The organism is Streptomyces sp. NPDC006687 (genome assembly GCF_040636215.1).
Taxonomy (GTDB): Bacteria; Actinomycetota; Actinomycetes; order Streptomycetales; family Streptomycetaceae; genus Streptomyces.
Genome location: NZ_JBEYJJ010000015.1, coordinates 1 through 110,862, shown reverse-complemented (window position 1 = coordinate 110,862; position 110,862 = coordinate 1). Strand labels below are relative to the sequence as shown.

The 110,862-nt window shown below is 73.1% G+C and carries 107 protein-coding genes, 1 tRNA gene and 2 pseudogenes (1 of these 110 only partly in view); 57 read left to right on the top strand and 53 right to left on the bottom strand.

Features of this window, described 5'->3' with window-relative positions; translation table 11 throughout:
• The 5 genes from ABZ716_RS19720 to ABZ716_RS19700 form a co-directional block, all read right to left on the bottom strand.
• Positions 1-1,131: the 5' portion of a M18 family aminopeptidase gene (locus tag ABZ716_RS19720; protein ID WP_358960407.1), read on the bottom strand. It extends 162 nt beyond the left edge of the window; only the first 1,131 of its 1,293 coding nucleotides appear in the window; the start codon lies at positions 1,129-1,131; its stop codon lies off the left edge, out of view.
• A 102-nt stretch (positions 1,132-1,233) separates the two neighbouring features.
• Positions 1,234-1,971 carry a hypothetical protein gene (locus tag ABZ716_RS19715; RefSeq protein WP_351877838.1) on the bottom strand — a complete coding sequence of 246 codons (738 nt, stop codon included), beginning with the start codon at positions 1,969-1,971 and terminating at the stop codon, positions 1,234-1,236.
• Between the two features lie 145 nt (positions 1,972-2,116).
• Positions 2,117-3,943 (bottom strand): acyl-CoA dehydrogenase, encoded by a 1,827-nt coding sequence (locus ABZ716_RS19710; protein WP_355966947.1) that lies wholly within the window; start codon positions 3,941-3,943, stop codon positions 2,117-2,119.
• Positions 3,944-4,037: 94 nt separating this feature from the next.
• Complete coding sequence (locus ABZ716_RS19705) at positions 4,038-4,430, bottom strand: ATP-binding protein (protein ID WP_358960405.1); 393 nt, start codon at positions 4,428-4,430, stop codon at positions 4,038-4,040.
• Positions 4,427-4,630: a hypothetical protein gene (locus tag ABZ716_RS19700; protein ID WP_358960402.1), complete on the bottom strand. Its 204-nt coding sequence runs from the start codon at positions 4,628-4,630 to the stop codon at positions 4,427-4,429. Before ABZ716_RS19700 ends, ABZ716_RS19705 begins: the two co-directional genes overlap by 4 nt.
• A 118-nt stretch (positions 4,631-4,748) precedes the next feature.
• Between ABZ716_RS19700 and ABZ716_RS19695 the strand changes: the two genes are divergently transcribed.
• The 3 genes from ABZ716_RS19695 to ABZ716_RS19685 are packed head-to-tail and all read left to right on the top strand — an operon-like array spanning position 4,749 to position 6,256.
• A complete protein-coding gene (locus tag ABZ716_RS19695; protein ID WP_358960399.1) occupies positions 4,749-5,600 on the top strand; it encodes a helix-turn-helix transcriptional regulator in 852 nt (283 codons plus the stop codon).
• Positions 5,581-5,793, top strand: coding sequence for a DUF397 domain-containing protein (locus ABZ716_RS19690; protein WP_358960397.1), 213 nt, complete (start codon positions 5,581-5,583; stop codon positions 5,791-5,793). Before ABZ716_RS19695 ends, ABZ716_RS19690 begins: the two co-directional genes overlap by 20 nt.
• A gap of 10 nt (positions 5,794-5,803) precedes the next feature.
• On the top strand, positions 5,804-6,256 hold the full coding sequence (locus ABZ716_RS19685) for an SseB family protein (RefSeq protein ID WP_351877847.1): 453 nt from the start codon (positions 5,804-5,806) through the stop codon (positions 6,254-6,256).
• On the opposite strand, the gene ABZ716_RS19680 is transcribed toward ABZ716_RS19685, so the two are convergent.
• On the bottom strand, positions 6,253-7,290 hold the full coding sequence (locus ABZ716_RS19680; protein WP_358960394.1) for an aldo/keto reductase: 1,038 nt from the start codon (positions 7,288-7,290) through the stop codon (positions 6,253-6,255). The two genes, ABZ716_RS19685 and ABZ716_RS19680, sit on opposite strands and share 4 nt — an antisense overlap.
• Before the next feature lie 103 nt (positions 7,291-7,393).
• Between ABZ716_RS19680 and ABZ716_RS19675 the strand changes: the two genes are divergently transcribed.
• Positions 7,394-8,008 (top strand): TetR/AcrR family transcriptional regulator, encoded by a 615-nt coding sequence (locus ABZ716_RS19675; protein ID WP_358960392.1) that lies wholly within the window; start codon positions 7,394-7,396, stop codon positions 8,006-8,008.
• Positions 8,009-8,105: 97 nt separating this feature from the next.
• Positions 8,106-9,113, top strand: a complete 1,008-nt coding sequence (locus ABZ716_RS19670) for a pirin family protein (protein WP_355966766.1) — start codon at positions 8,106-8,108, stop codon at positions 9,111-9,113.
• Between the two features lie 17 nt (positions 9,114-9,130).
• Here ABZ716_RS19670 and ABZ716_RS19665 read toward each other — a convergent pair whose 3' ends face one another.
• A complete protein-coding gene (locus tag ABZ716_RS19665) occupies positions 9,131-11,338 on the bottom strand; it encodes a SpoIIE family protein phosphatase (RefSeq protein ID WP_358960390.1) in 2,208 nt (735 codons plus the stop codon).
• Between the two features lie 147 nt (positions 11,339-11,485).
• Here ABZ716_RS19665 and aspS point away from each other — a divergent pair, with 147 nt between their 5' ends.
• Complete coding sequence (gene aspS / locus ABZ716_RS19660; protein ID WP_358960388.1) at positions 11,486-13,303, top strand: aspartate--tRNA ligase; 1,818 nt, start codon at positions 11,486-11,488, stop codon at positions 13,301-13,303.
• A gap of 95 nt (positions 13,304-13,398) precedes the next feature.
• Here the strand turns inward: aspS and ABZ716_RS19655 are convergent, their stop codons facing one another.
• The 5 genes from ABZ716_RS19655 to ABZ716_RS19635 all read right to left on the bottom strand — a co-directional run bounded on the left by ABZ716_RS19655 (position 13,399) and on the right by ABZ716_RS19635 (position 20,231).
• Positions 13,399-15,075 (bottom strand): VWA domain-containing protein, encoded by a 1,677-nt coding sequence (locus tag ABZ716_RS19655; protein WP_358960384.1) that lies wholly within the window; start codon positions 15,073-15,075, stop codon positions 13,399-13,401.
• A 257-nt stretch (positions 15,076-15,332) separates the two neighbouring features.
• Complete coding sequence (locus ABZ716_RS19650; protein ID WP_358960380.1) at positions 15,333-16,592, bottom strand: HAMP domain-containing sensor histidine kinase; 1,260 nt, start codon at positions 16,590-16,592, stop codon at positions 15,333-15,335.
• Positions 16,580-17,296: a hypothetical protein gene (locus ABZ716_RS19645; protein ID WP_358960376.1), complete on the bottom strand. Its 717-nt coding sequence runs from the start codon at positions 17,294-17,296 to the stop codon at positions 16,580-16,582. The genes ABZ716_RS19650 and ABZ716_RS19645 overlap by 13 nt, the downstream gene beginning before the upstream one ends.
• A 38-nt stretch (positions 17,297-17,334) precedes the next feature.
• Entirely contained in the window at positions 17,335-19,332 is a 1,998-nt protein-coding gene (locus ABZ716_RS19640; protein WP_358809627.1) for an FUSC family protein, read from the bottom strand.
• Between the two features lie 71 nt (positions 19,333-19,403).
• A complete protein-coding gene (locus ABZ716_RS19635; RefSeq protein ID WP_358960373.1) occupies positions 19,404-20,231 on the bottom strand; it encodes a hypothetical protein in 828 nt (275 codons plus the stop codon).
• Between the two features lie 148 nt (positions 20,232-20,379).
• Between ABZ716_RS19635 and ABZ716_RS19630 the strand changes: the two genes are divergently transcribed.
• A complete protein-coding gene (locus ABZ716_RS19630) occupies positions 20,380-20,793 on the top strand; it encodes a hypothetical protein (RefSeq protein WP_358809625.1) in 414 nt (137 codons plus the stop codon).
• 37 nt (positions 20,794-20,830) lie between these two features.
• Here ABZ716_RS19630 and ABZ716_RS19625 read toward each other — a convergent pair whose 3' ends face one another.
• The 7 genes from ABZ716_RS19625 to ABZ716_RS19595 all read right to left on the bottom strand — a co-directional run bounded on the left by ABZ716_RS19625 (position 20,831) and on the right by ABZ716_RS19595 (position 24,913).
• A complete protein-coding gene (locus tag ABZ716_RS19625) occupies positions 20,831-21,037 on the bottom strand; it encodes a hypothetical protein (RefSeq protein WP_358960370.1) in 207 nt (68 codons plus the stop codon).
• A 57-nt stretch (positions 21,038-21,094) separates the two neighbouring features.
• Positions 21,095-21,454 carry a hypothetical protein gene (locus ABZ716_RS19620; RefSeq protein ID WP_358960367.1) on the bottom strand — a complete coding sequence of 120 codons (360 nt, stop codon included), beginning with the start codon at positions 21,452-21,454 and terminating at the stop codon, positions 21,095-21,097.
• Between the two features lie 113 nt (positions 21,455-21,567).
• Complete coding sequence (locus ABZ716_RS19615) at positions 21,568-22,161, bottom strand: class F sortase (protein WP_358960365.1); 594 nt, start codon at positions 22,159-22,161, stop codon at positions 21,568-21,570.
• A gap of 249 nt (positions 22,162-22,410) precedes the next feature.
• Complete coding sequence (locus tag ABZ716_RS19610) at positions 22,411-23,469, bottom strand: helix-turn-helix domain-containing protein (RefSeq protein ID WP_358960467.1); 1,059 nt, start codon at positions 23,467-23,469, stop codon at positions 22,411-22,413.
• 136 nt (positions 23,470-23,605) lie between these two features.
• Positions 23,606-23,851 (bottom strand): hypothetical protein, encoded by a 246-nt coding sequence (locus ABZ716_RS19605; protein ID WP_358809621.1) that lies wholly within the window; start codon positions 23,849-23,851, stop codon positions 23,606-23,608.
• 52 nt (positions 23,852-23,903) lie between these two features.
• Positions 23,904-24,656 carry a CbtA family protein gene (locus ABZ716_RS19600; RefSeq protein ID WP_358960362.1) on the bottom strand — a complete coding sequence of 251 codons (753 nt, stop codon included), beginning with the start codon at positions 24,654-24,656 and terminating at the stop codon, positions 23,904-23,906.
• Between the two features lie 41 nt (positions 24,657-24,697).
• Entirely contained in the window at positions 24,698-24,913 is a 216-nt protein-coding gene (locus ABZ716_RS19595; protein ID WP_344159961.1) for a CbtB-domain containing protein, read from the bottom strand.
• 240 nt (positions 24,914-25,153) lie between these two features.
• On the opposite strand from ABZ716_RS19595, the gene ABZ716_RS19590 reads away from it, so the two are divergent.
• Entirely contained in the window at positions 25,154-25,642 is a 489-nt protein-coding gene (locus tag ABZ716_RS19590; RefSeq protein WP_358960360.1) for a histidine phosphatase family protein, read from the top strand.
• A gap of 9 nt (positions 25,643-25,651) precedes the next feature.
• Here ABZ716_RS19590 and pucL read toward each other — a convergent pair whose 3' ends face one another.
• A complete protein-coding gene (pucL, locus tag ABZ716_RS19585; RefSeq protein ID WP_358960357.1) occupies positions 25,652-26,569 on the bottom strand; it encodes a factor-independent urate hydroxylase in 918 nt (305 codons plus the stop codon).
• Positions 26,570-26,876: 307 nt separating this feature from the next.
• Positions 26,877-28,235 (bottom strand): aspartate aminotransferase family protein, encoded by a 1,359-nt coding sequence (locus ABZ716_RS19580; protein ID WP_358960355.1) that lies wholly within the window; start codon positions 28,233-28,235, stop codon positions 26,877-26,879.
• Positions 28,236-28,503: 268 nt separating this feature from the next.
• Between ABZ716_RS19580 and ABZ716_RS19575 the strand changes: the two genes are divergently transcribed.
• On the top strand, positions 28,504-28,947 hold the full coding sequence (locus tag ABZ716_RS19575; protein ID WP_358809616.1) for an ATP-binding protein: 444 nt from the start codon (positions 28,504-28,506) through the stop codon (positions 28,945-28,947).
• Between the two features lie 37 nt (positions 28,948-28,984).
• Here the strand turns inward: ABZ716_RS19575 and ABZ716_RS19570 are convergent, their stop codons facing one another.
• Positions 28,985-29,848: a helix-turn-helix transcriptional regulator gene (locus ABZ716_RS19570; RefSeq protein WP_358960352.1), complete on the bottom strand. Its 864-nt coding sequence runs from the start codon at positions 29,846-29,848 to the stop codon at positions 28,985-28,987.
• 384 nt (positions 29,849-30,232) lie between these two features.
• On the opposite strand from ABZ716_RS19570, the gene ABZ716_RS19565 reads away from it, so the two are divergent.
• The gene (locus ABZ716_RS19565) at positions 30,233-30,448 is read left to right on the top strand and encodes a hypothetical protein (RefSeq protein ID WP_358809615.1); all 216 of its coding nucleotides are present in this window, start codon (positions 30,233-30,235) and stop codon (positions 30,446-30,448) included.
• 319 nt (positions 30,449-30,767) lie between these two features.
• Positions 30,768-31,394, top strand: coding sequence for a response regulator transcription factor (locus ABZ716_RS19560; protein ID WP_358809614.1), 627 nt, complete (start codon positions 30,768-30,770; stop codon positions 31,392-31,394).
• A gap of 31 nt (positions 31,395-31,425) precedes the next feature.
• Here ABZ716_RS19560 and ABZ716_RS19555 read toward each other — a convergent pair whose 3' ends face one another.
• The 4 genes from ABZ716_RS19555 to ABZ716_RS19540 all read right to left on the bottom strand — a co-directional run bounded on the left by ABZ716_RS19555 (position 31,426) and on the right by ABZ716_RS19540 (position 36,589).
• Positions 31,426-32,028, bottom strand: a complete 603-nt coding sequence (locus tag ABZ716_RS19555; protein ID WP_358809613.1) for a hypothetical protein — start codon at positions 32,026-32,028, stop codon at positions 31,426-31,428.
• 83 nt (positions 32,029-32,111) lie between these two features.
• Positions 32,112-33,677, bottom strand: coding sequence for an AMP-binding protein (locus ABZ716_RS19550; RefSeq protein ID WP_358960465.1), 1,566 nt, complete (start codon positions 33,675-33,677; stop codon positions 32,112-32,114).
• 74 nt (positions 33,678-33,751) lie between these two features.
• Positions 33,752-34,960 carry a 5-aminolevulinate synthase gene (gene hemA, locus ABZ716_RS19545; protein WP_358960463.1) on the bottom strand — a complete coding sequence of 403 codons (1,209 nt, stop codon included), beginning with the start codon at positions 34,958-34,960 and terminating at the stop codon, positions 33,752-33,754.
• Positions 34,961-35,029: 69 nt separating this feature from the next.
• Complete coding sequence (locus tag ABZ716_RS19540) at positions 35,030-36,589, bottom strand: AMP-binding protein (RefSeq protein ID WP_358960349.1); 1,560 nt, start codon at positions 36,587-36,589, stop codon at positions 35,030-35,032.
• Between the two features lie 315 nt (positions 36,590-36,904).
• On the opposite strand from ABZ716_RS19540, the gene ABZ716_RS19535 reads away from it, so the two are divergent.
• The 12 genes from ABZ716_RS19535 (at position 36,905) to ABZ716_RS19480 (ending at position 50,693) form a co-directional block, all read left to right on the top strand.
• Complete coding sequence (locus tag ABZ716_RS19535) at positions 36,905-37,060, top strand: thiazolylpeptide-type bacteriocin (RefSeq protein WP_351877899.1); 156 nt, start codon at positions 36,905-36,907, stop codon at positions 37,058-37,060.
• A 123-nt stretch (positions 37,061-37,183) separates the two neighbouring features.
• Entirely contained in the window at positions 37,184-37,339 is a 156-nt protein-coding gene (locus tag ABZ716_RS19530) for a thiazolylpeptide-type bacteriocin (protein ID WP_351877901.1), read from the top strand.
• Between the two features lie 30 nt (positions 37,340-37,369).
• Positions 37,370-38,470, top strand: coding sequence for a hypothetical protein (locus ABZ716_RS19525; RefSeq protein ID WP_358960346.1), 1,101 nt, complete (start codon positions 37,370-37,372; stop codon positions 38,468-38,470).
• A complete protein-coding gene (locus ABZ716_RS19520; protein ID WP_358809610.1) occupies positions 38,467-39,402 on the top strand; it encodes an ABC transporter ATP-binding protein in 936 nt (311 codons plus the stop codon). Before ABZ716_RS19525 ends, ABZ716_RS19520 begins: the two co-directional genes overlap by 4 nt.
• Complete coding sequence (locus tag ABZ716_RS19515) at positions 39,399-40,292, top strand: ABC transporter permease (protein ID WP_355966724.1); 894 nt, start codon at positions 39,399-39,401, stop codon at positions 40,290-40,292. Before ABZ716_RS19520 ends, ABZ716_RS19515 begins: the two co-directional genes overlap by 4 nt.
• Positions 40,289-42,925 (top strand): hypothetical protein, encoded by a 2,637-nt coding sequence (locus ABZ716_RS19510; protein ID WP_358960343.1) that lies wholly within the window; start codon positions 40,289-40,291, stop codon positions 42,923-42,925. The genes ABZ716_RS19515 and ABZ716_RS19510 overlap by 4 nt, the downstream gene beginning before the upstream one ends.
• Positions 42,916-44,760 carry a hypothetical protein gene (locus ABZ716_RS19505; RefSeq protein ID WP_358960340.1) on the top strand — a complete coding sequence of 615 codons (1,845 nt, stop codon included), beginning with the start codon at positions 42,916-42,918 and terminating at the stop codon, positions 44,758-44,760. Before ABZ716_RS19510 ends, ABZ716_RS19505 begins: the two co-directional genes overlap by 10 nt.
• Positions 44,757-46,766 carry a TOMM precursor leader peptide-binding protein gene (locus ABZ716_RS19500; protein WP_358960338.1) on the top strand — a complete coding sequence of 670 codons (2,010 nt, stop codon included), beginning with the start codon at positions 44,757-44,759 and terminating at the stop codon, positions 46,764-46,766. Before ABZ716_RS19505 ends, ABZ716_RS19500 begins: the two co-directional genes overlap by 4 nt.
• 13 nt (positions 46,767-46,779) lie before the next feature.
• On the top strand, positions 46,780-48,219 hold the full coding sequence (locus ABZ716_RS19495) for a hypothetical protein (RefSeq protein ID WP_358960335.1): 1,440 nt from the start codon (positions 46,780-46,782) through the stop codon (positions 48,217-48,219).
• Position 48,220: 1 nt separating this feature from the next.
• The gene (locus ABZ716_RS19490; protein WP_358960332.1) at positions 48,221-49,216 is read left to right on the top strand and encodes a thiopeptide-type bacteriocin biosynthesis protein; all 996 of its coding nucleotides are present in this window, start codon (positions 48,221-48,223) and stop codon (positions 49,214-49,216) included.
• Positions 49,213-50,427, top strand: a complete 1,215-nt coding sequence (locus ABZ716_RS19485) for a cupin domain-containing protein (protein WP_358960329.1) — start codon at positions 49,213-49,215, stop codon at positions 50,425-50,427. Before ABZ716_RS19490 ends, ABZ716_RS19485 begins: the two co-directional genes overlap by 4 nt.
• 74 nt (positions 50,428-50,501) lie before the next feature.
• Complete coding sequence (locus ABZ716_RS19480; protein ID WP_358960326.1) at positions 50,502-50,693, top strand: hypothetical protein; 192 nt, start codon at positions 50,502-50,504, stop codon at positions 50,691-50,693.
• On the opposite strand, the gene ABZ716_RS19475 is transcribed toward ABZ716_RS19480, so the two are convergent.
• Entirely contained in the window at positions 50,690-51,307 is a 618-nt protein-coding gene (locus ABZ716_RS19475; protein ID WP_358960323.1) for a TetR/AcrR family transcriptional regulator, read from the bottom strand. The two genes, ABZ716_RS19480 and ABZ716_RS19475, sit on opposite strands and share 4 nt — an antisense overlap.
• 108 nt (positions 51,308-51,415) lie before the next feature.
• Here ABZ716_RS19475 and ABZ716_RS19470 point away from each other — a divergent pair, with 108 nt between their 5' ends.
• Entirely contained in the window at positions 51,416-52,375 is a 960-nt protein-coding gene (locus tag ABZ716_RS19470) for an alpha/beta hydrolase (RefSeq protein WP_358960320.1), read from the top strand.
• Positions 52,376-52,432: 57 nt separating this feature from the next.
• Entirely contained in the window at positions 52,433-53,266 is an 834-nt protein-coding gene (locus ABZ716_RS19465) for a hypothetical protein (RefSeq protein ID WP_358809600.1), read from the top strand.
• Here ABZ716_RS19465 and ABZ716_RS19460 read toward each other — a convergent pair.
• Positions 53,254-53,424 (bottom strand): LuxR C-terminal-related transcriptional regulator, encoded by a 171-nt coding sequence (locus tag ABZ716_RS19460; protein WP_358960461.1) that lies wholly within the window; start codon positions 53,422-53,424, stop codon positions 53,254-53,256. The two genes, ABZ716_RS19465 and ABZ716_RS19460, sit on opposite strands and share 13 nt — an antisense overlap.
• Before the next feature lie 260 nt (positions 53,425-53,684).
• Complete coding sequence (locus ABZ716_RS19455) at positions 53,685-54,023, bottom strand: MerR family transcriptional regulator (protein ID WP_351891902.1); 339 nt, start codon at positions 54,021-54,023, stop codon at positions 53,685-53,687.
• A gap of 629 nt (positions 54,024-54,652) precedes the next feature.
• Here ABZ716_RS19455 and ABZ716_RS19450 point away from each other — a divergent pair.
• Entirely contained in the window at positions 54,653-55,012 is a 360-nt protein-coding gene (locus tag ABZ716_RS19450; protein WP_351891899.1) for a hypothetical protein, read from the top strand.
• 129 nt (positions 55,013-55,141) lie between these two features.
• Here the strand turns inward: ABZ716_RS19450 and ABZ716_RS19445 are convergent, their stop codons facing one another.
• From ABZ716_RS19445 to ABZ716_RS19430, 4 genes are all read right to left on the bottom strand, one after another.
• Positions 55,142-55,447, bottom strand: a complete 306-nt coding sequence (locus ABZ716_RS19445) for an SCO5918 family protein (RefSeq protein ID WP_358809599.1) — start codon at positions 55,445-55,447, stop codon at positions 55,142-55,144.
• Positions 55,448-55,494: 47 nt separating this feature from the next.
• Entirely contained in the window at positions 55,495-55,767 is a 273-nt protein-coding gene (locus tag ABZ716_RS19440; protein WP_358809598.1) for a CBS domain-containing protein, read from the bottom strand.
• 46 nt (positions 55,768-55,813) lie between these two features.
• Positions 55,814-57,286, bottom strand: coding sequence for a DEAD/DEAH box helicase (locus ABZ716_RS19435; protein ID WP_358960318.1), 1,473 nt, complete (start codon positions 57,284-57,286; stop codon positions 55,814-55,816).
• A 230-nt stretch (positions 57,287-57,516) separates the two neighbouring features.
• Positions 57,517-57,720 (bottom strand): cold-shock protein, encoded by a 204-nt coding sequence (locus ABZ716_RS19430; RefSeq protein ID WP_351891890.1) that lies wholly within the window; start codon positions 57,718-57,720, stop codon positions 57,517-57,519.
• 462 nt (positions 57,721-58,182) lie between these two features.
• Here ABZ716_RS19430 and ABZ716_RS19425 point away from each other — a divergent pair, with 462 nt between their 5' ends.
• Complete coding sequence (locus tag ABZ716_RS19425; RefSeq protein ID WP_355966685.1) at positions 58,183-58,398, top strand: DUF6243 family protein; 216 nt, start codon at positions 58,183-58,185, stop codon at positions 58,396-58,398.
• A 73-nt stretch (positions 58,399-58,471) separates the two neighbouring features.
• On the opposite strand, the gene ABZ716_RS19420 is transcribed toward ABZ716_RS19425, so the two are convergent.
• A complete protein-coding gene (locus ABZ716_RS19420) occupies positions 58,472-60,130 on the bottom strand; it encodes a helix-turn-helix domain-containing protein (protein ID WP_358960315.1) in 1,659 nt (552 codons plus the stop codon).
• Positions 60,131-60,429: 299 nt separating this feature from the next.
• Here ABZ716_RS19420 and ABZ716_RS19415 point away from each other — a divergent pair, with 299 nt between their 5' ends.
• On the top strand, positions 60,430-61,149 hold the full coding sequence (locus ABZ716_RS19415; RefSeq protein WP_358960313.1) for a DUF4232 domain-containing protein: 720 nt from the start codon (positions 60,430-60,432) through the stop codon (positions 61,147-61,149).
• A 45-nt stretch (positions 61,150-61,194) separates the two neighbouring features.
• On the opposite strand, the gene ABZ716_RS19410 is transcribed toward ABZ716_RS19415, so the two are convergent.
• Both ABZ716_RS19410 and ABZ716_RS19405 read right to left on the bottom strand, forming a co-directional pair.
• Entirely contained in the window at positions 61,195-62,394 is a 1,200-nt protein-coding gene (locus ABZ716_RS19410; RefSeq protein ID WP_358809594.1) for a GAF domain-containing SpoIIE family protein phosphatase, read from the bottom strand.
• A 324-nt stretch (positions 62,395-62,718) separates the two neighbouring features.
• Entirely contained in the window at positions 62,719-63,309 is a 591-nt protein-coding gene (locus ABZ716_RS19405; RefSeq protein WP_358809593.1) for a DUF5994 family protein, read from the bottom strand.
• Positions 63,310-63,616: 307 nt separating this feature from the next.
• Between ABZ716_RS19405 and ABZ716_RS19400 the strand changes: the two genes are divergently transcribed.
• Together ABZ716_RS19400 and ABZ716_RS19395 are read left to right on the top strand one after the other, a co-directional pair.
• On the top strand, positions 63,617-64,099 hold the full coding sequence (locus ABZ716_RS19400) for a DUF5994 family protein (RefSeq protein WP_358960311.1): 483 nt from the start codon (positions 63,617-63,619) through the stop codon (positions 64,097-64,099).
• Positions 64,096-64,227 (top strand): annotated as a pseudogene (locus tag ABZ716_RS19395) (PRC-barrel domain containing protein); the annotation flags it as partial. The gene ABZ716_RS19400 and the pseudogene ABZ716_RS19395, both read left to right, overlap by 4 nt.
• 19 nt (positions 64,228-64,246) lie before the next feature.
• On the opposite strand, the gene ABZ716_RS19390 reads toward ABZ716_RS19395, so the two are convergent.
• The 6 genes from ABZ716_RS19390 to ABZ716_RS19365 all read right to left on the bottom strand — a co-directional run bounded on the left by ABZ716_RS19390 (position 64,247) and on the right by ABZ716_RS19365 (position 70,112).
• The gene (locus tag ABZ716_RS19390) at positions 64,247-64,648 is read right to left on the bottom strand and encodes a hypothetical protein (protein WP_358960309.1); all 402 of its coding nucleotides are present in this window, start codon (positions 64,646-64,648) and stop codon (positions 64,247-64,249) included.
• A gap of 154 nt (positions 64,649-64,802) precedes the next feature.
• Positions 64,803-65,663, bottom strand: coding sequence for a slipin family protein (locus ABZ716_RS19385; protein ID WP_358960306.1), 861 nt, complete (start codon positions 65,661-65,663; stop codon positions 64,803-64,805).
• Positions 65,664-66,002: 339 nt separating this feature from the next.
• Entirely contained in the window at positions 66,003-66,203 is a 201-nt protein-coding gene (locus tag ABZ716_RS19380) for a hypothetical protein (protein WP_358809589.1), read from the bottom strand.
• Entirely contained in the window at positions 66,193-66,708 is a 516-nt protein-coding gene (locus ABZ716_RS19375) for a histidine kinase dimerization/phosphoacceptor domain-containing protein (protein ID WP_358960459.1), read from the bottom strand. Before ABZ716_RS19375 ends, ABZ716_RS19380 begins: the two co-directional genes overlap by 11 nt.
• A 118-nt stretch (positions 66,709-66,826) precedes the next feature.
• A complete protein-coding gene (locus tag ABZ716_RS19370; protein WP_358960303.1) occupies positions 66,827-68,458 on the bottom strand; it encodes a serine/threonine-protein kinase in 1,632 nt (543 codons plus the stop codon).
• A 43-nt stretch (positions 68,459-68,501) separates the two neighbouring features.
• On the bottom strand, positions 68,502-70,112 hold the full coding sequence (locus ABZ716_RS19365) for an alpha/beta hydrolase (protein ID WP_358960301.1): 1,611 nt from the start codon (positions 70,110-70,112) through the stop codon (positions 68,502-68,504).
• 272 nt (positions 70,113-70,384) lie between these two features.
• On the opposite strand from ABZ716_RS19365, the gene ABZ716_RS19360 reads away from it, so the two are divergent.
• Both ABZ716_RS19360 and ABZ716_RS19355 read left to right on the top strand, forming a co-directional pair.
• Positions 70,385-71,062 carry a response regulator transcription factor gene (locus ABZ716_RS19360; protein ID WP_358960299.1) on the top strand — a complete coding sequence of 226 codons (678 nt, stop codon included), beginning with the start codon at positions 70,385-70,387 and terminating at the stop codon, positions 71,060-71,062.
• Positions 71,059-72,324: a HAMP domain-containing sensor histidine kinase gene (locus ABZ716_RS19355; protein WP_358960297.1), complete on the top strand. Its 1,266-nt coding sequence runs from the start codon at positions 71,059-71,061 to the stop codon at positions 72,322-72,324. The genes ABZ716_RS19360 and ABZ716_RS19355 overlap by 4 nt, the downstream gene beginning before the upstream one ends.
• An 82-nt stretch (positions 72,325-72,406) precedes the next feature.
• On the opposite strand, the gene ABZ716_RS19350 is transcribed toward ABZ716_RS19355, so the two are convergent.
• Positions 72,407-72,477, bottom strand: a tRNA-Gly gene (locus ABZ716_RS19350).
• 469 nt (positions 72,478-72,946) lie between these two features.
• Between ABZ716_RS19350 and dcd the strand changes: the two genes are divergently transcribed.
• Together dcd and ABZ716_RS19340 are read left to right on the top strand one after the other, a co-directional pair.
• On the top strand, positions 72,947-73,534 hold the full coding sequence (gene dcd, locus ABZ716_RS19345) for a dCTP deaminase (RefSeq protein WP_054221687.1): 588 nt from the start codon (positions 72,947-72,949) through the stop codon (positions 73,532-73,534).
• Positions 73,531-74,028 carry a phosphoribosyltransferase gene (locus ABZ716_RS19340; protein WP_358809584.1) on the top strand — a complete coding sequence of 166 codons (498 nt, stop codon included), beginning with the start codon at positions 73,531-73,533 and terminating at the stop codon, positions 74,026-74,028. Before dcd ends, ABZ716_RS19340 begins: the two co-directional genes overlap by 4 nt.
• Positions 74,029-74,103: 75 nt before the next feature.
• Here the strand turns inward: ABZ716_RS19340 and ABZ716_RS19335 are convergent, their stop codons facing one another.
• From ABZ716_RS19335 to ABZ716_RS19325, 3 genes and pseudogenes are all read right to left on the bottom strand, one after another.
• On the bottom strand, positions 74,104-75,024 hold the full coding sequence (locus ABZ716_RS19335) for a Yip1 family protein (protein WP_358960295.1): 921 nt from the start codon (positions 75,022-75,024) through the stop codon (positions 74,104-74,106).
• Between the two features lie 980 nt (positions 75,025-76,004).
• A pseudogene (locus tag ABZ716_RS19330) lies at positions 76,005-78,221 on the bottom strand ((Fe-S)-binding protein); the annotation flags it as partial.
• Positions 78,222-78,331: 110 nt separating this feature from the next.
• The gene (locus tag ABZ716_RS19325) at positions 78,332-78,865 is read right to left on the bottom strand and encodes a sugar transferase (RefSeq protein ID WP_358960292.1); all 534 of its coding nucleotides are present in this window, start codon (positions 78,863-78,865) and stop codon (positions 78,332-78,334) included.
• A gap of 517 nt (positions 78,866-79,382) precedes the next feature.
• On the opposite strand from ABZ716_RS19325, the gene dnaK reads away from it, so the two are divergent.
• The 4 genes from dnaK to ABZ716_RS19305 are packed head-to-tail and all read left to right on the top strand — an operon-like array spanning position 79,383 to position 83,564.
• Positions 79,383-81,227 (top strand): molecular chaperone DnaK, encoded by a 1,845-nt coding sequence (gene dnaK, locus ABZ716_RS19320; protein WP_358809581.1) that lies wholly within the window; start codon positions 79,383-79,385, stop codon positions 81,225-81,227.
• The gene (gene grpE, locus ABZ716_RS19315; protein WP_358960290.1) at positions 81,227-81,883 is read left to right on the top strand and encodes a nucleotide exchange factor GrpE; all 657 of its coding nucleotides are present in this window, start codon (positions 81,227-81,229) and stop codon (positions 81,881-81,883) included. Before dnaK ends, grpE begins: the two co-directional genes overlap by 1 nt.
• A gap of 39 nt (positions 81,884-81,922) precedes the next feature.
• Positions 81,923-83,098, top strand: coding sequence for a molecular chaperone DnaJ (gene dnaJ / locus ABZ716_RS19310; RefSeq protein WP_358809579.1), 1,176 nt, complete (start codon positions 81,923-81,925; stop codon positions 83,096-83,098).
• A 1-nt stretch (position 83,099) separates the two neighbouring features.
• Positions 83,100-83,564 carry a helix-turn-helix domain-containing protein gene (locus ABZ716_RS19305; RefSeq protein ID WP_351891851.1) on the top strand — a complete coding sequence of 155 codons (465 nt, stop codon included), beginning with the start codon at positions 83,100-83,102 and terminating at the stop codon, positions 83,562-83,564.
• A gap of 89 nt (positions 83,565-83,653) precedes the next feature.
• Here ABZ716_RS19305 and ABZ716_RS19300 read toward each other — a convergent pair whose 3' ends face one another.
• A complete protein-coding gene (locus ABZ716_RS19300) occupies positions 83,654-84,721 on the bottom strand; it encodes a helix-turn-helix transcriptional regulator (protein WP_358809578.1) in 1,068 nt (355 codons plus the stop codon).
• Between the two features lie 282 nt (positions 84,722-85,003).
• Here ABZ716_RS19300 and ABZ716_RS19295 point away from each other — a divergent pair, with 282 nt between their 5' ends.
• Positions 85,004-85,318 carry a (2Fe-2S)-binding protein gene (locus ABZ716_RS19295; RefSeq protein ID WP_042820115.1) on the top strand — a complete coding sequence of 105 codons (315 nt, stop codon included), beginning with the start codon at positions 85,004-85,006 and terminating at the stop codon, positions 85,316-85,318.
• A gap of 174 nt (positions 85,319-85,492) precedes the next feature.
• Here the strand turns inward: ABZ716_RS19295 and ABZ716_RS19290 are convergent, their stop codons facing one another.
• On the bottom strand, positions 85,493-85,924 hold the full coding sequence (locus ABZ716_RS19290) for a TIGR03618 family F420-dependent PPOX class oxidoreductase (protein ID WP_358960287.1): 432 nt from the start codon (positions 85,922-85,924) through the stop codon (positions 85,493-85,495).
• Positions 85,925-86,035: 111 nt separating this feature from the next.
• Between ABZ716_RS19290 and clpB the strand changes: the two genes are divergently transcribed.
• Positions 86,036-88,627 (top strand): ATP-dependent chaperone ClpB, encoded by a 2,592-nt coding sequence (gene clpB / locus ABZ716_RS19285; RefSeq protein WP_358960283.1) that lies wholly within the window; start codon positions 86,036-86,038, stop codon positions 88,625-88,627.
• Positions 88,628-88,748: 121 nt separating this feature from the next.
• On the top strand, positions 88,749-89,288 hold the full coding sequence (locus tag ABZ716_RS19280; RefSeq protein WP_358960280.1) for a YbjN domain-containing protein: 540 nt from the start codon (positions 88,749-88,751) through the stop codon (positions 89,286-89,288).
• 12 nt (positions 89,289-89,300) lie between these two features.
• Here the strand turns inward: ABZ716_RS19280 and ABZ716_RS19275 are convergent, their stop codons facing one another.
• Both ABZ716_RS19275 and ABZ716_RS19270 read right to left on the bottom strand, forming a co-directional pair.
• Positions 89,301-90,455: a hypothetical protein gene (locus tag ABZ716_RS19275; RefSeq protein ID WP_358960278.1), complete on the bottom strand. Its 1,155-nt coding sequence runs from the start codon at positions 90,453-90,455 to the stop codon at positions 89,301-89,303.
• 8 nt (positions 90,456-90,463) lie between these two features.
• Positions 90,464-91,639, bottom strand: coding sequence for a pyridoxal phosphate-dependent aminotransferase (locus ABZ716_RS19270; protein WP_358960275.1), 1,176 nt, complete (start codon positions 91,637-91,639; stop codon positions 90,464-90,466).
• Between the two features lie 246 nt (positions 91,640-91,885).
• On the opposite strand from ABZ716_RS19270, the gene ABZ716_RS19265 reads away from it, so the two are divergent.
• The 10 genes from ABZ716_RS19265 to ABZ716_RS19220 all read left to right on the top strand — a co-directional run bounded on the left by ABZ716_RS19265 (position 91,886) and on the right by ABZ716_RS19220 (position 102,184).
• The gene (locus tag ABZ716_RS19265; RefSeq protein WP_351891835.1) at positions 91,886-92,032 is read left to right on the top strand and encodes a hypothetical protein; all 147 of its coding nucleotides are present in this window, start codon (positions 91,886-91,888) and stop codon (positions 92,030-92,032) included.
• Between the two features lie 382 nt (positions 92,033-92,414).
• Positions 92,415-92,933, top strand: a complete 519-nt coding sequence (locus tag ABZ716_RS19260) for a DUF2617 family protein (RefSeq protein ID WP_358809574.1) — start codon at positions 92,415-92,417, stop codon at positions 92,931-92,933.
• Between the two features lie 182 nt (positions 92,934-93,115).
• The gene (locus tag ABZ716_RS19255) at positions 93,116-94,756 is read left to right on the top strand and encodes a polyamine aminopropyltransferase (protein WP_358960272.1); all 1,641 of its coding nucleotides are present in this window, start codon (positions 93,116-93,118) and stop codon (positions 94,754-94,756) included.
• 65 nt (positions 94,757-94,821) lie between these two features.
• The gene (locus tag ABZ716_RS19250; protein ID WP_358960269.1) at positions 94,822-95,781 is read left to right on the top strand and encodes an SRPBCC family protein; all 960 of its coding nucleotides are present in this window, start codon (positions 94,822-94,824) and stop codon (positions 95,779-95,781) included.
• Between the two features lie 58 nt (positions 95,782-95,839).
• A complete protein-coding gene (locus ABZ716_RS19245) occupies positions 95,840-96,637 on the top strand; it encodes an aldose 1-epimerase (protein WP_358809571.1) in 798 nt (265 codons plus the stop codon).
• A gap of 20 nt (positions 96,638-96,657) precedes the next feature.
• Positions 96,658-97,197, top strand: a complete 540-nt coding sequence (pyrE, locus tag ABZ716_RS19240; RefSeq protein ID WP_355966648.1) for an orotate phosphoribosyltransferase — start codon at positions 96,658-96,660, stop codon at positions 97,195-97,197.
• 191 nt (positions 97,198-97,388) lie between these two features.
• Positions 97,389-98,411 carry a class II fructose-bisphosphate aldolase gene (gene fbaA / locus ABZ716_RS19235; RefSeq protein ID WP_351887474.1) on the top strand — a complete coding sequence of 341 codons (1,023 nt, stop codon included), beginning with the start codon at positions 97,389-97,391 and terminating at the stop codon, positions 98,409-98,411.
• A 194-nt stretch (positions 98,412-98,605) separates the two neighbouring features.
• Positions 98,606-99,334 carry a ScbR family autoregulator-binding transcription factor gene (locus tag ABZ716_RS19230; RefSeq protein WP_358960266.1) on the top strand — a complete coding sequence of 243 codons (729 nt, stop codon included), beginning with the start codon at positions 98,606-98,608 and terminating at the stop codon, positions 99,332-99,334.
• A gap of 88 nt (positions 99,335-99,422) precedes the next feature.
• Complete coding sequence (locus ABZ716_RS19225) at positions 99,423-100,130, top strand: BTAD domain-containing putative transcriptional regulator (RefSeq protein WP_358960264.1); 708 nt, start codon at positions 99,423-99,425, stop codon at positions 100,128-100,130.
• Positions 100,131-100,228: 98 nt separating this feature from the next.
• The gene (locus ABZ716_RS19220; RefSeq protein ID WP_358960262.1) at positions 100,229-102,184 is read left to right on the top strand and encodes a helix-turn-helix domain-containing protein; all 1,956 of its coding nucleotides are present in this window, start codon (positions 100,229-100,231) and stop codon (positions 102,182-102,184) included.
• On the opposite strand, the gene ABZ716_RS19215 is transcribed toward ABZ716_RS19220, so the two are convergent.
• Positions 102,157-103,464 (bottom strand): transposase, encoded by a 1,308-nt coding sequence (locus ABZ716_RS19215; protein WP_358960259.1) that lies wholly within the window; start codon positions 103,462-103,464, stop codon positions 102,157-102,159. The genes ABZ716_RS19220 and ABZ716_RS19215 overlap by 28 nt on opposite strands.
• Positions 103,465-103,650: 186 nt before the next feature.
• On the opposite strand from ABZ716_RS19215, the gene ABZ716_RS19210 reads away from it, so the two are divergent.
• The 4 genes from ABZ716_RS19210 to ABZ716_RS19195 all read left to right on the top strand — a co-directional run bounded on the left by ABZ716_RS19210 (position 103,651) and on the right by ABZ716_RS19195 (position 107,306).
• Entirely contained in the window at positions 103,651-104,064 is a 414-nt protein-coding gene (locus tag ABZ716_RS19210; protein WP_351887459.1) for a DUF3151 domain-containing protein, read from the top strand.
• Positions 104,065-104,193: 129 nt separating this feature from the next.
• Positions 104,194-105,042 carry a tryptophan 2,3-dioxygenase family protein gene (locus ABZ716_RS19205; protein ID WP_351887456.1) on the top strand — a complete coding sequence of 283 codons (849 nt, stop codon included), beginning with the start codon at positions 104,194-104,196 and terminating at the stop codon, positions 105,040-105,042.
• Positions 105,035-106,246 (top strand): kynureninase, encoded by a 1,212-nt coding sequence (kynU, locus tag ABZ716_RS19200; RefSeq protein WP_358960256.1) that lies wholly within the window; start codon positions 105,035-105,037, stop codon positions 106,244-106,246. Before ABZ716_RS19205 ends, kynU begins: the two co-directional genes overlap by 8 nt.
• 184 nt (positions 106,247-106,430) lie before the next feature.
• Complete coding sequence (locus ABZ716_RS19195; RefSeq protein ID WP_358960254.1) at positions 106,431-107,306, top strand: alpha/beta hydrolase; 876 nt, start codon at positions 106,431-106,433, stop codon at positions 107,304-107,306.
• 36 nt (positions 107,307-107,342) lie between these two features.
• Here the strand turns inward: ABZ716_RS19195 and ABZ716_RS19190 are convergent, their stop codons facing one another.
• Both ABZ716_RS19190 and ABZ716_RS19185 read right to left on the bottom strand, forming a co-directional pair.
• Positions 107,343-107,849 carry a carboxymuconolactone decarboxylase family protein gene (locus tag ABZ716_RS19190; RefSeq protein WP_358809564.1) on the bottom strand — a complete coding sequence of 169 codons (507 nt, stop codon included), beginning with the start codon at positions 107,847-107,849 and terminating at the stop codon, positions 107,343-107,345.
• Positions 107,850-107,947: 98 nt separating this feature from the next.
• A complete protein-coding gene (locus tag ABZ716_RS19185) occupies positions 107,948-108,697 on the bottom strand; it encodes a helix-turn-helix domain-containing protein (protein ID WP_358960251.1) in 750 nt (249 codons plus the stop codon).
• Between the two features lie 223 nt (positions 108,698-108,920).
• On the opposite strand from ABZ716_RS19185, the gene ABZ716_RS19180 reads away from it, so the two are divergent.
• A complete protein-coding gene (locus ABZ716_RS19180; protein ID WP_358960249.1) occupies positions 108,921-109,592 on the top strand; it encodes a DUF4097 family beta strand repeat-containing protein in 672 nt (223 codons plus the stop codon).
• A gap of 51 nt (positions 109,593-109,643) precedes the next feature.
• The gene (locus ABZ716_RS19175; RefSeq protein WP_358809561.1) at positions 109,644-110,714 is read left to right on the top strand and encodes a serine hydrolase domain-containing protein; all 1,071 of its coding nucleotides are present in this window, start codon (positions 109,644-109,646) and stop codon (positions 110,712-110,714) included.
• The last annotated feature ends 148 nt before the right edge of the window (positions 110,715-110,862 follow it).

Here is a 110,862-nt window from a genome sequence, read left to right as displayed (position 1 = left end):
CATGGAGTTGTTGGAGACGAACGTCTGCCACGGGACCCCGGCGCGCTCGCAGGCCGCGGCGAAGACCGCGCGGCCGCTGCCGTCGGTGGCGTAGCGCTGGTTGACGTTGACCTTCAGGATGGGGCCGCCGTTGGCGCGCGGGTGGTGCGAAGGGTCGTGGCGTTCCGCGTAGTTGGGGTGGACGGCGTGGCCGGTGTCGGAGGAGAGGCAGATGGTGGCCGCGAAGGCGCGGGCCTTGTCCTCGTAGGTGCCGCCGCGTGAGAAGACAGAACGTTCCAGCACGTTGCCCAGCAGGGGGCCGTCCGCGCCGGTGTCGGACTGGGAGCCGTTCTCCTCGTGGTCGAAGGCGGCCAGGACCGGGATGTGGTCCAGCTTGCCGGAGGCGGAGACGGCCGCCAGCGCCGCGACGCCCGCGTGGACCGACAGGAGGTTGTCCATGCGCGGGCCGGCCAGGAGTTCGCGGTCGCGGCCCAGGTAGGCGGGCGGCTCGATCGAGTGGACCATCAGGTCCCAGCCCGCCACCGAGCCCTGGGGCAGCTCCTCTTCCTCCTCCAGGAAGGCGATCAGGTCGCCCTCGCGGGCGTCGCCCAGGCCCCAGATCGGCTGCATGTGCCGCTGCTTGTCGAGCTTGAGGCCGTCGGTGTTGACCGAGCGGTCCAGGTGCACGGCGAGCTGCGGCACGCGCAGCAGCGGGCGGTCGATGTTGACCAGCCGGTCGGTGCCGTCGCGCAGCGAGAGGCGGCCCGCCAGGCCCAGGTCGCGGTCGAGCCAGGTGTTGAGGAGGGTGCCGCCGTAGATCTCGACGGCGATCTGCCGCCAGCCCTGCGAGCCCGTGTCCGGTACGGGCTTGACGCGGAGGTTGGGGGAGTCGGTGTGCGCGCCGATGATCCGGAAGGGGGTGTGCGCGGCCGCGCCCTCGGGCACGTACCAGGCGATGAGCGCGCCGCCGCGCAGGACGAACCGGCCTCCTGTGCCCGAGTCCCAGGCGTCCGATTCCGACAACTGCCTGAAGCCTGCCTTTTCCAGCCGCTCGGCCGCGTTGGCCACGGCGTGGTACGGCGACGGACTGGCCGCCAGGAAGGTCATCAGATCGTCGGTGTGGCCGCGGTCGAAGCGGGCGGGAGAGCTCATGTGGTTCACCTTAACGACGGTCGTGTTCGCCTTGGCCGGACTGCGGCGGTTGGCCGAGGGGTCGGAGGCCCGGCGGGTGCGTGGTGCGCGGTCCCGTGGTCCTCAGCCCGGCGGGCGCTCGAATCGGCGCTGCAGCTGCCTGCGCTCGCCCCGGCGGATGCGCGGGAGCATCTCGGGGGTCTGCGGCGGGCGCTGAGCACGTCTCTTGCGTCCGGCGCAGAAGATACAGCCCTCACCGGCCGGAGCATCGGGGTCCGTCGGCGCGCCGGGATGTTCGGAGCATCCCGAGGCGTTGCGCGGCCGGGACAGCTCGCGGGCGACGATGAACGCCCGGTGGAGGTCGTCGGCGAGGCGTACGAAGTCCTCGTCGGGGGAGCCGAGGGTGAGGTGGAAGCGCTGCTCGTCGATGCCGCGCAGGTACCGCCGCAGCACGTCGAGGGTGTACGGGGGCTCCGGGACGGGGTAGCCCAGGCGCCGCTGCTCGACGGGGGCGGCGGGCGCGGCGGGCCGGCCGCCGTGCAGGCGCCGGCCGAGGCGGCGGCGGTCGTTGCAGATGAGGCAGCGGCCCCAGCCCTCGGGCGCCTCGGGGTCGAGGGCGCCGTTGGGGTGCTCGGGGCAGCCGGTGTAGCTCTTGGCGGGGGCGAGGGCGGCGGCGGTCTTGAACGCGATGTACAGGGCGTCGGCCACGGGGTCGTACTCGGCGGGGTGGGCCCCGTCGTAGAGGTCCTTGATCCGGTCCCCGAGGGCGCCCACGCCGGCCTGGAGCTCCTTGAGGGCGTACGGGCGCCCGGTGGGGACCGTGTACCCCCTGCCGCTGTGCTGCTGCTCCTGTGGACTCATGCCTACGAGCGTCCCACGAACCGCTGACATCCGTGGAACCCCCCTGATGAGCGGCCGGACACACCGGTGGCCGGACCCTCGACAGGAGAGGTCCGGCCACTGGTGCGTACGTACACCGCGTACGGCTGGGGGAGGCCCGGGAGGCTTAGAAGGCGGCCTCGTCGAGCTCCATGAGCGAGTTGTCGACGGCCTCGGCCAGCGCCCGCTGGACCGAGACGCCCGGCAGGACCTGCGAGGCGAAGAACTTCGCGGCGGCGATCTTGCCGGTGTAGAAGGGCACGTCCTTCGCGGAGGCGGTGGCGAGCTTCTCGGCGGCCACGGCCGCGCCCTTGAGCAGCAGGTATCCGACGACCACGTCACCGGAGGCCATCAGCAGGCGGGTGGTGTTCTGACCGACCTTGTAGATGTTCTTGACGTCCTCGCCGGTGGCGGTGAGGTCGACGATCATCTGGCCGACGATGGCCTCCAGGTCCACGGCGGCCTTGGCCAGCGCGTCGCGGGCCGGGGCCAGCTCCTCGCCGCCCACGCCCTCGGCGAGGAACTTCTTGATCGTCTCGGAGAGGACGTTCAGCGAGGCGCCCTGGTCGCGGACGATCTTGCGGAAGAAGAAGTCCTGGCCCTGGATGGCCGTGGTGCCCTCGTAGAGGGTGTCGATCTTCGCGTCCCGGATGTACTGCTCGATCGGGTATTCCTGGAGGTAACCGGAACCGCCGAAGGTCTGCAGGGACTCCGAGAGCAGCGCGTACGACTTCTCCGAGCCGTAGCCCTTCACGATCGGCAGGAGCAGGTCGTTCAGGCCGATCTCGGCGGAGGCGTCCTCGCCCGCGGCCTCCTTGACCTGGATCGCGTCCTGGACGGAGGCGGTGTAGAGGACGAGGGCGCGCATGCCCTCGGCGTACGCCTTCTGCGTCATGAGCGAGCGGCGCACGTCGGGGTGGTGCGTGATGGTGACCTTGGGCGCGGTCTTGTCCATGAAGTTCGCCAGGTCCGGGCCCTGCACGCGCTCCTTGGCGTACTCCAGCGCGTTGAGGTAGCCGGTGGAGAGCGTGGCGATGGCCTTCGTGCCGACCATCATGCGGGCGAACTCGATGATCATGAACATCTGGCGGATGCCGTCGTGCTTGTCGCCGATCAGCCAGCCCTTGGCGGGGTGCTTGTCGCCGAAGGTCATCTCGCACGTGTTGGACGCCTTGAGGCCCATCTTGTGCTCGACGTTCGTCGCGTACACGCCGTTGCGCTCGCCCAGCTCGCCGGTCTCCCAGTCGAAGTGGAACTTCGGGACGAGGAAGAGGGACAGGCCCTTGGTGCCCGGGCCGTGGCCCTCGGGGCGGGCGAGGACGTAGTGGAGGATGTTCTCCTCCATGTCGTGCTCACCGGACGTGATGAAGCGCTTGACGCCCTCGATGTGCCAGGAGCCGTCGGCCTGCTGGATGGCCTTGGTGCGGCCGGCGCCGACGTCCGAGCCCGCGTCGGGCTCGGTGAGCACCATCGTGGAGCCCCAGCGCTTCTCGACGGCGATCTGCGCGATCTTCTTCTGCGCCTCGTTGCCCTCGGCGTGCAGGATGCCGGCGAACGCCGGGCCGGAGGAGTACATCCACACGGCCGGGTTCGAGCCCAGCAGCAGCTCCGCGTACGCCCAGATCAGGGAGCGGGGGGAGGTGGTGCCGCCGATCTCCTCGGGCAGGCCCAGGCGCCAGTACTCCGAGTCCATGAATGCCTCGTAGGACTTCTTGAAGGACGCGGGGACCGGAGCCGTGTTGGTGGCCGGGTCGAAGACGGGCGGGTTGCGGTCGGCGTCCGCGAAGGACTCCGCCAGCTCGTTCTCCGCGAGGCGGGTGAGCTCGGACAGGATGCTCTTGGCGGTCTCGGTGTCCATCTCGCCGAACGGGCCCGTGCCGTACAGCTTTTCGCGGCCGAGCACCTCGAAGAGGTTGAACTCGATGTCGCGGAGATTCGACTTGTAGTGCCCCATGGCGACGGCTCCGTTAAGGCTCGGGGAGACAGGTTCCTCGTACATACCAATCGGTAACGTAATGATGCTACCCGCCAGTAATAAGGCGCAACCCCTACGGCGTGGACTGTGACGATGGCGACTCCCGCGGCAGCTCGCACCACACCGTCTTGCCGTGCCGTTCCCGGCTGACGCCCCAGCGCAGCGACACGGCGGCCAGCAGGGCGAGCCCCCGCCCGGACTCGCCGGTGTCGGCGGTGGCCACCGGCGGTACGGGCCAGGCGTGCGGGTCGGGGTCGGTGAGCTCGACCCGCGTACGGGTTGCCCTTCCGGTGATCCGCAGGGTGACGGGCGTGCCCTCGCCGAGGTGGGTGATGACGTTGCCGAGCAGCTCGCTGACGCACAGCTCGGCGTCGGCGGAGCCGTCGGCCCCGAGGTGCTCGCGGACGGCGTGCCGGAGCAGGCCGGCGGCCTTGGGGACGGCGAGCAGCCGGATGGTGAGAGTCACCGGGCCGCCAGCGCGTCGGTCAGGAGCCGGGCGGTGGCCAGGTTGCAGTTGCCGAGGGAGATCAGGGGCGGGTCGGCGTAGCTCCCGGCGTAGGAGAGGAGGTGCAGGTCGAGGGAGGGGAGCGTGATCCCGTGCCGGCCGAGTGCCTCGCGGAGCCGGTCGAGGCATTCCCGGGCTTCACGGTCGTGGGCGTGGCTCATGTGGGGGGCGCCTTCCTGTGGGTGCGGAGTGTGACGAAGCGCTCACAGCGTGGCGTTGCGCGGCGTACCGTGGGAAGGGTTTCGGTTCCACAGTGCGATGTGTGGAAAGTGGGCGGTTGTGGCCGCAGGCAAGGACATTGACGGCTCGGCGAGCGTGCCGGCCTTCTACGGCAAGGAACTGCGCTGGAGGAGGGAGGCTGCGGGCCTCACCCTCCAGCAGACGGTGGAGGGCAGCTTCTACGGCGTCAGCTATCTGAGCGAGATCGAACGCGCTCAGCGGCGCATGCCGATGGATCTCGCGCGGCACGTGGACCAAGTGCTGGAGACGGACGGCTTCTTCGAGCGGCGCTGCGAGGACGTCCGAAAGGCCCGCAACGGCACCCTCGCGCCGTACTTCGCCCCGGTCGCCGAGATGGAGAAGCGGGCCCTGTCCATCGAGGAGTGGGCCCCGGCGCTCATTCCCGGGCTGCTGCACACGGCGCCGTACACCCGGGCGATCACGCATGTCACGCACCCTCTCGACCTGCCGGAGGAGGTGGACGTGAAGGTGCGGAACCGACTTCAGCGGGGACGGCTCCTTGATGAACCGCAGCGGCCGGAGTACTGGGTGATCCTGCACGAGTCGCTGCTGCGGAGCCCCCTGTTGCCGCCCGAGGAGATGGCGGATCAGCTGGAGCACGTGGCCGCCCTGGCGCGCCGCCGTCGGATCGTTCCACAGATCCTTCTGTGGAATGCACCCCTCAGCCCGTTCATGGGGCAGTCGATGAAGCTCATGGAGTTCGACGAGGAGCCGCCGGTCATGTACACCGAGGGCCCGTATGACGGCCAACTCATCGACGATCCGGCACAGGTGAAGCGGTACCTGAAGGCATACGATCGGCTCAGGGCCGCCGCACTGTCGTCTGAGGCGTCCCTCGCCATGATCGAATCGACAGCCGAGGACCTACGAAATGGCAAGCAGCGCAGCTGATTTCCCCAAGGCCGTCTGGCGGACGAGCAGCTACACCAACGGCGACAACGGCGACTGCGTCGAGGTGGCCGACGGGCTGGTCGGGATCGTCCCGGTTCGGGACTCCAAGCGGCCCGGCGGGGCCGTCGTCGTCCTCAGCGCGGCGGCATGGAGCCCCTTCGTCGCCGCCCTCAAGGCGGCCCCGGCTCGGTAGGCTGTCGCGCATGTACGGCTACGAACAGAATCCCGGCGCCCAGCAGCAGTACGCCCCGCCGCAGCAGGGCTACGCGCAGCAGCCGCCGCTGTATCCCGAGCCGTCCCCGCCCTCGCTCGCGGACGCGGTACGGGCCTTCACCACCGGGCAGCTCGCCGCCGAGGACTTCCAGCAGATCTTCGCCACCTCGAAGGTCTACTGCCCGCGCGGCGACACCCCCGGGTTCCTGGCGCTGCACAACACGCAGCATCCGGTGATCCCGATGTTCACCACGCTCAAGGAGCTGCGCCGGTACGCCGGCAAGGAGTCCAAGTACTTCGTGATCACCGGCGCCGAGGTGATCGACCTCCTGCCCACCGGCTACGGCTTCGTCCTGGACATGGAGGGCGACCACCGGATGGTCTTCGACGCGAAGGCGGTCGAGCAGATGGTCGACTTCGCCATGCGCCGGATGTACGGCTAACCGAGCGGCGACGGGTTGAGCCGCGCGAAGCCCTCCTGCCGCTCGTACGGGAAGTACGGGTACGGGGCCGGACGGTGGCTCGCCGCGTCCAGTCGCGCCATCTGGTCGGCGGTGAGGGTCCAGCCGAGCGCGCCGAGGTTCTGGCGCAACTGCTCCTCGTTGCGGGCGCCGATGATGACCGAGGACACGGTGGGCCGCTGGAGCAGCCACCGCAGGGCGATCTGCGGGATGGCCCTGCCGGTCTCCTCCTCGATCCCGGCCAGGGCGTCGACCACCCGGTACAGGTGCTCGTCCTCCACCGGCGGGCCGTAGTCGGCGGTGGCGTGCAGCCTGCTTCCGGCGGGCAGCGGCCGGCCGCGGCGGATCCTGCCGGTCAGGCGGCCCCAGCCGAGCGGGCTCCAGACGATCGCGCCCAGCCCCTGGTCGAGCCCGAGCGGCAGCAGTTCCCACTCGTAGTCGCGGCCGATGAGCGAGTAGTAGACCTGCTGGGCGACGTAGCGCTCGCGGCCGTGGCGGTCGGCGGCGGCCAGGGACTTCATCGTCTGCCAGCCGGAGAAGTTGGAGACGCCGACGTAGCGGATCTTCCCAGCCCGGACCAGGTCGTCCAGGGTGGACACGACCTCCTCGACCGGGGTCCCGGCGTCGAAGGCGTGCAGCTGGAAGAGGTCGATGTGGTCCGTGCCCAGGCGGCGCAGCGCGGCGTCCACCGAACCGATCAGCCGCGAGCGTGAGGTTCCCGCGTCGGAGGGGCCGTCGCCCAGGGGCAGGCCCGCCTTGGTGGAGATGAGGACCCGGTCGCGACGGCCCTTGAGGGCTGCCCCGAGCACTTCTTCCGAGGCGCCGGCGGAGTAGACGTCGGCGGTGTCGAACATCGTGATTCCAGCGTCCAGGCAGATGTCGACGAGGCGGCGGGCCTCCTCGACGCCGGTGGTGCCCCACGCGCCGAAGAGCGGTCCCTGTCCGCCGAAGGTGCCGGCACCGAAGCTCAGTGCCGGGACCTGGAGCCCGGACGTGCCCAGCCGCCTGTATTCCATGACGTGTTCCCCTCTCCCCTACGACCCTTAATGGATCCGTAGTTCCGTTAAGATGCTCATCACCGTAACAAACCGCGACCCTTAATGGAACAGGAGACCCGTTATGGAGTTTTCGGCAGCGGAGCCGGGGGCCGTGCGGCCCGGTGGGCGGACGGCCCGGGTGCGGGCCGCCGTACTGGAGGCGGCCGGGGACGTCCTGGCAGAGCAGGGGTTCGCCCACCTCGACCTGGCCGACGTCGCGCGCCGCGCGGAGGTCGGGAAGACGACCGTCTACCGCCGGTGGGGCTCGGCCACCGGCCTGGTGGCCGACCTGCTGGCGGACATGGCCGGCCAGTCCGTGCCGCGTACGGAGACCGGGTCGCTGCTGGGGGACCTGACGGCCAACGCCCGATTGGTGGCGCGGACGCTCGCCGACCCCCGGCAGGGGGCCCTGTTCAAGGCGGTGATCGCGGCCGCCGTCTGCGACCCGAAGGCGGCGGAGGCGCTGCACGGCTTCTACGCCGTGCGCGTCGCGGAGTGGGCGCCCTGCGTCGAGCAGGCGGCCGCCCGGGGTGAGGTGCCCGCGGGGACCGACCCGCAGGAGGTGATCCGCGCGGTGTCGGCCCCCCTCTACTACCGGCTGCTGACCACGCCCGACCCGCTGGACGAGGCGGCCGCCGACCGGGCCGCGGCCGCCGCGGCGGCGGCCGCCCGGGCGGGGGCGTACGTGCGCGGCTGAGCCGTCGGGAATGGCGGCGGGGGGTGTGCTGTTGTGGCGGGTGGCAAGAAGTTCGAGATTCAACTAAACTCGAACCAGCCAGAAGGAGGTCCTGACCATGCCCGCAGTGACTGTTGAGAACCCGCTCGCGCTGCCGCGCGTCACCGCCCCGGTGGAAGGTGCCCCGGCCCGGCCGGTGCTCGGCGTGGTGGACGCGCCTTCCGGCTTCGAGGGCGAGGGATTCCCGGTGCGCCGCGCCTTCGCGGGGATCAAGTACGAGTACCTCGACCCGTTCATCATGATGGACCAGATGGGCGAGGTGGACTACGCGGCCGGCGAGCCCAAGGGCACCCCCTGGCACCCGCACCGCGGCTTCGAGACCGTCACCTACATCATGGACGGCACCTTCATCCACCGTGACTCCCACGGCGGCGGCGGACTGATCACCAACGGCGACACGCAGTGGATGACGGCGGGCTCCGGCCTGCTGCACATCGAGACGCCGCCCGAGGAGCTCGTCATGTCCGGCGGTCTCTTCCACGGCCTCCAGCTGTGGGTGAACCTGCCCGCCAAGGACAAGATGCTCGCGCCGAAGTACCAGGACATCCGGGGCGGCACCGTGAAGCTGCTCGCCTCGCAGGACGGCGGCGCGCTCATCCGCCTGATCGCGGGCGACATCGCGGGCCACACCGGTCCCGGTGCCACGCACACGCCGATCACGATGATCCACCTGTCGGTCAGCCCGGGCGCCGAGGTGACCCTGCCCTGGCGGGCCGACTTCAACGCCCTGGCCTACGGGCTCGCGGGCAGCGGTGCGGCGGGCGCCGAGCGCCGGCCGTTCCGGATGGGGCAGACCGCGGTCTTCGGCTCCGGCGAGGGGCTGACGATCCGGGCGGACGCCGCGCAGGACTCGCGCAGCGAGAACTTCGAGGTGGTCGTCCTCGGCGGGCTCCCGATCCGCGAGCCGATGGCGCACTACGGGCCGTTCGTCATGAACAGCCATGCCGAGCTCCAGCAGGCGTTCGACGACTTCCAGGCGGGCCGCCTGGGCGTCATCCCCAGCACGGACGTCACCGGCCTCGGCCACCGGGGCGCCGGGAACGCCGACTCGGAGGAGCTGGCCTGACGGCGGGGCCTGACGGATCAGGCGGAGGACCGGGGTGTCTCCCGGTCCTCGTCGCCGTCCGGCTTGGCCTGTTCGTACAGCTCGAACCAGATCGACTTGCCCTCGCCGCGCGGATCCACGCCCCACGCGTCGGCGAGCATCTCCATCAGCAGGACCCCGCGCCCGCTGGAGGCCATCTCGCCGGGGTGGCGCTTGTGCGGCAGCTCGTCGCTGGAGTCGGCCACCTCCACGCGCAGCCGCCGCGCGCCCGGCTCGCCCGCGGCCTCCGCGACCAGCAGCGCGTCGCCGTCGGTGTGGACGAGGACGTTCGTCACCATCTCGGAGACCATCAGCACCGCCGAGTCCACCTGCTCCGTGTCCGCCCAGTCGTGCAGCAGCTCCCGGATCTGCCGTCGGACGCCCGCGATCCGGGCCGGCTCGGCCTGGGCCACGGTCAGCAGGGTGCGCCGCACCGGCCGTACGGGGTGCGCCCCGGCGGTCCCGCACCCGCATTCGGCACTCTCGCGGCACAGCAGCACCACGGCGATGTCGTCCTCGCGGCGGTCGGCGAGCGGGCCGGTGGTGTGGTGCGAGGAGGGCCCGTGCACGGCCTGGACCAGCAGGTCCGCGAGGCGTTCGAGGTGGTTGCCGCCCTCCCCGGTACCCGTGTCCCCGGCTTCGAGGACCGCCCGCAGCCGCGCCCAGCCCGTGTCCAGGTCGTGGCCGCCGGTCTCGATGAGCCCGTCGGTGCACAGCATCAGCGTCTCGCCGGGCTCCAGGGCGAAGCGGGTCGTGGGGTAGTCGGTGTCGGGGACGATGCCGAGCGGCAGGCCGCCCGCCGTCGGGCGCATCAGCACCGTGCCGTCGGCCATGCGCACCACCGGGTCGGGATGGCCGGCCCGGGCTATCTCCAGGGTGCCGGTGCCCGGGTCGCACTCCACGTACAGGCAGGTCGCGAAGCGCGGGCTGCCGAAGTCGGCGTCGGCGTCCGCGTCGCAACTCTCGTCGTCCGGGGCGGGCGGCGCCGAGCACAGCCCGGCCAGGAAGCGGGAGGCGCGCGAGAGCACCGCGTCCGGCCGGTGGCCCTCGGAGGCGTAGGCCCGTACGGCGATCCGCAGCTGGCCCATCAGCCCGGCGGCCCGCACGTCATGCCCCTGGACGTCCCCGATGACCAGGGCGAACCGGCCCGAGGGCAGCGGGATCACGTCGTACCAGTCGCCGCCGACCTGGAGCCCGCCACCGGTCGGGACGTAGCGGGCGGCGATGGTCATCCCGGGGATCTCGGGGCCCAGCTGGGGCATCATCGACCGCTGGAGGCCCGTGGTGAGCTCTCGCTCGGATTCCGCGACCCCGGCCCGCTGGAGGGCCTGGGCGAGCATCCGGGCCACCGTCGTCAGCACCGACCGCTCGTCGGGGGAGAAGGTCACCGGGTGGCGGAACGCGGCCATCCAGGCCCCTATGGTCCGCCCGGCGACGATCAGCGGCAGGAAGGCCCAGGAGGCCCGGCCGAAGCCCCGGGCCAGCGGCCACGTCACCGGGAAGCGCCGTTTGTACTCCTCCGGCGTGGGGAGGTAGATCGCCCGGCCGGTACGGACCACCTCGGCCGCCGGATAGTCCGTGTCCAGGGCCATGTGGGAGAAGGGGCCCTCGTCGCCCGGGGAGTGCCCGTGGTGGCCGATGACCGACAGCCGCTCGCCCTCCAGCCCGAAGACGGCCAGACCGTCGGGGCTGAAGCCGGGCATGGACAGCGAGGCCGCCACCCGCAGCACCTCGGCGGTGGAGCGGGCCTCGGCCAGCGCCCGGCCGGCGTCCAGCAGGAAAGCCTCGCGGGAACGCCGCCAGTCGCCGGTGATCGGGGTGTGCGCGGCCGTGGTGCCGGGCTGCGGTTCGGCGATCTCCTGGATGGTGCCGACCAGCTCGTAGTCGACGCGGCCCTCGGCGGTCCGGTTCTCCAGCGGCCTGGAGCGGCTGCGGACCGTGCGCAGCACCCGCCCGTCCTCGTCCATGACCCGCAGCCGGGCCTCGGCCAGGGTGCCCTCGGCCACGGCGAGGTTCACGATGCCGTTGATCTCGTTCCAGTCCACCGGGTGGAAGCGCGAACGCGCGGCGGCCTCCGGCAGCACGACCGGCTCGGCGGGCAGCCCGAGCAGCCGGGCGGCCTCGCCGTCGAGGGTGACCGTTCCGGAAGCGTTGTCCCATCGCCACAGGCCGGTCGCGATGGCGGCCAGGACGTCCTCGGTGCGCACCCGGCCATCTTTACAGGTCACCCGGCCGGGACGCCCGTCCAGTGCCCTTCGCGGCCCCGCTCCGGGCGAACCCTGTGGGCGCCGCTCCCGGACGGTAACCTTGGGACGGTTGAGTCCACCTGGAAATCGCGTAGAACTGGATGACTGATGCATCGGTACAGGTCCCACACGTGCGGCGAGCTTCGTGCCTCCGACGTCGCATCCGACGTCCGGCTGAGTGGCTGGGTGCACAATCGTCGAGACCTGGGTGGCATCCTCTTCATCGATCTGCGTGACCACTACGGCATCACGCAGCTCGTGGCCCGCCCCGGTACCGCGGCGAACGAGGCCCTCAGCAGCGTCACCAAGGAGACCGTCGTCCGCGTCGACGGCAAGGTCGTCTCCCGTGGTGCCGAGAACGTCAACCCGGAGCTCGCCACCGGCGAGATCGAGATCGAGGTCTCCGAGGTCGAGGTGCTCGGCGCGGCCGGCCCGCTGCCCTTCACGATCAACACCGACGACGGTGTGAACGAGGAGCGGCGCCTGGAGTACCGCTTCCTCGACCTGCGCCGCGAGCGGATGCACCGCAACATCATGCTGCGCTCGGCCGTCATCGCCTCCATCCGCTCCAAGATGGTGGCCCTCGGGTTCAACGAGATGGCGACCCCGATCCTCACCGCGACCTCCCCCGAGGGCGCCCGTGACTTCGTCGTCCCGTCCCGCCTGAACCCGGGCAAGTTCTACGCCCTGCCGCAGGCCCCGCAGCAGTTCAAGCAGCTGCTGATGATCTCGGGCTTCGACCGGTACTTCCAGATCGCGCCCTGCTTCCGCGACGAGGACGCCCGCGCCGACCGTTCGCCGGGCGAGTTCTACCAGCTCGACGTGGAGATGTCCTTCGTCGAGCAGGAGGACGTCTTCCAGCCGATCGAGAAGCTGATGACCGAGCTCTTCACCGAGTTCGGCCAGGGCCGCGAGGTCACCTCGCCGTTCCCGCGGATCCCGTTCCGCGAGTCGATGCTGAAGTACGGCAACGACAAGCCCGACCTGCGCGCCAAGCTGGAGCTCGTCGACATCACCGACGTCTTCGAGGGCTCGGAGTTCAAGGCGTTCGCCGGCAAGCACGTGCGTGCGCTGGCCGTGCCGGACACCGCCGGCCAGCCGCGCAAGTTCTTCGACGGCCTCGGCGACTACGCGGTCTCGCTGGGCGCGAAGGGCCTGGCCTGGGTGCGCGTGGGCGAGGACGGTTCGCTGACCGGCCCGATCGCCAAGTTCCTCACCGAGGACAACGTCAAGGTCCTCACCGAGCGTCTGGGCCTGGCCGCCGGGCACGGCGTGTTCTTCGGCGCGGGCGAGTTCGACGAGGTCTCGAAGATCATGGGCCCGGTCCGGGTCGAGGCCGCCAAGCGCGCCGGCCACTTCGAGGAGAACGTCTTCCGCTTCTGCTGGATCGTCGACTTCCCGATGTACGAGAAGGACGAGGAGACCGGGAAGATCGACTTCTCCCACAACCCGTTCTCCATGCCGCAGGGCGGCATGAAGGACCTGGAGGAGAAGGACCCGCTGGACATCCTGGCCTGGCAGTACGACATCGTCTGCAACGGCATCGAGCTGTCCTCCGGCGCCATCCGCAACCACGAGCCCGAGGTCATGCTGAAGGCGTTCGAGATCGCCGGCTACGAGGCCGAGACGGTCGAGCGGGAGTTCGCGGGCATGCTGCGCGCGTTCCGCCTGGGCGCCCCGCCGCACGGTGGCATCGCCCCGGGCGTGGACCGCATCGTGATGCTGCTGGCCGATGAGCCGAACATCCGCGAGACCATCGCCTTCCCGCTGAACGGCAACGCCCAGGACCTGATGATGGGCGCGCCGACGGTGCTGGAGGAGAGCCGGCTGCGGGAGCTGAACATCGCGCTGCGCAAGCCGGTGGAGACGAAGGCGGCGGACGCGAAGCCGGTGGCTCAGGCCGTGCACCCGGACGCCGCGCGCTGAGCGTCGTAGCGCTGGTGTGACGGAAGGGCCCGGGATCCTGGATCCCGGGCCCTTCTGTTTGTGCCGGTGCCGTTCCGGTGTTGGTGCCGGCGGGACTAGAACCCGTCGAGGATGCCCTTGAGGAGGGCGGACGGGGTCAGCTCGGCGGGGGCGGGGCCGGCGTGGAAGAAGCCGGCGTTCTCGGCGTCCAGCTTGCGCAGGAAGTCGAACGCCTTCGCGTCGTGGTCGCCGAAGGCGACGAACTGCCAGTGGATGCCGGGGGCGGTGGCCGCGGCGTCCGTGAGCGCCTGGCGGGCCGGCTGGCGGTTGTCGGGGGCGCCGTCGGTCTGGAAGACGACCAGGGCGGGGCCGGTGCCGCCGTCCTTCTGGTACCGCTCGACGACGGCCTCGACGGCCACGTGGTAGCTGGTGCGGCCCATCCGGCCGAGTTCGGCGTGGCGGGCCTCGACCCAGGTCTCGTCGTAGCCGTCGAGGGTCAGCTCGGCGGTGCCGTCGAGTTCGGTGGAGAAGAACACCGTGTGGACGGTGGCCTCCTCGTCCAGGTGCGCGGCGAGGGCCAGGGCGTGGTCGGCGAGGTACTGGACGCTGCCGTCCTTGTAGAAGCCGCGCATGGAACCGGAGCGGTCGAGGACCAGGTACACCTTGGCCCGCGCCCCGGTCTTCCCCTTGCTCCGCAGCACCTGTCCCGCGGCCTTGTACGCGGCCCCGACGGCCCCGCCCTTGCGCCGCACGGCGGTAGCGGGGTGGGCGGGCCCAGCCTCGGGCGCGGCCGCCTCGGGCTCGGCTGCCGTCTCCGGCTCGGGGTCGGCGGCTGCCTCCGGCTCGGGGTCGGCCTGCGCGGCGAGGGGCTCGGCCTCCGGCTCGGGGGTGGGCTCGGCGGCGAGGGGTTCGGGCTGCGGTTCGGGGTCGGCCGCGGCGGCGAGGGGTTCGGGCTGCGGTTCGGGGTCGGCCGCGGCGGCGAGGGGTTCGGGCTGCGGTTCGGGGTCGGCCGCGGCGGCGACGGGCTCGGCCTGCGGCTCGGCGGCTGCCTCCGGTTCGGCCTGGGCGGCCAGGGGTTCGGCCTCGGGCTCGGGGGCCGTCTCCGGCTCCGGGTCGGCCTGCGCGGCCAGGGGCTCGGGGGCCGTCTCCGGCTCGGGGGCGGCTGCGGCCTCGGGCTCGGGGGCGGCTGCGGCCTCGGGCTCGGGGGCCGTCTCCGGCTCGGGGGTGGGCTCGGCGGCGGATACCGGCTTGGGCTCCGCCTCTGCCTGCGCTTCCGGCTCGGGGTCGGCCTGCGGCTCGGGGGCGGCTGCGTCCGGCTCCGGTCCGGCCTGCGCCGCCAGGGGCTCGGCTTCCGGCTCGGGCCGGGATTCCGGTTCGGCCTCCGGCTCGGGGGCGGGCTCCGCCTCGGTCTTTACCTCCGGCTCGGCGGCGGCCACCGGCTCGGGGGCGGGCTTCGGTTCCGGTTCGGGCTGTTCGGACTTCGGCTCCGCTTCGGCCTGAGGGGCCGACGGGGGTTCCTGCGCCGGCGGGGGCGACGGGCGGCGTGCCTCCGGGACGGTGGGGTCCGTGGTGGGGGCGGGGGCGGTGAGGAGGGTGCCCGGCTCGCGGTCGCGCGGTGCGGACTGCTGCGGGACCGTCGGGTTGTCGAAGGACGCCGCCACCAGTTCGGCCGCCACGTCCAGGGGCCCGCGTTCGGCCTGGTTGGGGAGTGCGGCCGTGGGGGTGTCCGTCGTCTCGGGGACCGGCTCCGCAGCCCTTCCGAACACCTTGCGCAACAAGCTCCGAATACCCATGGGCCAGACCTTTCGCATGTGTGCCGTGCGTCATTTGTCCGTGCTGCGCGGTTGATCCCTGCCCAGAGTGGACACGTAAGGTTATCGGCCCCTTGGCTGGAACCACGGCAGGGCCGCCCCTTGTGGTGCCCGTCCTACCACCCAACCCACCCGACCGCACGAACTGGCCCTCCGCCGTGCCGGGTTCATCCACCTTTCACCCCGTTCCACCACTGCCCCGGCGAACGGCGCGATGTTTCACGTGAAACCGGCCGCCCTCAACTCCCCTCCGTCAGCCGCCCCACCGGTAGACGGAGCGTGGTCAGGGCGCCGCCGTCCGGGGCGTTGGCGAAACTGAGGGTGATGTCGAGGACGGCCGCCTGGCCCGCCGCGATCGTCAGGCCCAGGCCGTGACCGCGCCCCCGGCCGGGGTCTCCCGTGCGGAAACGCTGCGGACCCTGTTCCACCAGCTCGGCGGGGTAGCCCGCGCCGTGGTCGCGGATCACCACCACCGGCCCCTCCACCGTCACCTCGACGGGGGGACGGCCGTGCTTGTGGGCGTTGACCAGAAGGTTGGCCAGGATCCGGTCCAGGCGCCGCCGGTCGGTGAGCACCACCGCGTCGCGGACCACCCGGACCTCGGCATCGAGCCGGGACCCGGCGACGGCCCGCCGTACGGCCTGCCCCAGCTCCACCTGGGCCAGGTCGGCCCGCTCCACCCCGGAGTCCAGCCGGGAGATCTCCAGCAGGTCCTCGGTGAGCCGGTGCAGGGCCCGCAGCCGGTCCTCGATCATCTCCTTGGGCCGCCCCTCCGGCAGCAGCCCAGCCGCCGCCAGCGAGCCGGTCAGGGGGGTGCGCAGCTCGTGCGCGACATCGGCCGTGAACCGCTTCTCCGCCTCCAGCCGTTCCTGGAGCGAGGCGGCCATCGAGTCCAGGGCCCGCGCGACGTCCCGCACCTCGTCGCGGGAGCGGCGCGTGCCGTCGGTGTCCCGGCCGGCCGGGAAGCCGACCCGGGCGTCCAGATCACCGGCGCTGATCCGGCGGGCGACGGCGGCCGTGGTCGTGAGCCGCCGGCTGATCCGGTTGGCGAGGAACAGGCCGGCCAGGGCCACCACCCCGGCCGCGAGCGCCGAGGAGGCGAGGATCGCGGTGTCCAGGTCCCGGAGCCGGGCGCGGGTGCTCTCGTACGGGATCCAGACCGCGAGGGCCTGCCGGTCGGCGGGCCCGGCCGCCCACATGACGGACCGGCCCTGGTAGGTGCCGACCATGCTGCCGGTCCGCCCGTGGGCGACGAGCTCGCGCAGGGGGCCCGGGAGGCCGGGCGGGTCGAGGGCGGAGCGGACGTCGCCGTGCGCGGTGCCGTACTCGTAGTGGCCGAGGGCGTGTTCCAGTTCCCGGCCGGCCTCCTTGCGGACCTCCCCCACGATCTGGAGGGCGACCACGTTGTGCACGGCGATCCCCAGGGCGGCGGCCACCGTGCAGCACACCAGGGTGGTGGTCAGGGCGATCTTCCAGCGCAGACTGCTCAGCGCGCGCATCGCTGCCGTTCCTCGCTCGGAGGAACGCCGGTCGGGGTGGGGCAGTCGTCGAGGGTGAGCTGCGACAGGCTCATGCTCCTGGTGTTGGGGTCCCAGACGTAGTCGGAGACCGAGATGTACGCCGGGTTCGAGGTCGGTTCGCGGACGGCGAGGTGTTCGGCGGCGACCTCCACGCCCTCCAGGACCCCGCGACGGGAGAGGATGCGGGCGATCCGGCCGTCGTCCTGGACGGTGTAGACGCGCAGTTCGGAGAGGCGGCCGTCCAGGTCCAGGGCGGTGATCAGCTCCTCGCGGCCGTTGCCGGTGAGGTCGTGCAGGACGCCGGGCCGCACCGGGCAGGCGGGCCCGCCGTCCACAGCCTGTGTGCAGAGCGCGAGCCGCTGGGCGGCCCGGGGGTCCACGAGGCGGCCCGTGCCGCCGTCCTCGGCGGTGGCGGAGGTGATGTCGGCCCGTACGACGGCCAGCGCGTCCACCCCGCGCATGCTGAGCCCCGGCACCCTGGGCAGGCCGGGGACCACGGCGGCCGCGCCGGGCTGCTGGCCGGGGCTCGGCGGGTCGGGGTAGTAGCCCTTCCACAGGGTCCTGGGGGCGTGGGCCGTGCCACGGTCGCCCTGGTTCTCCAGCCCCTCCACATCGGCGCATCCGGCCGTGACCGCCAGGACGGCGGCCAGGGCCGGGGCGGCCAGACGGTGGCGGGGGCGCATGATCCGATGCTGCCGTGCGGCGGGGCGCGGGGCCCTCGTCAGTGCTCCGGTTGGGCGATGGCCCGGGCGGCGGCCACCTCCTGGTGGACGTCGGACAGCACGCTGGGTTCCCCGGGTTCCGCCGGGATGTCGACCCGGTGCGGGGTGGGGCTGCTGCGGACGCCCTCGGCCAGTTCGCGGAGCTGGGCGGCGATGCGGTCCACTTCGGACGGGGGAGGGGCCGGTGCCCCGTGGTTGACGCGGACCCGGGCCGCCGTCGTGGCGTCCACGATCCGCTCCACGGCCACCACCAGCGGCCACCAGGCGGCGGCGCGGCTGCCGATGGGCGGGGGTTCGGTCAGGGCCCGCTGGAACTCGGTGCGGACACCGGAGAGGTCGCGGTAGATCCGGCGCCGGGCGTGGAGCCGGGCCTGGCGGGCCGCCCGCAGCTCGGCCTCGTCGGCGACGGGGGCGAAGGCGCGCTCCATGTAGCGGGCGGCGTCGTCCACGGCGTCGGCGAGCCGGTCGCCGATCCGGGTGTGCCAGCTCTCGGGCCACAGCAGGTAGCCGAAGACCAGGGTGATGGCGCAGCCGATCAGGCTGTCCAGCAGCCGGGGCCGGATCAGATCGAAGCCCTGGTGGTTGAGGAGGTCCGACAGCAGCAGGATCACCGGGGTGATGGCGGCGGTCTGGAAGGCGTATCCCTTCGCGGAGAACGCCGGGATCAGCGCGGCGAGCAGCGCCATCACCGGTACGTCCCACCAGCCGCGCGGCACCTCCGCCAGTACCGCGGCGGCCAGCACCAGTCCGGCCGCCGTGCCCAGCGCGCGCAGCACCGCCCGGGAGAAGACGGAGCCGAAGTCCGGTTTGAGGACGAAGGTGACCGTCAGCGCCACCCAGTACGAGCGCTCCACCTCGATCAGCGAGACCAGCGACTGGGCCAGGCCGATGCACAGGGCCAGGCGCAACCCGTAGCGCCAGGACGCCTCGGAGAACATCATGTCGCGCACCGCCCGACCGGCCCGTACGCGCAGTGCGGCGGGCCGGCCGAGGCGGTCGTCGACGTTGAACGGGTCCGGCTCGGCGAGGTGCACGATGTTGGCCGCGTGCCGCAGGGCGGTGTCCACGGCCCGCTCCGACGGGCTCCGAGGGGCGGGCAGGTCCAGGACCGGGGTCCCGGTGCGGCCCTCCTCGACGGCGTCGGCCAGATCCCGCACGGCGGCGGGCACTTCCGGCGGCAGCGGGTGGCCCCGCAGATGGGCGGCGGGGGCGGCTTCGACCAGCGGGATCAGCACGTTGAGCTGGGCGAGGATCCGCACCAGCGAGGGACTGCGCCCGTGCACCCGGGCCCGGCGGCCCAGGACGACGTCATGGGCCTGGTTGAGGGCATGGGTGACCTGCTGGCGGCGTTCGTCGTAGGCGTCGGCGGGGCCGCCCGCGGCCTCCAGGGCGTCGGCGACGGCCCGGTAGACCGCGGCCACCGCCGCCCGTTCGGGCTGCCGGCGGCGCAGCGGCCAGCCCAGCAGGGTGAGCAGCAGGACGAACAGGCCGCCCGCGCTCAGCAGCAGCGGGGCCGTCCACCACGGTTCGGGCAGCGGCAGGCCGGCGCCGACGACCGCGTTGAGCAGGAACACCAGCCCGGACGCGGAGGCGATCGTGCCGATGGAGGAGATCATCCCGGAGAGCAGGGCGATCAGGGTGAGGGCGGCGACCGCCAGCCAGCCGTGCCCGTAGACGAGGGTGCCCAGGGCCACTCCGATGGCGCCGAGGAGCTGCGGGACCGCGATGTTCAGGACGCGCATCCGGTAGGCGTCGGCGGTGTCGCCGATCACCCCGGACAGGGCGCCCATGGAGGCGAGCGCGCCGTACTCGGGCTCGTCCAGGGCGAAGCCGACGGCGATCGGGACGGACAGGGCGATCCCGGCGCGGACGACCGCGGCCCAGGGGATGGGGGCGCTGCTCGGCCGCAGCCCGGCGAGGAGCCAGGCAGGGGTGCCCGGCGGGCTGTCCCGCGGTGGCCGGGGCGGTATGTGCTCGGGGCGTCGTTCGGTGGTCATTCCGCTTCCGTGTCACCGCTCGCGAATCGGTTCTTCTGGGGCGTTCTGCGGAGGATGGTTACGTTCCGAGCTTATGGGCTGCGGCGCAGCCGACCCGCCAGCCATGCGGTGAGCGCGGTGGCCAGCCCCAGGGCGAGGACCACCCAGGTGGTGGTGCGCAGGAACGCGGTGAGCGCGTCGTACACCGCCCCGGCGGCGGCCCGGTCGATATCGGCCGGGAGGTCGTCGAGGGTCAGCCGGCGGCACACCTCGACCGCGATGCCCAGCAGGACGGCGCCGACGGCGATCCCCAGACCGGTGGCCAGCAGGGCGCGACGGCGCCGCACGGCGACGGCGACGGCCGCGACGGCGAGCAGCACGGTCAGCACCGGCAGCCAGACCCCGGCGACCTGGAGCATGCGGAACCCCTTCCGGAGCGCCCCGAGGTTGTCGTACTCCATGACCTTCACGGTCTGGTGCGTCTCGGGGATACGGTCGGCGAACGGCACCCGGTCGGCCACCAGTTCCCCTTTGACCTGGGCGATCACCGGTGCGAGGTCGATGGTGACGGCGTCCCCGTGGCCGGTGGTGAGGGCGTCGAGGAAGGCGGTGTGGGCGGCGCGGTTGGCCGCGTCCCAGGCCGTCCGGTAGGCGGGGGTGCCGGCGAAGGAGTGCAGGGCCTCGCCTATCAGGGCGTCCACCCCGCCCTGGAAGGGGCCCGCGTCGATCTGCCCGGAGAGGGCCCGGGCGGCCTGGGTGACGACCACGCCCTGGACGGCGGGGTTGTCGGCGAGGGGGGCCATGGCGGCGGTGTAGTGGTCGGCGTCACCCAGCTGGCGGTCGGCCCAGTACGCGACCGCGCTCGCGGGCACGAGCAGGGCCACGAGCACGATGAGGGCCGCCGACAGGAAGGTGCGCACGTCACCAGCGAAGGCGGGCGCGGGGCCCGGCGCCACCCCGGTTGCTGCGTACGGGGCGGGAGACGGCCCGGGGTCGCCCGGACGGGTGATCCACTTGCCGCGCCGGGGTGGCGGGTGTGCCCTGGAGGCTGGAAGAGAGGAGCCCGCCATGGCACACGCGGCCCCCACCGCGCCCCGGCGGCACCACCGCCGGACGGCGTCGGCACACGCACACGACATCCGCAGGAACGCCCTGATCCGCGCGCTGCTGCTCGGCCTCGTCTACGGGGTCTGGGCGGCGTTCATGCAGCGCCAGATGGGACCGGTCGACGCGGGCAACGTCTTCTACGGGATCCTGTGCGGCGCGATCTTCGCAGGCATCATGTTCGCGCTCTCCCAGGTGGGCCCGAGGCTCCAGCGGGAGGTGCACGCAGCCGCGTACGGGGTCTTCATCGGGATCGCCGTCGGTTACCTGCACAGCCTCACCAACCAGTCCGTGCTCCGCTCCGTCGTCGTCGGGCTGTTCACGGGCATCGGCATCGGAGTGATCGCCTTCTACCGGTACTACACGCGGGAGGACTGACCCCCCGCGTGCGGTACCGGGCCCTGGCGCCGGGCGGTTATGCGGCCGGGTCGGCGGTGTGCCGCTGCGGTTCACCGCCGGCACCGGCCGTGGCCTCGGCGGCTCCGGGAGCCGGGGTGGCCTCAGGGGTGCTCGCGGGGGCGGGGACCGGCGGCACGGGCCGGTCCTCGCGGGCCGCGGGGGAGAAGCGGACGGCCTCCGCGCGGATGAGGGCGTTCAGGGCGGCGTACGGGTCGATGGGCATGACGGAACCTCACGGTGGTCCAGGGGTGTGCGGGGGGAGTTCTGCCGCTCGGCCCCCTCAGCAGCGCAGGACCACACTCCGGACCGTCCGCGGGGTCAGGGCCGCGGTGGCGGGCCCGCCCGGGGCCACACGGGTGGACTCGCCCGCGTGTTTCACGTGAAACGTCCCCCGCGGCAGCCCGCGCGGACCCGGCGCCGCACGCAGCACCGTCCGTACGTCCGCCCGCGCATCGGGATCCGCAGCCGGATCCGATTCCCCCTCGGCGGGGTCGGCCGGGGCGGAGGACGCGGGACGGGGATCGGCGCCGCCGGCGGTGGCGGCAGCCGCCGCACTGGCCCCGAACAGGCACAGCAGGGCCACACAGGCCACCGTCAGGGCCCGCGCCAGCACCGACCGCGCGTACCGCGCACCGCTCATGGGAGCTTCCCTGCCCCGCCGCCCGCGCCGACTTGCCGGCCGCGCCCGAGAAGCCCCCGAGCGGGGGACGAGAACACCCCCCCTCGGCTGACGGCGGGACGGCCGCACCGTGCTCAGCCGGTGTGCAGCGGCCCGGTCAGCCGCGCGAGGACGGAGGTCTCCCCGCTGACCAGCCGCAGCCGGGCCCGCCCGCCCCGCTCGGGCGCAGTGGCCCCGTACGGGGAGACCCGCTCGACGGTGAACACGGCCGTACGGTGGTCCGCGCGCGGGATCTCGATGGTGCGGCCGCGCCGCAGCTCGGAGAGCGGCAGCCCACGGCCGGTGACCACGGCGGTCCCGGCCGACCCGGGGGCCGGACCGGCGGGGTCCCAGCGGGCGGTGTCCTCCCCGCTCTGCTCCCCCTCCACGAGCGGGAGGTCCACCTCCAGGCTCGGGATCCGCAGCCGCAGCGGGCGCGAGGCACGCAGCGGTCCGGCGGCTCCGGTCCGGCTGCGTCGGCCCGGGCTGCGGGGGTGGGCGTGGGTGCCGGAGTGCTCCAGCTCCCGTACGAGGCGACGGTGACCGGACAGGCCCAGCGCCCGGGAGGGCAGCGCGTCCGTGATGCCCGAGACGGCCGGCTCCGCACCCTCTCCCCCGCGCAACAGGGCGATGCCGGTACAGAGCAGGGTGACCGTCAGCGCGGCGGCCGCCCATCGGGCGCGGGACATGGCATTCCTCCTGGGAGCCGGCTCGGGCGGCCGGTTCCTGGGAGCGTGGCCCACTCCGGGGGGCGTGGCACCTCCACCACATCGGTGAGTTGACGGAGTGTCACTGGTGTGGCGGGGTCCTCGGGGGGAGTCTTCGCAGCTCGGGGTGGGCGCCGGGGGCGGGCGGTGAAGGCGGGGGCTCATGCCCCCGAACGGGTGAGGCGGTGTTCCCCCGTTGAGGTGGTGCCCCCCTTCGAGGCGGTGCTCCCCTTACGGGAGCGGCTCGGCCGGCCAGTTCAGGAGGCGGGCCCCCAGGGTGGCCGTCTGGAGGGTGTAGCGGTGGACCGGGTCGCCGGGGTCGTGGGCCGTCAGGCTGTGGATGCGTTCCAGGCGGTACGTCAGCGCCCGCACGCTCAGGTCCAGCCGGCGCGCCGCCTCCGCCGACACGCACCCGGCGTCGAAGTAGGCGGTCAGCGTCTCCAGCAGCGGGCCCGCCCCGCCGCGCCCGGCCCGCAGCGGACCGAGGACGCTCAGCACCAGATCGGCCAGGGCGGCCCGGTCCCGGGTCAGCACGGGGAAGACCAGCAGATCGGCGGCGCGCACCAGCGGCCCCTCGAAGCCGAGCCGGTCCGCGAGGTCCAGGGCGCCCAGGGCCTCCTCGTACGAGGCGGCCACCCCGCCCACACCGGGATGCGGCCGCCCGGCCGCGACGAGCCCGCCCGGGCCGGAGCCCGCACGCACCCCGCGCGCGAACCGGGCCGGCAGCTCCTCACCGTCCCCGGAGACGTCCCCCGAGACGTGCCCCGAGACGTCCCCCGAGGTGCCCGCCGGGACCACGCACACCAGCCGGCCCTCCTTGGCGGCGAGCAGCACCGCCCCCTCCACCGCCCCCTCCAGCACCCGCTCCACCCGCCGCACCCCGGGGCTCCCGTCCACGAAGGGCGTGGCCGCGCGGGCCACGGCCACCGCGTACGCCGGGGCCGGGCGGAGCCCGAAGGCTTCGGCGCGCCCGGCGAGGCGCCCCGGGTCGCCCCGGCCCAGCAGGAGGTCGTCGAGGAACTCCCGGCGGGCCGCCTCCTCCTGGCGCACCGCCTGCCGCCGGGCCCGCTCGTAGCCCTCGGCGAAGGCGTCCACGGCCTGCTCGGCGGCGGTCATCAGGGGGTCGGGGGCGGTCCGTCCGTCCAGTGCGGCGCGGGTGGCCGCCAGGTGGGCGCCGACCAGGCCGGGCAGGGCGTACCCGGCCTCGGCGGCCCGCTCGCCGAGGTCGCGGCGGGCGTCGAGCTCCTCGGGCGCGGGGTGGCGGCCGGTGGCCGTGACCTCCCGGAGCATGCGTACGTACCCGGCCAGGTACTCCTCGGGTATGTCCCGCCCTGCCGCCGTCACACCGGTCCCCGTTCCGCTCGAAAAGCCCCATTCTTCCTCCCCGGACGGGCAGTTCGCCGCCGGGGCGGAAGCGGGGGCGGGTTCAGAGGACCACGAAAGCCACCGCCGCCGCCCCCATGAGGGCGGCGGCGAGGTGCATCGCGGGGTGTCCGTAGTCGCCGTACCAGAGCTGGCGGCCCAGTCCGCCGAGGGCGGCCAGGGCGGTGATGACGCAGACCTGGGCGAAGAGGGGTACGTCGGTGAACGGGGCCAGGCTCAGCAGCGCCGAGTTCAGCCAGAAGGGTGCGGCGCCGGTCCAGCCCCGCCATTCCCTTATCGCGGCCTGCATGTCCCGGCTCCCACCCTCCGCATGCGGCACGTCCGCAACGGGAGTGCCGACTTCAACTGGTCGGCTGTACAGCCTCCTTGGGGGCGGCGGCCGGGGCAATAGCGCGTTCGGCTAGAAAACCGAAGGCCAGGCCGAAAGTGGTCCACACCGTCGCCTGGATGGCCAGCGAGGCGAGGCGGAACTTCCAGATCAGCGCCGCCGGGAAGTCCTCCGGCACCTCGTTGATCCCCGGCAGCAGCGCGTAGGCGAGCCCGACGGCCACCACGAAGGCGAGCACGGCCACGACCGAGGCGTTCCAGTTTCCCAGGCGCGGCGCGAGCCGGCGGCCCAGGATCAGCGCGCCCGAGGCCAGCAGCACGCTCAGCGCGATCATCAGCAGGTAGAGGGTGGTCCGCCGGACGACCGTGCCGGGGTCGCCCACGGCAGGGGGATTGGCGGGGTACTTGAGGAAGGGCACCAGCGCGACGGTGACGAACAGCCCGCCGCTGACCAGAGCCGCCGTGGCCCGCGGGCCGAAGCGGCCGATACGGCCGAGGGCGAAGCAGAACACGAGCGCGGCGATACCGCCGAGCGCGAGCCCGTAGAGCAGGGTGCCGGTGCCCAGGCCGGCGGTCGCCTGGAGGGCCCGGCTGACCGGGGCGGCCTCGGCGTGCTGGTGCGCGGCCTCGCCGGCCTCCTCGATGGCGATCGCCGCGTCCACCTCGGACTCGCCCAGCAGATAGGCGACGAGGAAGGCGGCGACGCCGGCGAGCAGGCCGGCCAGCATGCCCCGGACCAGCAGGACCCGGGGCGAGACGGTGTTCACGTAGGAGCTCCTCGCGTGATCAGCGGGGGATCAGCGGGAGGTCAGTGGCAGGGGAAGCCGAGCAGGTGGCGGCCGTCGTGCATCCACTCGTGGACGTTCTCGCCCTGGAAGATCGCGGCGGCACCCTGCTCGACGCCGACGAGGTAGAGCAGGAAGAGGGTCACGACGGCGGCGAAGGCGGCCCAGGGGGCCAGCGCGGAGAGCGAGATGGGGGCTACGGCGACAGGGGCCGAAGCGGGCACGGCGGAGTGGGCCATGGCAAACCTCCAGGGGAACACGCGTCCCGGTCAGTGGTGCTCTCGTCGAAGGCGGGCGGGTCTGACTTCCCTCCCCCGTCGCCGCGGGAGGATTCACAGTGGCGCGACCGTGCCGGATTCTCACCGGTACTTCCGTCATACCTTCTACATGTCGTCCGTGACGGTAGCGCGGTCCCGGCCGGAACACCACGGCGTGTGGCCGCCGTCTCACGCCCCGGGCACGCGCTTTACGCTCTTTTTATGCCCCCCACGCCCCCGCCGCGTCCGACGCCTCCCTCGCCCCCGGTGCGCCTGCACCTGACCACGCCCCCGCTGGACGAAGCCGCCCGCCAGGGCCGCTTCGGGCACCCCCTGCCCTGCCCCGGGCACCCGGGCCTGGCCGCGCCGGACCTCGGGGCGTGGGCGGGCCGCACCCTGGACGAGGTGGCCGCCGAGGACCCGGAGGCGGTCCGGCGCTGGCTCACCGACCCGGGGTTCGCCCCGCCCGGCGGCGGGGAGCCGCTGGCCGCGCTGATCACCCGTACCGGGGAGCACCTGGCCGCACTGGCGCCCGGGCGGCACCACGCGGTGGTCGCGCAGGCCGTCGTACGGGCGGCGGTGGTGGCGGCCCTGGAGCTGCCCGCCGCGGCCTTCTGGCGGCTCGACGTACGCCCGGACACCGAGACCGTCCTCAGCGGCCGGTCGGGCCGCTGGAACCTGCACCTCGGGCAGCCCCGCACCGGGCCCTGACCAGCGGCGTTACGCCACGATCCAGTCGGAGGTGGCGATCACCGGCTGGACACCCTCACGGTGGACGGTGCCTTCGATCAGGCCGTACATCCGGTCCGCCGCGAAGTAGACCTCGTTGTCGTTCTTGAGGCCGAAGGGCTCCAGATCGACGAGGAAGTGGTGCTTGTTGGGCAGGTTGAGGCGTACCTCGTTGACCTTGGGGCAGTTGTCGAGCACCCGCTCGGCCATCTGGTTCAGGGTCTGCTGGAGCGAGTAGGAGTACGTCTCCGCGAAGGCTTCGAGCAGGTGCTTGCGGACCTTCTTGTACGACCGGTCCCAGTCGTGCCCGGCGTCGTCGGCGGCCAGCGCCGAGTGCGCCCAGCGGGCGGTGACCTTGGTGGCCAGGATGCGGTCGTACGCCTCCTTCAAGGTCGTGTACCCGTCCTTGATGAACCCGTGGAACTCGGAGTTGGTCGAGTTCATCACGGTCAGTTCCTTCAGCCCCGAGATGACCTGGAGGCCGGTGGTCTCGCTGTAGGTGACCTGCGCGGTGCGCACCTCCTGGCCCTTGCGGACGAAGGAGTGCTGTTCCTTGCGCGTCGGGACGGGGATCCGCTCCCAGACGTACTCCTCGATGCGGATCTGCGCCTCGCGGATCGGCTCCTGGGAGGAGACGAAGTGCTTGGCGAGCAGGATGCCGAACGCCTCGGGGGAGGCGATTCCGTGTTCCTTGCCGAAGGCGTACACCGTGTTCTTGGTGGTGTCGGTGGGCAGGCAGTTGGCGTTGTCACCGGTGAGGTGGACGTCGCGGAAATCGCCGCGCAGCGCGACCGAGACGTTCAGGTCGCGGATCTCGGCCCACGAGCCGTCGCTGCCCTTGCGGCTCACCACGACGATGCGGTTCTCGGCCTTGCCGTACTGGTTCTGGCCCAGGACGTGCTTGCTCATGCTGTCTTCCTTCGGGTACTCGGGAACACGGAGTCCGTTGGTCTGGATCCCGTACGCCCGGCGTCCAGCGCCCGCCCCCCGAGGAGGACGTCCCGCTCCCCGCCGTTCGGCCCCGCAGGGGCCGCCCCGGGACTGACGTGCATCCCGGTCCGTAGGTGCTGAGTCGTACTGAAGTACTGGAGTGCTGATGACTGGAGTACTGACGGGATTGCACCACGTAAGCGGGGGGCTGACCACCGTACGGAACCTCCGAACACCGGCGGCGGAGGATTGGGCGACCCCACAAGGGGGACGGGCGGCGGGCGGCTCAGGCCATCTGCGCGTCCGTGACGGCGAGGGCCTCGTCGAGGACCGCCAGCCCCTTCGCCACGTCCTCGGCCGCGATGTTGCAGGGCGGCGCGACGTGGATCCGGTTCCCGGCGAGGAGGGGCCACAGGCCGCCCTTCTTCAGGGCCGCGCCGAAGGCCGCCATGGGGGCGTTGTCGGCGCCGGAGGCGTTGTACGGGACGAGCGGCTCGCGGGTGTCCGCGTCCCGTACGAGTTCCAGGGCCCAGAAGGTGCCCAGACCCCGGACCTCGCCCACGGACGGGTGCCTCTCGGCGAGGGCGCGCAGGCCCGGCCCCAGCAGTTCGGCGCCGGTGCGGGCCGACTGCTCGACGATGCCCTCCTCCTCCATCACGTTGATCGTGGCGACGGCGGCGCCGCAGGCCAGCACGTGCCCGGAGTAGGTCAGCCCGCCCGGGTAGGGGCGGCGGGCGAAGGTCCGCGCGATCGCGCCGGAGACCGCGACACCGCCGAGCGGGACGTATCCGCTGGTGACGCCCTTGGCGAAGCAGAGGAGGTCCGGGGTGACCTCCCAGTGGTCGGCGGCGAACCAGCGGCCGGTGCGGCCGAAGCCGACCATGACCTCGTCCAGGATGAAGACGATGCCGTAGCGGTCGCAGATCTCGCGGACGCCCGCCAGGTAGCCGGCCGGGGGCACGAGCACGCCGGGGGCGCCGCCGACCGTTTCCAGGATGATCGCCGCGACGGACTGCGGGCCTTCGAAGACGACCGTGTCCTCCAGGTGGCGCAGGGCGCGCTCGCACTCCTGCGCCTCGGAGCCGGAGTAGAAGGGCGAGCGGTAGGGGAACGGGCCCCAGAAGTGCACGACCCCGGCGGTGGCGCTGTCGTTGCCGAAGCGGCGGGCGTCGCCGGTGAGGTTGATCGCGGCGGAGGTGGCGCCGTGGTAGGAGCGGTACGCGGACATCACCTTGGGCCGGCCGGTGTGCAGCCGGGCCATGCGGACGGCGTTCTCCACGGCCTCGGCGCCCGCGTTGGTGAAGAAGATCTTGTCGAGGTCGCCGGGGGTGCGCTCGGCGATCAGGCGGGCCGCCTCGGAGCGGACGTCCACGGCGAAGCCGGGCGCGACGGTACAGAGCCGGGCGGCCTGCTCCGCGACGGCGGCGGCCACCTTGGGGTGCTGGTAGCCGATGTTGGTGTAGACGAGCGCGCTGGAGAAGTCGAGATAGCGGTTGCCCTCGTAGTCCCAGAAGTACGAGCCCTCGGCCCCCGCGACGGCGAGCGGGTCGATGAGCTCCTGGGCCGACCAGGAATGGAAGACGTGCTTCCGGTCGGCGTCTTTCACGGTCTTCAGGGTGCGGAGGGCGTCGGCATCTGCGTTCATACAACGAGCGTAGTTGTCCGGGATGTGGACACGGGGGCGCCCGGGAGCCGTGGGGGCGCATGGGCGGGCGCCGGGGCGCACGGGCGGAGGTGGGGGCTCGGGTGGCGGGCGGTGGCGCTGCGTGACCGGCCCCGGCTCCGGTGGGGCTCCAGGACGGCTGAGGGGCGGCTGTGGCGGTCCGGTGGCCTCGGCCGTGGGATTTGTCCCCCCTGGACGAGGGTAGGTGCGGCGCCGAGGGGACGGGTGAGGCCGAGACGGGAGTGCGCCGGTGGCGGAACAGACGCGAAGGCTCGTCCTGGGCGGCGCCACGGCAGGCGTGGTCACACGGTGCCGTGACTTCACGCGCCGGGCCCTGGCCGACTGGAGCTGGGCGCCGGGGACCGAGGCCGAGGAGGACGTCCTCCTGCTCGTCTCGGAGCTCGTCACCAACGCCTGCCTGCACGCGGGGGGCCCGCGGGAGCTGGTCCTGCGCTACGGGCCGGAAGACCGGCTGAGGGTCGAGGTGACCGATGGCAGCCCCGACCTGCCGCGCCCCCGCCCCGCACACGACCCGGCCCGTCCCGGAGGCCACGGCCTGGTCCTCCTGGACCACCTGGCCCGCGCCTGGGGCTGCGCCCTCCTGGCGGACGGCCGCCCGGGAAAGACGGTCTGGCTGGAGCTCCCGGCGTCCCTGCCGGAGCCGGAGCTCCCGACGCCCCTCCCGGAGCCGTAGGGGCCGCCCGGAGGCGCCCCCTGGCGGTCGGCGGCTGTCAGACCCACTCGCGCTGGGCAGCGCGCAGGCCCGCCTCGAAGCGGCTGCCCGCGCCGAGACGTTTCATCAGCTCCGCCATCATCCGCCGGACCGTCCGCAGCGACAGGCCGAGCTGGCGGCCGGCGGCCTCGTCGGTGAGCCCGCTGCCCAGGAGGCGCAGCAGCTCCTTCTCCTGCCGGGTCAGACCCCGCTCGTCGCGGTCCTGTCGGGTGCCCAGCGGGACGGCCGACTCCCAGATCTGGTCGAACAGTCCGGACAGCCCCACGACCACGCCCGGCTCGGTCAACTGGACCGCTCCCTTGCGGGTGTTCTCCGGGTCGGCCGGGACGATGACCGTCTTCCGGTCGAAGATCAGCATCCGCACCGGCAGCGAGGGCACGGTGCGCACCTCGCCCCCGAGGTCGGTCAGCCACTCCGCGTACTCGGTGGTCACCGAGTCGTTGCGGACGCTGTCCAGGTAGACCGTCCGCATCCGGACACCGCGGGCGATGGTCTCGCGGTCGAGCGGCTTGCTGGCCTCGAGGCTGGCTCGAGACTGCGCTCCGCCGGGATTGAAGGTGAGGCATTCGGAGGTAGCCTCGGTGGCGAGCTCCTTGATCCGGTTCTGCACCGAGTCCAGGCCGAGGAACTGCTGGGCTACGCGCTGGCTCTGGCCGGTGTAGAGCTCGCTGTAGGTGCTGACGAGCTTGGCCATGTCGGCCTCGCAGCGGGCGACCGCCTCCTGCCTGCTCTCCAGCTCCCGCTTGTGTTCGTTGAGCAGTTCCCGCAGACCCAACGCCGGGTCGGCGGGCTGTAGTTCGTCATTGACAGCGGATCGGTGCAACAACCGCAGATCGGTCAGCTTCTCCAGTGACTCCCGCACGTCGGCGGGCGTCAGATGGAGTCGGCGTGCGATCTCCGTAACCCCCCATGCGTGGTTCGCCAGCATGAGTCCGTACACGTCCGCTGTTTGTGCGTCCAGTCCCAGTAGTTCCAGCATTGTCGTTCCTCTTCGGTCCCCCGCCGCTCACTCTTCACTGAGCCGCGCCGATGCGGTCAACATATGAGACGCCGCAGGTGGATGGCTACTTCCCCGCGGCTCTGTTGCGAGGTTGGCACCGACCTGCCACGGGGTCCTTCCTGCCAGCCGATCCACTTCCACTTGAGGCCGGCCGTAAAGCAAGCTGGATGCAGAAGGAAGGAGCGGCCCGGCGCCGAAGGCCCGGACGGCTCCCGCTTTACGAACGCTTTTCCAGGGGGAAAAACCATGCCGCAGTTCCGTCGTATCGCCGGTGTCGCTTCCGTTGCCGCTCTCGCCGCGGGCCTGTTCCTTTCCGGAACGGTCCACGTGCCCGGCCGGGGCGGGGAAATCCACGTCGCCGCCGCCGAGAGCGGGAACCTCAACTGGGACATCGTCGCCCCCGACGCGGACGGTCCGCTGGAGGCGTCCCTCGCCACCTCGTACAACCTGAACTGGGACTAGTCGACTCGCATGCTCATGACCGCGGTTTCCCTGCGCGCCCCGGCCACTTCGACGGGCGGCCCGCCGGATCCGCTGCTTCTCGCCTCGTTGTTGAGGTCCGTGGCCACCCCCGCGGACGGTCTGGAACACGTGGCGGTCCGCCCTCGCGACGGGCACGTCGAGCTCGTCCTGTTCCAGACCGTCTCCGACGGAACGGAACCACCGGCTTCCGGCGGCAGTATTTGCCGCCGGGCACTGGAGATAACCCAACAGCTCAGTGGCTGGACCGTGGAAACCGAACGGTAGGACACGGCCCCACGGTTCATCCAGAGGATTCACCATGGCTATCAGCGTCATTGTCGGCGGCAGCCGGATTCTCTTTCTGGAGGCCCTCGTCGAGGCCCTCAGATCGGCCGGCGGCATAGAGGTCGTCGCCGCGGAAACCGATCCGCAGCACGTCCTGTCCCTTGTGCACCGGCATTCACCCGATGTCGTCCTGCTGGAAGACACCCCGGTGGGCGATGACGTCCTTCGCCTCGCCTCAGCCGTACGGGCCCGGGTTCCCTCGTGCGGGATCGTGCTGATGATGGCCGGAAATCGCCCTGCGGCGGTGGGGCGCGCGATGGCGGCCGGAGTGCACGGCATCGTCCCCACCGATACGGGCCTGCCCCGGCTCATCGCCACCCTCAAGGGGGTGGCGGCGGGCTGCGTGACGATGGCCCCGTCCCTCGCGGGCAGCGCCATGGGGCTCGGCCTGCCGGGCACCGGCCCGGCGACGAAGCTCAGCACCCGGGAGTCCCAGGTGCTGCGCCTCACGGCCGGCGGCGCCACCGTCAAGGAGATCGCGGCCGAGCTCTACCTGGCGGCGGGAACCGTACGCAACGTCACCTCGGCCTCCATCAAGAAGCTCGGCGGCCGCAACCGCTTCGACGCGGCCCGGATCGCCGTCGAGCAGGGCTGGATCTGAGGCGGCGCCGCCAGGGCCGGCCGGCCGGGGTTCAGCCCCTGCGGCCGGCCCTCAGCCCGGTGAGCGCGGTGCCGCCCCACAGGACGGCCGCGCAGCCGAGTCCGGGCACGTACCGCCACGCCTGGACATCGGCTCCCAGCACCAGTACGGCCAGGGCGGCGAGGCCGACCGTCGCCAGCATCGCGCCGCCGAGCCAGCGCAGCATCGGCGCGCGCAGGGTCTTGGCCAGCGGGAAGAAGTGCGCGCCCACCACCAGCGCCGACCAGCTGAGCATCAGCTCGGGGCGGTCCAGGGAGGTGCGGATGTAGTTGTTGCCCGCGCCGAGGACGGCGACCTCGATCAGCAGCACCGTCAGGAACTTCGGGCCCCCGCCGCCCGCGGCCGGGGGTGTGCCCTTCACGTGCTCGGGGGTGCGCCGGGCCAGGAGGAAGAGACGGACGACCGTGGCGGCGCTCGCGGCGAACAGCAGCGCGCCGGCCGCGAGGACGAACGGACGGGCGGCCCCGTGGACGACGGCCTGTCCCAGGGCGAACCACATCACGCCGAAACCGGTGCCGATCAGCGATGCCCGGCCCCCGTTCCTGAGCTGGTCCCGTCGGGTCCGTATGACGGGTCGGGCGGCGGTCTTCTCCACGGGTGTTGCCTCCTGAGTGCGTGGGTTCTACATCTTCGCGCAGCGGGTGTACCGGCCCTTCCGCGGAGACCGGTCGCGGCGGTCTACCGGAAGAATCCGGCCAGTTCGGCCTTCAGGATCTTCCCTGTGGGCCCTACGGGGAAGGCGTCGGTGAACACGATCCGGCGCGGGTGCTTGTAACGGGCCAGCCGTTCCCCGCTCCAGAGGGTGATCTCCTGCGCCAGGCGTGGGTCCGGCCGTACGCCCGGCACGGTCCGCAGCACCGCGCCGACCTCCTCGCCGAGCCGTGCGTGGGGGACGCCGACCACCGCGGCCTGCGCCACCGCCGGGTGGCCGAGGAGGACCTCCTCCACCTCGCGGGGGTAGACGTTGTAGCCCCCGCGGATGACCACGTCCTTCTTGCGGTCCAGGACGCGCAGGTAGCCGTCCTCCTCCCGGACCCCGATGTCCCCGGTCCGCAGCCAGCCGTCGACCAGCACCTCGGCGGTGGCCTCCGGGCGGCCCAGGTAGCCGGCCATCAGCCCGTGCCCCCGTACGACGATCTCCCCGCGCTCCCCGGCGGGCAGCAGCCGGATCCGCCGTGCCCCGTCCGGGTCGGCGACGGCGACCTCGACTCCGGGGACGGGCAGGCCGACCGTCCCGGGGCGGCGCTCGGTTCCCGGCTGGTTGTAACTGACGCTGGGGGAGGTCTCGGTGAGCCCGTAGCCCTCGTAGACGGGGGCGCCCAGCACCTCCTCGACCCTGCGCAGCACCGCGGGGGGCAGCGAGGAGCCGCCCGAGTAGGCGCGCTTGAGCGGGGGCCGGCGGGGGTCGCGTTCGGCCGCGTCGAGCAGGGCCAGGTACATCGTGGGAACGCCCATGACGACCGTGCAGCCGTGGCCGGTCATCAGCTCCAGGGCGCGCGTGCCGCAGAAGCGGGGCATCAGGACCAGGGTGGCGCCGGCGTGGAAGCAGACGCCCATGCCGCAGATCTGGCCGAAAGTGTGGGACAGGGGGAGCGTGCCGAGCAGGACGTCGTCCCCGTCGAAGGCGAAGGGGGTGCGGGCGGTGGTGGTGATGTTCATCAGCACGTTGTGGTGCGTGAGCATCACGCCCTTGGGGGCGCCGGTGGTGCCGGAGGTGTAGAGGACGACCGCGATGTCCCCGGGGGCGCGAGGGAGGAGGCCGTCGAGGGGGCGGGCGCGCGCCGCCTCCTCGTCGAGCCGGGGGAGTCCGCCGTCCCCGTCACCGCAGTCACCGTCACGGCCGTCCGCGTGCGTGTCCCGTACGCAGAGCAGCGCCGCCCCCGCCGCCCGGGCGACGGGCGCCGCCTCGGGCAGCAGGGAGGCGGCGCAGATCAGCGCCGCCGCGCCCGAGTCCCGCAGGACGTGGGCGATCTCGGGGCCCCGGGACTGCTCGTGGACCGGCACGGCGGTGCAGCCCAGCGCGAGGACCCCGTAGTAGGCCATCGGGAACGCCGGGGTGTTGGGCAGCAGCAGGGCCACCTTGTCCCCGGCGCCCAGGCCCCGGGCGCGCAGCGCGGCCGCGTACCGCAGGGCGCCGTCCCAGAGCTCCGCGTAGGAGTAGGAGCGGCCTTCGAAGACCAGCGCGGGATGCGCGGGCCTGCGGGCGGCCGACTCCGCCAGGACGGACGCCACCGAGGACGCCACCGAGGACGCCACGGCCGAAGCCGCAGTCGAAGCCGTGGACGTCGCCACCGGTGCGGCCGGCGAGGGCGCCGAGCTCATGCGGTGGTCCGGGGCAGGCCGAGTTCCAGCCAGACCGAGTCGAGCGCCTCGACGAACTTCTCCACCTCGGCCGGCTCGGGCAGCGCCCCCGGGGCGATGCGCAGGATCTCCTCGCCCGTCTTCACGCTCGGCGCGTTGATGGACTGCACGTAGATCCGGTACCGCTCCAGCAGCAGCGCCGAGGCCCGCTTGCAGGCGGTGTCCTCGCCGATCAGCACGGACACGATGTGCGACTCGTCCGACAGGAACGGGATGCCCCGTTCCCGCAGCAGCCCGTGCAGCAGGCGGGCGTTGCGGTGCAGTGCGGTCCGCTCGGCTTCCGAGCCCGCCAGGTGGCGTACGGCGGCCAGCGCGCCCGCCGCGACCGCCGGGGGGAGGGAGGTGGTGAAGACGAACGGGCGCGACAGGGTGCGTACGGCGTCGATCAGCGCGGCGGGGCCCGCGATGTAGCCGCCGGCGGTGCCGAAGCCCTTGCCGAGCGTGCCCATCACCACGTCGATCTCGTCGGCCAGGCCCTCGCGGGCCGCGATGCCGGCGCCGCGCGGTCCGTACATGCCGACCGCGTGGACCTCGTCGAGGAAGATCGTCGCCCCGTGGCGGCGGGCGATCTCGGTGACCTCGCGGATCGGCGCGACGTCCCCGGACATGGAGTACACCGACTCCAGCACGATCAGCTTCGGCCGCTCCGGGGCCTCGGCGGCGATCAGCTCCTCCAGGTGCGCGGTGTCGTTGTGGCGGAAGATGCGCTTGGCGGCGCCGCTGTGCCGCAGCCCGTCGATGATCGAGGCGTGGTTCAGCTCGTCCGAGAAGACCACGCAGTCCGGGACCGCCCCGGCGATCACCGTGAGGGCGCCGTCGTTGGCGGTGTAGCCGGAGGTGAACAGCAGCGCCGCCTCCTTGCCGTGCAGCGCGGCGAGTTCGGCCTCCAGCTGGACGTGGACGTGGTTGGTGCCGCCGATGTTGCGGGAGCCGCCGGAGCCGGCGCCGAAGCGCTCGACCGCGTCCCGCATGGCGGCCATGACCTGCGGCTGCTGGCCCATGCCGAGGTAGTCGTTGCTGCACCAGACGCTGATCTCGGCGGTGGCGTCGGCCGGGTCGGTGGAGGTGGAGGCGCTGGGGAAGCGGCCGGCCCGGCGGCCGAGCTCCAGGAACTCCCGCTTGCCGTCCGCGATGGCGGCGGCGGCGCGGTCCGTGAAGAACGACAGGTGGGCCTGGGGGGTCGCGGTGGGGGCCGGGGTCGTGGCAGTCGTCACGTTGTCAGCTCGCTTTCTTCGTCAGTTCGAGGCCGCGCCGGAGACCGCCGCGCCCGCGAGGCGCCTGTGGTCGGGCTTTCCGGATTCGGTCAGGGGGAGTTCGGGCCACCGCACGATGTGCGCGGGGGCGTGGGCGGCGCAGAGGGCGGCGGCGACGTGCCGGCGCAGTTCCTCCGGCTCGCAGGGGACGCGCAGCACCACGGCGGCGTGCACGGCCTCGCCGGTGTCGGCGTCGGGCATCCCGAACACCGCGCAGTCGGCGACGGCGGAGTGGGTGAGCAGGGCGCGTTCGACCTCGGCGGGCCGGACCTTGACCCCGGCCGCCTTGATCACCCGTCCGACGCGGTCGACCAGGTGGAGGTAGCCGTACGCGTCGAGTCGCCCGAGGTCGCCGGTCCGCAGCCAGCCGTCCGGCAGCAGGGCGGCGGCGCTCTCGGCGGGCAGGCCCTGGTAGCCGGCCATCGCGTGCGGGGAGCGGACCTGGACCTCGCCGCGGTCGCCCCGGGGGACCTCGCGGCCGGTGGCGGGGTCGCAGAGGCGGAGCTCCACCCCGGGGAAGGGGCGGCCCACGCTGGGCAGCAGCTCGGGCTCGAAGTGGTCGAGCTGGTCCAGGAGGGTGATCCGGCCCGCCTCGGTGGAGCCGTAGCACTGCACGAGGCGCGGGCCGAAGACCCGTACGGCCTCGGCCAGCCGGGCCGGGGAGGCCACGCAGCCGCTGTAGATCAGCTGGCGCAGCGCGGACAGGTCGGTGGCAGACGTGTCCGGATGGTCCAGCAGCCGGTACAGCTGCGGGACGGTCAGGTAGACGCGGGTGATCCGTTCGGCGGCCAGGGCGCGGAGCACCTCGGCGGCCTCGAAGCGGTCGTGGACGACGAGACAGCCGCCGGAGGCGAGGACCACGTCGGCCATGACGGCGACGGTGTGGCTGGTCGGGGTGACGATCAGCATCCGCTCGGGCGCGCGCCCCGCGAGGGCGGCGGCGTCGCCGAGCACGAGCCGGTTCCAGGCGGCGAAGGACTGCCGTACGCCCTTGGGACGGCCGCTGCTGCCGCTGGTGTACGTCACCACGGCGCAGTCGGGTTCCCGCGGTGCGGGGGCGGAGCCGGCCATGGGCCCGGTATCGGCGGTGTCGAGCACCGCGACGGCTGGCGGCCGCGGGAGCAGACGGGCCAGTTCGGCGCCGCGTGCGGCGTGGGCCGGGTCCGTCACGAGGACGCCGACCCCGCATTCCGCGAGGAGCGCGGCCTGTTCGGCGGCCGGCAGGGGCAGGTCCGAGCCGGGGTTCACCGACCGTACGTACATCACCCCGGCGCCCAGCAGATGGGCCGCGTGCCGTGCGGTGAAGGTCAGCGGGTGGTTGGCCCCGGTGAGGATCCCCACCATGGAGCCCGGCCCGGCGCCCGCCGCGCGGAGCGCGTCATGGGCCCGGTGGACGGAGCGGACGAGCGCGGCCCCGTCGAGGGTGCCGTCCCGGCCCTGGATTCGGGCCCGCCGAGGGGCCTGGGCGAGTACGCCGAGGATCCGGGAGACGTAGTGCCCCTGGTCCCCCCGCGGCGCCTGCTCAGTGGATGGTCCGGTCACGCCGTCAATTCCGTTCCCTGTGAGGCCGAGTCCCTCGCATGGTCGGCCGTGGGAAGGAGCCCGGACAAGGTTTTCCGCACGAGCGCTGACACGGGTCACGTGAGGTCGTGACATTTGTCATCCGGGGCGCCCGCAAAAACATCAGGGGAAGCGTGCGTGCGTACGTGTGAAGGGCCGGCGTGACGAATGTAACGGGGCCCCATTACCTGTGTCAGGGGAAGTCCTGGAACCCTTCCGCAACCCGATCCGGCCGGGCAGTGTTCTTCTCGTCAGGCCAACCGGCCCGACAGAGAGAAAACCTGAAAGGGAATTCACATGGACAAGAACCTGGGCACCGAGGACTTCGCTTCCTTCGAGCTGGAGGAGATCGAGGTCCTCGATGTCGCCGACGGTGCGGCCCTCCCCGAGGTCGGCGCCTCCAGCGGTGACTGGCTGTGCTGCTCCTCGTCGTCCTCCTCGTCCTGCTGCTGAGCTGACGAAGGCGGTACGCCGCAGGCAGGTCCGAGCAAGGCGCCCCGCCCACCGTCGAGAGACGGCGGGCGGGCGCCTGCCCCGCCGTATCCGTGGAAGCAAGGGAAAAGAAAGGAAATTCGCATGGACCATCTGACCGCCGAGGATTTCGCTTCCTTCGAGCTGGAGGACCTGGAGATTCTCGACGTCGTCGACGGCGTCGCCCTCCCCGAGATGGGCGCCTCCAACCTGGGCAGCTGGCTCTGCTGCTCTTCGTCGTCCGGTTCGTCCTGCTGCTGACGCCGGAAACGAGTACGAGAGGTGACACACATGGAAGGCGCCCCGGACGAGCGCACGATCGGTATGCGCTTTCATGCGCAATCACCGATCGAACCCGCATGGATCTCGCAGGTACTGGTACCGGTGGTGCGGTCCCTGCGCATCGAGCACCACGCCACCGTGGCCTATCTGGCCCGGGGCTGGAAGCACGGCCCGCACGTCGAGCTCATCGCCCGTGGCCCGGACGGCATCCCGTGGCAGGACATCGCCGGCTCCATCGACTGGCGGACGCAGGAACTCCCCGAGCCCATCACCGGGGAGCAGTACCTCGCCCAGGCCCGTGAACTGGGCCGGCTGGAACGCGTGGAGCCCCCCTACCTGCCGCTGCGCCCGCGCGGCACCGTCGAGTTCTTCGACCGGCACTCCGGCATCACCTGGCCCGACGGCCTCGAAGCCCCCCGCGACCTCGCCCTGACCCGGATGTTCACCCCGCTGGCCCGGCTGATGGAGCTCGCGGCCCGCCGCGGCGCCGGCGTTCCCGTCATGGCCCTCGCCGAAGCCTTCACCGCGCTGTGCACGGCCCACCCCGGCGGCCCCGCCTACGGGGTGTTCTCGCTGCGCTCGCACGCCGAGGCGTTCCTGCACTGGGCCGGCTCCGTCAAGGACCCGCGCCCCTCCTTCGCCCGCAGGCTCCAGACCGACGGGCCCGCGCTGCGCGCCGTCGTCGAGCGGGCCCGGGACGGCGCCGAGAGCTCCGAAGCCGCCGAGTTCCGTGCGGCGTTCGCCTACGGCATGGGGGTCTTCGACACCGCGGCAGCCCGCGGCGACCTCAGTGCCGAGCTGCTGGACGGGCTCGCCCCCGTGACGGACCGCGCGTCCACCGCCCCGCCCGGACACCGGGGACCGGTCGGCGAGGGCCGCAGCGAGTTCCACGCCACCATCGCCGAGAGCCGGGTCGCGGACCGGACGCCGTCCTGGTTCGCCTCGTACCGGCTCCTCATCAACCTGTTCTACAGCCGGCTCCCCCTGCTCGGCGTGACACCCATCCAGCGCTACTACCTGTGCTTCGCCATCGCCGAGACCGTCGACGCGGTGTACGGGGAGGACTGGCGCGAGCGGCTGCGGCGCGCAGCGGAGAGGAAGGCGGCGTGAGCTCGCTCAGCTGGCCCGGCACCGAGACGGACGCTTCCACGGGCACGGAGGACCTCGCCATCCGGACCTCCGGCCTGCACAAGGCGTACGGGGCCCATGTCGCCGTCGCCTCCGTGGACCTGGAGGTCCGCCGGGGCGAGGTGTTCGGCGTGCTCGGCCCCAACGGCGCCGGCAAGACGACCACCATCGAGATCCTGGAGGGCTTCCGGCACCGCTCCGGAGGCTCCGTCACCGTCCTCGGCGAGGACCCCGGCCAGGCGGGGCGTGCCTGGCGCAACCGCATCGGCATCGTCCAGCAGAGCGGCACCGACCACGAGGGCTGGCGGGTCGGCGAACTCGTCGAGCAGATCGGCCTGTGCTACTCCGACCCGCTCCCCGTCCGGGACGCGCTGGAGCTGGTGGACCTCGCCGACCGGCCCCGGGCCCTGCTCGGCTCCCTCTCCGGCGGTCAGCGCCGCCGCCTGGACCTGGCGCTGGCGGTCGTGGGCCGCCCCGAGCTGCTGTTCCTCGACGAGCCGACCACCGGCCTCGACCCGCAGGCTCGCCGCGACTGCTGGGCCATGATCGAGCGGCTCCGCGACGAGGGCACCACGGTGCTGCTCACCACCCACTACCTGGACGAGGCCGAACGGCTCGCCGACCGCGTGGCGGTCCTCGCCGGCGGACGCGTACGGGAGGTCGCGCCGCCCGCCGAACTCGGCGGCGGCGACGCCGGCACCGAGGTGTCCTGGCGCGAGGACGGCCGCACCCGCACCGTCACCACCGCCGAGGTCGGACCCGTCCTGGAGGACCTGCGCGCCCGGCTGGGCACGGACGTCCCCGGGCTGGAGATCCGCCGCCCCTCCCTGGAGAGCCGCTACCTGCGGCTGATCGAGGACGCCGGACGCGACCGCGCCGGCGAGGACACGCACGAAAGGAGCAGGACCCGATGACGCCCACCCCGACCCTCCAGGCCACCGCTCCCGCCCCCGTTCCCGTGAAGGCCCCGGGCCTGATCGGCGCGGTGGCCGCCCGCGGCCCGCTGCCGGGGGTGCTGCGCACCGGCCTGCTGCGCGCCCGCGCCGAACTGCGGGTCTTCTTCCGCAACCGCACCGCCGTGGCCATGAACATGGCGCTGCCGGTGGTGCTGATGCTGCTCTTCGGCTCGATCTTCACGATGAAGGCCGGGGAGCACACCGTCCCCATGCACGACGTGGTCGTCGCCGGTGTCCTCGCCTCGGGCGTGATGTCCGCCGCGTTCGGCGTCCTCGCCACCGGTATCGCCCTGGAGAGCGGCGACGGCTCGCTGAAGCGGCTGCGCGGCACCCCGTTCGCGACGGGCGGCTACTTCCTCGCCAAGACCGTCCTGGTGCTGGTCCTGGCCCTGCTCCAGTCCGTCGCCGTACTGGCGCTGGCCGTGGCCGTGTTCGACTTCCCGCTGCCCACCACCGCGGGCCGCTGGGCCACTCTGGCCTGGGTGTTCCTGCTCGGCTCCGCCGCCACCGCCCTGCTGGGCATCGCGGTCGGCTCGCTGATCACCGACCGGCGGACCATCACCGCCGCCGTGCAGTTCCCGTTCGTGCTGCTCCAGTTCGTCTCCGGGGTCTACTACTCCTTCTCCGGCCTGCCCGACACCGTGCAGCGCGTCGGCGCGGTCTTCCCGCTGAAGTGGATGGCCCAGGGCATGCGGGCGGCGCTGCTGCCCGAGGACATGGCCGCGCTGGAGCCGGCGCACAGCTGGGAACTCGGCCGGGTCGCGCTGGTGCTGGGCGCCTGGATCGCCGGCGGCCTGCTGCTGTGCGTCGCGGCCCGCACGCACCGCATCCGGAAGGACTTCCGGTGACCCTCACAGAAACCCGCCCGGCACCCGCCGCGGAGGCCACCGCCGGGGCGGACACCCCGGTGAGCGCCTCCGCCGGGACGCCGGCATCCGCTACGGAGGCCACCGCCGGGGCGGACACCCCGGTGAGCGCCTCCGCCGATGCCCCGGGGCGGTCCCCGGCGGAGCGGACCGAGCCCGTCTGGATGCTGCGGGTCAACCCCCTGCGGCGCAGCCGGCTGGCCGACCGGGCTCTTGCCGGGGTGCTCGACGAGCTGGCCCGGGTCGAGGCCGAGCTGGCCGTCCGGGCCGGCGCCTGTACCGACGCCCTGTACGAGCGGATCGGCGCGGCCCCCGCCGACGAGCGGGCCGCGCTGGTCGCCGTACGCCGGGCCGTGCACAACGACCGGGTCCCGGCCACCCTGCCGGACCCGGCCCCGGCCGAGTTCCGGGCCTGGCTGGAGCTGCGGATCCTGCGCGACGGCCTCCTCGCCGAGGCGGCCGACACGCACCCCGGTGCCCTGGCCCGCGAGCGCGGCACCCTCTCCGGACTCCTCGGGGACGAGGACCTGCTGCGCTCGCTGGCGCTGCTGGCCCCCGAGGTGCACCGGGCGGCCGTCGGCTACCGCGAGGGCACCCTGTCCCGGGCCGCCAAGTCCGAGCGCGGGCTGCTCCAGTACGTGACCCGGGCCATGATGCGCACCAGCCCACTCGCCCGCTTCACCGCGGTCGGGCTGGCCGTCCCCTCGCCCGGCGGCGCCCGCCCCGACGAGGTGGCCTTCACCGGGGCCCGCTCCTTCCCGCACCTGGACCAGGCGATGCTCGGCTACGTCGCCCGCACCGCCGACCCCGCGCTCCCGCCGGGCCCCGGCACGTGGGTCCGCCAGTCGCCCAGCCTCTCCCCGGGCCCGGGCCCGGACCGGATCTCCTTCGTGAAGGCCGGCCAGGACAGCGGCGACGGCAGCCGGCTGCTGTCGGCCACCCTCACCGAACCCCTGCGCCGGCTGCTGGCCGCCACCGACATGGGCCCCCGCACCGTCGGCGCGATCGCCGCAGACCTCGCCCGCGCCCTCGGGACCACCCCGGAGCGGGCCACCGGCATCGTCCTGGGCTCCCTGGACGCCGGGCTGCTGTGCACCACCGACGGCCCGGAGGACTGCGCCGCCGACCCCCTCGCCGGCTCCGGCCGCCACGAGGCGCTGCGCACCGCCCTGGCCGGGCTCGCCGACGCCGGACACGCCGAACGCGCCGAAGCCCTGCGCGGCATCGGCACCCTCACCAAGGCACTGACCGAGGAGGCCCGCCGCCCGGCCGTCCTGCTCGTCTCCGAGAACTACCTGCTGCCCCCGGCCGAGGTCGACACCCGCGCCCTGGACCGGCAGCTGCGCGACCTCGCGCACGCCATGGAGTTCCTCTCCGCCTTCGACCGGCTCCACGACATCCGCGCCGTGCTCACGGAGGTGTTCGTCGAGCTCCACGGCCGCGGCGCCGCCGTCAGCCTCACCGACCACGCCCGCCACCTGGTGCGTGCGGTCAACGAGCGGGTGGTGGCGGGCAGCCCCGCCCTCGCCCCGCTGCGCACGCTGCGCACCCGGCTGCTCGGCGAACTCCGCGCGGACCTCGCCGCCCGCACGGGCGACACCGAGGTGGTCTGGGACCCCGCCTGGCTGGCGGAGCTGGCCGCGCCGCTGCCCGACCGGTTCCGCCGGGACGCCGTCGCCTACAGCGTCCTGGTCCAGCCGGCCGGCGACCGGCTGGTCGTCAACGACTCCTACCCCGGCCACGGCATGCTCTACGGCCGCTTCCTCGGCCATGACGCCGAGCTCGGCGGGCAGGCCCTGCACCGGCTGCGCCGCCGCCTGGAGGAGCGCCACGCCGGCCACGGCACGGGCACGGTCCTCGCGGAGGACCGCGGCCTGCACGGGATCAGCGTCAACGCGCACGCGCCCGTCCTCGACCGGCGGCTGCACGCCGACGACTGGTACGGGCTGCGGCTCGTCCACGACCCGGACCTCGACCGGCTGTACGTCGAGGACGCTGACGGCCGCCCGCTGCACCTCGTCACCCTCGGCACCGGCCACCCCGAGCTGCTGCCGCCGCCGCTGCGCCTGGCCAACTGGCTGGTCATGGGCGGCCGGCTGCTGCCCGACCTGGGGATGCCGGGCGGTCTCGGCGGTCCCGGCCCCGGCGGGGTGCCGACCGAGCCGTTCACCCCCCGGCTGCTCGCCGGGTCCGTCGTCCTCCAGCGCCGCCGCTGGTACCCGGGTGAGGACTTCGAGCAGGCCGTCCGGCAGGGGCCCGGCGAGGCCGACCGGCTGCTGGCGCTGACCCGCTGGCGGGCCCGCCACGGGGTACCGGCCGAGGTCGTCCTCAAGCCGGCCCCCGCCGCGGGCGCCGGCTCCGGAGGCGCCGCCAAGCAGCGCAAACCGCAGTACGTCGACCTCGGCAGCGCGCTGATGGGCCGTGTGCTGCCGCGCTTCCTCGACCGTGACGGCAGCGGCTTCGTGGAAGAGGCACTGCCCGCGGCGGGCGCGTCACCGCACGCCTACGAGTGGGCGGTCGAGATCAGCAGGCCGTCCGGCGGACGGTTCACCTACACCCGGCCCGGCGACGGGCCCACCGACGACAAGGACCAGGGAGAGCGATCATGCGGATGAGGCTGCGCCCCGCCCTGCACTACGCACCGGTGCGGGACGGCGTCTACTTCGGGGCCGAGGGCACCTCGTTCGTGGTGCGGGGACCGGCGGCGCTGTTCCGGGTGGCCGACGTGTGCGTGCCGCTGCTGGAGGACGGCGCGGACGAGGACTCCCTCGTCGCCGCCCTCGGCAACGAGGCCGCCCGGCCGGTGGTGGCCACGCTGCTGAACACCTTCAGCCGGCAGGGCCTCCTCCTCGACCTGGACTCCCTCAGCGTCCCCGAGCCGGACGCGGCGACCCGCGAGCGGTACCGCGACGTCCTCGCGGACCTGGAGACCCTGCACGAGGACCCGTACGCGGCCTTCGCCCGCCTGCGCACCGCCACGGTGCTCCTGGCCGGCCCGTCCACCGCGCTCCTCCCGGCCGCCCGCGGCCTGGCCAGGACCGGCCTCGGCCGCCTGCTGCTGTCCGTCCCGGCCGAGGAGGCGGCCACCGCCACCGCCGCTGCGGTACGGCTGGGCGCCGAGGTGCTGGCGCGGGGAGCGGAGCCGGCGTGGGCCGTGGACCTCGCAGAGGAGGCCGAGGGGACCGGCGCCCGTGCGGTGCGGCCCGGCGGCCGGGGCGTCGCCGCTGTGCCGGCCGACGTCGCGATCGTCTGCGCCCCGGGCGAGGTGCTCGGTGCGGAGCTGGCCCGGGTGGCCGCGCTGCTGCCGCCGGGCTGCCCCGTCGTGCCGGTCCGGCTGGACGGCCGCTTCCACCTGGTCGGCCCGGAGGTGTCCGGAGCCCCCGCCCGCCTGGAGGCGGTGGCCGCCCGCGTGGGCCACTGGGTCCGCACCCCCGACGCCGCTCCGCTGGGCGCCGCCGCCGGCGCCCTGGCCGGTGCCCTCGCGGGCCGGCTGGCCTACCGCGTCCTGACCGGCACGATGGGAACCCCCGGCGAGAGCGCGTACGTCATCCACGGCCCCACCCTGAACACCACCCCGATCACCCTGCCGTCGGCCACCCCGGGTGCCCCCGGTGCGGTGCCCGCCCCGGGCGCTGCGGCTGCCGAAACCGCCCCGGCGGCCGGCCTGGACGAGGCCGTCGCCCGGGTGCAGGAGGTCGCGGCGCAGTGGACCGGGCCCTTCGCGCTGGTCGCCCCCGAGAACCTGCCGCAGCTGCCGCTCGGCATCGCCGAGGCCGAGCACCGGGACGGGACCGCCGGTTCCGTCGCCGCCTGGGGCGCCAACCAGCGTGCCTCCTCGGTGGCCGCCGCCCTCGCCGCCCTGCGCGCCCAGCAGCACCCCGGCCCGGAGGCCGTCGCCGCCGCCGGTACCACCGAGGCGGCCTGGCTGCTCGACGGCGCCCTGCGGCTGCTCGCCGGTCAGGCAGAACCCGCCGAGGAAACAACGGAGTTCGCGGACCTCGACACGGCCGCCCAGGTGCTCTGGCGCACCCTGGAGGACCACGAGTTCCTCACCGTCGGGCTGAGCCTGCTCCGGGTGCCGGGCGTGGACTGGCCGCTGGCCGTGGTCCGCGACCGCGTCACGGCTGAGGAGGTCGCCTCCGCCTGGGGCCCGGACCGGTCCGACGCCGTCGTCGCCGCCCTCAGCACCGCGCTGACCCGGGTCCAGACCCGGCGCATCCGTGGGCGCGAGCTCGTCACCGCCGGTCCGGACACCACCGCGCTGCTGCACGCCGACCCCGCCGCGCTGAGCGCGCTGGCGGCCCAGACCCGGCTGTGGCTCACCCCCGCCGGGATCCGTGCCGCCGACCCGGTGGCGGGCGAAACCCCGCTGTGGTTCGGCACGGTGACGGCCCGTCCGGCCACGGACCGCGTCGTCGCGGAAGCCCTCCCGAAGGAGGCCCTGGCATGACCACCGCCACCGCCCTCACGGCTCCGGCCGACCCCACGAGCACCCACGCCCTGGCAGGCGGCGCCTCGGACCCGGCGGCTGTTTCACGTGAAACATCGTCTCCGGCCGGCCCGTTCGACGCGTCGGCCGCGCTCCCCGACCTGGCCGGGCTGCTCGGCGCCTATGCCCGGGCAGCGGGGCTGGAGGCCGGGGCGGTCACCCTCCACACCGGGTGGGACCTCGACCACGAGCGGGCCCTGTACCAGCGGGCCGACGAGGAGGGGCGGGCGTACCTGTCCGTCCGGGTGGCCGGCGACGAGGTCCAGGCCGGGCCCCTCTGGGTGCCCGGCACCGACTCCGGGTGCCCCGGCTGCGCCGAGACGCGGGCCCGCATCGCCGTCGACCACCCGCTGGCCGACCGGATCGAGCAGCCCCTGCGGGGCGCCCGCCCCCCGGGGCCCTTCCTCGCCGAAGCCCTCGCGGCCGCCCTGGACGCCCTCACCGCGGGCCCCCTCGCCCCCGGCGAGCTCCTCGCGGTCGGCGGTGCCGGGATCGCCCGCCACCGCATCGTCCGCACCTTCAACTGCGCCGTCTGCGCCGAGCCCGCGCCCGTCCCCGACCCCTCGGCCCGCCCGCCCCGGCTGGTCCTCGACGACCCCGCCGCCTCCCCCGACGACCCCGTGCGCGGCACTGGCGGTGACGCCCTGCTCGCCCCGGGCGCGCTGCGCCGCCGCCTGGTCGACCCGCGCTTCGGGCCGGTCCTCCAGGTCATGCGCGACCTCGACGCCCCCTACGCGATGAGCAACGCCGTCCTGCCCGAGTCGCCCGCGCACGGCTACGGCCGGGCGCTGACCTTCGAGCGCGCCGAGTCCGTCGCGGTCCTGGAGGCGTACGAGCGCATGGGCAGCTTCCCGCACCACGGGCAGGTCCTCACCGGCCTGTCCTACCGGGACGTCGCCGACCGCGCCATCGACCCGGCCGGCCTGGGCACGTACACCGAGGAGCAGCTCGCCCACCCCCTCTCCCGGGTCATCCCGAGCACCCCCGACACCCCCATGGACTGGGTGTGGGGCCACGACCTCGCCACCGGCGAACCGACGCTCGTCCCGGCCGAGATCGGCTTCTACCGCTACGAGTACCTCCACCGCCACGACCGCCACGGCGCTCGCCGCGACCAGCACGCCGACCGCCGCCGCAGCCACTTCCCGGACTCCTCCAGCGGCTGCGCCCTCGGCTCCGGGCTCACCGAGGCGGCCCTGCACTCCCTGCTCGAACTCGCCGAGCGCGACGCGTTCCTGCTCTCCTGGCACCGCGCCCGGCCGCTGCCCGCCATCGACCCGGCGAGCCTCGCGGACCCGGTCTCGCGCCGGCTCCTCGACACCATCGACATCCACGGATACGACGCCCACCTGCTGGTCGCCACCCAGGACATCGACATCCCCCTGGTGTGGGCGATGGCCGTCAACCGCACCGGCGGCCACCCCGCCAGCTGGTCCGCCGCCGGCTCCGGCGCCGACCCGGAGTCGGCGGTACGGGCCGCGCTGTGGGAGCTCACCCAGATGTGCACCCGGCCCCCGGCCGACCCCGAGGCGGGCGCGGCGATGGTCGCCGACCCCTGGCAGGTGGACCTGCTGGAGGACCACGTCGACCTGTACAACCGGCCCGAGACCCTGCCCCGGGTCACCGCCGTCCTCGGCGGCCCCCGGGTCACCCTCCAGGAGGCGTTCCCCGAGTGGCCGGACCGGCTGCTGCGGGCCGCCGGCGGCACGGTTCGGGGCGCGCTGGACTTCGTACGGGCCCGCTTCGCGGACGCCGGACTGGACCGGATCGTGCTGGTCGACCAGTCCACCCGCGACCACGCCGACCTCGGCCTGGCCGTGGCCAAGGCGGTCGTCCCCGGGATCCTCCCGATGTGCTTCGGCCACGCCCAGCAGCGCCTCGCCGGCCTGCCCCGGCTGGCCGCCGCCCTGCGCGGCACCCCGCAGGAGCACCGCAACGCCCCGTACGACCCCCATCCCTTCCCCTGAGAGGCGGCCCCTGATGAGCACGTCGATGACGACGGACGCCCTGTCCCGCCGCGTGCTGCGCTACGCCCACGCGCAGGGCACCGGCCGCTCGCAGTTCCCCACCCCGGCCCAGGTCGCCGAGGCGTCCGGCCCGCTCCCCGACGGGGCGGCCGGCGCGGACGCCGCCACGCTGCCGTACGGGACCACCGAGCTGCTGGAGCGGACCGCGTTCCCGGCGGGGCGGGTGGCCGGCGCGGACCGGCGGCCGGAGCGGGCGCTGCTGGCGGCGTTCGGGCTCCAGCGGGCCGAGCTGACCAACCCCTACTTCGAGCACCGCGCGCTGCCCTCCGTACGCAGCCTGTTCCCGGTGCACGCCTTCCTCACCGGCGAGGGCCCCGCCCGGGTCCTGGACGTGCACCGGCACGCGCTGGCGGAGCTCCCGGGCGCGGCCCGCGACACCGCCCGGCGGATCCTGCTGGCCGGCCGCTACACCCGGCTCCCGGCCTTCTACGGCCCGCTGCGCGGCACCCTCACCGAGCTGGAGCTGGGCATCTCGCTGCGCGCGCTCGCGGTGGGCCTGGAACTCTTCGGCGTACCGGGCCGCCTGACGCTGCCCGCCACCGAGGGAGCCCTGACGGAACTGGGCCTCACGGACGGGGAGTGGAGCCTGCCCCTCACCGTGGACCTGGACGGTCCCAGACGGCCCGAGCCGGCCCCGCCGGCGGCTGACAGGGAGCGGCCCCCCACCGCCGACCCCTCCCTCGACGAGATCCTGGCCGTCAACCGCGCGCAGGCCGCCCTCGCCCCCCAGGACCCGGCCCTCCTCACCCCCGCCATCCCGCGCGAGGCGGCCGCCCTCGACCTGAGCTGGGCGGAGGTGCTGTGGGAGCGCGGCTCCGGCCGTATGCCCCGCGGCCTCACCGGCATGGCGGGGCGGCTGCGCCAGGTGCCGGAGGGCTCGCTGGCCGGGGCCACCGCCTGGGCGGCCGTGCCGCCGCCGGGGGAGCTGCTGCGCCGGGTCGCGGAGCACGTGAACGTCACCGTGGCCGTCCAGGCCACCGACGGCTTCGAGGACGGCGTCCACCGCCTCAGCGGCGGCCGGCTGCTGCCGCACCGCCCCGGCGCGGGCGCCCTGGCCGCCCTGGAGCGGGACTACGGCTACAAGCTGGCGCCGGGCAACGGCTGCGATGTCCGGCACGCCTCGGCGGTGTGGTTCTGCTCGGTCCGCCAGCACGGGCTGATCGCCGAACTCGGGCCGGGTGCCTGGACGCTGGCCCAGTACGTGGCCGGCTGGATCACCCAGGGCCTGTGCCTGAACGCCGCCGCCCACGGGCTGTACGCCCGGCCGGCGCGCGCCTTCGACGGGCTCGCCGTCCAGCGGCCACTGGGGCTCGCGCCCGACGAGACCGTCCTGCTGTCCGTCATCAGCGGCACCCCGCGCTTCAACGGACTCCCCCTGGACCTGAGGTTGTGACATGAAGGAAACCACTTACGCATCCACCCCCGCCCCGACGGGCCCCCGGCTCTGGACCGCCTGGCACCTGCACCTGGCCGCCTCCGACCGCTCCGTGGGCGACCGGGTCGTCACCGACGTGGTCGGCCCGGCCACAGCCGGACTGGCGCCCGGCAGCTGGTTCTTCATGCGCTACTGGCAGGGCGGGCCGCACGTCCGCCTGCGCGCCCGCGACCTCGCGCCGCCGGACGCCGCCGCGCTGGGCCGCGTACTCCAGGACCGGCTCGCGGCCGCGAACGTCCTCCTGCCCGGGGAGAAGCCCCTGGACCCCGCCCGGTTCGCCGTGCAGTCCCGGCGGCTGGCCACGGCCGGGGAGGGCGGGGTCCCCGTCGAGGAGCGGGAGCTGCTGGCGCCGGGGGTGTACCCGAGCACGTACGCCCCCGAGTTCGAGCGCTACGGCGGGCCCGCCCTGATCGAGGTCTCCGAGGACCTGTTCGGCACGTCCAGCGAGCTGTGCCTGGCCTTCCTGCGCACCCGCCCCTCCGACCGGGCGCGTACGGCGCTCGCCCTGCGGGCCACGGCGGTCGCCGCCTCCGTGCTCGACGCCGGGCTGTTCGCCGCCTTCGGGGCCGGCTCGTGGAGCGACTGGGCGCTGCGGGCGGGCTACCCGCAGGAGGTGCTGACGGGGCTGGAGGCGGAGTGCGTCGTCGCGGCCGACCGGCTCGCCGCCGAAGGCCATGACCTGGTCGCGCGGGCCACCAGCTCCCCCGGACCGCTGCGCGCCTGGCGGACGGCGCTGGCGCGGGCGGTGGCCGGACCGCTCGGCGCGGAGGGGACGTACACGGCGCGGATCGTCTTCTCCCACGTCCACATGCTCCACAACCGGCTCGGCCTGGGCACGCTCGACGAGCTCCGCAGCTACCTCCTCCTGGCCCGCCAGTCCGGCGCCCCGGCACAGGTGACCGCGCCGGCGCCCACCCCGACCACCCCCCTCCCCACCGCAGCGAGGACGGCATGACGACGACGGCAACCACCACCCCCTCCGCCCTGTCCCGGCCGGACTTCACCGCGCTCGGCCGGCTGACCGCCGACCCGGAGGGGTTCCGCGCCGGCCCGCCGGCCGAACCGGTGGTGTTCCGCGCCCCCGGCGGCTTCGCGGACCTCTTCGGCTGGGCCGCCCTCGACGCCACCCTCGCGGCGTCCGGCCGCCGCCTGCCCGACTTCCGCGTCATCAGCGGCGGCGCCCAGATCGCCGACCAGCGCTACACCCGCCCCACGCTGATGTACGCGGACGCACCTGACGTACGCAGGACGGCCGGTGAACTCGCCGAGGGCGCCTCGCTGGTGATGCAGGGCCTCCAGGAGTACAGCGAGCCCCTCGCCCGCTTCACCCGCCGGCTGGCCCACGACACCTCGCGGCCGGTGCACGTGAACGCGTACGTCACCCCGCCCAAGTCCCAGGGCTTCGCGGCCCACTTCGACCCCCGCGACTCCTTCGTCGTGCAGGTCGAGGGCAGCAAGGTGTGGACCCTGCGCGAGCCGGTGCTGCCCGCCCCGCTCGCCCACGAGTCCTGGGACCGGCTGCGCGAGCGCCCCGAGTGGACGACGGAGCGCCTGAAGGCCATGGAGCCGTGGAAGGTGCTCACCCTGGAGCCCGGCGACGTGCTGTGGCTGCCGCGCGGCTGGGTGCACTCGGCGCGCAGCGAGGGCGTCTCCTCCCTGCACCTGACCCTGAGCCTGACGGCGTGGACCGAGCACTGGGCGGTGGGCGAGCTGCTGTCGCGCATCGTGGAGGTGCCCGGCCGTACGGCCTTCCCCGCCGACTTCGTACGGGACCCCGCCACCGCCGCCGAGGCGGTGGGCCGGCTGCGCCGGGGCCTGGCCGACTGGTTCGCCGGGACCTCCGACGAGGAGCTGGCCGGGCTCCTGGCCAAGGGCGCGATCGGCACGTTCCCGGCACCGCTGCGCCAGGTCTCGGCGGTGCTGGCCGACGAGGCGATCACCCGCGACACGGTGTTCGAGGTCCACCGCGAGACGGTGCTCAGGGCCGTCGTGGAGGGCGGACACCTCGTGCTCCACCTCGCGGACCGGGTGCTGGCCTTCCCCGAGGCGGCCGCCCCCGTCCTGGCGCAGCTGCTTGACCGACCCCGTTTCACCCCGGCGGAACTCCCCGTCGCCGAGGACGTCGTCCGCCGGCTGTGGCACGAGGGGCTCCTCACCCGCGTCTGACCCGCCCGACCGCCCCGTGCGCCTTCCCCCGGCGCACGGGGCGGGCATCCCCCTCACTCCCGAAGGAGACCGCAATGAACTCCCGTCCCCTGATCACCGTCGCCCTGGTCGTCGTCCTCACCCTGGCCGTCGTCGTCGCCATCGGCGCACTGCCCCACGACGTACAGCCGCTGCCCCGCATCCTGGCCCTGGCGGCCGGCATCTCCACCGTGATCTACACCCTCCGCCGTCCGCGCGGCGGCGCCGTCCCGAAGGCGTCCCGCTAGGAGACGTCCGGCGGGACGGTGAAGATCCGGTCCAGGTGGTGGCGCAGCACCGCGGCGGCCGCCGCGGGCCCGCGCTGGCCCACCAGGACGCTCGTGCCCAGGGTCCCCGCCATGGCGAGCAGGCTGACGGCCTCCAGGCGCGCGTCCGCCCCGGGGTCGGCCAGGCCCGCCTCCTGCGCGCCCGCGATCAGCCCGGCCAGGGCGTCCTCGGCCGCGTCCGGGTTGTCGATGAACGGCTGGGCAGCCAGGGCCTCGTCGGTCACGGAGAGGATCGCGTACGAGGTGTAGAGCAGGTGGAAGGTGCGGCCCTCCTCGTCGGTGGGCAGTGACGCCATCAGCAGCGCCTCGGCGGTCGCCCGCGGGCCCGGGGCCGGCCCGGCGGCGGCCAGGCGGGCGCCGACGCGGGCGGTGAACCGGTCGGTGAGGTGCTGGAGCCCGTAGAGGAGCAGCTTCTCCTTGGTCTCGAAGTAGTACTGGACCAGCCGCAGCGACACCCCCGCCTCGGCGGCCACGTCCCGCATGCCGACGGCGTGCAGTCCGCGCCGCCCGGCGACCCGTACCAGCGCCTCGGCGATCTGCCCGCGCCGTTCCTCGTGGTCCACCCGCTTGGGCATGTCCCGGCTCCTCCGCCCTCGTCCTGCACCGCGTTCATGGTACCGCCGTACCATCATCATGGTACGGTCGTACCACGAAGACCGGACGAGCAACCCGGAGGTACCGCCGTGCCCACCAGCGCCGACATCCGCACCGACACCACGGCCCGCGCGCGCCGCGACCTCGGCCGCTACGTCAGCGAGGAACTCCGCGACCGCTACTTCGCCGCCTGCGACGCCCTCTACGCGATGGGCGCACCCCTCCGCTCCGAGACCGACGTGGAGACCAGCTTCGGCACCACGCACGTCTACCGCTACGGCCCCGCCGACCCGGCGGCCGAGTCCCGTACGCCCGTCGTCCTCATCCACGGCTCCGGCGGCTGCTCCGCCCAGTGGTACCCCAACACCCCCGCGCTCAGCGCCGAACGCCCCGTCTACGCCCTCGACACCCCCGGCGACCCCGGCCGCAGCGTCCACCGCGAGCCCATGTGGCAGCCCGAGCGCGCCGCGCAGTGGCTGGACGAGGCCCTCGACGCGCTCGGCCTGGACCGGGTCCACCTCGTCGGCTCCTCCTACGGGGGCTGGCTCGTCATCAACCAGGCCCACCTGCGGCCCGGCCGGCTCGCCTCCGTCACCGCGCTCGACCCGGGCGGACTGGAGAAGGTGGGCCTGCGCTTCTTCGTCTGGATCTTCGCCAGCCTCTTCGCCACCTTCGCCCCCAAGCCCCTGCGCCCGGCCCTGGCCAAGTGGCTGGAGCAGCCGGTGCTGGTCGTCCCGGAGCTGCGCCGCTGGATCCAGGCCGGCGTGCGGGCCTTCCGCATCCGCCGTCCGGCGCCGCTGCCGCTGACCGACGCCGAACTGGGGTCCATCCGTACGCCGTTCTACCTGGTCATGGGCAAGCGCAGCCTTCTGGTGCACCCCAAGCGGCAGCTGGAGCGGGTCCCGAGGATCATCCCCGGAGCCCGCGCCGAGATCATCGCGGCCACCGGCCACGGCCCCCAGCTCGACCACCCCGACGTGGTCAACGCCCGGATGCTGGCCTTCATGGACGAGGCCGACACCGCCCACGGTCCCGGCACGCGGGGGTGACCGTCGGGCCGTCTCCTCGTTTGGCATCCGCACACGATGACGAAGCGGAGGCCGGCCATGACCCGACGACGGACGACGGACCCCGGGCGCCCCACCCTGGACAACCCGGACGACGTGCGCTCAGCGGCCCTCTCCCTCGCCGAGGGCCGGGCCGTCGCGCACGGCTTCGGCAACTTCTACGCCCTCACCGCCCGCCCCGACCGGGCGGTGGTCGAGCGCGTCAACCGGATGAAGGGCCGCCCGCACGCGCAGGTCGGGAGCGTGACCACGGTCCGCGAGCGCGTCACCTCGCTCTTCGACTGGAGCCGGCTGCCGGCCGCCGTCCGGCGCCGGCAGGTCGAGGACCTCATCGAAGACCTCTTCTCCCTCGGCCCGTTCGGCTTCCGCGGCCCGGCCGCCACCCGCATCCCCGGCCACCTCACCGCCACCCACGACGGCGTGCCCACCGTGCAGCTCATCGCCCCCGGCTACCGCTGCCCGTCCAACGCGTTCCTCGCCGCGGCCCTGGACCGCACCGACAGCGACTTCCTCGCCGTCACCTCGGTGAACCCCTCGCGCCACCGCACCGGCGCCGCGTACGAACCGGCCCACTGGCGCGCCGAGGGAGTCCTCGCCGACTTCGGCCACGAGCCCGGCGTCACCCTCCTGGCCCACGAGGACGAGGCGGCCGCCCGCCGGCGCCACCCCCACCACGCCCCGACCTCGACGACGGTCCTGTCCTTCCACCACACGACCGCCCGAGGCCGCTCCGGCCTGCCCGCGCTCACCCTGGAACGCCACGGCTCGCTCTCGGCCGCGCACACCCGGGCGGTGGCCGCCAACCACGGCTTCGCCCTCACCCTCGCCCCCCGGGCCGCCCACCCCCTGAGGCCGCGCGCCTACGCGCAATGATCTCGGGTCCGGGCCAGCTTGTTCAGCGCCTGCACCCGGGAGCTGATGCCGAGCTTGCGGTAGGCATTGTGCAGATGGCGTTTGACGGTCGCCTCGGTGATCTCGAACCGCCGGCCGATCTGCCGGTTCGTCAGCCCTTCCCGGACCGCGGCGAGGATCTCCCGTCTGCAGCGCGAGCGCCGTCAGCAGCGGGGAGCCCCACCGCGCAGCCGCCCGCCACGACGGCCAGCGGGGGCCGGGAGGGCCGGCGCCGGGAGGGCCGGGATCTGTTGCGTTGCCATGGATCGGCATCGTGGCCCGCGGAATCAGGGCGCGGCAACGGGGGGAAACGAAGGGTCGAGAAGGCGTACGGATCACGTACGGCCAAAGGTGCAGACGCGCCCGACGCGCCGGCGAGGGGCCCGGGGCCCCTGGGCCCTCAGGCGGAGGCCGGGGGCTCGGTGCGTTCGGCGGCGCGCCGGTATTCGGCGTTGAGGCGCTGGGCTTCCTCCAGCTGGTCCTCGAGGATCACGATGCGGCAGGCGGCCTCGATGGGCGTGCCCTGGTCGACGATCTCCCGGGCGCGCGCGGCGATCCGCAGCTGGTAGCGGGAGTACCGGCGGTGGCCGCCGGCGGAGCGGAGCGGGGTGATGAGGCGGGCGTCCCCGAGAGCGCGGAGGAAGCCCTGCGTGGTGCCGAGCATTTCGGCGGCCCGGCCCATGGTGTAGGCGGGGTAGTCGTCGTCGTCGAGACGGTCGAACGATTCGTCCGCTGTCATTGAACCTCTCTCATGGAACGCGTGGAGGGGCCTTGGCGCCGTACTGGCACCAAGGCCCCGAAGGAACTACTACACCATCTGCCGGCCACTAGTCCTGCGCCGGCCTTCTGTTTCCGCGGACCCGCCCGAACGGGGACAGGGTCTGCGGGGATCGCGGTTGCCTGACCGGAGACCACCTCACTGTCGATAGTCCTGCGGTACCCGGACTCACGAACTGCGTCCGGGCGATCCTGATGGCGCTCGGCTCCTCCGTTCTTCCCTCGGTGATGAACTGCTTTTCAACGGATACTGCGGGTACTGCCTACTACGGGTACTGCTTTCCAACGGGTACTGCGCACTGCTGGTACTGCGTACTGCGGTACTGCTGCCCGGCAGTTCGTCTCTGCCGGGCCCTGCGGACTTTCTGGCTACGAGAGAAACCATAGCCACGCCAGCGCCCAATGTCTACTGCGGCGAGTGCAGATTTTTGGCCGTGCCGGGGTGAGGAAGATGTGCGTGGTCGGTCCAACCCGGGGAGCGGAGCCCCCGCCGCAGGTCAGCGGGGTGCGGACGGGGACCCGTCAGGTTGTTTCCGTCCGGTCGGGGTACCGGCCACCGGCCGGCGCGGACGGTGCATAGAATCGGCTTCTATGTCGAAGCCTGACGAGCTGCTCGTTGACATCGCCGCACTGGTGGAGTCCGGGCCGAGCAATCAGATGTCCCTCACCGTGGTCGTCGACGGCAGCGTGATCACCGGAAGGCTGGCTCCTGAAGCCGTATGGAGGCAGCGGGTGTCGGAAGTCCTGACGGACTCCCCCCGGCTGGGCCAGTTCGCCGGCGCCTTCGCCGCTCCGGAACCCAGGGAGGGGCCGCCCACCCATCTGCACTTCCACGTCGCCCGTATCCTCCAGGGCCCCGTGGGGATTCCGGAGACGGGCGGGATGTACCGCGTCTCGATCGCGGACGTCAGCGCCTGGACCGTGGGCGACTTCAGCTACTCCGACCGCTGACCCCTCCACGGCCGGAGAGGGTCGTGGACGAGCCCCGGATACGAGTAAGGGCCCGACCGGCGTGTGCCGGTCGGGCCCTTACTCGTCGTACGTGCGATGCCGGGTCCTACCGGCCCGGCCGCCCTGCCGTCAGGCGGACGCCGGCGCGCCGAGCGCCGCGGACGCCTGCTGGAGCGCGCTGGGGACGGGCCCGGCGGCCTCGGCGAGGGTGCGGACGGTGAAGCCGAGGCGGGCCATGGCCCGGACGACTTCACCGGCACTGAAGTCACGCCGGTCCTGGCGGGTGATGACCTCGCCGACCTGCTTGACGGGGTAGACGCGGCGGCCGATGATCACGGAATCGCCGGTGATCTCTTCCGGTTTGACGCCCTTCATGGACTCCAGGACGCCGTTCTTGGTCAGGTCGAACGGAAAGCGGGCGATGACACAGCGCACGGTGCCTCACAGAGGTTCGGAGGGGAAGGTCGTGGGTGATGAGTGTTTCAGAGGCCCGCGGCGGGGGCCAGGGCCGCACTCCGGCGGTCACGTAGCCGGACCCGGTCCGTGTACGTGTCGCCCTCGTGGATGGCGAGGAGCTCGGCCCGCGTGACCCGCCCCGTACGCAGGCCGTCCGCGTCGCAGACGATCAGGTGACCGGTGCGGGCGCTGGCCATCACCGCCAGCGCCACTTCCACCGTCATGTCGTCGCTGACCTGCGGTCCGGCAGCCTCGGGGGAGCCGTGCGCGGAGCGGGGGTGCGTCTGGAACGGCGTCAAGGGTGCCTCCCGGGCAGGTGGGGTCGGTTTCCTGGTCACGGGGTGCTCAGGCCGCCGTGCCGAAGGCGGGACGCGGCCGCCTGCGGCCCCGGTCGCGGGAGGCGCCGCCGGCCCGGGGACCCCTGGCCGCCGGCGCGGTGATCCGGACCGGGACCCCCGAGGGGATCCGGGAGCCGGTGATGCGGTTCAGGGCCTCTTCACCCGAGCGGACCTGGGCGGCCTGCGGGACGATGCCCGCGGCGGCCATCAGACGGACCGCGCCACGGCGCTGGCTCGGGGTGACCAGCGTGACGACGCTGCCGGACTCACCGGCGCGCGCGGTGCGCCCGCCGCGGTGGAGGTAGTCCTTCGGGTCGGTCGGCGGATCGACGTTCACGACGAGGTCGAGGTTGTCGACGTGGATGCCCCGCGCCGCCACGTTCGTCGCGACGAGCACCGTGACGTGGCCGGTCTTGAACTGGGCGAGGGTGCGGGTGCGCTGGGGCTGGGACTTCCCGCCGTGCAGCGCGGCCGCCCGTACGCCGCTGCTCAGCAGGTGCTCGGTCAGGGCGTCGACGGCGTGCTTGGTGTCGAGGAACATCATCACCCGTCCCTCGCGCGCCGCGATCTCCGTCGTCACCTGCTGCTTGTCGGAGCCGTGGACGTGCAGCACGTGGTGCTCCATCGTCGTCACCGCGCCGGCCGAGGGGTCCACGGAGTGCACCACCGGGTCGCTCAGGTAGCGGCGCACCAGCAGGTCCACGTTGCGGTCCAGAGTGGCCGAGAACAGCATCCGCTGGCCTCCGGGGCGGACTCGGTCCAGGAGCGCCGTGACCTGGGGCATGAACCCCATGTCGGCCATCTGGTCGGCTTCGTCCAGGACGGTGACCGCGACCTGGTCCAGCCGGCAGTCGCCGCGGTCGAGGAGGTCCTTCAGCCGGCCGGGCGTCGCCACGACGACCTCGACGCCCGCGCGCAGCGCCCCGGCCTGCCTGCCGAGCGGCACGCCGCCGACGAGGGTGGTCAGCCGCAGCTTCACGGAGCGGGCGTACGGGGTGAGAGCGTCGGTGACCTGCTGGGCCAGCTCCCGGGTGGGGACGAGGACCAGCGCGAGCGGCTGGCGGGGTTCGGCCCGCTGCCCGGCCGTACGGGCCAGCAGCGCGAGACCGAACGCCAGGGTCTTGCCGGAGCCGGTGCGGCCACGGCCGAGGACGTCACGGCCCGCGAGGGTGTTGGGCAGCGTGGCTCCCTGGATGGGGAACGGCACGGTCACCCCCTGCACGCCGAGGGCGGCCAGCAGCTCGGCCGGCAGATCGAGATCGCCGAAGGCCCCGACGGCGGGCAGCCCGGGCGTGACGGTCTCCGGCAGCGCGAATTCGCCCCCGACCGGGACGGCCCGGCGCTCGTAACCCCCCGGACGGCGCGGCGCCGACGACCCGAAACGGCCGCCGCCACCGGAACCCCCGGCGGGGGCGAAACTCCGGCCACCCGTCTGGCTGCGGCTGCGCGAGGAATGGCCTGTCATACGTGTGCGGTTCATGGCGGAACCTTCTTTGATGCGGCACGTATCAAGGAATTCTCGCAGCGGAAACGCGGCGTAAGGAATCACGAGACCGGACCGAATGGAATGCGTGAGCGATTCTGACCCGCAGCGATTTCCTGGGGTCCGGGAATTCCGTGCCCCGCGGGCGGAGGCCCTGCGGGGGGACACGCGCAGCTGGGGCCCGCACCCCGAGGGATGCGGGCCCCAGCTGCGACGACGTGTCAGCGTCAGGCGGGAACGATGTTCTCGGCCGTCGGGCCCTTCTGGCCCTGCGCGATGTCGAAGGTGACGGACTGGCCTTCGCGCAGCTCGCGGAAGCCCTGGGTGGCGATGTTCGAGAAGTGGGCGAACACGTCAGCGCCGCCACCGTCCTGCTCGATGAAGCCGAAACCCTTTTCCGCGTTGAACCACTTAACGGTGCCAGATGCCATGTCGATCTCCTTTGGGGCAGTTACACCGGCTCCCGCACTGTGCGGAAGCCGTGTCGCCGTGATGATGCCCCGCCGGAAGAATCCGGTAGAAAGTTTCTTGGGTACCAAAACTGCAACTGAGAACGACAGTAGCACGGCACAGTCGGCTGCGTCGGGACAAAAATCCCCCCGGCGCGGACACCCCAGAAATCCTCCCGGCGACTCCCGGAAAACTCTCCATCGGTGAAAACAGATTTTGATTACCCGCCGACGGAGCGTTCTCCTCCCACCGCCGACGACGCCGGGACGGCGAAGGGCACTGGTGTGCGGGCCGGACGGAACCGGGTACCGTCTTTGTCATGTTCTTCTGGAGGTCGATTCGCGATTGAGCGCGTGATGGGCCCCTGCGACGTCCTGCGACATCCCCGCCCGTCGCCCGCCGAAGAATCCGTAGCTCACTTCACCTCATGACCGGGAGAACCCGTGACCGACAGCAAGAACATCAACAACCCCGTGGGCCAGGGCGGCGGCCACCGCAAGAAGCTGTCCCGCGCCGAGCGCCAGAACAACGGCCCGCACCGCAACCTCGACCGCCGGAACGCCGCCGACCGCAAGGCGGAGCTGGTGCGCAAGATGCGCGAGAAGACGGACACGGCCGAGACCGCCGCCCAGACGGGCGACGACACCGCCCAGAGCTGACCCGCCGCCAGGTCATCGGGTACGCCGGGCGCCCGGACCGCGGGCGCCGGCCGGACCGGGTGCGGTGGGTCGTTCACTCCGTGTCCGGCAGCCAGGCGTTGTTGTTCTCGTTGTACCAGTACCTGTGGCCGGTCTTCAGGGCGACCGTGCGGAACGGGCGGCCGTGGTCGTCGATGCGGGTGGTGCCCTGGCGGTCGCCACTGCTCCACGCCAGCTCCAGGTACCAGCTGACGTCCTGACCGAGGGTGGCGGCGTCGATGTTCAGCACCTGGGGGTCGGTGCTGGAGACCTTGTACGGGAAGTCGGTCGAGGCCGTCGGCCGCTCGCCCTCCTTGCCCGGTACGGGCCTGGCCCTCGGCGAGGCGTCGTCCAGGTCCACGGCGAAGGACGCCGGCACCAGCGCGCCGCCGCAGCCGGCGCCCATCGTGTACGCGTTCCAGCCGGGCGCCTTGCGGCCGCTCACGACGTGGACGTACAGCGCGTGCAGGACCGCGGGCTTGCCCTCGGTGCCCTGGACGGTCAGCTGCATGCGCAGGTGCCCCGCCGGGACGGCGTCCAGGGCCCGGGCCCACCCTTCGGTCGCCTGCCCGGCAGGGGGCGGCGGGACCGTACCGGGTGCCTTGTCCAGGGCGAACCACTGGTCGCAGGGGCTGTCCCAGTTGTCGGGCCGGACGTTGACCGTGAACGGGGCGGTGAGGGAGGCCCCCTTCTTGTCGCCGGCCGGCGAGGTGGACGCGGACGTCGCGGAGGGGGACGACGGTCCGGGACCGGTCGGGGGCGCGGAATCGGCGCTGGGCACGGGTGACGACGACCCGCCGGACGGCAGGGCCGGGCCCGCCGCCGCACGCTCGCGCGAGGACGGCTCGACGGCGCCGTGGCGCGGGTCCCCGGGACCCGAATCCCCCAGGGCGGAGACGGCGGCGGCGGTCCCCGCCACCACGGCGGTGGCCACGGCGGCCGCGACGGCGAGCAGCAGCCGGGGCCGCCGGGCCCCCGGCACGGAACCCCGGGCGGAGCCCGGCCGGATCAGGGCGGCGGGGGCGTCCGCGGCTGCCTCCGTCTCCGGTGCAGGACCGGCCGCCTCCGCCGCCGACGCGGCCCCGGGCGCCTGCGCGAGAGCCGGGGCGGGTGCCTCCGCCGGTTCCGGCGAGGGAGCGGGGACGGGCGCCGGTGCGGGCGCCTTGACGGCGGGTCCGGGTGCAGGGGCCGACGCCTCCACGACAGGCCCGATCGCAGAGGCGGCTGCCTCCACGGCAGGCCCGGGCGCCGGGGCGGACCGGGACACGGATTCCGGGGCGGACCAGGCCGCGGACTCCGGAGCGGGTGCGGGGCCGATCTCCGCGTCGGTCTCCGCCTCCGCAGCCCGGCCCCCCGCCACGGCCCCCACCGCCGACGCAGACGGCACCTCCGGCGCGGCGTCACCGCCCGGCGTCGCCGCGGAGTTGGCCGCCCCCGCCCCCGGAGGCTGCCCCTCCGTCACTCCCCTCCGCCGCTCCACCAGCGCCAGCAGCCACTGCCGGTGCAGCGCGACCAGTTCGTCGGCCGAGGCACCACACACCCGGGCGAACCGCTCCACCGGGGCGTAGTCCGTGGGCACCGCCGCGCCGCTGCAATAGCGGTGCAGCGTCGAGGTGCTGGAGTGCAGACGCTTCGCGAGCGTGCCGTAGCTGCGCCCCGAACGCTCTTTGATTCCGCGCATCAGCTGCGCGAACCGCTCCGTCTCCGTGGTCATTCCACCCTCCCCCTCATCCCGGAAGCACGTTCCAGGCGCGCCCGATCGCCCAGGTGAGAAGGGTCGCGAGCGTTCCAGGGTCCCAACTATCCCGGTCAGGACGCCACTGGGACAAAACCAGCCCCACAGTGGGGTCATCAGCCGGCCGGACCGGCGAGCGGATCAGGCGGTCGCACCGGGAGGGCCCCCACCCGCCCCACCGACCGCAGCCGACCGGAACAGCCGGCCCCACCCCACGTCTCGTCAGCGACGAAGCACAAGACGCCGTCTGACGACCGCACCGATACGGAGAGTTCCCCATGCGCACCTACCGACTCCGCACCACCGCCCTGGCCACCGCCACCGCCGGCCTCGCTCTGGCCCTGACCGCCTGCGGCGGCTCGGACACCGCCGGCGGGCCGACCGGAAACCCCGCCGCGACCAAGAGCGCGGACACGCCGGTCTCGACCGGTACCGCGACGCCGTCCGGGGAGGGCGCCTCCACCGCGGGGTCCGCCGGCAAGGTCACCGGAACCGGCACGGCCAACGCCACCCCGGCGAAGGCCGGTCCGGGCGGCAAGAACACGGGGGGCACCACCGGTGACTCCTACGCCTACACCCACCCCTGCTCGGCGCGCGACCTGACCGTCAAGGTCTCGTCCCCGACGGGCACTCCGGCCACCGTCCGCGTCATCACCGTGACCAACAACGGTGCCACCTCCTGCGGTCTGGACTACTTCCCCACCGTCGGCTTCAGTGCCAAGGGCGGCGCCCTCGGTCTCCAGGCCACCGCCCCCGGCGGACTGGGCGGCGCCCCGGCCTACCCGGTGCACCCCGGCGCCACCGCGTACGCGGCCGTGGACCTCGACCCGTCGGGCGGCACCGGCCCCGTGGCCGACGAGATCAACGTCCTGGCCGACAAGGAGCACATGCCGAACGCGGACGGCGTCAGCCTCCGGCTGACCAAGCCGGGCAGCGTGGCCAACCCGAAGGTCGGTCTGTACCGCACCACCACCCACGACGCGCTGAACGCCTTCTGAACGCAGCCCCGGGGAGCTGGACGACCGTTGTGGCACGGCGGCAGATCAGCCGCGCCACTCGACCAGGACGAGGGTGGCGTCGTCCGAGGTGGCTTCGCCGCGTGCTCGCTTGAGCGTGTGGGACAGGTCCCGGGCCACCGCTCGGACTCCCCGGTCCGCCTTCTCCAGCTGGTTCACCCAGTCGATCAGCTGGTCCTCGCCGAACTGTTCCTGCCCGCTCTCGTGCTCCTCGATCAGGCCGTCGGTGAAGCAGAGGACGCGGTCTCCCGGTTCGAGCATCACACTGCTGACCTGTGGCTGTGCTCCTCCGAAGCCCACGGGGAGGGTGGTGGGGCTGTCCAGGCGGCCCATGACACGGTGCTCGCGGATCAGGACGGGGGCGGGGTGTCCCGCGTTGACCCACTGGAGACGCCCCGTGCCGGTGTCCAGCCGCAGCATCTGCGCGGTGACGAAGTGGTCGGGGGCGAACTGCTCGGACACCGCCCGGTCCATGAAGAGGTAGATCTCGGACAGTTCGACACTGATGCGGCGGGCGTGCCGGTACGCGCCGATGGCGACGGTCGCCATGGTGGCCGCGTCCAGGCCGTGGCCCATGGCGTCGATCACGGCGAGGTGGAGGATGTCGCCGTTCAGGGCGTAGTCGAAGCTGTCGCCGGCCACGTCGTAGGCGGGTTCGAGAACTCCGGCGACGGCGACGCGCGGCATGGCCATGGTCAGCGGTGGCAGGAGCGACCACTGGATCTCCGCGGCGACACTCATCGGCTCGCTGCGGCGGGTGCGGAAGAAGAGGTCGGTGTGGCCGTTCTTGGTCTGCAGCAGGTCGGCGACCAGCCCCGCGATCCTGCGCAGGAGGCGGCGGTCGTCCTCGTCGACCGCGTCCAGGGTGACGGCCAGGACGCCGGCCTGGTCGCCTCCGTCGAGGAGTGGCACGTGGACGCGTACTCCGTCGGCCGTCGCCACCTCGGCCGGGAGCGAGGTGAGGAAGCACCGGCCGGCATCCGAGCCGTCGATGGACAGCGGTTCGCCGCCCGTCAGTCCGTCGGCGAGCAGGGGGACAAGCCTCTGCTGCCCGTAGTCCTGGAGCAGGATCTGCGGATTCCTGCCCCCCAGCCGGCCCACCGTCTCGGCGACGACCAGCCCGACCAGGTGGGGCGGCAGCTCGTGGGCCCGGTCCAGGATCGTTCCCAGGAGACCCTCCCCGAAGCTCTCCGAGCGATCGGGGTCCCCGAGCCGTCCGACGGCCATCCCGTTGCCTCCAACCGAGCGGCGACGACCTCGTCCGGTCCTGCCGTACGGGGCGGGCGCCGCGGCCGCGCGGCCACCGGGTACCGGAGCGGCCCGCACCGCGATGTGGCCTCCAGGATGCTTCTCGGCGGCAGGTCACGCCACCCGGCCACTGCGCGGGGACACCGGTCACGGGTCGCCTGGTCTCCCTCTCCGGGCCCTTTCGAGCCCGCCGGGTCCGGAGACGAACCTGCTCAGTCGCCCTCCTCCTCCCCGGTGGATCAGGGGAGTGCCGAGGGCGATCAGAAGTGCGGCTGCCAGGAGCGGGATCACGGCCTCCATTCCTCACCTGCCGGTGCGTCCCGGCAGCGGGATCATCCGCGCGCCGACGACCGGGTGCGCCGCTGGGTGCGGCCGGGGCGTCGGGGCGGCCCCGCCGTCGGTGTCCCAGGCGTCTTCGCTGCTCCCTCCCTCCCGCATGCGGCGGTCGGCCGCGGCCTCGCCGGACATCAGCGAGCCGGCGGTGAGGACGCTGCCGGGGAGGGCGGCGGCGGTCATCAGCCGGGCCGCGCAGGCGGGTTCGGTCTCGGGGGGTATCACGAGCAGGTCGCACCGGCCGGTCGTGTAGGACAGCAGGATGACCTTGTCCGGGTCCTGCTCGGTGAACCAGCCCACGTGCAGGACGTGGCCGGTGGCGGCGACCTTGTGCGGGATGACGGGCCAGTGCTCGGGGTTCACCAGGACGCGGGTGATGCGGCCCCAGCGTCCTTCGAGGGCGTCGGCCAGCGCCGGCAGCTCGGCCGTCAGGTCGCGAGAACGGGGCCACCAGGAGCCGTCGAGCCGGCCGGCGAGTGTGGTCTCGGGGGTGAGCGTCAAGCGGGCCGGGAGTCCTGGGGTGAGGGCGCGGTTCGCCGTCCTGTCGAGGGTGCTGGTCATGGCGGACCTGCCCCCGGGCCGCCCGACGGCAGCCCGGTTTTTCGTGTTCCCCGGAAATGACACCTGCGTGGAAGCGGGTGCTCGAAGTACTTCCGGTACTTCCAGGGTACGTCTGATCAGCCCGTTTTCAGTCTGATACGGGGAGGTGCTTTCCAGTTCGTACGGGCGCGTGTGCGGCAGCGGGCGGACACGCGGGAGCAGGGGTTACCGTGAAACGACGGCACAGTCGCCCCGCCGGCGGCCTGTCGCCCCCCGGGCGCGGTCGTGACGGGCCGCGGTACCTCACCCGTAGACGAGCGGATCCCTCATGACCGACTCCGACAACCCGCCGCCGTTGCTCCTGCCGGACGAGATCCACCAGGCGGTGCGCCCCGGTACGGCGCTGCTCCGGCTGGAGACGACGCACTCCCGGCAGGGCGTCCTCGACGGGGCATGGTGGCCGCGTACCCGAGACGTGGAGCAGGAGGTTCCCGCGCTGGTGTCCGTGCTGACCGAGCACCTCGGCCCCATCACCCGGGTCGGCCTGGACGCCGCCGCGTGGGACGCGATCCCGACCCGGCTGGTCATCGACGACCGGGTCGTCCACCTCGACTCGTTCCCCGTCGGCGACGACACCGTCCTGATCACCCGGGGGGACAAGGACCACTTCGCGCTCATGGTGGTGCCGCCCGACACGGAGCCCGACGCCGCCCGTACGGCCATGGCCCGCGCGGTCCGCGCCGACAACATCACCCAGGCCACCGAGCTCCTCGTCGCCACGCTTCCCCCGCCGGCGACCGCACAGGGATGATCCGGACGGCGGACATCCGCGAGTGGCGCAACCAGGCCGTGGTGGACCCCGGCGGCCACAAGATCCGCGGACGGGAATCCGTCTACGCCGACACCAGCACCGACGAGCCGGCCATGGCCACGGTCCGAGCCTGAAGGCCCTCGCAGGTCAGTTCCCGTCTCCGTGGAAGTCTGCGTCGGCATCGGCGAGGACGGCTCGGTGGACGTCTTGTATGAGGTGCTGCTGTGCGGTGGTGAGGCCGCAGGGGACGGCTTCTCGGCGGCCGGGCTGATCGTGGTCGCCGCCGATGACCAGGCTGCCGAGGATGCTCTGCTCGGGACCTCCCAGCGCGGAAACCACCGAGGTGGCGGTGCTGTTGAACAGGAGGGCGGTGGCGGGGCCGTAGGCCGTGTCCGTATCGCCGTGGAGGCCGGGGCCACCCCAGCCGGCACGCTGGATGATGAAGCTGTCGGCGTGCGGGGGGCGGCCGCCCTGGTCCAACGGGTCCGGGATCCCGTCGCGGAACTCCAGATGCCCGTCGCCATGGATCACCGCGTAGATGCCGGTCATGGGAAACGCCTGGTTCCGTGCGTCCGGTAGGCGTGTGGTCCGCGAGCGGCAGGGCTGCCGCGACGGTGCCGGGGCGGGACGGGGCAAGGGAGCGCGCCTGTCCGCCCGCCGTGGGGTTGCTTCCATTCTCCATCGTTTTTCGCGAAAGCGACGGTTATCGCGAGGCCGTGCCGGATCCGTTCGTCAGCAGCGGGACCGCGGCGGCCTTGCCGAGGTCCACCCGAACCTTGCCCTGCTGTTCGGCGGCAGCCGTCTCGCGGGCGAGGAAGGTCCCCAGTTCGCCGATGGTGCTCATGAGGGGTGCGGGGAAGACGACGGTGCTGTTCTTGTCCACGCCGATCTCCACCAGGCTCTGCAAGTTGCGCAGTTGCAGTGCGAGCGGGTGGGCCATCATGGTGTCCGAGGCGTCACCGAGCGCTGCGGCCGCCATCGACTCGCCCTCGGCGCTGATGATCTTGGCCCTCTTCTCCCGTTCGGCTTCCGCCTGGCGGGCCATGGCGCGCTTCATACTGTCGGGCAGCTGGATGTCCTTCAGTTCCACCAGGGTGACTTCCACGCCCCAGTCGGCGGTGGTGATGTCGAGGATCCCCCGGATGCCGACGTTGATGCGGTCGGTCTCCGAGAGGGTCTCGTCCAGGGTGTGCTGTCCGACCACCTTGCGCAGTGTGGTCTGCGCGATCTGGTTGATGGCCGCGCCGACGTTCTCGACGGAGATGACCGACTTCACCGCGTCGACGACGCGGAAGTAGGCGACCGCTGACACGTCGACGCTGACGTTGTCCCGGGTGATGATGCCCTGGGACTGGATGGGCATGGTGACGATCCGCAGCGACACCCGGTGCAGGACGTCGACGAACGGCACGATCAGCCGTAGCCCCGGCTCGCGGGTGCCGGCCAGCCGCCCGAACCGGAACAGCACACCCTTCTCGTACTGCCTGACGATCTTGACGGCCATTGCCAGCCCCAACACGGCCACCACGGCCAGGACGACCAGAGCGAAGATCAGAACGTTCACGGTGCTGCTCCTCAGAACGAGGACCACGTCACGCCCGCGAGGTCCCTCGGCGGCGTTCGCAGAGGCTGTTCCTGCTCCGCCCGGAGGGCCGAGTGGGTGCGGCGCAGGTGACCGGCCCTCCACCCCCAGCATCGCGCAGGCCGCCGGCGCTGGGCAGGGCCGAACGGTCCACTGCCGCCCTGGACCCGTCCGGGCCGTCAGCCGTCGCGGCGGCCATCAGGCGGGCCGCGGCTGCGGGTGTGTCGCGCGGGCCGGTCTTCTCCGGAGGCGGGGGAACAGAGCCCGGCCGGAGTGACGGTGAACCGGCCGGGCTCCGGGCGTGGGCGCGCAGTGCGCCGGTCAGAGCCCTTCGTCGTGCAAGTCCTCTTCGCGGAGCAGGTCGTCCTCGCGGCGGCGCGAGGACTCCTCCCGGCCGGGCTTCTGTCCCTTCTCGCGGGACGACCTGCCCGGCTGGGGCTGCGCGGGGTCTCCCGGGCGATGGTGCTCCTGCGCCTCGTGGCCCTTGCCCGGCTGCTGACGCTTGTCCTGCCTACCGTCCATGACGGCGACTCCTCTTGATGCGGGGGGTACGGATTCCTCTCGGATCACGCTGACACGCACTGCGACGGTCTGCATCACGTCGACTGCGAAGCGAGGCACCCGGAGCCTGCCTCGCTGAGCAATGATCGGACGCCCTCGGGCGACCATCGGGGCGTGCGCCGGAAGGTGCCGGTGGTCCTGAAGGTGCTGCCGGATCGTCCCCGGCCCAGTCCGGACGCACGGCGACGCCGGCCGCCCGGGAGTCGGCGGCCAGGGCGTCGACGTCGGCCCGCGTTCCGGTCACACCGGTCGGGGGCTCGGACTTCCCCGCCGTCGGACGCCCGGCACGCAGCACTCCCAGAGCCCCGCGCAGCTCCCGCATTGCCTCCCGCGCCGAGCTGTGCACGAGCACCGCTGTCCGGTGCATCTCGGGATGGCTTCCTTCGCCGGCCATCTCCAGCCCGCCGGGGTGCAGCGCGACCAGGCTCAGCCGGTGGTCGAGCAGATCGTGCGTCTCTCCGGCTATCCGGGACCGTTCCCGCGATCGGGACCGCTCCTCGGCGGCGCGGTGTGCCTGTTCGAGAGAGGAACTGCGCTCAGGGTGAGGTCGGCGACAACTCGGTTCGAACGGTCCCGCACGGGGGTCAGTTGCCGTTGCGGTAGTAGTCCATCGAGATCGTCACCGGACCGCTGTCGGCCACGGTGATCACTCGCACGATCGCGATGTCGTGCGTGCCGCGTGAGCGCACACAGAAGGCTCGTCCGGCCGGCAGGTCGCCGAAGGCGAGGGACGTCGCCGGTTGCCGGTCGATGGCCGCCCCGCACTCGGCCGGGGTCGGCCGGCCGCCGGGGGGGATGGAGGCGTCGCTGTCCGGCGGGCTCAGGAACCCGTCGGCGTTGTGCCCCACGGCCCACGGGGTGGACCGGGCGGGTGTGAGCGTGCCGGTGGTGATGTCGAAGTCGTAGGAGTCGTCGGGCGCGGTCAGGACCCTCTCGGTGTACGCCGCGGCGTATGCGGCCGTGCCCGTCGCCGTGTCGGGGCTGGTGTCGTCGGACGCTTCCGTGCCTCCGAGGACCTGGTCGGCTCCGACGACGAGAAGCACGCCGCCGACCGCGCCGCCGAGCGCCATCACCAGCGCCACCACGAGCACCGTCCTCCAGGACGCGCGCTTGCGGCGACGGCGGCGGGGCGCGGCCTGCTCGGGTGGCGCCGGAGCGGCGACGGTCGCCGGCGGTGTGAGCGGCGGGGCGGCCGGCGTCGGGGTCGGTGGGTGCGGGGCGCCGAAGGAGCCGGGCGGTGCCGGGGCGGGGACGGAGGCGGGGGAGACGGCCGTGGGAAGGTGCGGCCGCAGGTCGCGGCGGCGGGTGATGTCGGTGCTGACCCCCAGGGGCAGCCAGTCGTCGGCGAAGCGCAACTGCCCCCCCACGGCGGGGTGGGTGCGGGCGGCCTCGATGATCTCGGCGGGAGCCGGCCGGTCCTCGGGCCGCTTCGCCAGGCAGCGCAGCAGCAGCGCGCGCAGGTCGCCCGGGACGCGGTCGAGACCGGGTTGCTCGTTCACCACGCGGTACAGCACCGCGGTTTCCGGCCCCTCACCGAACGGCGGGGTGCCGCTCGCCACGTAGGCTGCCAGCGCGCCCAGCGCGAAGACGTCCGTCGCGGGGCCGGCCGGCCGGCCCAGAGCCTGCTCGGGCGCCATGAAGGCGGGCGAGCCGATCCGGAACCCCGTGCCGGTCAGCGCGACGGCGTCGGCCGCGCGGGCGATGCCGAAGTCGATCACGAGCGGGCCGTCGGCCGCGAGCAGCACGTTGGCGGGCTTGAGGTCCCGGTGCACCACCCCGACGCCGTGGATCGCCTGGAGTGCCTCCGCGATCCCGCCCATCAGGAGCAGCACCGTGCGCACCGGCAGCGCGCCGTGTTCCCGAACCACCTGCTGCAGCGACGGGCCCGGGACGTACGCGGTGGCCAGCCAGGGCACCTCGGCGTCCGCACCGGAGTCGATCACCTGCGCGGTGTACAGGCCGTGGATCCGCCGGGCGTTGGCCACCTCGTGCGCGAACCGCCGCCGGAACTCCGGGTCCTGTGCGAACTCCGGCCGGACCGTCTTCAGGGCGACGGGCCGGCCGCCGGGTGTGTACGACAGGTAGACCCGCCCCATGCCGCCGGCCCCGAGCCGGGCGTGCAGCCGGTAGCCGCCCACCTCGCCCGGGTCGTCGGGCCGCAACGGCTGGAAGACCGCCCGCGCGAGAGAGGAGTCCGGGGTCGGATCGGTGGGCATGCGGAAGGTCTCCAGTGGTACGTACGAGCGGTGAGGCGGCTGTTCAGCAGGTCTTCCCGTCCGGGACCGGCTTGAGGTCGAGGAGGTAGGAATCCACGGCGTCGGTGACGCAGCCGCTGCGGCCGTAGGCGGTGTGGCCCGCCCCCCGGAAGGTGAGCAGCATGCCGCCGGGCAACTGGGCGGCGAGGCTCTTCGACCACTCGTAGGGCGTGGCCGGGTCGCCGGTGGTGCCGACGACCAGGGCCGGGGGGAGGCCCTCGGCCCGGACGCGGTGCGGCTTCTGCGCTCCGGCGGGCCAGTCCTTGCAGACGAGCTCGGCGAGGACGCCCGAGGTGCCGAAGGCGCCGGCCTCGCGGTTCGCCCGATCGAGCAGGTTCCAGTAGGGCTGCGGGTCCCTGGGGTGCGGCTGGTCCAGGCAGTTGACGGCGACGAGGGCGTCGGAGGAGTTGCCCGGGGGCTGGTCTTCGGTGGAGCCGGGACCGGATCCGGAGCCGTCGGAGCTGTCGTCCTGAGCCGGTGCGCCCGGGTTCGCGAGCGCGGCGAGTTTGGTCCCGTCGCCCTGCTGTGCGGCGCGGAGCGCCTCGGACAGGGGCTGCCACTGGGACTCGGGCGAGTACATCGACATGCTGACGGCGGCGTTCAGCATGGCCTGGTCGAGTCGGTCGTCAGTGCCCTTGATGCGCAGCGGGCGCTTGGAAACCCGCGCGTACAGGTCGGCGATCACCTTGCGGATGCCGTCGGGGGTGCCGGCGGGACAAGCGTCCCCCGCCACGGAGGCGCACTGCCCGGCGTAGTCGTCCACCGACTTCCGGAAGCCCTTGGCCTGCTGGAGGGCCGTCTCGGACCAGTCGAGCGAGGGGTCGACCGCGCCGTCGAGGACGAGGGCCCGCACCCGGCGCGGGAACAGCTCGCCGTAGACCGTGCCGAGGTAGGTCCCGTAGGACCAGCCGAGGTAGGTGAGCTTCTCGTCGCCGAGAGCGGCACGCAGCACGTCCAGGTCGCGGGCGGCGTCCAGGGTGCCCACATGCGGCAGGATCGCGCCGCTGCGGGCCTTGCAGGCGGCGCTCTGGCGTTCGGCGTCGGTGAGCTCGGCGTGACGTTCGGCGTCGGTCTTCGGATACGGACCTGTCGACGTGTCGCCGGCGCCGGATGCCGGCTGGTCCTCGGCGGCGGGGTCCGAGGACCCGCAGTCGACGGCGGGCTTGCTGCCGGCCACGCCGCGCGGATCGAAGCCGACGATGTCGAAGCGGGCGCGGGCCCGCTCGCCGAAGGACGACAGCCCGCCGGACCTCAGCTGGTCGACCCCCGACTCGCCCGGGCCTCCGGGGTTGAAGACCAGCGAACCGATGCGCCGGGCGGGATCCGACGCGACGGCCTTGGCCAGCGGCAGGGTGAAGGTCCGGCCGTCCTCGGGGTGTGCGTAGTCCATGGGGACGGTCAGCGTGGCGCACCGCAGCTCACCGCATCGCGTCCAGGACGGCTTCTGCCGGTAGAACCGCTGCAGCTCGCGCTTCCCGGCAGGATCGACGGACACGGCGCCTTTGCCGGGCGGGCTCGCGCCGTCACCGGCCGGGCCGCAGCCGGCGAGTGCCGTCGCGCCGAGTGCGGCCACGGCCAGGATCAGGCCGCCGCGCTGGCGGGCCGGGTGCTTCATGGGAGTACTCCGTCGGGACTGGTCGGCGCCGGTTCACGGCGCGCGCAGGACACGGGCGTGCGAACCGGCGCCGTGGAGCGGGGAGGCGGCCGCCTGCGGCCTGCCCCCCGGACGTGGGGCCGGGTGGGGTGGGGGGCCCACGCCCGGGGGTGTCTTGGGTCGCCGCGTGTTCGATTCCGCTGCGACCTGGACGGATGGTCGCTGAGGGAACCTGAGGATTTGATGAGGGCGGCCCCGGGGCCTGCCTGACGGGCGGGGCTATCCTGACCGCCGTGCGAGTACTGGTGGTCGAGGACGACGGTGATCTGCGGTTCGCGGTGTCCGCGGCGCTGCGCTCCGAAGGGCTGGCCGTCGACGAGGTCGCCGATCTCCCGGCCGCCGACGAGGCACTGTTCGTCACCGGGTACGACTGCGTGGTGTTCGACCGGACCCTGCCCTCCGGGGACGCCATCGACTATGTGGACGAGCTGCGGCGCGCCGGGCGGACCGTTCCGGTGCTGTTCCTCACGGCCCGCGACACCGTCGCCGACCGGGTCGCGGGGTTCGCCGTGGGCGGCGACGACTACCTGGTCAAGCCGTTCGCCGTGCCCGAGCTGGTGGCCCGGGTGCACAACCTGTGCCGGCGATCGGGTGCGGCCCGGCCACCGGTGCGGCGCATCGCCGACCTGGAGATCGACACCGCCCGCCGGCAGGTGCACCGGGACGGCGTGCTGCTGATCCTGACCCGCAAGGAGTTCGCCGTACTGGAACTCCTCGCCGCCCGGGCGGACCAGGCCGTACCGCGCGCCGAGCTGATCGAGAAGTGCTGGGACGAGATGGCCGAGCCGAACTCCAACGTCGTCGAGGTACTGGTCTCCCAGCTCCGCCGCAAGCTCGGCGACCCACCGCTGATCCACACCGTCCGAGGAGTGGGCTACCGCCTGGCGCCGCTCACCACCGGCCGCGCATGACGGCGGCCGAGGCCCGCGCCCGCCGGCTGCGCCGACGCCTCACCGCTCTGTTCACCCTGACCAGCGCGGTCGGGCTGATCGCGCTCGCGGCGTTCGCCATCCGCACCGACGACCACTCCTGGCGCAACCAGCTCGACGACGCACTCAACCTCCAGACCAGCCGGGCGATCCCCCTGCTGGGCACCGGCGAGAACGGCAGACCCGACGTCCAGGCGCTGAAGGACGGCATCGAGACCGAGTGCCCACTGCTCACCGTGGTGGCCACGAAGGCGGACAAGCCCGCCATCGTCTATCAGCCGCGCCGGGCCTGCGTGGGGCCGCGGAACGAGGACATCGAGGAGGCGGCAGCCGCAGCCGTGAAGGAGGGGGAGGCGGTCGCCACCGACGTCCTCGGCGAGGAGGGCCAGGAGATCCGTCTGGTCGCCGAGCCCTACGCGGCGGCCGACGGCGCGGCACCGGAGGGCGCGCTCGTCGCCGCGGCGGACATGTCCGCGGACCAGGCCGCGCACCGTCGGCTGGCGCTGCTCCTGATCGGCGGCTGTGCCGGCCTGGTGGCCCTGTCCGCCGCGGCCGGGCACCTGCTCTCCGGACGCGCCATCCGACCCGCGCTGACGGCACTGCGCCAGCAGGAGGAGTTCCTCGCCGACGCGGCCCACGACCTGCGCACCCCGGCCGCCTCGCTGCGCATCCTCGCGGAGACCGCGCTGCGCGACGACGCCAGCCGGGACGCCGCGCTGGAACGGACCGTGCGTCTGGCGGACCGGATGGGCGACCTCATCGACGGCCTGCTCACCCGCGCCCGGATGACGGCAGGCGTCAGCGCCCCGGACCGCCGGCCCATGCGCCTGGACCAGCTCGTCGAGGCGGTCGCCGAGGACACCGAGACCGGCGGGCACCGCGTGACCGTACGCACCGAACCGGTCGTCGTGGTCGCGGACCCCGACCTCCTTCGGCGGGCGGTGGCCAACCTGCTCGGCAACGCCCTCGTCCACGGCCACGCCCCCGGCCGGCCCGCGGAGGTCGAGCTCACCGTGACCGCCGACGGCACACTGACCGTCGACGACGCAGGGCCGGGCGTACCCCGGGAACTGGCCGACTCGCTCTTCCAGCGATTCCGCAGCGGCTCCGCCTCCGGCTCCAGCGGCCTCGGCCTCTCCATCGCCTCCTGGGTCGCGCACGCCCACGGCGGCACCCTCGACGCCACCACCAGCCCCCGCGGAGGCGCCCGCTTCACCCTCCACCTCGCGCCACGGACGAAGTAAACCGTCCCGGGTGGCGGCGGGAATAGGGCGAGGGCTAGACAACGACGAAGGCCCAGGTCTGTGACCTGGGCCTTCGTATCTGAGCGGATGACGGGAATCGAACCCGCGCTATAAGCTTGGGAAGCTCATGTTCTACCATTAAACTACATCCGCCTGCAGGGCCAGCTGCCTGGATCCCTACCGTTGCACACTGTACCCCATGATCGACCCCCGGTGAATTCACCCCCGGGGTCGGTGTCCGCGCTTGGGGCACCGGGCTTCGTGGGGGCGGGAGTTGGGGCGTACCTTTGGGGTGCGGAGCGGCGGCTGGAGTGGGTGTTGTTCATCCCCTAATGTGGCGATTCATCGCAGTACGGCTCGTTGGGGAAAGGGACTCGATGGAGCGCACAGTCGTCCGTTGTGCCGAAGGGCACGTTTTCAGTACCGCCTCCTTCCCGCTGCAGCACCTCGGTGCCGGCCGGATCGGACCCGGGCGGCTGCTGAGGTGTCCGCGGTGTGCGCGGTTGCGGCACTCGGTGCCCGTGGGCGGCGTCAAGCGGTAGGGCCGCGGCGTACGGCTCGACGGGCGCGCGGGTCCGCTCTCGATTGGGGGCGGCCCGCGCGCTCTGCGTATCCTCGGGACGTGCTTCTCTCCGACAAAGACATCCGGGCCGAGATCGACAGCGGACGGGTTCGCATTGACCCGTTCGACGAGTCGATGGTGCAGCCCTCCAGCATCGATGTGCGTCTCGACCGGTTCTTCCGGGTCTTCGAGAACCACCGCTACGCGCACATCGACCCCGCGGTCGAGCAGCCCGACCTGACCCGCATGGTCGAGCCCGAGGGGGACGAAGCGTTCATCCTGCACCCGGGTGAGTTCGTGCTCGCCTCGACGTACGAGGTCATCTCGCTCCCCGACGACATCGCCTCCAGACTGGAGGGGAAGTCCAGCCTGGGCCGCCTGGGCCTGGTGACGCATTCGACGGCCGGGTTCATCGACCCGGGGTTCTCGGGCCACGTGACCCTGGAGCTGTCGAACCTCGCCACCCTGCCGATCAAGCTCTGGCCGGGCATGAAGATCGGGCAGCTGTGCATGTTCCGGCTCAGCTCGCCCGCGGAGTTCCCGTACGGCAGTGAGCGGTACGGCTCCAGGTACCAGGGGCAGCGCGGGCCGACCGCCTCGCGCTCCTTCCAGAACTTCCACCGCACCCAGGTGAGGCACGAGGCATGAGCGAAGTACGCGAGACGCTGACCTACGAGGGGTTCGGCGCGGCCGTCCGGGAGCTGGCGCAGACCATCGCCGCCGACGGCTACGAGCCGGACATCATCCTCAGCATCGCCCGGGGCGGGGTGTTCGTCGCGGGCGGTCTGGCCTACGCGCTGGACTGCAAGAACATCCACCTGGTGAACGTGGAGTTCTACACGGGCGTGGGCACCACCCTGGAGATGCCGGTCATGCTGGCGCCGGTGCCCGAGGCGATCGACTTCACCGCCAAGAAGGTGCTGATCGCCGACGACGTCGCCGACACCGGCAAGACGCTCAAGCTGGTGCACGACTTCTGCCTGGGCCACGTCGCCGAGGTGCGGTCCGCGGTGATCTACGAGAAGCCGCACTCGCTGGTGAAGTGCGAGTACGTGTGGAAGAAGACCGACGACTGGATCGAGTTCCCGTGGTCCACGGAGCCGCCGGTGGTCAAGCGCGAGGGGCAGATCCTCGACGCCTGAGGTGACGGCCCGCTGACGGGGAAGGGCCCGCCGCGCTGGTGCGCGGCGGGCCCTTCGTGTGTCCGGGGCACTCGGTCAGAGGGTGCCGAGTTTGATCATCGAGAGCAGGGCGACCAGCTGGATCGCGGACGCGCCCAGCGCCTTCTGCCAGGGCAGGTCGTGCGACTTGCTGACCATCGAGGTGAAGAGCGCGCCGGCCGCGAGCCAGGTCATCCAGCCCAGGACCTGGACGACCATGTTGTCGCCGCTCAGGAAGACCGCCACCAGCAGGCGGGGTGCGTCCGTGATGGACATGACCAGCATCGACAGGCCGACGGTCGGCTGCCAGGCCCCGTCGCCGCCCAGCTGGCGGGCCAGCGTGTGGGTGACCGCGCCGAGGATGAGGCCGCAGATGACGAAGGCGACGCCGGTGCTCAGCATGATCGGGATCACCTGGGTGAGGGTCGCCTTGATGGCGTCCTCACGGGCTTTGTCGAAGCCGAAGACGGCGAGCATGCCGTAGAGGAAGGTCACGGTGAGGGCCGGACCCCAGACGGCGTAGTCGCGCATCTGGAGGAACGTGGGCCCGGGCCGCAGGACGATGCCGCGCAGCAGGGCCTTCCAGCCCAGGCGCGGCCCGGCGGGGGCGGGGGCGGCGGCGCCCGCGTGGTAGGTCGCGGCGTGGCCGTACGGGTCCTCGCCGAGGGAGAACGCCTGGGTGTGGCCCGGGTTGTCCGCGTACGAGGGCTCATGCGGCGCGGGGTGGTGGGGGTGCTGGGAGTGGCCGTCGCCGTACGGGTCGAAGTACTCCGGCTCCCCGTGGCCGCCCGACGCCTGCGGCCAGTGCTGCTGGGGTGGCGGGCCGCCCGCGGGCGGGTACGGCTGGTGGCCGTACGGCGTCTGAGCGGGCGCCTGGGGCGCCTGCTGCCGGCCGTACGGCTGCTGCCGCGGGGTGTGCGGGGGTTGCTGCGGGGGGCGGTTGTCGTCCCGGCCCCGTCCGATCCTGAATCCAGCCACGTGATCGAAAGTACCTGGTCCCGCGGGCGGTGGAGGCCGGGGCGGCGGAATCGGGGCCTTTGCGGCTGAGCTGTGACATCCCCTAGGGGGCGTCGGGGGTGCCGTGGGATACGGCAACGGCCGGTCCCCCCTGAGGGGAACCGGCCGTTCCTACTGCGGCGCTACGACGCCTACTTGGCGCCCTCGGCCTCCGCCTCCGCTTCGGCTGTGGCGTCCGCCTTGGGCTCGGCCGCCTCTGCCTTGGCCTTCGGCTCCGCCTCGCCGATGGCGTCCGCCTTCGGCTCCGCCTCGGCCTTCGGCTTTGCCGGAGCCTCGGCTGCCGGAGCGGGCTTGGCCGCCGGCTTCGCCTCGGCCGCAGCCGCCGTCGTCTCCGCAGGCGCGGACTCCGTCTTGGGCGCGGTCTCCGCCTTCGCCTCGGCCGTGACCTTCGGCTCCGCCTCGCCGGCGGTGTCTGCCTTGGACTCCGCCGCCGGCTCCGCCTCGGCCTTCGGCTTTGCCGGAGCCTCGGCTGCCGGAGCGGGCTTGGCCGCCGGCTTCGCCTCGGCCGCAGCCGCAGCCGCCGTCGTCGGCTCCGCGGGCGCGGACTCCGGCTTCGCGTCGGCCGGGGCCTCCGCCTGGGGCTCCGCTTCCGGCCTCGCCGTTGCGGGAGCGGCCTCGGCTGCGAGCGTGGCGTCCGCGTCCGTGTCGGGCTCGGCCGTCGGCTTCGCCGCCGCGTCTTCCTTCGGCTCGGATGCCGCCTCGGCCTTGGCCTCCGACGGTGCGCCCTGCTTCGCCTCGGCGTCAGCCTCAACCTCGGCGGTGACCTCGGCCTTCGCCTCGGCTTCTGCCTTTGCCTTAGCTTCCGCGTCGGCCTTGGCCTTCGCCTCGGCCTCTGCCTTGGCTTCCGCGTCGGCCTTCGCCTTCGCCTCGGCTTCCGCCTTGGCCTTGGCTTCGGCCTCCGCTGCGGCAGCGGCCTCGGCTTCGGCCGCCAGTTCTTCCTCCGTCGGTTCCGGCGCCTTCACCGACTCCAGGAGGAGCTGGGCCACGTCCACGACCTGGACGGATTCCTTCGCCTGGCCCTCGTTCTTCTTGCCGTTCACCGAGTCCGTCAGCATCACCAGGCAGAACGGGCACGCCGTCGAGACGATGTCCGGGTTGAGGGACAGGGCCTCGTCCACGCGCTCGTTGTTGATGCGCTTGCCGATCCGCTCCTCCATCCACATCCGCGCACCGCCCGCGCCGCAGCAGAAGCCGCGCTCCTTGTGGCGGTGCATCTCCTGCTGGCGCAGCCCCGGCACGGCGGACATGATCTCGCGCGGCGGCGTGTAGACCTTGTTGTGGCGGCCCAGGTAGCAGGGGTCGTGGTACGTGATCAGGCCCTCGACCGGCGTCACCGGCGTCAGCCGGCCCTCGTCGATCAGGTGCTGGAGCAGCTGCGTGTGGTGGATGACCTCGTACTCGCCGCCCAGCTGCGGGTACTCGTTCGCGATGGTGTTGAAGCAGTGCGGGCAGGTGGAGACGATGCGCTTCGCCGACTTCGGCTTACGGGTCGAGGGGTCCTCGTCGTCCTCGCCGAACGCCATGTTCAGCATCGCGACGTTCTCCTGGCCCAGCTGCTGGAACAGCGGCTCGTTGCCCAGGCGGCGCGGCGAGTCACCCGTGCACTTCTCCTCGCCGCCCATGATCGCGAACTTGACGCCCGCGATGTTCAGCAGCTCGGCGAACGCCTTCGTCGTCTTCTTCGCGCGGTCCTCCAGGGCGCCCGCGCAGCCGACCCAGTACAGGTAGTCGAACTCCGAGAGGTCCTCCGCGTCCTTCCCGATGATCGGGACCTCGAAGTCGACCTCCTTCGTCCACTCCACGCGCTGCTTCTTGGCCAGACCCCAGGGGTTGCCCTTCTTCTCCAGGTTCTTGAGCATCGTGCCCGCCTCCGACGGGAACGCGCTCTCGATCATCACCTGGTAGCGGCGCATGTCGACGATGTGGTCGATGTGCTCGATGTCGACCGGGCACTGCTCCACGCACGCGCCGCAGGTGGTGCAGGACCACAGCACGTCCGGGTCGATGACGCCGTTCTCCTCGGCGGTGCCGATCAGCGGGCGCTCCGCCTCCGCCAGGGCGGTGGCGGGGACGTCGGCGAGCTGCTCGGCCGTGGCCTTCTCCTCGCCCTCCATCGTCTTGCCGCCGCCCGCGAGCAGGTACGGGGCCTTGGCGTGCGCGTGGTCGCGCAGCGACATGATCAGCAGCTTCGGCGAGAGGGGCTTGCCCGTGTTCCACGCCGGGCACTGCGACTGGCAGCGGCCGCACTCGGTGCAGGTGGAGAAGTCGAGGATGCCCTTCCAGGAGAACTGCTCGACCTGGGAGACGCCGAAGACGTCGTCCTCGCCCGGGTCCTCGAAGTCGATCTCCTTGCCGCCGCTGGTCATCGGCTGGAGCGCGCCCAGGGCGGTGGAGCCGTCCGCGTTGCGCTTGAACCAGATGTTCGGGAAGCCGAGGAAGCGGTGCCAGGCCACGCCCATGTTGGTGTTGAGCGAGACCGTGATCATCCAGATGAACGACACGCTGATCTTCACCATCGCGGTGAAGTAGATGGCGTTCTGGATGCCGGAGGCGGACAGCGCCTTGAAGGCGAGGACCAGCGGGTACGAGGCGAAGTACGCCGGCTCGTACGAGTCCACGCCGTGGATCGCGCCTTCCAGGCCGCGCAGGCACAGGATCGCGATGCCGATGGTGAGGATGACCCACTCGACGAAGTACGCCTGCCACGCCTTCGAGCCCGCGAAGCGGGACTTGCGACCGGCCCGCGAGGGAAGGTTGAGCAGGCGGATGACCATCAGGACGGCGATGCCGAGGACGGTCATCACGCCGATGAACTCGGTGTAGAGCTCGAAGGGCAGCCAGTCGCCGACGATCGGCAGCAGCCAGTCGGCCTGGAAGAGCTGGCCGAACGCCTGCACCAGGGTGGGCGGCAGCGTCAGGAAGCCGATCGCGACGAACCAGTGGGCGAAACCGACGATGCCCCAGCGGTTCATCCGGGTGTGGCCGAGGAACTCCCTGACCAGGGTGATCGTTCGTTCCTTCGGACGGTCGGTACGACTGCCCGCCGGTACGGGTTGGCCGAGTTTCACGAACCGGTAGATCTGCGCCACGGCTCGGGCGAGCAGCGCGACGCCGACCACGGTCAGGACCAGCGACACGATGATCGCGGCGAGTTGCATGGGAGGGCTCCTCGGGCGGGACTTACTAAGCGGTAACTTATTGAGTCAAGGCTTGAGGTTACCCATTTCCCGCGCCGCGCTGTAGGTGAGCGAGCGGTGATCTGTGTCGCTCAGGCGTGCCTGTGTCGGCAGGCGGCCCGAGGGGTCTTCGCGAGGATCGCGAGGTCCATCCCCAGCCAGTGACTCTCCACATACTGCCGGTCCAGCAGGGCCATCTCCTCCCAGGGGAGGTCGGAACGTGCCCCGACCTGCCACAATCCGGTCATTCCGGGGCGTACGAGCAGGCGTTCGGGGTGGTCCGCACGGGCCTCGGGGCGCGGGCCGACCAGCGACATCTCCCCGCGCAGCACGTTCAGCAGCTGCGGCACCCCGTCCAGGGCGCACCGCCGCACCCAGGCCCCGGCGCGGCCGGCCCCCTCGGTGCGCAGCCGCCAGGTGCGGAAGGGGCGGCCGGCCAGCCCGAGCGCGGGCTCGCGTACGAGGACGGCCGCGCGGGTCGCCCCGTACAGCGCGGCGGCCGCCAGCAGGGCAGGCCCGGCGCAGAGTGGGAGCAGCAGCGCCACGCCGATCAGATCGCAGACCCGCTTGGCCGGCGGCCGGGCCGGCCACCGCAGCCGAACCCCGGCCCGGACCTGGCCCGGCATCCGGGCCGGAAGCCCGACCCGGACCGGGAGCCGGAGCGGCCACGGCCGGGCGAGCCGGCCGGACCCCAGAAGCCGGCCGGACCGCGCGAACCGGGCGAGCCGGCCGGACCCGGAACGACCGGACCCGGAACGACCGGACCCGGACCGGACGGACTCGGACCGGACGGACCCGGACCGGACGGACTCGGACCTCGCGGACTCGGGCGACCCGGACCCGGACCGGGCGGGCCCGGGTCGCGCAGGCCGGGACGGGCGGGCTTGCCGGGTGAGCCGGGTGGGCAGGGGCGGCATCAGAGGCATGCCAGCACGCTGCCGGACCCCGCCCCGGGCCCCGAGGCGCCGCGCGGCCCCCGCCCGCGCCCGGTACCCGTTCGGGTGCGGCGCCACGGCGCCGGACCCCATCCTGAGCGCAGGCGCAGCCTGAAGGTTGAGCCTCCCCGACTCAGCTCTGTTGACGTCGGCGAAGCGTTGGGGCATCCTTGAGTCTGTTCCACTCAAGTCAGCTGGAGGAATCGAAATGGCACGTGCGGTCGGCATCGACCTGGGCACCACTAACTCCGTCGTCAGCGTTCTCGAAGGCGGCGAGCCCACCGTCATCACCAACGCCGAGGGCGCCAGGACCACGCCGTCCGTCGTCGCCTTCGCCAAGAACGGCGAGGTCCTCGTCGGCGAGGTGGCCAAGCGCCAGGCGGTCACGAACGTGGACCGGACCATCCGCTCCGTCAAGCGCCACATGGGCACTGACTGGAAGATCAACCTGGATGGCAAGGACTTCAACCCGCAGCAGATGAGCGCCTTCATCCTGCAGAAGCTGAAGCGCGACGCCGAGGCGTACCTGGGCGAGAAGGTCACGGACGCGGTCATCACCGTCCCGGCCTACTTCAACGACTCCGAGCGCCAGGCGACGAAGGAGGCCGGCGAGATCGCCGGTCTGAACGTCCTGCGCATCGTCAACGAGCCGACGGCCGCCGCCCTGGCCTACGGTCTCGACAAGGACGACCAGACCATTCTCGTCTTCGACCTCGGCGGCGGCACCTTCGACGTGTCCCTGCTGGAGATCGGTGACGGTGTCGTCGAGGTCAAGGCCACCAACGGTGACAACCACCTCGGTGGTGACGACTGGGACCAGCGCGTCGTCGACTACCTGGTGAAGCAGTTCCAGAACGGCCACGGCGTCGACCTGTCCAAGGACAAGATGGCGCTCCAGCGTCTGCGCGAGGCCGCCGAGAAGGCGAAGATCGAGCTGTCCTCCTCCACGGAGACCACGATCAACCTGCCGTACATCACGGCCTCCGCCGAGGGCCCGCTGCACCTGGACGAGAAGCTCACGCGCTCGCAGTTCCAGCAGCTCACCGCGGACCTGCTCGACCGCTGCAAGACCCCGTTCCACAACGTCATCAAGGACGCCGGCATCAGCCTGTCCGAGATCGACCACGTGGTCCTGGTCGGCGGCTCCACCCGTATGCCGGCCGTCGCCGAGCTCGTCAAGGAGCTCACCGGCGGTCAGGACGCCAACAAGGGCGTCAACCCGGACGAGGTCGTCGCCATCGGCGCCACCCTCCAGGCCGGTGTGCTCAAGGGTGAGGTCAAGGACGTCCTGCTCCTCGACGTGACCCCGCTGTCCCTGGGCATCGAGACCAAGGGCGGCATCATGACCAAGCTCATCGAGCGCAACACGACCATCCCGACCAAGCGGTCGGAGATCTTCACGACGGCCGAGGACAACCAGCCGTCGGTGCAGATCCAGGTCTACCAGGGCGAGCGCGAGATCGCGGCGTACAACAAGAAGCTCGGCATGTTCGAGCTGACGGGCCTGCCGCCGGCCCCGCGCGGCGTCCCGCAGATCGAGGTCTCCTTCGACATCGACGCCAACGGCATCATGCACGTGACCGCGAAGGACCTCGGCACGGGCAAGGAGCAGAAGATGACCGTCACCGGCGGCTCCTCGCTCGGCAAGGACGAGGTCGACCGCATGCGCCAGGAGGCCGAGCAGTACGCGGAGGAGGACCACCGCCGCCGCGAGGCCGCCGAGTCGCGCAACCAGGGCGAGCAGCTCGTCTACCAGACGGAGAAGTTCCTCGCGGACAACGCGGAGAAGGTTCCGGCCGAGGTCAAGACCGAGGTCGAGACGGCCGTCACCGAGCTGAAGGACAAGCTCAAGGGCGAGGACACCGCCGAGATCCGCACGGCCACGGAGAAGCTCGCCGCGGTCAGCCAGAAGCTGGGCCAGGCCATCTACGCCGACGCGCAGGCCGCCCAGGCCGCCGGCGGCGCGGGTGACGCGGGCCACGCCAAGGCCGAGGACGACGTCGTCGACGCCGAGATCGTCGACGAGGACAAGCCGAAGGGCGGCGCTGCCTGATGTCGGAGGAGACCCCGGGCTTCGAGGAGAAGCCCGACGTCCCCACCGGCGCCGACGACGCCGAGCCGAAGGCCGCCGACTCCTCCAAGGAGGGCGAGGCGGCCCCGGCCGGGGACGCAGCTCAGGAGACGGCTCTGCTGGCACAGCTGGACCAGGCCCGTACCGCGCTCAGCGAGCGCACCGCGGACCTCCAGCGCCTCCAGGCCGAGTACCAGAACTACCGCCGCCGCGTGGAGCGGGACCGGGTCGCCGTCAAGGAGATCGCGGTCGCGAGCCTGCTGACGGAGCTCCTGCCGACGCTGGACGACATCGGCCGGGCCCGCGAGCACGGCGAGCTGCTCGGCGGCTTCAAGTCGGTGGCCGAGTCGCTGGAGACGGCCGCGGCCAAGATGGGCCTGCAGCAGTTCGGCAAGGAGGGCGAGCCCTTCGACCCGACGATCCACGAGGCCCTGATGCACTCGTACGCGCCGGACGTCACCGAGACGACCTGCGTGGCGATCCTCCAGCCGGGGTACCGCATCGGGGAGCGCACGATCCGCCCCGCGCGGGTCGCGGTGGCCGAGCCCCAGCCGGGCGCGGCGCCGGCCGCGAAGTCCGAGTCCGCCGACGGCGACACGCCGTCCGACAAGGACACGGATGCCCCCGAGCAGGGCTGACGTACACCAGAGAGGGATCCGGAAGGAGGGTCACCGGGGATGAGCACGAAGGACTTCGTCGAGAAGGACTACTACAAGGTCCTCGGTGTCCCGAAGGACGCCACCGAGGCCGAGATCAAGAAGGCGTACCGGAAGCTCGCGCGCGAGTTCCACCCGGACGCCAACAAGGGCGACGCCTCGGCCGAGGAGCGCTTCAAGGAGATCTCCGAGGCGAACGACGTCCTCGGTGACGCCAAGAGGCGCAAGGAGTACGACGAGGCCCGCGCCCTGTTCGGCAACGGGGGCTTCCGCCCCGGTCCGGGCGGGGGCGGCTCGTTCAACTTCGACCTGGGCGACCTCTTCGGGGGCGCCCAGGGCGGCGGCCAGGGCGGCTTCGGCGGCGGCCTGGGCGACGTCTTCGGCGGCCTGTTCAACCGCGGCGCCGGCACCGGTGCGGGCCCCCGCACCCAGCCGCGCCGCGGCCAGGACATCGAGTCCGAGGTGACCCTCTCCTTCACGGAGGCCGTGGAGGGGGCGACGGTCCCGCTGCGGATGTCCTCGCAGGCACCCTGCAAGGCGTGCTCGGGCACCGGTGACAAGAACGGCACGCCGCGCGTGTGCCCGACCTGCGTCGGCACCGGGCAGGTCTCCCGGGGCAGCGGCGGCGGCTTCTCGCTCACCGACCCCTGCGCCGACTGCAAGGGCCGCGGCCTGATCGCGGAGAACCCCTGCGAGGTGTGCAAGGGCAGCGGCCGCGCCAAGTCCTCGCGGACCATGCAGGTCCGGATCCCGGCGGGCGTCTCGGACGGCCAGCGGATCCGGCTGCGGGGCAAGGGCGCCCCGGGCGAGCGCGGCGGCCCGGCGGGCGACCTCTACGTGGTCGTGCATGTCGGCACCCACCCGGTGTTCGGCCGCAAGGGCGACAACCTCACGGTGACCGTGCCCGTCACGTTCACGGAGGCGGCCCTGGGCGCCGAGATCAAGGTGCCGACCCTGGGCGGCCCGCCGGTCACGCTGAAGCTGCCCCCGGGCACCCCGACGGGCCGTACGATGCGGGCCCGCGGCAAGGGCGCGGTCCGCAAGGACGGCACCCGCGGCGACCTGCTCGTCACGGTGGAGGTCGCGGTACCGGCGGAGCTGTCCGACAAGGCCCGCGAGGCCCTGGAGATGTACCGGGACGCCACCGGGTCCGAGGACCCGCGCGCCCTGCTGTTCGAGTCCGCGAAGGGAGCTTGACATGGAAGGCCGCCGGCGACAGTCCCGTTTCGGTGACGGGGCGTACCAGTTGACCGACGAGACACCGGTCTACGTGATCTCGGTGGCCGCCCAGCTCTCGGGACTGCACCCGCAGACCCTCCGCCAGTACGACCGCCTCGGCCTGGTCTCCCCGGACCGTACCGCCGGGCGCGGCCGGCGGTACTCGGCCCGGGACATCGAGCTGCTGCGCACGGTGCAGCAGCTGTCCCAGGACGAGGGCATCAACCTGGCGGGCATCAAGCGGATCATCGAGCTGGAGAACCAGGTGGCGGCGCTGCAGCAGCGCGTCGCCGAGCTGTCCAGCGCGGTGGACGGCGCGGCCGCCGCGCTCCAGGCGCGCGAGGCTGCGGTGCACGCCTCGTACCGGCGCGACCTGGTCCCGTACCAGCAGCCGCAGCCGGGCAGCGCGCTGGTCGTCTGGCGGCCCAAGCGCCCGCTGGACTGACCCGAGCGCGGAAGCGACGACGAAGGCCCCGTCGGGGCCCCCTTGAGGGGTCCGGACGGGGCCTTCGGCATGTTCCCGGGGCAATCCCCTCAGCGGGGCGCCGTGAGGCCCTCAGCGGGCCTCCGGCAGCCCGTGGCGGCCTGGGCGCCGTCGTCGCTGTGCAGGATGCCGGACTGGGCGATGAGATAGCCGAGCTGGGCCCGGCTGCCGCTGCCGAGGGCGGTGGCGAGCTTGGCGATGTGGGCGCGGCAGGTGCGGACGTTCATCCCCAGCCGGCGGGCGATGGCCTCGTCGACGTGCCCTTCGATGAGGAGCTGCGCGATGGAGCGCTGGACGCCCGAGATGCCGTCCGGGCTGTGCGTGTACGTGACCTCGTCGGTCAGCGGGACGGCCCGGCGCCACAGCTGCTCGAAGACCCGGATCAGGTAGTCGATCAGCCCGGGATGGCGCAGCTCCAGGGCCACTTTCCGGTCATCGCTGGCCGGGATGAAGGCCACCGTCCGGTCGAAGATCATGAGACGCTCGATGAGTTCCTCCAGCGTGCGGATCTCCACCTTCCCCACGGAGATCCGGTCCACGTAGGCGAGCGTGCCCTGGCTGTGCCGGACCGTGTGCTGGTAGAGCGTCCGGATGCTGACGCCCCGGTCGATCATCGGGGTGGCGCGTTCCAGGGACTCGCTGAGGACGAAGGTCGGGCGGGCGCCGCCCGGCTGGATGGTCAGCGCCTCGGTGTGGCACTCGGAGGTGGCCAGGTCGATGGCGGCGTTGATCTGGTCGAATCCCTCCAGCACCGTGATGGCGTGGGTGTTGGCGGGGCTGCGCGCGCTGATGGTGAGGAACGGCTCGAACGCGTCGGTGAGGTCCACGGCGGTGCGCCGGCGCTCCTGGATCTCGCGTTCGAGCGGATGGAGCCGCTGGGCCAGTGCGATGGACGGGGGAACCGCGCGGAGCTGGTTCGCGTCGTCGGGGTCGGGCCGCAGGAGGGCGAATTCGAGCAGGCAGGGGGCGTTCGCGACCTCGCCCCGGGCGACACGGCCGGTGCTCAGGGCCGCCGCGTAGAGCCGCGCTCCCTCGGTGCACATCTCCGTGATGGGGTGGCGATGTGTCGGGTTTATGTCGCTCTTGGGCAAATCTCCACCCCCCAGGGTCCTGAACATGTAAGAACATGATGCATCGTCCCTGTGGCACTGACGTGCCTGAATGAGCCATCGTCTGACAGTGCGGGGGAGAGGATTCCATCAAGTGAGGACGAAGCCGACCATGTATAAGAGAATGCTTCGCTCGGCGCTTGCCGTTGTTTTCTCCGCCGTCGCGGTATTTGGGGCAGTCGTCGCCGTCAATGGGGACGCGGGCAGCGCTCAGGCCGGTTCCAGTTTGTCCGGCGCGACGACCGCCGGAAGCGATTTCGGCTGGAACAGCACTCCTGCGACGGCAGCCTGATGACCCCCGACGACCGCGACTTCCGGCGCGAGATGGCTTCCGCCTACCGCTCGGGCTGGCAGTTCATCGACCTCGCCACGGCTATCCCCTACGCCGGCGACTCGCTGATGGTCACCCTGTTCGGCCAGCCGATCGTCATCGTGCGCGAGGAGGACGAGGACGTCCGTGCCTACCGCTGCCTGCGCCGCCCCCGGGGCGCACCGCAGCCCGTCCGCTGCGAAGTGCGGTACGGCATGGTCTTCGTCAACCTCGACCAGCGTGATCACCAGCTCTTCGAACCCGATATCACCACTGCCACCCCCCGCAGTGCCTGAGGCGATTCCCCCGTCGTTGCAGATCGCTCCAGGTGCTACCCCCACACAACGGCGCCATCGTGGACCTGACCACGATGGCGCCGTTGTGATGTCCGCGTCCAGTGGCCGAACAGGACATTCGGCTGAGGAACCGCTGAGAATTGCTGGAGGACCGCTCGAATCCGGCCGTTTTCCTCAGGCGCGGCCCATCGCCCGGTCCAGGGTGATCTCCAGGACCACCCGGTCGGGGTTGGGCGAGGGCGTCCGCCCGTACCGCTCGGCGTAACGGGCTTCCGCTTCGGCCACCGACGCCGCGTCCGTCCGGACCACCGCGCGCCCCTCCAGGGTCGCCCAGCGCCGGCCCTCCATCTGGCAGACCGCCACCCGCGCCGTGCCGTCCGGCGCCGCGAGGACGTTGCGCACCTTCTTGCTGTGCCGGTTGCTGATCACCCGGGCGAGCCCGGCCTCGGGGTCGTACGTCACCCCCACCGGCACCACGTGCGGGGAGCCGTCGGGCCGGGGGGTGGTCAGGGTGCAGAGGTGCCGCTCCCGCCAGAAGGCGAGGTAGGCGGGGGTGGGGTTGAGTACGTCGTGGGCCGGTGCGTTGGCGGCAGGTGTGGCAGGCATGCTCCGAGCATAGGTGTGGGCCCCGAAGCAGCCTTGAGTGGAATAGACTCAACTTTACGGACGCTGAACCAGTCAGAGTTGCCCCAGCCCCGCCGGAGAGGAGAACCGACAGTGGACGCCGAGCTGACCAACAAGAGCCGTGACGCGCTGAACGCGGCCACGAGCAGGGCCGTCAAGGACGGTCACGCCGACCTGACCCCCGCGCACCTGCTGCTGGCCCTGCTCGCCGGCGAGGACAACGAGAACATCACCGACCTGCTCGCCGCGACCGAGGCCGACCAGGCCGCCGTACGCGCCGGAGCCGAGCGGCTTCTCGCCGCCCTGCCCAGCGTGACCGGTTCCACGGTCGCGCCCCCGCAGCCCAGCCGCGACCTGCTCGCCGTCCTCGCCGAGGCCGACTCCCAGGCGAAGGCCCTGGGCGACGACTACCTCTCGACCGAGCACCTCCTCATCGCGGTCGCCGCCAAGGGCGGCGCCGCGGGTGAGGTCCTTTCCGCCCAGGGCGCGACCGCGAAGAAGCTGCTGGCCGCCTTCGAGAACGCACGAGGAGGACGGCGGGTGACCACCCCCGACCCGGAGGGCCAGTACAAGGCCCTGGAGAAGTTCGGCACCGACTTCACGGCAGCCGCCCGCGAGGGCAAGCTCGACCCCGTCATCGGCCGCGACCACGAGATCCGGCGCGTCGTCCAGGTCCTGTCGCGCCGTACGAAGAACAACCCGGTGCTCATCGGCGAGCCCGGCGTCGGCAAGACCGCCGTCGTGGAGGGCCTGGCCCAGCGCATCGTCAAGGGTGACGTCCCCGAGTCCCTGAAGAACAAGCGGCTCGTCGCCCTCGACCTCGGCGCGATGGTCGCCGGCGCGAAGTACCGGGGCGAGTTCGAAGAGCGCCTCAAGACCGTCCTCGCCGAGATCAAGTCGAGCGAGGGGCAGATCATCACCTTCATCGACGAGCTGCACACCGTCGTCGGCGCCGGCGCCGGCGGGGACTCCGCCATGGACGCGGGCAACATGCTCAAGCCCATGCTGGCCCGGGGCGAGCTGCGCATGGTCGGCGCCACCACCCTCGACGAGTACCGCGAGCGAATCGAGAAGGACCCGGCGCTGGAGCGCCGCTTCCAGCAGGTGCTGGTCGCCGAACCCACCGTCGAGGACACCATCGCGATCCTGCGCGGCCTCAAGGGCCGTTACGAGGCCCACCACAAGGTGGTCATCAACGACAGCGCCCTCGTCGCCGCCGCCACCCTCTCCGACCGCTACATCACCTCCCGCTTCCTGCCCGACAAGGCCATCGACCTCGTCGACGAGTCAGCCTCCCGGCTGCGCATGGAGATCGACTCCTCCCCGCTGGAGATCGACGAGCTCCAGCGCGCCGTCGACCGGCTGCGCATGGAGGAGCTCGCGCTGAAGAACGAGTCCGACCCGGCCTCGGTCGAGCGGCTGGAGAAGCTGCGCAAGGACCTGGCCGACAAGGAGGAGGAGCTGCGCGGGCTCACCGCCCGCTGGGAGAAGGAGAAGCAGTCCCTCAACCGCGTCGGCGAGCTCAAGGAGCGCCTGGACGACCTGCGCGGCCAGGCCGAGCGCGCCCAGCGCGACGGAGACTTCGACTCCGCCTCCAAGCTGCTCTACGGGGAGATCCCCGCGCTGGAGCGCGAGCTGGCCGAGGCCACCGAGGAGGAGGCCAAGGCCGGTCCCGTGAAGGACAGCATGGTCAAGGACGAGGTCGGCCCCGACGACATCGCCGACGTGGTCGCCGCCTGGACCGGTATCCCGGCCGGCCGCCTCCTGGAGGGGGAGACCCAGAAGCTCCTGCGGATGGAGGAGGAGCTGGGACGCCGCCTGATCGGCCAGACCGAGGCCGTACGGGCCGTCTCCGACGCCGTGCGCCGCACCCGCGCCGGCATCGCCGACCCGGACCGGCCGACCGGCTCGTTCCTCTTCCTGGGCCCCACGGGCGTGGGCAAGACCGAGCTGGCCAAGGCCCTGGCGGACTTCCTCTTCGACGACGAGCGGGCCATGGTCCGCATCGACATGTCCGAGTACTCCGAGAAGCACAGCGTGGCCCGGCTCGTCGGCGCCCCGCCCGGCTACGTCGGCTACGAGGAGGGCGGCCAGCTCACCGAGGCCGTCCGGCGCCGCCCGTACAGCGTGGTGCTGCTGGACGAGGTGGAGAAGGCCCATCCCGAGGTCTTCGACATCCTGCTCCAGGTGCTCGACGACGGCCGCCTCACCGACGGCCAGGGCCGCACCGTCGACTTCCGCAACACCATCCTGATCCTGACCTCCAACCTGGGCAGCCAGTTCCTGGTCGACCCCTCGGTCTCCGCCGAGGACAAGAAGGCCCGGGTGCTGGAGGTGGTCCGGGCGAGCTTCAAGCCGGAGTTCCTCAACCGCCTCGACGACCTCGTCGTCTTCTCCGCCCTCACCCGGGACGAGCTGACGCACATCGCCGAGCTGCAGATCTCCCGCCTCGCCAAGCGCCTCGCCGACCGCCGCCTCAGCCTGGACGTCACGCCCGAGGCCCTGGCCTGGCTGGCCGACAAGGGCAACGACCCGGCCTACGGTGCCCGCCCGCTGCGCCGCCTCATCCAGACGGCGGTGGGCGACCGGCTGGCCAAGGAGATCCTGTCCGGCGAGATCAGGGACGGCGACACCGTCCGCGTCGACGTGGCCGGCGAGGACCTCCTGGTCGGCCGGGCCCTGTAGGGAGCCCGGTAAGGACCGCCGCGCCCCCGTGTCCGCCCGGAGCGGATCGGGGGTGCGGGGCTGGACACGGGGTGGGAGCGATGGTGGAGGATGGCTGTATCCGCACGAAGGGAAGTACACGGTGAGCATCGACCCGGCCTCGATTCCGAACTTCGGGGGGCAGCCCGAACCCCAGGGGGGACCGGCGGGCCCCGTCGTCCCCGACCAGGATCTGGTGAAGCAGCTCCTGGAGCAGATGGAGCTCAAGTACGTCGTCGACGACGAGGGTGACCTCGCGGCGCCGTGGGAGGACTTCCGCACCTACTTCATGTTCCGCGGCGAGGGCGAGCAGCAGGTCTTCTCCGTCCGGACCTTCTACGACCGCCCGCACGCGATCGACGACAAGCCGCAGCTGCTGGAGTCGATCGACGACTGGAACCGCCGCACCCTGTGGCCGAAGGTCTACAGCCACACGCACGACGACGGCTCCGTCCGGCTGATCGGCGAGGCGCAGATGCTGATCGGCACCGGCGTCAGCCTGGAGCACTTCGTGTCCTCCACGGTCAGCTGGGTCCGCGCGTCGATCGAGTTCGACAAGTGGCTCGTCGAGCAGCTCGGCCTGGAGAAGGAGGTCGACTCCGCGGAGGGCGACGAGGACTCCGACGACGGAGACGACGCCTAGGCGTCCCCCGCTCTAGAGGGGCACCTGCGCCATCAGCAGGAGGTACGCCCCGTAGCCGTACGAGAGCCCGGCCAGGCCGGCGGTCACCGCGACCGCCGTGCGTGGCCGGGCTCTCGCCGTCGCGGCGGCCAGCGGCAGCAGCAGCGGGAAGGCGGGCAGCAGGAACCGCGGCTTCGACTCGAAGAACCCCGCCCCGCCGACGGTGATCACCAGCAGCGTGGCGCAGTAGACGAGCAGCGGCAGCGGCGCCCGGTCCAGCAGCAGGAGCACCGCCAGCAGGGCCGCCACGGCCAGCGCGGCCACCGCGACGGCCACCGGGACGGTGACGGTCCCGCCGGTCAGCACCCGGTCCACCACCCGGACCGTCCCCGCGCCGAAGTCGAAGCGCGAGCCCCACTGCCGCTGGACGGTGAAGTAGCCGAGCACCTCGTGCCGGTGCGCCCCGACGGCCGCCACGTACGCCGCCCAGCCCGCGGGCGCCAGCAGCCCGGCCCCCCACACGGCGGGCCTGCGGTCGCCCCGCAGCAGCTCGCGCAGGGCCGGCAGGGTCACGGCGGCGGCCACGGCGATCCCGGTCGGCCGGGTCAGCCCGGCCAGCACCGCCAGGGACGCCGCCCACATCCAGCGCCCGCGCAGCAGGGCGTACAGGGCCCAGGCGGCCAGCGCGCACAGCAGCGGCTCGGTGTAGCCGAGGGTCAGCACCACCGCGTGCGGCAGCGAGGCCCACAGCGCGACGAGCAGCACCCCGGCCCGCGCCCCCAGCAGCCGCTCCCCGACCCGGTACACCCCGGCGGCGGCCACGGCGGCGGCCGTCCAGGCCACCGCGAGCCCGGCGACGGGGCCACCGCCGAGGAGGTGCGTCAGCAGGGGGTAGAGCGGGAAGAAGGCGTAGTCGCTCTGGATGGAGTGGGAGGCGGGCCACATCTGGGTGCGGCCGTAGCCGTGGGCGGCGAGGGAGAGGTACCAGAAGGAGTCCCAGGAGCCGCCGAGCACCTTGACCGGATCCCGCCCGGCCCACCAGGCCCCGGCGGCGATCACCAGGACCCCGGCCCCGCGCACGGCGGCGAACACCGCGAGCGCGCGCCCGGCCGGCCGGACCGTCCCCGGTCTTCGGACGGCGGCCCGCGCGGGGGCGGCGGGCGGGGTCCGTCCCGTCGTGACGCCCATGGCCGGGCCTACAGCGCCCCGAGGCGCTCCACGGCTTCGCGGAGGACCTCCGTCCGCTTGCAGAAGGCCCAGCGGACCTGGGTGGCTCCGGCCTCCTGGTCGTCGTAGAAGACCTGGTTGGGGATCGCGACCACCCCGCAGCGCTCGGGCAGGGCGCGGCAGAAGGCCAGGCCGTCCTTCTCGCCCAGGGGGGAGATGTCGGTGGTGATGAAGTAGGTGCCCTGGGGGCGGAAGACCCGCAGTCCGGCGGCGGTGAGTCCCTCGGTGAGCAGGTCGCGCTTGGCGGCGAGGTCGGCGCGGAAGGTGTCGTAGTAGCTGTCGGGGAGGGCGAGGGCCTCGGCGACGGCGTACTGGAAGGGGCCGGAGGAGACGTAGGTGAGGAACTGCTTCGCCGAGCGGACGGCCGAGACCAGCGCGGGCGGGGCGGTGATCCAGCCGACCTTCCAGCCGGTGAAGGAGAAGGTCTTGCCCGCGGAGGAGATGGTGACGGTGCGCTCGCGCATCCCGGGCAGGGAGGCGAGCGGGACGTGGCCGCCCTCGAACACCAGGTGCTCGTACACCTCGTCGGTGACGACGAGCAGATCCCGCTCGACGGCCAGTTCGGCGACGGCGGCGAGTTCGTCAGCGGTCAGGACGGTGCCCGTGGGGTTGTGCGGGGTGTTGAGCAGGAGCAGGCGGGTGCGGGGGGTGACCGCGTCGCGCAGGGCGTCGAGGTCGGGGCGGAAGTCCGGGGCGCGCAGGGTGAGCGGGACGCGGACGCCGCCGGCCATGGCGATGCAGGCGGCGTAGGAGTCGTAGAACGGCTCCAGGGCGATGACCTCGTCGCCCGGTTCGAGCAGGGCGAGGAGGGCGGCGGCGATGGCCTCCGTGGCGCCGGCGGTGACCAGCACCTCCGTGTCGGGGTCGTAGCCGAGGCCGTAGAAGCGCTGCTGGTGGGCGGCGATCGCCGTGCGCAGCTCGGGGACGCCCGGGCCCGGCGGGTACTGGTTGCCGCGGCCGTCGCGGATCGCCCGGACGGCCGCCTCGGCGATCTCGGCGGGGCCGTCGGTGTCGGGGAAGCCCTGGCCCAGGTTGATCGACCCGGTGCGGGCGGCCAGGGCCGACATCTCCGCGAAGATCGTGGTGCCGAAGGCGGCCAGACGGCGGTTGAGGAACGGACGGTCGCTGCTCACGGGTGCGGTCATGGGCGCCATCCTGCGGGCAACCTCTGGAGTTGCTCAAGTGTGCTTTGGCGGATCCGGCCCGAGGGCATCCCCCCTCCACGCGGGACGCGGGGATCCCGCCCCCCGGGGGACCGGGGTGTCAGAAAGGGGCGGTGACATGGTCGTCGTCTTGCTGGTGGTCGGGGGGATCGCCGCGGTGGTGATCTGGGTCGCGACGAAGTTCTCCGGTCGCGGCGGATCCGGCAGCGGGGGCTCCGGCAGCAGCTGGTGGGCGGGCGGCGGGGGCTCGTCCTCCGGCGGTTCCTCCTGCGGCTCCTCCTCCTCGTGCGGTTCCTCTTCCTCCTCCTGCGGTTCGTCCTGCGGTTCCTCCTGCGGTGGCGGCGGGTGCGGGGGGAGCTGACACTGGAGCGGTGACACGCGGCGGAGGCGGCCGTCGCGTGGACCGCCCCGGGGGCCGCCGCGTGGACAGCGCGCCCGGCGGGGACAACTTCGTTCGGGCGTCTTGCTGTTCGGGTGCGTACGAAGCCGTACGCGTCCGTGCGCGTCTGTACGAGGCCCGTACGGATGGCCTGTTGTTGAACACGTGAACCGGGTAGCCCCCGGGGGGATGTAAACCCCTTCAAGTTGGGTAAAAGCGCTGTGAGTGCCGTGCCTTTCATGATTCCCTCGGTCGAGTAGATCAGTCCACGGAGGACCTCCCTGGACTCCCTGTGGACCCGTGCCGGTATCCCCCCACCCGTTGAACACCGCTGGCGGGCCCCGGCCCCTCTCCCTCGCGCGTTTGCGGAGCCGACTCATGCTCACGACCCTCCAGACCACCTACACCGACACGCGTGCCTCCGATCTCGCCTGGGCCCTGGGACGGGACCGGCTGCCCGCCCTGGCCGTACTGAACCTCCAGCTCCAGGGGGCGAAGGTGGAGTTGCGCCTGCTCGGGGCCTCCCACCAGGTGCTCCTGGAGGAGGGGGAGGTGCTCTGCTCGGAGACGGTCGCCTGCATGCCCGGCAGCCGCACGCCGCTGCCGCTGGGCGTGGCGAAGCGGGTGGGGGACTGGGAGTACGAGTTCGCCGCGCGCGTCGAGACCCTCTCGCACGGCTCGTTCGCGGGGCGGGCCCAGGAACTGCTGGCCCTGGTCGCGGATCACCCGAACGGCCTCGCGGGCACCTTCCCGGGCGATCCGCACGCCTTCACCGCGATGCTGGCGCAGCGGTACGAGGGGCAGGTGCGCTGGCGTACCTGGCACGCCTATCCGCAGGAGGGCCAGCTGGTGGCCACCCGTACCCGGGTGGGCGTGCGGATGGGGGCGGCGGCCTAGGGGCCGTTGCCGGGGCTCGTTGCCGGAGCTCGTTCCCAGAGGTCGTTTCCGTGACTCGTTCACAGGGCTGGTTCCGTGCGGGCCGGTTGGGTGCATGATTGCGCCAACTGGCGGAATCGGCACCCTACTTGCACCCATGTGGGTGACAGGGTGTCCATGGGTGGTGACGTACGGTTCGCTGCATGATCGACCGTTCCGCCCCCCGCGGGGTGCTCCCGGCGGCGGAGCCGCGGGGCGTGCAGACCGTTCCGGCCGCCCTGCCCGTACAGCCCCGGACCGGCCGACTCCTCGTCCTGGCCACGGTGTTCGTCTGCGCCGCCTGCGGGCTGGTGTACGAGCTGGAGCTGGTCGCCCTCGGCTCGTACCTCATCGGTGACTCCGTCACCCAGGCGTCCGTCGTGCTGTCCGTCATGGTCTTCGCGATGGGCGTCGGCTCACTCCTCGCCAAACGGCTGCGCGCCCGGCCCGCCTTCGGCTTCGCCGCCATCGAGGCCGCGCTCGCCCTGCTGGGCGGCTTCTCCGCCATGGCCCTCTACGCGAGCTTCGCCTGGCTGGGCGAATCCCGTCCGGCGCTGGTCGCGTTCTCCTTCGCCATCGGGGTGCTGATCGGGGCGGAGATCCCGCTGCTGATGGTCCTCATCCAGCGCATCCGCCGGCAGGACGCGGGCGGGGCCGTCGCCGACCTGTTCGCCGCCGACTACGTGGGCGCGCTCGTCGGCGGGCTCGCCTTTCCCTTCCTGCTGCTGCCCGTCCTCGGGCAGCTCACCGGGGCGATGCTCACCGGCACGGTCAATGCGGTCGCCGGCGGGGGGCTGGTCCTGTGGCTGTTCCACCACGACCTCAGCCGGCGCCGTCGCTGGCTGCTGCTCACGGTCAACGCCGCCGTGCTCGCCGGGCTCGCCTGCGCGGCGCTGCTCGCCGACGACTTCGAGCGGGTCGCGCGTACCGCCGTCTACGGCGGGGAGGTACGGGTCGCGGTGCAGACCGGGGTCCAGGAGCTCGTCATGACCGGCCCCTCCACCGGCTCCCCACGCACCCTCGACCTCTACCTCGACGGGCGGCTGCGGGTCAGCGGCTACGACGAGTACCGCTACCACGAAGCCCTGGTCCACCCCGCGATGACCGGCCCGCACGCCCGGGTCCTGGTCCTCGGCGGGGGTGACGGGCTCGCCGCCCGCGAGGTGCTGCGCTACCCCGACGTCACCTCCGTCACCGTCGTCGAGCTCGACCCCGGGGTGGTCAGGCTCGCCCGCACCGACCCGATGCTCTCCGCCCTCAACGGCCGCGCCTACGAGGACCCCCGCCTGGGCGTCGTCTCCCAGGACGCCTTCCGCTGGCTGCGCGGGCCCGCAGCCCGCGACCGGTTCGACGTGATCGTCTCCGACCTCCCCGACCCGGGCATCACCCCGAGCACCAAGCTGTACTCGCAGGAGTTCTACGGGCTGGCCGCGCGGGCGCTGAAGCCGGGCGGGCGCATCGCCGTCCATGCCGGGCCGCTGAGCACGCGGCCCCGTACGTACTGGACGGTCGAGGCCACCCTGCGCGCCGCCGGCCTGCTCACCACCCCCTACAGTGCGGGCGGACGCCTCTCGGGCTTCACCGCCGGGCCCGACCGCACCCTCGGCGCGGCCGACGCCCCGCCGCAGGACTGGGGCTTCGTCCTCGCCGCCCGCGACCGGGTGCCCGAGCTGCGGGTGGACCGGGACGCGCCCGCCCTGCGCGCGGTGTCCACCCGGGGCCTCCAGGACGCCGCCCGGGACGCGTCCCGCACCCGGCTGCCCGGCCTGCCGCCCTCCACCCTGCCGCATCCGCGCTACTCCTAGGTCGTCCCGCTCCCGGTGCGTCGCGTCCGTGGGCACGGGCGGCTCTCGTCGGTAGGCTCGACGGTATGGAGCATCAGGTGTTCGTTCCGGTACCGGCAGACGACCTGCGCGCCGTGCTGCGCGACCCCGCGCGGCTGGCCCGCTGCGTGCCCGGACTCCAGCAGGACGCGGATACCGACGCGGCCGCCGCCGGTGCGGTGGCCGGGCGGCTCAGGCTGCGCGTCGGCTCCAGCAGCGTCACGTACCGGGGGACCCTGAGGCTGGCCGAGCGGGAGCCGGGGCACTTCGCCGTGGAGTGCGAGGGCGCCGAGGCGCGGGGCCACGGCACCGTGAAGGTCTCGGCGGTGCTGCGGCTGAGCCCCCACGACGGCGGGACCCAGCTGGAGTTCACCGGGGAGGCCGCCGCCGACGACGACGGCCGCACCTCCACCTTCGACCACGACACCCTGACCACCGCCGTCCACCGCCTCCTCGACCGTCTCTGCGCCAACCTGGCGGAGGCGGCGGAAGCGGTCGAGGACGCCGAGGCACCTCCGGCGTCCCCCGGCCCCCTCCCGGGCGAGGGACTGCCCGGGGCCCCCGACACCCCTCTGGGCGGCGTCCCGGAGGTGCCCGGCGTGCCCGACACCCCCTTCGGCGGCGTCCCGGAGGTGCCCGGCGTGCCCGACACCCCCTTCGGCGGCGTCCCCGAGGTCCCCGGCGTCCCCGAGGTGCCCGACATCCCCGGCGTCCCCGACTTCGGTGGGTTGCCGGAGATCGGCGGGGTGCCGGAGTCCGGCGGGTTCGGGGATGCCGACCCCACCGCGCCCCCGAACCCGCCGGCCGAAGCCGCCCACGCCCGCCGGACGATGATCGGGCGCAGTGCCGAGGAGGTCGACCACGCGCCGCCGCGCGGCCGCTACGCCCCCGTCCCCGCCCCCTCCGCCGGAGGCAACGGCTCGGCCCTGCGCTGGGCCGCCCCGGCCGCCGCCCTGGCCGTGGCCTCGGCGGTGGTCGTCGGAAGGGCACTGCGCCGCCGACGCTGAAGCGATGCACGACCGGGGGTCAGCGGCCGCCGGGACCGCTCGCCGTAGGGTCGGCCGTATGAGTACGCAACTGGGCGCCGGCGGCGCCGAGATCACCATCGACCAGGACAACGGCTGCCGCATCGCGAGCCTGCGCTACGACGGCCTGGAGCTGCTGCGCCAGGGCGCGCACTACGGGTGCTTCCCGATGGTCCCCTGGTGCGGCCGGATGGCGGACGGGCAGTTCCGTGACGGGGCCGCCGTCCGCCGGCTCCCCGTCAACCACCCCCCGCACGCCATCCACGGCCTCGGCCGTGACCTGCCGTGGCGGACCGCTTCCGTGACCGACACCGGGGCGGCCTTCTACTTCGACCTCGCCGACCCCTGGCCGCACGCCGGACGGGTGACGCAGACCTTCGAGCTGAGCGCGGACGCGCTGACGATCACCCTGGGGGTGGAGACGTATCAGGACTCCTTCCCGGCCCAGGCCGGCTGGCACCCCTGGTTCAACCGCACCCTGACGGCCGGTGGCGCCGAGGCGCAGATCGCCTTCGACCCGGCGTGGCAGGAGGAGCGCGGCGAGGACCACCTGCCGACGGGCCGCCGGATCGACCCCACCCCCGGCCCCTGGGACGACTGCTTCGGGATGCCCTACGGGGTCGACGTCACCCTCACCTGGCCCGAGGAGCTGGAGCTGAAGGTGGCCGGCTCGGCCGAGTGGGTGGTCGTGTACGACGAGCAGCCCGAGGCGGTCTGCGTGGAGCCCCAGTCGGGGCCGCCGAACGGTCTGAACACCCTTCCGCGGCTGGTCACCCCGGTGGACCCGCTGGAGGTCTCCACGACCTGGACCTGGCGTCGGCTGCGTTCGCCGCACTAGGGCCCATTTAAGCTCGACGCATGACTGACGTACGCGATGCGCTTCTGCAGCAGATCAAGGACAAGGCCGTCGTGCACGGCAAGGTGACCCTCTCCTCCGGCAAGGAGGCCGACTACTACATCGACCTCCGCCGCATCACCCTCGACGGTGAGGCCGCGCCCCTGGTGGGCCAGGTCATGCTCGACCTGACCGCCGACCTCGACTTCGACTGCGTCGGCGGTCTGACCCTGGGCGCCGACCCGGTCGCGACCTCGATGCTGCACGCCTCCGCCGCCCGCGGGCAGCGGCTGGACGCCTTCGTCGTCCGCAAGGCGCAGAAGGCGCACGGGATGCAGCGCCGGATCGAGGGCACCGACGTCAAGGGCAAGCGCTGCCTGGTCGTCGAGGACACCTCCACCACGGGCGGCTCCCCGCTGACCGCCGTCGAGGCGGTCCGCGAGGCCGGCGGTGAGGTCGTCGCCGTCGCCACGATCGTGGACCGCGGTGCCTCCGAGGCCATCGCCGACGCGGGCCTGCCCTACCTCACCGGCTACCAGCTCGGTGACCTGGGCCTCGCCTGACCCTTGTGACCTGCGGCTTTCCAGGAGGGCGGGATGTTTCACGTGAAACACCCCGCCCTTCTCGCCGTACGAGGGCCGCGACGCGGGGTGGAGTGTCGCGCCGAGTCTGGAAAGATAGGCGCGACGATGACGTCACCCCCAGGTCAGGGCCCGCAATAAGCACACTCCCCGCACATCCAAGGAGCGGACAGATGCCCATCGCAACCCCCGAGGTCTACAACGAGATGCTCGACCGGGCGAAGGCAGGCAAGTTCGCCTACCCGGCCATCAACGTGACCTCGACCCAGACCCTGCACGCTGCGCTGCGCGGCTTCGCGGAGGCCGAGAGCGACGGCATCATCCAGATCTCCACCGGCGGTGCCGAGTTCCTGGGCGGCCAGTACAACAAGGACATGGTCACCGGTGCGGTCGCCCTGGCCGAGTTCGCGCACGTCGTCGCCGCCAAGTACGACATCACGGTCGCGCTGCACACGGACCACTGCCCCAAGGACAAGCTGGACGGCTACGTCCGCCCGCTGATCGACATCTCCGCCGAGCGCGTGGCCAAGGGCCTGAACCCGCTCTTCCAGTCGCACATGTGGGACGGCTCCGCCGAGACCCTGGCCGACAACCTGGCCATCGGCCAGGAGCTGCTCGCCAAGGCCGCCGCCGCGAAGATCATCCTTGAGGTCGAGATCACCCCGACCGGCGGCGAGGAGGACGGCGTCAGCCACGAGATCAACGACGAGCTGTACACCACCGTCGAGGACGCCATCCGCACCGCCGAGGCCCTCGGCCTGGGCGAGAAGGGCCGCTACCTGCTGGCCGCCTCCTTCGGCAACGTGCACGGCGTCTACAAGCCGGGCAACGTCGTCCTGCGCCCCGAGCTGCTCAAGGACCTCCAGCAGGGCGTCGGTGAGAAGTACGGCAAGAGCAACCCGTTCGACTTCGTCTTCCACGGCGGCTCCGGCTCCAGCGAGCAGGAGATCGCCACCGCGCTGGAGAACGGCGTCGTGAAGATGAACCTCGACACCGACACCCAGTACGCCTTCACCCGCCCGGTTGCGGACCACATGTTCCGCAACTACGACGGTGTCCTGAAGGTCGACGGCGAGGTCGGCAAGAAGTCCACCTACGACCCGCGCACCTGGGGCAAGCTGGCCGAGGCGAGCATGGCCAAGCGCGTCGTCCAGGCGTGCGCCGACCTGCGCTCCACGGGCACCAAGCTGAAGTAGCCTCCGGCCCTCGAAAAGGGGTCCGCCCGTCCGGCAACGGACCGGCGGACCCCTTTTTCCATGTCCGCCCGCAGGAGTGCGCGGAGCTGACCCACGCCGGTGGACGTGTGCCCGCGCGATGGTGTGGAATCTAGCGACAGAAAACGTACCCGTGGGAATGTGAAGCCGGCGGGCCAGGAGAGGCGACGCCACACATGAGGACAGAGCGACCCCAGGTGAAGCAGGACCGGGCGGTCCGCACCCGCCGCGCCATCCTGGAAGCGGCGGCCGTGGTCTTCGAGGAGCACGGCTACGACGCGGCCAAGCTCTCCGACATCGTCAACATCGCCAAGGTCACCAAGGGCGCCCTCTACTTCCACTTCGACTCCAAGGAGGGACTGGCCCAGGCCGTCATCGACGCGCAGAACGAGGGCCGGCCGCAGGCGCTGCCCCAGGCGTACAAGGCCCAGGAGTTCATCGACATCGGCATGGTCTTCTCGCACCAGATGCGGCACGAGGTGCTGATCCGGGCCAGTGCCCGGCTGACCCTGGACCAGACGGGCCGTGACCTGGACCGGGCCACGCCCTACGAGACCTGGATCGACCTGTGCGCCGGCGTGCTGTCCGAGGCGCAGCGGCGCGGGGAGCTGCTGCCCGGCGTGGACCCGGTCGTGCCCGCCCGGCTGATCGTCGGCGCGTACGCGGGGCTGAACACCATGTCCCACACCCTCGGCATCGACCTGGACGCCCAAGTGGCCGAGCTCTACACGCATGTGATGCCGAACGTGGTGGTCCCCGCAGTGGCCATCCGGCTGGACACCGCTCCCGGGCGCGGCGCACGGGCGCTGTACGGGGCGCAGGGCGTCCACGCCTGCCGGGCCGGCTGCGCGAACGGCACGCCCCCGGCCGGGGACGGCTCCGAGGGCGACGGTCCGGCCGCCTGACGGGCCGCCACGCCGCGCCGACCGGCCCCCTTCCCAGAAAGATCCTTCCGGGTATGATTTTTCTGCTCGCCTGCCCAGGGAGAACACTGTGGACATTGAGGTACTCGGCGCACCGCGGGTCACCGAGAACGGTATGGCCATCACCGCCCCCACCCCGGAGTCCCGGCACGTCCTGGCCGTGCTCGCGGCCTGCCCCGACCGCCTCGTCCCGGCCCGCGTGCTCGCCGAGGAGCTGACCCGCCACACCCCGCCCGAGCATGCCCGGGCCGCCCTGGACACCGCTGTGCGCCGGCTGCGCGAGCGGTTCGCGGAGGCGCTCGGGGCCGGCTCGGTCCGTACCCCGGAGACCGTTCTGCGCACCTGTCCCGGCGGATACCTCCTCGACACCGGCGGCGGTCGCTGTGACGTCCGGGTGTTCGAACGCGAGGCCGGCGCCGGCTACCGGGCCATGGGCCGCGGGGACTTCGTCCAGGCATCGGCACGGCTGCGCCGCGCCCTCGACCTGTGGACCGGGCCCGCCCTGGACGGCATCGACGCCGGGACCTGGCTCCGCGGCCGCACCGCCGCGCTCGACGCCGACCGGCTCTCCGTCCTCGGCCAGTGGGTGGAGGCCGAACTCGCCCTCGGCCACCACCGCGAACTGCTCCTGGAACTCGCGGTCCTGCGCGCGGCCGGCGGCCCCCGCCCCGGCGGGGCCTACCTGGCGGCGGTGTGCCGGGCCGAAGCCCGTGTCACCGCCCTGCGCGCCGCCCGCCCGGCCCCCGGACTGCCCCTGGCGGGCGCCCCGTGCCGCTGACCGGCCGAGCTGTGGCCGGTGCTTGACCCTGCGTCGCCCGGAACCTAGGTTCGGGACGGGACGCGGGGGAAAACAGCTGGTCGGAGGGGGTCGGCAGGATGCGGGGGGATGACGCGGGCGCACTGGCCGTACTGGAACTGCTCGCGGAGGACGCCCCGCCGGCGCAGTACGAGGCGCTGCTGACGCGGGCGCGCGCGGCCGGCGCCGACGACGCCACCCTCGACGCGCTCACCCGCGCCCTGGAACTGGCCCGCTCCGTCCAGGCCCGCGCGCACCGCAGCCGGCAGCGCGAAGCCGCCCTCACCGCGCTCGTCGACACCGCCCACGACCTCACCTCCCCCTACGACATCGACGGACTGCTCCGCCTGATCACCCGCCGCGCCCGGCGCCTCCTGGGCTTCGACATGGCCTGGCTCTCCCTGAGCCGTCCCGACGGATCGGCCTACGTCCGCACCTCCGAGGGCGAGACCACCGCCCTCAACGCCGGCCTGGAGCTCGGCACCGGCCGCGGCCTCGGCAGCATCGCCCAGGCCCGCCGCTCCCCGGTGTGGACCCCCGACTACCTCACGGACCCCACCATCGCGCACGCCCCCGCCATCGATGCCGTCGTGGAGGCGGAGGACCTGCACGCGATCATCGCCGTCCCGCTGCGCCGCGGGGACTCCACGCTCGGCGCCCTGTACGGATCCGACCGCGCCGTACGGCAGTTCACCCCGGACGAGATCGGCGTCATGCTCTCCCTCGCCGACCTGGCCGCCGTCGCCATCGAGAAGGCGCGGCTGCTGGAGCAGACCCGCGACCAGGTCACCGAGCTGGAAGCCTTCGGCTCGCGCACCCACACCGCCCTCACCCGCGTCCGCTACCTGTGGGAGTGCCACGCCCGCCTCGCCGGGCTCGTGCTGGACGGCGCCGGACTGCCCACCCTGGCCCGGGCCACCGCCGACGCGCTGGACGGCGTCCTCCAGGTGCGCGACCCGGGCGGGCGCCCGCTGACCGCCACGGGGGAGCTGCCCGGCCTGGACGAGGAGGCCGTCACCAAGGGGGCCCTCCAGGCGCTGACCGACCGCCGCCCCGTCCGGCTGCCCGGCGACCTGTGGCTGGCCCCCGTCCTGGCCGGCGCCGAGGACCTCGGGGTGCTGCTGCTGAGCGCCTCCGCCCCCCTCGCCGACGAGGACGTACGGCTGCTCCAGCTGGCCGCCCAGTCCGTGGCCTGCCTGATGCTGATCCAGCGGGGCACCGCCGCCGCCGAGGGGCCCGTCCACGACGAGCTCCTCGCCGACCTCCTCGACCGGCCGCACTCCGTCGACCTGCACCTGCTGGAACGGGCCCGCCGGCTCGGCATCGACCTCGACCGCCCGCACGTGGTGGTCGTCTCCCGGCCCGAGGGCGGCGAGCTGGGCAAGGCCGTCGCCTGGGCCACCTCGTACGCCTACCGGACGGGCGGCCTCAAGGGCGTCCGCCGGGGCTGCATCGCCCTGGTCCTGCCCGGCACCGACGCCTCCGACGCCGCCCACCGGGTCTCCGGCGAGCTGTCCCCGCTGCTGGGCCACGCGGTGTCCACCGGCGCCGCCGGACCCACCGGAGGCCCGGGCGAGGTGGCCCGCGTCTACGCCGAGGCGGTGCGCTGCCTCGACGCGCTGACCGCCCTGGGCGGGGCCGGCGGCACGGCCTCCCTCCAGGAACTGGGCTTCCTCGGGCTGCTGCTGTCGGCCGACCACGACGTGGAGGCGTACATCGCCCGCACCATCGGTCCCGTCCTGGAGTACGACACCGGACGGCCGACCGAGCTGACCCGCACCCTGGAGGAGTACTTCGCCTCCGGCGCCAGCCCCACCCACGCCGCCGAGGCCCTCCACGTCCACCCCAACACCGTCTCGCGCCGTCTGGAGCGCATCGGCGAACTCCTCGGCCCCGACTGGCAGAAGCCCGCCCGGGCGCTGGAGATCCAGATGGCGCTGCGGCTGCGCAGGACCCGTACGGTCCTGCACGACCGCCGCGCCGCCGCCGGCCGGTCGGCGGCCTCCCCCTACGCGGCCCCGTACGAGGCCCCGTAGCCCTCCGCCGCCGTCAGCGCGCGGGCGGCGTGCGCCACCGAGGCCAGGGTCACGTGCCGGTGCCAGCCGGGCAGTGCCCGCCCCGCGAAGTCGCGCAGCCCCGCCTCCTGTCCGCTGTGCTCGGCGGCGAACGCCACCCGCCGGCCCTGCTTCGTCAGCCGCAGCAGCGGACCCACCGGCAGCCGCACCAGGTCCGTCACCCACAGCTGCGACGGGGGGCGCCGCGGGTCCGTCCACTCGCCGACCAGCAGCAGGTGGCGGCGGCGGGCCGGGGAGGGGTCGGGCATCATCACCCGCACCGCGACCGCGAGGGTGCTGCGGTGGCGGCCGCCTCCGGCAGCAGGATCCGGATCGTTCCACTCCACCGGCGTGCTGAGCCCCTTCACCGACTGGAGGACGTCCCGCGCGCAGCGGGCCCCCGCGCCGTGCCCCGGCAGCGCCGGATCGGTGACGAGCAGCGGAGTGGAGGGGCCGATGCGGGCGATGACGGGCAGCCCGGCCTCGGCGAAACGGTTCATCGTGGACCGGGTCCCGATCTGCCGGATGTCGAGCACGACCGGGCGCACCGGGCTCCCGCTGCGCCGCACCGTGGAGATCACGGCGGCCGCGGCGGCCTCCTCGTAGGCGGCCCGCGCGGCGTGCTGCGTGTCCGGCGCCGCTGCGGATGCCGCTGCCGGTGCGGCTGCCGGTCTCGTTTCCTGATCCTGATCCTGATCCGGGTCCGGGTCCGGGTCCGGCTCCGGGAGGAACATCTCCCAGCCCACCGGCGTGACCAGCGCGGCCGAGGCGAACCAGGTCCCGAACGCCTGCTGGCCCCGGAACATCTGCCCCTGGTGCGGGTCGAAGCGGGTGGCCACGCCCACCGAGTGCTCCCCGCCCTTGGGGATGGCCATCGGCTGCGCCACCCACGCCGTCAGCGGACTGGCCGCCTCCAGGAACCGGGAGAGGTTGGCGCGGATCGGCTGCCAGTCCCAGGTGGAGCCGGAGATGAAGTGGTGCATGCTCTGCTCGGCCGCCCCGCCGCCGACCTGGCCGGCGATCCCGCGCATCGACTTGCGGCCGGGCAGGGCCAGCAGCCCCTGGACGTACTGGCGGCCCTTCTCGCGCTGGTCCTTGCGGCGCAGCGAGGAGAACACGGCCGCGCACAGGTCGTCGGCCACCTCCCGGGCCGGATCCGGCCGCCCCGTCCCGCCGCCCCCGGTCCCGCTTCCCGCCCCGCTCCTCTCGCTCCCCGCCGCCCCCGCGGTGGTCCCCGTCCCCGTGATGGTCCTGCTGCTCATGCCCGCATTCACGACATGCCCCCCTCGGCGTGCGTCCACTGCCCCTCTACCGTCCGCCGAGCACCCCCTGTTCGGGGAGGTGGGCCGGTCACCGCGCTCGCCCGCCCGGTGGTGGGGTCCCCACCACCGGGCGCGGTGACGCCGTCGGCGGGGCGCCGGCCCCGTCGCGTCGGACACACTGATCCCATGTCGATTCACCAGAACCTGCTCGGGGGCCCCGCCCCCACCCACCTCCCCGACGAGCCCGCGCCCCGCGAGGCCCTCGCCGCCGGCACCGCCCCCGCCGAGGTGGCCGCCGCCCACCCCACGTCCTCCCTGGCCTGGGCCGCCCTGGCCGACGAGGCGTTCGCCGCCGGCCGGACCGTCGAGTCGTACGCGTACGCCCGTACGGGCTACCACCGCGGCCTGGACGCCCTGCGCCGGGCCGGCTGGAAGGGCCACGGCCCGGTGCCGTGGGAGCACGAGCCCAACCGCGGCTTCCTGCGCGCCCTGCACGCCCTGGCCCGGGCCGCCGGGGCCATCGGCGAGAAGGAGGAGTACGAGCGCTGCGCGGCCTTCCTGCGCGACTCCTCGCCCACCGCGGCGGACACGCTCGCATAACGCCCTGACCGGCTGCCCTAGAGACGCCCCGGATCTCCTGTTTATGATGCGATGCAGGGGACCGGGGCTCCACTTGCCGAGTCGGAAGGAGCGGACCGCTACCCGGAAGCACGTGTCGAGGAGACAGAGATGTCGCACGCCCTTGATGCCTCCGGAGCCGGTTCGGACACCCCGAACCTCGACTTCGACGGCACCACCCCCTACGAGGACTACGTCCAGGCGGACGTCCTCACCCACCTCCAGCACCTGCGCTCGGACGACCCGGGCGAAATGGTCTTCCTGGTCACGACCCAGGTCATGGAGCTGTGGTTCACCGTCATCGTCCACGAGTGGGAGACCGCCGCACGCGCCCTGCGCGAGGACGACATCCCGGTGGCGATGGACGCGCTGAAACGATCCCTCAGGGAGCTGGAGGCGCTCAACCACTCCTGGCGGCCGCTGGCCCAGCTCACCCCCGCGCAGTTCAACGCCTACCGCGGCGCCCTCGGCGAGGGCTCCGGCTTCCAGTCGGCGATGTACCGCCGGATGGAGTTCCTGCTGGGCGACAAGTCCGCGTCCATGCTGGTCCCGCACCGCGGCGCCCCGCGCGTCCACGCCGAGCTGGAGAAGGCCCTCCAGGAGCCCTCCCTCTACGACGAGACCCTGCGCCTGCTCGCCCGCCGCGGCCTGCCCGTCCCGCAGTCGGTCCTCGACCGGGACGTCTCCCAGCGCTACGAGCCCTCCCCGGCCGTCGAGGCCGTCTGGACCGGCCTGTACGCCGACCCGTCCGGGGCCCACGCCGACCTGCACCGCCTCGGCGAGGTCCTCACCGATGTGGCCGAGCTCGTCTGGCGCTGGCGCAACGACCACCTGGTCGCCACCCGCCGCGCGATGGGCGCCAAGACCGGCACCGGCGGCTCCGCCGGGGTGGCCTGGCTGGAGAAGCGCGCCTCGAAGAACGTCTTCCCCGAGCTCTGGACGGCCCGCAGCCATGTCTGACATGAAGCCCGACGGCCTCCCCGACCTCGCGGACCGCGCCGCCCGCCTCGACGCCGAGGACCCCCTCGGCAAGCTCCGCGCCCGCTTCACCCTCCCCGAGGGCCTCGTCTACCTCGACGGCAACTCCCTCGGCGCCCTCCCGGCCGGCGTTCCCGGCGCGGTGGCCGACGTGGTCCAGCGCCAGTGGGGCGAGCTGCTCATCCGTTCCTGGGACGAGAGCGGCTGGTGGACCGCCCCCGAGCGGATCGGCGACCGGATCGCCCCGCTCGTCGGCGCCGCCCCCGGCCAGGTCACCGTCGGCGACTCCACCAGCGTCAACCTCTTCAAGGCCCTCGTCGGCGCGGCCCGCCTGGCCGCGCCCGGCCGCACGAGGATGCTGGTCGACGCCACCACCTTCCCCACCGACGGCTACATCGCCGCCTCCGCCGCCCGGATGACCGGCCTGGAGCTCGTCCCCGTCGACCCGTCCGAGGCGGCGGGCGCGATGGACGAGGGCACGGCCGTGGTCCTGCTCAACCACGTCGACTACCGCACCGGCCGGCTCCACGACCTGCCCGCCCTCACGGAAGCCGCCCACGCCGCGGGCGCGCTGATCGTCTGGGACCTCTGCCACAGCGCCGGAGCCCTGCCCGTCGGCCTCGACGCGCACGCCGTCGACCTCGCGGTCGGCTGCACGTACAAATACCTCAACGGCGGGCCCGGTTCCCCGGCGTACCTCTACGTCGCCGCGCGCCACCAGGGTGCCTTCGACTCCCCGCTGCCCGGCTGGAACAGCCACGCCGAGCCCTTCGCGATGGAGCCCCGGTACACGCCCGCGCAGGGTGCGGCCCGGGTGCGGGTGGGGACGCCGGACATCCTGTCCATGCTGGCTCTGGAGTCGGCGCTGGACGCCTGGGAGGGGGTGGACGTCGAGGCCGTGCGCGCCAAGTCCCTGGCGCTGACCGACTTCTTCCTCGACTGCGTGGCGGCGTACGTCCCGCAGGGCCGGGTCGAGGTGGTCACCCCGCGGGAGCACGGCCGCCGCGGCAGCCAGGTCTCCCTGCGGACGGAAGGCGCCCGCGAGGTGATGGCCGAGCTCATCTCCCGGGGCGTCGTCGGCGACTTCCGCGCCCCCGACGTCCTGCGCTTCGGGTTCACCCCGCTCTACGTCGGATTCGCCGACGCCGAGCGCGCGGCGCGCACGCTGGGTCACATTTTCGGGTGACCCCCTAGCGAAACGTCACTCCACCGGGCGGGCGGGGCTGCGGCTCCGCCCGCCTCCGTGCGGACTCGTCCCGGAGGACAGCGGCGCGTGGCAGGCTGATACGGTCCCGCTCTGCCGGATCACCGGAACATCTGTCCCCGCTGTCACACGCGTTACCGACACGCGTTACCGAGAGGTCGAGCCGATGACGGACCCCGCAGTCGAACGGGACGCCGCCGAGGCCGAGGCGGCCTTCGCACACCCCCCGGTCGCACCGGACGCGAGCGCCGCGTACGGGGAACACCCCGACCAGGTCATCGACTTCTACGCCCCGCGCGGGGACCGCACCGGCCCGGCCCCGCTCGTCGTCGTCCTGCACGGCGGCGCCTGGCGGGCCCCCTACGACCGCCAGCACGTCACCCCGTTCGCGGACTTCCTGGCCCGGCGGGGTTTCGCCGTCGCCAACGTGGAGTACCGGCGCGGGAGTTCCCTCCCCCGCCAGGGCTCCGGGGGACCGGTGGCGGGTCGCTGGCCGGAGACCTTCGACGACGTGGCCGCCGCCATGGACGCCCTGCCCGGCCTCGTCGCGGCGGCCCTGCCCGCCGCCGACCCCCGCCGGACGGTGGTCACGGGCCACTCCGCGGGCGGCCACCTCGCCCTGTGGGCGGCCGCCCGGCACGTCCTGCCGTCCGGCTCCCCGTGGCGGCTGCCCGCTCCTCCGGCGCTGCGCGGGGTCGTGGCGCTGGCCCCCGTCGCGGACTTCGGGGTCGCGGAGGAGCTCGGCGTGTGCGGCGGAGCCTGCGCGCAGCTGCTGGGCGGCCCGGCCCACTGGGAGGAGCGCCGCCCCTCGGCGGATCCCGCCTCGCTCCTTCCGACGGGCATCGCCACGGCGGTCGTGCAGGGGCGCGAGGACATCGTGGTGCCGCCCGCGGTGGCGGAGTCGTACGCGGCCGCGGCGGCGAAGGCGGGGGAGATCGTCGGGCTGACCCTGGTGGAGGGGGTCGGCCACTTCCCCCTGATCGACCCGGCGGCGGACGCGTGCGCGGTGGTGGCGGAGGAGATCGCGCAGCTGGCCTGGTAGGCCGGATGCGCCGCGTCCTGCGGCCGGCGGCGCCGGTCAGTCCCACTGCCGCGCGGCCAGCGACTCCACCGGCTGCGGCTTGCCGATGACGGCCAGGGCGATGAAGAAGCCGATCTGGCCGATGGCGATGGTCAGGGTGGCCAGCGCCTTCTGGTCGTAGTGCTTCGCCGCCTCCGCGTACAGCTCGTCCGGGACGCGCTCGCGCCCGGGGGCGGCCGGCTGGAAGGTGGCCTCCGCCAGGGCGAGGGCGGCGCGTTCGGCGGGGCTGAAGTACGGGGAGTCCTGCCAGGAGGCGACCGAGGTGATCCGCTCCTCGGACACCCCGGCCTTCCGGAGGAAGCCGGTGTTCAGGACCGTCAGGTAGGTGTTGTTCACGATCTGCCCCGCCCGCAGGTGGACGAGGCTCATCGTGCTGCGGGGCACCGACCGGTTGCCGGTGGCGCGGAAGAGGGCGGAGCTGACGTCGGCCAGCTCCGGCACGAACGCGCCCGGGTCGGGCATGCGCGAGATCGGGGCGGTCGGGGCGGTCGGGGTGTCCGTCATGGCTGCTGCCTTCCGGTGGCGGCCGTCGCCCGGTGCGACGGCCTTCACCCCCCTGACCCGTGGCGGGACGCCGATGTGACGGCGCCGGAGAGGTTTCCTCAGGCGGCCTCGTCCGGGTCCGCCGTCGGGGCGGCCGGTTCCGGCTTGGTGTGGAGGATCTCGCGGGCCTGTTCCGCCGCGCGGGCGATGCTCTCGGAGACGAAGTCCACGAACCGCGCGATGTTCTCCAGCCGGACCCCGGCGGGAGTCTGGGCGCCGAGGACGCCCACGCCCTGACGTGCGGTTTCGGCCAGCTGGGCGGTGCCCTCGGCGCTGGCGATCATCGACTGGTACCAGACGTCGTTGTCGCAGACGTACCGCTCGCGGCGGCGTTCGTCGCGTTCCCGGCGGACGAGCCCCTGGGACTCCAGGTAGGCGATGGCCTTGGAGATCGACGCCGGGCTGACCTGGAGCCGCTGGACGAGTTCCGCCGCGGTGAGGCTGCCGGAGTCGCTGGTGTAGAGGCAGGTCATCACCCGGGCCATCATCTTGGGCGTGCCCGTCGCGATCAGGACCGTCGTGAACGTCTCCTCGTACGCCGCCACCGCCTCGGGGTCGCGGCCGTGGGCCAGCGGCGGCGTGGCGGCCCCGCGGGGCGCGGCCTGCTTGCGGCGGTGGGCCCGGTGCTCGGTGGCGCGGTGGGCGAGGTCGGCGCGGTAGGAGGCGGGGCCGCCGTTGCGCATGACCTCGCGGGTGACGGTCGAGGTCGGGCGGTCGAGCCGGCGGGCGATCTCGGCGTAGGCGAGTCCGTCGGCCAGCCCCAGCGCGATCTGCTGGCGTTCGGACTGGGTGAGTCTGCCTCCGGGCATGGCGTCCTCCTGAGGGGTCGGTCGGCGGTCCAGCATAGCGTTCAGTCGCAGTTCATTGCAATGAACTCCGAGATTTCGTTGCGTTAGATTCGGAACCGATGCAACGATTTCACAGTTCTGAGCTGGGATTATGTGCATCCTGCGCAACGATGTCGTTGCCACTCCAGCGAACGCAACTTAGCGTTTCTCCTGTCAGAAACGAAGCGGAGTCCAGGAGACCACGATGCAGACGTACCCCGCCGCCGCCCCCGTCCGGACCGTCCTCGACATCCCCGCCGGACGCATCCAGCTCATCGCCGCCGACCGCGCCGACGCCACCGTCGAGGTGCGCCCGGCCGACGCCTCCAAGAACCGGGACGTGAAGGCGGCCGGTGAGACCACCGTCGAGTTCCGCGACGGGGTCCTCACGATCGCCGCCGCACCCGCCAGGAGCCGGATCATGGGCGACTCCGGCTCCGTGGAGGTCACCGTCCAGCTGCCCGCCGGCTCGACCGTCGAGGCGACGGTGGCCGTCGCCGGGTTCCGCGCCGCCGGACGGCTGGGGGACGTCGTCCTGGAGGGCGCGCATGCCGAGGTCGAGCTGGAGGAGGCCGCGTCCGCCCGGGTGACCCTCCAGGCCGGCGACGTCGTCCTCGGCCGCCTCGGCGGTCCCGCGCGGATCAGCACCCAGAAGGGTGACATCACCGTCACCGAGGCCGTCCGGGGCGCCGTCACGCTGACCACCCAGCACGGCGCCATCACGGTCGGCGCCGCCCGCGGGGTCAGCGCCACCCTCGACGCCGGCACCGGCCACGGCCGCATCCACAACGCGCTGGCGAACACCGACGGCTCCGCGGCCGCCCTCACCCTCCGCGCGACCACCTCGTACGGCGACATCACCGCCCGCAGCCTCTGAGCGCCGCACCGCATGACGTACTCACCGCACTTACCCGAGGAGCACACCACCATGACCGAGCAGAACCGCCCCGCACTCCAGCAGGCCCTCCAGGACATCGTCGACTCCGGCTGGGCCGGGGCGCAGCTGCGGGTGAACGACCCGCACGGCGAATGGGTCGGCTGCGCCGGTGTGGCCGAGCTGGGCTCCAGCGCCACCCCGCCCGCCGACGGGCACTTCCGGATCGGCAGCAACACCAAGGTCTTCACCGCCACCCTCGTCCTCCTCCTGGTGGCCGAGGGCCGGCTGGAACTCGACGGACCCGTCGCCGGCCACCTCCCCGGGTACGAGCTGGACCCCCGGATCACCCTGCGGATGCTGCTCCAGCACACCAGCGGCCTGTTCAACTTCACCGGCGAGCACTACGAGGACGGCACGGTCGCGCCGGGCATCGCCTGGGAGGGCCAGGAGTGGGTGGACGGCCTGATGCGCACCTACAGCCCGGAGCAGCTGGTGCGGCTGGCCCTCTCCAAGCCCGCGCGGTTCGAGCCGGGGACGGACTGGAGCTACTCCAACACCAACTACGTGCTGCTCCGCCTGCTGGTCGAGGAGGTCACCGGACGCCCGTACGGCGAGGAGATGCGGCGCCGGATCCTGACCCCGCTGGGCCTGTCGGGCACCGTGGTGCCGGACGCCTCGCCGGAGATCCCCGAACCGCACCCGCACGCGTATTACACGTACCAGCACGACGGTGAGTGGAAGACCCTCGACGTGACCCGCGCGAACCCCTCGTGGATCTCCGCCGCCGGAGACATGATCTCGACCACCCGCGACCTGCACACCTTCTTCTCCGCCCTCATGGGCGGCCGGATCCTGCCCGCCCCGCTGCTGGAGGAGATGCGCACGCCGCATCCCAAGATGGGCTACGGCCTCGGACTGTTCGTGCAGGAGACGGAGGACGGCCGCACCGTCTACACCCACAACGGGGGCATGTGGGGCTGGGGGGCGCTGATGTTCGCCTCACCCGACGGCGCCACGACCTTCACGGCCTCGCTGACCTGCGGGGACGCCCGGCTCGGGATGATGGAGGTGGGCGCGCTGTTCGCCGAGGCCCAGAAGAGGCTGGTCGCGGAGGTGTTCTGAGCGTTCTGACGGTGGACGGCTGAGGGGCGGGGGGGGGGGGGCGGGGCCCCCCCCCCCCGGGGGGGGGGGGGGGGCCCGCCCGGGACAGGTTTTTTTGTAATAGTTGTGGTGGGGCGGGGGCGGCCCCCGCGGGGGCGGCGGGGGGGCC

What these genes read in the sequence shown, in the direction of transcription:
- ABZ716_RS19245 (WP_358809571.1), top strand. Translation starts at nt 95,840, where the DNA reads ATGAGTACGCAACTGGGCGCCGGCGGCGCCGAGATCACCATCGACCAG.
- ABZ716_RS19420 (WP_358960315.1), bottom strand. Translation starts at nt 60,130, where the DNA reads ATGACCACGGAGACGGAGCGGTTCGCGCAGCTGATGCGCGGAATCAAA.
- ABZ716_RS19530 (WP_351877901.1), top strand. Translation starts at nt 37,184, where the DNA reads ATGGACCATCTGACCGCCGAGGATTTCGCTTCCTTCGAGCTGGAGGAC.
- ABZ716_RS19175 (WP_358809561.1), top strand. Translation starts at nt 109,644, where the DNA reads ATGACCGAGCAGAACCGCCCCGCACTCCAGCAGGCCCTCCAGGACATC.
- ABZ716_RS19625 (WP_358960370.1), bottom strand. Translation starts at nt 21,037, where the DNA reads ATGCCCATCGACCCGTACGCCGCCCTGAACGCCCTCATCCGCGCGGAG.
- dnaJ (WP_358809579.1), top strand. Translation starts at nt 81,923, where the DNA reads ATGAGCACGAAGGACTTCGTCGAGAAGGACTACTACAAGGTCCTCGGT.
- ABZ716_RS19255 (WP_358960272.1), top strand. Translation starts at nt 93,116, where the DNA reads ATGATCGACCGTTCCGCCCCCCGCGGGGTGCTCCCGGCGGCGGAGCCG.
- ABZ716_RS19370 (WP_358960303.1), bottom strand. Translation starts at nt 68,458, where the DNA reads ATGCCCACCGATCCGACCCCGGACTCCTCTCTCGCGCGGGCGGTCTTC.
- dnaK (WP_358809581.1), top strand. Translation starts at nt 79,383, where the DNA reads ATGGCACGTGCGGTCGGCATCGACCTGGGCACCACTAACTCCGTCGTC.
- ABZ716_RS19610 (WP_358960467.1), bottom strand. Translation starts at nt 23,469, where the DNA reads ATGCTCCGGGAGGTCACGGCCACCGGCCGCCACCCCGCGCCCGAGGAG.
- grpE (WP_358960290.1), top strand. Translation starts at nt 81,227, where the DNA reads ATGTCGGAGGAGACCCCGGGCTTCGAGGAGAAGCCCGACGTCCCCACC.
- ABZ716_RS19495 (WP_358960335.1), top strand. Translation starts at nt 46,780, where the DNA reads ATGAGCACGTCGATGACGACGGACGCCCTGTCCCGCCGCGTGCTGCGC.
- fbaA (WP_351887474.1), top strand. Translation starts at nt 97,389, where the DNA reads ATGCCCATCGCAACCCCCGAGGTCTACAACGAGATGCTCGACCGGGCG.
- ABZ716_RS19475 (WP_358960323.1), bottom strand. Translation starts at nt 51,307, where the DNA reads ATGCCCAAGCGGGTGGACCACGAGGAACGGCGCGGGCAGATCGCCGAG.
- ABZ716_RS19295 (WP_042820115.1), top strand. Translation starts at nt 85,004, where the DNA reads ATGACCCCCGACGACCGCGACTTCCGGCGCGAGATGGCTTCCGCCTAC.
- ABZ716_RS19715 (WP_351877838.1), bottom strand. Translation starts at nt 1,971, where the DNA reads ATGAGTCCACAGGAGCAGCAGCACAGCGGCAGGGGGTACACGGTCCCC.
- pyrE (WP_355966648.1), top strand. Translation starts at nt 96,658, where the DNA reads ATGACTGACGTACGCGATGCGCTTCTGCAGCAGATCAAGGACAAGGCC.
- ABZ716_RS19405 (WP_358809593.1), bottom strand. Translation starts at nt 63,309, where the DNA reads ATGACCAGCACCCTCGACAGGACGGCGAACCGCGCCCTCACCCCAGGA.
- ABZ716_RS19650 (WP_358960380.1), bottom strand. Translation starts at nt 16,592, where the DNA reads ATGCGCGCGCTGAGCAGTCTGCGCTGGAAGATCGCCCTGACCACCACC.
- pucL (WP_358960357.1), bottom strand. Translation starts at nt 26,569, where the DNA reads ATGAGCAAGCACGTCCTGGGCCAGAACCAGTACGGCAAGGCCGAGAAC.
- ABZ716_RS19180 (WP_358960249.1), top strand. Translation starts at nt 108,921, where the DNA reads ATGCAGACGTACCCCGCCGCCGCCCCCGTCCGGACCGTCCTCGACATC.
- ABZ716_RS19230 (WP_358960266.1), top strand. Translation starts at nt 98,606, where the DNA reads ATGAGGACAGAGCGACCCCAGGTGAAGCAGGACCGGGCGGTCCGCACC.
- ABZ716_RS19305 (WP_351891851.1), top strand. Translation starts at nt 83,100, where the DNA reads ATGGAAGGCCGCCGGCGACAGTCCCGTTTCGGTGACGGGGCGTACCAG.
- ABZ716_RS19260 (WP_358809574.1), top strand. Translation starts at nt 92,415, where the DNA reads ATGCTCACGACCCTCCAGACCACCTACACCGACACGCGTGCCTCCGAT.
- ABZ716_RS19535 (WP_351877899.1), top strand. Translation starts at nt 36,905, where the DNA reads ATGGACAAGAACCTGGGCACCGAGGACTTCGCTTCCTTCGAGCTGGAG.
- ABZ716_RS19455 (WP_351891902.1), bottom strand. Translation starts at nt 54,023, where the DNA reads ATGACAGCGGACGAATCGTTCGACCGTCTCGACGACGACGACTACCCC.
- ABZ716_RS19415 (WP_358960313.1), top strand. Translation starts at nt 60,430, where the DNA reads ATGCGCACCTACCGACTCCGCACCACCGCCCTGGCCACCGCCACCGCC.
- ABZ716_RS19630 (WP_358809625.1), top strand. Translation starts at nt 20,380, where the DNA reads ATGGCACACGCGGCCCCCACCGCGCCCCGGCGGCACCACCGCCGGACG.
- ABZ716_RS19450 (WP_351891899.1), top strand. Translation starts at nt 54,653, where the DNA reads ATGTCGAAGCCTGACGAGCTGCTCGTTGACATCGCCGCACTGGTGGAG.
- ABZ716_RS19365 (WP_358960301.1), bottom strand. Translation starts at nt 70,112, where the DNA reads ATGAAGCACCCGGCCCGCCAGCGCGGCGGCCTGATCCTGGCCGTGGCC.
- ABZ716_RS19605 (WP_358809621.1), bottom strand. Translation starts at nt 23,851, where the DNA reads ATGCAGGCCGCGATAAGGGAATGGCGGGGCTGGACCGGCGCCGCACCC.
- ABZ716_RS19685 (WP_351877847.1), top strand. Translation starts at nt 5,804, where the DNA reads ATGTACGGCTACGAACAGAATCCCGGCGCCCAGCAGCAGTACGCCCCG.
- ABZ716_RS19220 (WP_358960262.1), top strand. Translation starts at nt 100,229, where the DNA reads ATGCGGGGGGATGACGCGGGCGCACTGGCCGTACTGGAACTGCTCGCG.
- ABZ716_RS19590 (WP_358960360.1), top strand. Translation starts at nt 25,154, where the DNA reads ATGCCCCCCACGCCCCCGCCGCGTCCGACGCCTCCCTCGCCCCCGGTG.
- ABZ716_RS19525 (WP_358960346.1), top strand. Translation starts at nt 37,370, where the DNA reads ATGGAAGGCGCCCCGGACGAGCGCACGATCGGTATGCGCTTTCATGCG.
- ABZ716_RS19400 (WP_358960311.1), top strand. Translation starts at nt 63,617, where the DNA reads ATGACCGACTCCGACAACCCGCCGCCGTTGCTCCTGCCGGACGAGATC.
- ABZ716_RS19430 (WP_351891890.1), bottom strand. Translation starts at nt 57,720, where the DNA reads ATGGCATCTGGCACCGTTAAGTGGTTCAACGCGGAAAAGGGTTTCGGC.
- ABZ716_RS19270 (WP_358960275.1), bottom strand. Translation starts at nt 91,639, where the DNA reads ATGACCGCACCCGTGAGCAGCGACCGTCCGTTCCTCAACCGCCGTCTG.
- ABZ716_RS19410 (WP_358809594.1), bottom strand. Translation starts at nt 62,394, where the DNA reads ATGGCCGTCGGACGGCTCGGGGACCCCGATCGCTCGGAGAGCTTCGGG.
- ABZ716_RS19640 (WP_358809627.1), bottom strand. Translation starts at nt 19,332, where the DNA reads ATGACCACCGAACGACGCCCCGAGCACATACCGCCCCGGCCACCGCGG.
- ABZ716_RS19355 (WP_358960297.1), top strand. Translation starts at nt 71,059, where the DNA reads ATGACGGCGGCCGAGGCCCGCGCCCGCCGGCTGCGCCGACGCCTCACC.
- ABZ716_RS19325 (WP_358960292.1), bottom strand. Translation starts at nt 78,865, where the DNA reads ATGCCGGGCCAGGTCCGGGCCGGGGTTCGGCTGCGGTGGCCGGCCCGG.
- ABZ716_RS19490 (WP_358960332.1), top strand. Translation starts at nt 48,221, where the DNA reads ATGAAGGAAACCACTTACGCATCCACCCCCGCCCCGACGGGCCCCCGG.
- ABZ716_RS19275 (WP_358960278.1), bottom strand. Translation starts at nt 90,455, where the DNA reads ATGGGCGTCACGACGGGACGGACCCCGCCCGCCGCCCCCGCGCGGGCC.
- ABZ716_RS19185 (WP_358960251.1), bottom strand. Translation starts at nt 108,697, where the DNA reads ATGCCCGGAGGCAGACTCACCCAGTCCGAACGCCAGCAGATCGCGCTG.
- ABZ716_RS19595 (WP_344159961.1), bottom strand. Translation starts at nt 24,913, where the DNA reads ATGGCCCACTCCGCCGTGCCCGCTTCGGCCCCTGTCGCCGTAGCCCCC.
- ABZ716_RS19700 (WP_358960402.1), bottom strand. Translation starts at nt 4,630, where the DNA reads ATGAGCCACGCCCACGACCGTGAAGCCCGGGAATGCCTCGACCGGCTC.
- ABZ716_RS19465 (WP_358809600.1), top strand. Translation starts at nt 52,433, where the DNA reads ATGACCCGACGACGGACGACGGACCCCGGGCGCCCCACCCTGGACAAC.
- ABZ716_RS19390 (WP_358960309.1), bottom strand. Translation starts at nt 64,648, where the DNA reads ATGACCGGCATCTACGCGGTGATCCATGGCGACGGGCATCTGGAGTTC.
- ABZ716_RS19505 (WP_358960340.1), top strand. Translation starts at nt 42,916, where the DNA reads ATGCGGATGAGGCTGCGCCCCGCCCTGCACTACGCACCGGTGCGGGAC.
- ABZ716_RS19290 (WP_358960287.1), bottom strand. Translation starts at nt 85,924, where the DNA reads ATGCCTGCCACACCTGCCGCCAACGCACCGGCCCACGACGTACTCAAC.
- ABZ716_RS19615 (WP_358960365.1), bottom strand. Translation starts at nt 22,161, where the DNA reads ATGTCCCGCGCCCGATGGGCGGCCGCCGCGCTGACGGTCACCCTGCTC.
- ABZ716_RS19435 (WP_358960318.1), bottom strand. Translation starts at nt 57,286, where the DNA reads ATGAACCGCACACGTATGACAGGCCATTCCTCGCGCAGCCGCAGCCAG.
- ABZ716_RS19480 (WP_358960326.1), top strand. Translation starts at nt 50,502, where the DNA reads ATGAACTCCCGTCCCCTGATCACCGTCGCCCTGGTCGTCGTCCTCACC.
- ABZ716_RS19340 (WP_358809584.1), top strand. Translation starts at nt 73,531, where the DNA reads ATGAGCGAAGTACGCGAGACGCTGACCTACGAGGGGTTCGGCGCGGCC.
- ABZ716_RS19710 (WP_355966947.1), bottom strand. Translation starts at nt 3,943, where the DNA reads ATGGGGCACTACAAGTCGAATCTCCGCGACATCGAGTTCAACCTCTTC.
- ABZ716_RS19655 (WP_358960384.1), bottom strand. Translation starts at nt 15,075, where the DNA reads ATGGGTATTCGGAGCTTGTTGCGCAAGGTGTTCGGAAGGGCTGCGGAG.
- ABZ716_RS19580 (WP_358960355.1), bottom strand. Translation starts at nt 28,235, where the DNA reads ATGAACGCAGATGCCGACGCCCTCCGCACCCTGAAGACCGTGAAAGAC.
- aspS (WP_358960388.1), top strand. Translation starts at nt 11,486, where the DNA reads ATGCATCGGTACAGGTCCCACACGTGCGGCGAGCTTCGTGCCTCCGAC.
- ABZ716_RS19215 (WP_358960259.1), bottom strand. Translation starts at nt 103,464, where the DNA reads ATGAGCAGCAGGACCATCACGGGGACGGGGACCACCGCGGGGGCGGCG.
- ABZ716_RS19670 (WP_355966766.1), top strand. Translation starts at nt 8,106, where the DNA reads ATGCCCGCAGTGACTGTTGAGAACCCGCTCGCGCTGCCGCGCGTCACC.
- ABZ716_RS19250 (WP_358960269.1), top strand. Translation starts at nt 94,822, where the DNA reads ATGGAGCATCAGGTGTTCGTTCCGGTACCGGCAGACGACCTGCGCGCC.
- ABZ716_RS19675 (WP_358960392.1), top strand. Translation starts at nt 7,394, where the DNA reads ATGGAGTTTTCGGCAGCGGAGCCGGGGGCCGTGCGGCCCGGTGGGCGG.
- ABZ716_RS19560 (WP_358809614.1), top strand. Translation starts at nt 30,768, where the DNA reads ATGGCTATCAGCGTCATTGTCGGCGGCAGCCGGATTCTCTTTCTGGAG.
- ABZ716_RS19620 (WP_358960367.1), bottom strand. Translation starts at nt 21,454, where the DNA reads ATGAGCGGTGCGCGGTACGCGCGGTCGGTGCTGGCGCGGGCCCTGACG.
- ABZ716_RS19515 (WP_355966724.1), top strand. Translation starts at nt 39,399, where the DNA reads ATGACGCCCACCCCGACCCTCCAGGCCACCGCTCCCGCCCCCGTTCCC.
- ABZ716_RS19485 (WP_358960329.1), top strand. Translation starts at nt 49,213, where the DNA reads ATGACGACGACGGCAACCACCACCCCCTCCGCCCTGTCCCGGCCGGAC.
- ABZ716_RS19565 (WP_358809615.1), top strand. Translation starts at nt 30,233, where the DNA reads ATGCCGCAGTTCCGTCGTATCGCCGGTGTCGCTTCCGTTGCCGCTCTC.
- ABZ716_RS19690 (WP_358960397.1), top strand. Translation starts at nt 5,581, where the DNA reads ATGGCAAGCAGCGCAGCTGATTTCCCCAAGGCCGTCTGGCGGACGAGC.
- ABZ716_RS19500 (WP_358960338.1), top strand. Translation starts at nt 44,757, where the DNA reads ATGACCACCGCCACCGCCCTCACGGCTCCGGCCGACCCCACGAGCACC.
- kynU (WP_358960256.1), top strand. Translation starts at nt 105,035, where the DNA reads ATGTCTGACATGAAGCCCGACGGCCTCCCCGACCTCGCGGACCGCGCC.
- ABZ716_RS19680 (WP_358960394.1), bottom strand. Translation starts at nt 7,290, where the DNA reads ATGGAATACAGGCGGCTGGGCACGTCCGGGCTCCAGGTCCCGGCACTG.
- ABZ716_RS19195 (WP_358960254.1), top strand. Translation starts at nt 106,431, where the DNA reads ATGACGGACCCCGCAGTCGAACGGGACGCCGCCGAGGCCGAGGCGGCC.
- ABZ716_RS19300 (WP_358809578.1), bottom strand. Translation starts at nt 84,721, where the DNA reads ATGTTCAGGACCCTGGGGGGTGGAGATTTGCCCAAGAGCGACATAAAC.
- ABZ716_RS19645 (WP_358960376.1), bottom strand. Translation starts at nt 17,296, where the DNA reads ATGCGCCCCCGCCACCGTCTGGCCGCCCCGGCCCTGGCCGCCGTCCTG.
- ABZ716_RS19190 (WP_358809564.1), bottom strand. Translation starts at nt 107,849, where the DNA reads ATGACGGACACCCCGACCGCCCCGACCGCCCCGATCTCGCGCATGCCC.
- ABZ716_RS19380 (WP_358809589.1), bottom strand. Translation starts at nt 66,203, where the DNA reads ATGGACGGTAGGCAGGACAAGCGTCAGCAGCCGGGCAAGGGCCACGAG.
- ABZ716_RS19210 (WP_351887459.1), top strand. Translation starts at nt 103,651, where the DNA reads ATGTCGATTCACCAGAACCTGCTCGGGGGCCCCGCCCCCACCCACCTC.
- ABZ716_RS19205 (WP_351887456.1), top strand. Translation starts at nt 104,194, where the DNA reads ATGTCGCACGCCCTTGATGCCTCCGGAGCCGGTTCGGACACCCCGAAC.